The organism is Microbispora sp. H10836 (genome assembly GCF_012999525.1).
Classification (GTDB): Bacteria; Actinomycetota; Actinomycetes; order Streptosporangiales; family Streptosporangiaceae; genus Microbispora.
The window spans coordinates 230,687-320,920 of the sequence record NZ_JABBWU010000008.1 but is presented as its reverse complement, the minus strand read 5'-3'; the positions used below and the strand labels follow the sequence as shown (position 1 = coordinate 320,920).

The window sequence follows — 90,234 nt, the reverse complement described above, 5'->3', positions numbered from 1 at the left end:
GCCGGCTCCTTGCCCTGATACCCGTGCAGCAACTGGATGACCTGCTGACGCACCCGGTTCAGATCGGCGCCCAGCTTCACCAGCACCTGCGCCGCGACACCCTCACCCTCCCGGATCAACCCCAGAAGAATGTGCTCGGTGCCGATGTAGTTGTGCCCGAGCTGCAACGCCTCGCGCAGCGACAGCTCAAGAACCTTCTTGGCCCGCGGCGTGAAGGGGATGTGTCCCGACGGCGCCGACTGCCCCTGGCCGATGATCTCCTCGACCTGCTGGCGCACCCCCTCGAGACTGATCCCAAGACTCTCCAGAGCCTTGGCCGCCACACCCTCACCCTCATGGATCAGACCAAGAAGAATGTGCTCAGTACCGATGTAGTTGTGGTTGAGCATCCTGGCCTCTTCCTGAGCCAGGACGACAACCCGCCGCGCACGGTCGGTGAACCTCTCGAACATCTGCACTCCTCGCTGCGGCGTGACCTACAATCGGAGTCTCCACTTCGGTTATAGGCTATGAAGCGGCGAATCCGGATGTCAATCGAGGCGTGGGAGAGCCGAGGGATGCCGAACGACCAGCGCGTTCCCGAGCCGGACGCCTCCGCCGGGCCGGTGAGAGCGCTGCGCGCCGACGCCCAACGTAACCGGACGCGCATCCTGGAGGCGGCCGAGGCCGTCTTCGCGGCCAAGGGCCCCTCCGCCTCCACCGAGGAGATCGCCCAGAAGGCCGGGGTCGGGATCGGGACCGTCTTCCGGCACTTCCCCACCAAGGAGTCCCTACTGAAGGCGATCATGCACGCGATCGCCGTCAGGCTGACCGAGGAGACCCGCGCGCTCGCGGCGGAGGGCGACCCCGCCACCGCGTTCTTCACCTTCTTCACCCGCACGGTCGAGCAGGCCGCGGAGCAGAAGACCGTCGTCGACCTGCTCGCGCAGGCGGGCATCCCGGTGACCGTCGCCAAGCCGGTCCTCGCCCTGCGTGAGGCCGTCGAGGTGCTCGTCGGCAGGGCCCAGCAGGCCGGGGCCGTACGTCCCGACGTCCGGGCGCCGGAGGTCATGGCCCTGCTGATAGGCCTGTGCCAGGCGTCCCTGCACACCCGGTGGGAGCCGGATCTGCGGGCCCGTACGCTCGCGATCGTCTTCGCGGGACTGCGCCCCGCCACCGCGACCGGCTGACCCTCGCCTTTCCGCTCTCAACGAGAAAGCGCAGCTCATCGGCGTGGCGGGCACGCCGTGTGATCTCGCGGGCCGTACAGCCGGAATGATTGGCTTCGCACGGCGCCGATGACCTCGCGGTGATGGAGGCGCCGGCACCGGTCACCGTTGTCAGAGAGGAGACGACGTGCGGCGCCAGGACGAGGCCGAAGATCTGGTCCAGCTGCTCACGCCCGAAGGCGAGCGTGTCGCGCACCCCGAGTACGACCTGGATCTGTCCAAGAGCCAGTATCGGGGGCTGTATCGCGACATGGCGCTGGTCCGCCGGATCGACCGGGAGGCCTTCGCCCTCCAGCGTCTCGGCGAACTGGGGATGTGGATCCCTTGTCTGGGGCAGGAGGCGGCCCAGATCGGTTCGGGCCGGGCGCTCGCGCCGGACGACCACGTCTTCCCCTCCTACCGGGAGCACGGCGTCGCCTGGTGCCGGGGCATCGCTCCCCTCACGCTCATGGGCATGCTGCGCGGCACGACGAACGGCGGCTGGGACCCCCGGGAGACGCGCTTCCACCTCTACACGATCGTCCTCGGCGCGCAGACGCTGCACGCCGTGGGGTACGCCATGGGGGTCCGCAGGGACGGCGACGACTCGGCCGTCGTGGCCTACTTCGGCGACGGCGCGGCGAGCGAGGGGGACGTCAGCGAGGCGTTCAACTTCGCCGCCGTGTTCGACGCGCCGGTGGTGTTCTTCTGCCAGAACAACCAGTGGGCCATCTCCCACCCCGCCGGGCGGCAGAGCCGGGCGCCGATCTACGAGCGGGCACGGGGCTTCGGCTTCCCCGGCGTACGGGTGGACGGCAACGACGTGCTGGCCTGCCTCGCCGTGACGAGGGCCGCGCTGCGGCACGTGCGCTCCGGGGGCGGGCCGTTCCTCATCGAGGCGCACACCTACCGGATGGGCCCGCACACCACCTCCGACGATCCGGGGCGCTACCGGCCCGCCGAAGAGGTGGACGCGTGGCGGAAGAAGGACCCGATCGCGCGCCTGCGGGCGTACCTGCTGCGGGAGGGCATGGCCGACGACGCGTTCTTCACCGAGGTCGAGGAGGAGGGCGACCGCATCGCCCTCGAACTGCGCGACGGGGTCATCGCCATGCCCGACCCGCCGGTGGACCTCATGTTCGACCACGTCTACGCCGACAGGCACGCGCTGGTGGAGGAGGAGCGGGCCTGGTACGCCGCCTACCTCGACCGCTTCGAGGAGCCCGGCGCCTGACCCCGCGCCCTGCGGAGGGACCTCAGCCGGCGCGGCGGGCGGCCGGGCGCCACATGCCGACCCCTACGGGCACGCCGGGAGACGCGTGCACGAGCGGATCGTGATCGGGCGCGGGCAGGCCGGCCGCCTCGAGCAGCCCCTGCTCCAGTCCGGACACATGGGCACGGTGCAGAGGCCAGCGCGGGTGTTCCACCTCCGCCGTCACCAGACGGCCCGCGACGACCGTGAAGAGCCGGTAGCGCTCCACGAGGAAGTCCGCGAGCCCGTCCCGCTCGGCCTCGCCCAGCGCGGCCCCGAGGTCGACGTCGACGTCGCACCGCGCCCCGGAGGGGCCCGGCCACCGGCGCCCGCAGCGGTAGCGGCGCCGCTCCCCCGCGCCGGTCACGGACATGTCCGACCAGTAGTACGGCAGCCCGTACGCGGCCCGGGCGCCCAGCACGGCGGGCAGGTTCCCGGCGTCCAGCGACAGGAACCACAGGCCGCCCCGCCCCCGGGCGTCCCGCGCGTAGGTGCGCACGTTGGTCTCGGGAAAGCGCGACAGCCCTAGCAGCGGCGGCAGCCCGGGCGCCCGCACGCCGCGCATCAGGAACGGCGTGAGCCCGACGTACGCGGCCCCCTCGTAGGTGTCGACGGTGAGCCCGTCCGGCAGGAACGCCTGCACGATGCCGGGCGGATATCTCCAGTGGATGAAGGTGATGTCGGACCAGTGGTGGTACATCACCGGACGCTCGACCCGTCCTGCCGTTGGGGAGACCATGCCCGGGTTGCTACCCAGGAGACCCATCACGGCACACGGTCTGCGCCAGGCGTCGGCCGGCACAGGAACTTTCGCTTTGCCCGGCGAAAGTTATCCAGTTTTGACCGAACTATCTTCACAAGTCGACAAAAGGAGCTTACGTTCGGTGCGATCACCGCTTCCGAGGTGGATCTGTGAAGCGAGGTCGCGCGCCCGGGATCGTGCCGGGCGTACCGCACCGACGAAGGGAACCTCCGCCCATGCCCCCCAGGCGGCCGACCGATCGCGTAAGAAGACGGATCGCGCAGACCTGCGCCTTACTCCTGGCCTTCCCGGGCCTGACCGTGCTCACCCCGGCCGCGCCGGCCCAGGCACACGCGGCGCCCGTCGACGCCGCCGACTACCAGCGCGTGGAGATGGCCAAGGGCGTCGCCGAGATGGGCGAGCCGATGACGATGAGCGTGCTGCCCGACCTGTCGGTGCTGCACACCGCGCGTGACGGGGTCCTGCGGCGCACCGACGCCCGCGGCGACACCACCGTGGTCGGCACGCTGAACGTTTACACCCACGACGAGGAGGGCCTCCAGGGGATCGCGGCCGACCCGGGCTTCGCGACCAACCGGTTCGTCTACCTCTACTACGCCCCCCGCCTCGACACGCCCGACGGCGACGCCCCGGCCACCGCGTCCGACTTCTCGGCCTGGAAGGGCGTGAACCGGCTGTCCAGGTTCACGATCAAGCCCGACTGGACGCTGGACAAGTCCAGCGAGGTCAAGATCCTCGACGTGCCGGCCGACCGCGGCATCTGCTGCCACGTGGGCGGCGACATGGACTTCGACGCCGACGGCAACCTCTACCTGTCGACCGGCGACGACAGCAACCCCTTCGACTCGTCGGGCTACTCCCCCATCGACGAGCGGCCCGACCGCAACCCGGCGTACGACGCCCAGCGCAGCTCCGGCAACACCAACGACCTGCGCGGCAAGATCCTGCGCATCAAGGTCAAGCCGGACGGCACCTACGACATCCCCGAGGGCAACCTGTTCCCGCCGGGCACCCCGGACACGCGGCCCGAGATCTACGCCATGGGCTTCCGCAACCCGTTCCGGCTGAGCGTCGACAAGGCCACCGGCGTGGTCTACGTGGGCGACTACGGTCCCGACGCGGGCACCACGGACGCCAACCGCGGGCCGAGCGGCCAGGTCGAGTTCAACCGCGTCACCCGCCCCGGCAACTACGGCTGGCCGTACTGCACGGGCACCAACACCTCGGTCGAGACCTACAACAAGTTCACCTTCCCCTCCGGTCCCTCCGGAGCGAAGTACGACTGCGCCGGCGGGCCGGTCAACGCCTCCCCGCGCAACACCGGGCAGCGCACGCTGCCGCCCGCGCAGCCCGCGTGGATCAGGTACGGCGGCGACGCCGGCTCTCCGCCCGAGTTCGGCGGCGGCTCCGAGTCGCCGATGGGCGGGCCGGTCTACCGCTACGACGCCGACCTGAAGTCCGCGGTCAAGTTCCCGCAGGACCTGGACGGCCACTTCTTCGCCGGTGAGCTCGGCCGCAGGTGGATCAAGGCGATCGACGTGAAGGCCGACGGCACACGCGGCGACATCGCGGACTTCCCCTGGACCGGCACCCAGGTGATGGACCTGGCGTTCGGCCCGGACGGCGCGTTGTACGTGCTCGACTACGGCACCGGCTACTTCAACGGCGACGCCAACTCGGCGCTGTACCGCTTCGAGTACGTCAAGGGCCGCGACCGTTCCCCGATCGCCGTGGCCAAGGCCGACAAGACGTCGGGCAAGACGCCTCTCACGGTCACGTTCTCCTCGGCCGGCTCCGCCGACCCCGAGGGCGCCACGCTCACCTACGCCTGGGACTTCGGCGACGGCACCACCTCCACCGAGGCGAACCCGGTCAAGACGTACGACAAGGACGGCACGTACACCGCGACGCTCACCGTGCGCGACCCCGCGGGCAACAGTGGCAGCGCGAGCGTGGTCGTCACGGCGGGCAACACCGCGCCGACCGTGACCATCGAGACGCCCGTGGCAGGCAGCCTGTTCCAGTGGGGCGATCCGGTCCCCTTCTCGATCAAGGTCACCGACCCGGAGGACGGCGAGATCGACTGCGCGAAGGTCAAGATGACCTACGTGCTCGGCCACGACAGCCACGGCCACCAGATCTCCTCGAAGACCGGCTGCTCGGGCGAGCTGACCATCCCGGTCGACGGCGAGCACGACGACGCGGCGAACATCTTCGCGGTGTTCGACGCCGAATACACCGACAAGGGCGGGCTGACCACCCACACCCAGCACATCCTGCAGCCGCGGCACCGCCAGGCCGAGCACTACACCGCCTCCCAGGGCGTCAACCCGATCGGCAAGAGCAATGCGCACGGCGGCAAGACCGTGGGTGACATCAACGCGGGCGACTGGATCTCCTTCAAGCCCTACGAACTGAGCAAGGCCAAGGGGATCACCGCCCGTGTCTCCTCCGGCGGGAAGGGCGGCACCCTCGAGGTGCGCGCGGGGTCGCGGACCGGCACCCTGCTGGGCAAGGTGAGCGTGCCCGTCACCGGCGGCTGGGAGACGTTCACCGACGTGTCCGCGCCGCTGTCGAACGCCCCGGCCGGGACGACCGAGCTCTTCCTGGTCTTCCAGGGCCACGACGGCGCGCTGTTCGACCTGGACGACTTCACGCTGACGGCCGAGCCGCCGGCCGGCGCAAGCCCGGCACCGATCGTCGGCGCCGCCGGCCTGTGCCTCGACGTCGCGAACGCCGACCCCGCCAACGGCACCAAGGTGCAGCTCTACGAGTGCAACGGGACCGGGGCGCAGGTCTGGACCGTCAGCGGCAACACCCTCCGCTCGCTCGGCAAGTGCCTCGACGTGTCCAACGGCGGCACCGCCGACGGCACGCGGGTGCAGATCTGGGACTGCGTCTCCGGCGTCGGCGCGCAGATGTGGACCGTCGGCACGGACGGCACCATCAAGAACCCCCAGTCGGGCAAGTGCCTCGACGCGACCGACCCCGCCCAGATCGTCATCAGGACGTGTGACGGCCGCGCCGCGCAGAAGTGGACGACGGCGGCCCCGGGCGGCGCCGAGGGCGAGGTCCTGGTCTTCTCCCGTACGGCCGGCTTCCGGCACGACTCGATCCCGGCGGGCGTCCAGGCGATCAAGGACCTGGGCTTCAAGGTCACCGCGACCGAGGACCCCGCCGTCTTCACCGCTGAGAACCTGGCGAAGTACAAGGCCGTGGTGTTCCTCAGCACCACGGGCGACGTGCTGAACGACGCCCAGCAGGCGGCCTTCGAGGCGTACGTCAAGGCGGGCGGCGGCTACGCCGGCATCCACGCGGCGGCGGACACCGAGTATGACTGGCCGTTCTACGGCGGCCTGGTCGGAGCGTGGTTCGCCTCCCACCCCGCCGTCCAGCAGGCGACCGTGAAGGTGGAGGACCGGGCGCACCCGGCGACCGCCCACCTCGGGCCGACGTGGACGCGCACCGACGAGTGGTACGACTACCGGACCAACGCCCGCAGCACCGCGCACGTGCTGGCCACGCTCGACGAGAAGTCGTACTCGGGCGGGAAGATGGGCGACGACCACCCGATCGCCTGGTGCAAGGAGTATCAGGGCGGCCGGTCGTTCTACACGGGCGGCGGGCACACGGCGTCCTCGTTCTCCGAGCCGGAGTTCCGGCAGCACCTGCTCGGCGGCATCAGGTACGCCATGGGCGACCTCAAGGCCGACTGCCGTCCCGAGACCGGCTACACGACGCTCTACAACGGCAGCACCACCGGCTGGGAGCAGGCCGGGCCCGGCGGATTCACCAACGCCGACGGCACCCTGACCTCCCACGGCGGCCTGGGGCTGTTCTGGTACAAGGCGAAGGAGTTCCACTCCTACTCGCTCAAGCTCGACTGGAAGATGCGCGGCGACGACAACGCGGGCGTCTTCGTCGGCTTCCCCGCCTCGGACGACCCGTGGTCGGCGGTCGACAACGGCTACGAGATCCAGATCGACGCCACCGACGCCCCGGAGAAGACGACCGGGTCGGTCTACGGCTTCCAGTCGGCGGACCTCAAGGCCCGGGACGCCGCGCTCAACGCACCGGGGCAGTGGAACACCTACGAGATCCGCGTGGAGGGCGAGCGCCTGCAGATCTTCCTGAACGGCGTGAAGATCAACGACTTCCTCAACACCGACCCGAAGCGGTCCCTCCAGCAGGGCTACGTGGGCATCCAGAACCACGGCGACGGCGACGAGGTGGCGTTCCGGAACATCCGTATCAAGGAGCTCGGCCCGGCGGAGGGCGACGTCACCGTCCAGGCCGAGAGCTGGACCGAGGCGAACGGCGTCGACACCTACCCCCACGCCCCCGCGCACGGCGGCACCGTGCTCGGCTACGTCAACCCCGGCGACTGGGCGGCGTACGACGGCGTGGACCTCACCGGCGTCACCCGGTTCACGGCCCGGGTGGCCTCCCCCGACCCCAGCGGCGGCTTCGAGATCAGGACCGGTTCACCGACCGGCCCCGTGCTCGGCAGCGTCACCGTGCCGAACACCGGCGGGTGGGAGTCGTACGCGGACGTCTCGACGCCGCTCACGAACGTCCCCTCGGGGAGCGTGAAGCTCTACCTGGTGTTCACCGGGGCGAACTTCGACGTGGACGACTTCACGCTCATCCGCGGCCCGAAGGACTCGCCGGAGGTCAAGCTGACCGTCACCGCCACGTCCCGCTGCATCGGCACCTCGGCGTACCTGGCGGTCACGGCCGTCAACAACGCTGACGCGCCGGCCACGATCGAGCTGAACACCCCGTTCGGCAAGAAGACCGTGGCCGACGTGGCCCCGGGCAAGCAGGCCTACCAGTCCTTCAACACCCGGACCGCCCAGATCGACGCGGGCACGGTGACCGTGAAGGGGACCGCGACGATCGGCGGCAAGCAGGTCACCTCGACCTACGACGCGGCCTACTCCGCGGCCGGCTGCCGCTGAGCCGCTCACCCCGCGGCCGGCTGCCGCCGGCCGCACCGGCGGTGACCACGGTCCCCACGACGAGGACACCGCCGTAGCTCAACCGGGGCCGGCCGGCCGAACAGCCGGCCGGCCCCGCCCCTCATAGATGGAGCGAATGACCACATGACAATCAACAGGACCACGCAGGTGCTCGCCGCGTCGGTGCTCGGCCTCACCCTCGCCGGCGTGGCCACTCCCGCGCTGGCCGACGACCCCGGCAGCGGCATCGACGTGTCGGTGAACATCGAGCCCACGACCACCCCCGGCCAGCTGTCGATGACCGTGGCCGACAACAACGGGGTGTCCCTGCAGGAGAACGGCTCCGACGCCGCCGCCCGCCAGTTCACCGGCACTCTGCCGACGGTCACGGTGACCGACACCCGCACCCCCGAGGAGATCCCCGCCGGCGAGTACTGGGCGGTCGTGGGCCAGGCGAGCCAGTTCGTCGCCTCCGACGACCCGGCCAAGACCATCGGCCCCGAATACCTGGGCTGGAAGCCGCGTCTGCTGAGCGACTCCTCCACCGGCGCGGTCTCAGCCGGTGAGCCGGTCTCCAGTGTCGTCTCCGACGGCACCGGAGCCCCCGCCGTGGGTCTGGAGGGCCAGGAGCTGCTGGTCTCGACCGCCAACTCCGCCGACGAGATCGGCACCTCGCAGGTCAACGCCGACCTCGCCCTGCGCACCTCCGTCGACGTCGCCGCCGGCGAATACCACTCCACCCTGACCCTTTCGCTGTTCAACCAGTCCTGAACCGGCGGCAGGAACCGATCTGATTCACCCGGGGTGCCCCGTGACGCGAGTCGCGGGGCACCCGCTTCCGTTTACAGGCTCGCCCGCGTCAGGTCTCCGCGAAGCCGGAATACTCCCGGCGGAGTAGCCGTACCCCGGACGGAGAAGGCCCGAGGTGCCTGTGGCCGGACGACGCGGCGCGGACGCGGCCCGGCCTAGCGTTACGGCGTCACCAGTCCCCTCGGGAAAGGCCTCGCAAGGCCGCATCGCACACAGTGCCCGCCTCCGCCCACCCGGCCGCCCCGGTTCGCCAGACCGGCTGGATCGCCGACGTCGCGCTCGCCGCTCTCACCGTGGTCCTCTTCGTGGCCGTCGCCCTCGCCACCGGGGTGCGACCGCCGTGGGACGGCGTCATCCCTGTCGCGCTGTTCCTCGGCGCGCTCCTGCTCGTCCGGCGCCGGTGGCCGATGCCCGTGCTGCTGCTGTCGGTCGCCGCCGTCTTCGCCTACCACCTGGGGCATCCCTCGCCCGCCGGGTGGATCTGGCCGGTGGCGGCCGCGTACTTCACCGCGGCCACCGCCTCCCGCCCGCGCTGGGTGGTCGCCGTCGGCGTCGCCCAGCTCGTCTACTCCGCCGTCGACGCCCGGTTGATCATCGACAGAAACCTCGTCCGGTATCTCATGCACACCCTCGGCGAGGGGCTGCTGCTCGCGGCCCTCGTCGCCGCGGGGCTCGCCTACGCCACGTCGCTGCGCCGGCGCGACCTGCTGCGCGAGGCCGAATACCGCGACCTGCGGGAGGGCCCCGCCGGCACCGAGCCCCCGAGGCCCTTGCCAACACGCTCAGGCATTCGGGGGCGACCATGGCCGAGGTGACGGTCGGCCGCCACCCGCGATCGATCACGGTCGAGATCGCCGACAACGGCAAGGGCGACCCCTCCGGCGGCGGCGTCACCGAGGGGAACGGCCTCACCGGCATGCGCGAGCGGGTGCGCGCCCTCGGCGGCACGCTCACCGCCGGTCCGGCGCCCCGGGGCTTCGCCGTGAGGGCCGAGATCCCTGTGGCAGGCTCGGCGGAGTGACGATCAAAGTGCTCCTCGCCGACGACCAGGCGCTCGTACGGGCCGGCTTCCGCAGCCTGCCGGCCCGCTCGCGGGACGTGGCCGTCGTCGGGGAGGCCGCCAATGGCGCCGAGGCCGTACGGCTGGCCGCGAGCATCCGCCCGGACCTCGTCCTCATGGACATCCGCATGCCGGGGACGGACGGCATCACGGCCACCCGGAGCATCGTCACGGGCCAGGACTGCCGGGTCGTCATCCTCACCACCTTCGACACCGACGAGCACGTGTTCGCCGCGCTGCGCGCCGGAGCCAGCGGTTTCCTGACCAAGGACGTCGAACCGGCCGAGCTGCGCCGCGCGGTGACCGCCGTGGCCGCCGGAGACGCGCTCCTGTCCCCCGGGGTCACCCGCCGCGTCATCGAACGGTTCGCCCGGCGGCTGAGGTTTCGCCGTCAGTCCGTCGTGATGGCGGATTCGATGCCGCGGTGCCGGGCGGCGCCGTGCGCGAAATCAGGCACGCCCGGCGTGCCGCCCTCCCGCAGGTCGTCCAGGAACCGCTGGTAGGCGTGCGCGACCGCGTACGCCGGCGCGTCGGCGTGGGGGTCCAGCCGCGGGACGCGAACGTATGAGTCCGGCACCGTCAGGGGAGCGAGTCCCGCTGTCCCGCGGCCGCCTTCGAGGGTGATCGGGCTGAGCTGGAGATGGCCGATCGGAGCGGTGATGACGAGGTCGCCCTCGGTGCCGTTGATCTCCCAGCGGAAGTTGACGCCCCGGGACATGCCGCCGCGGTAGTGGAAGGTGGCCACCACGCCGCCCGGCAGCCGTCCCCAGGCCACCACCTGGTCGGCGGCGGTCATGGGCACGGGCCGCCCGCTCCCGGTGTCCACGGCCGACGTACGCCGCGACGCAAGGTGGATCCGCAGGTCCTCGGGCTCGCCCAGGACGGACGCGAGTCCGTCGAGGGTGTGGGCGAAGGAAACGGTCAGCAGTGTCGTGCCGTTGGCGGCGTCGAGCACGTGGTGATCGCCGGGGCCGACGATGGCGCCCCAGGCGCCGCCGGAGCCGACGACCGTCGTGGACAGCACCTCCCCCACGTAGCCGTCGGCCACGAGATCCCGCACGTAGGCGAGGGCCGGGTGCGACCGCGCCTGGAGTCCGACGACGGTCGGCACCACGCGGCCGCGCGCCTGCCGCGCCATGTCCTCGGCCTCCGCGAGCCCGTTGCCGAGCGGCCACTCGCACAGCACGCTCTTGCCGGCGCTCAGCGCCGTCCGCACCAGTTCCCGGTGGTGCGGCACCTTCACCGCCACGACCACGAGGTCCACCTCGTCGCAGGCGGCCAGTTCGGCCGCCGTCCCGAAGGTGCGCGACACTCCGTGCTTGTGTCCGGAGCGCTCCGCCGACTGTTTCGAACTCGTGCTCAGGGCCCTCAGCTCGTAACCCGGGACGGCGCGCAGGGCCGGCAGGTGAGAGCGCTCGGCCCAGCTTCCGTCCGCCCCGAGCCCGATGATCCCTACTCCGATCGGCTTCCCGGACCGGGCCGGCTCGGCGAGCGGTGACATGGCTGTGTTCATGATTCGCGGCCTGTTCTCTCGGTGAATGGCGACTCGCTGTCCAGCAGGGCCATGAGGGGTGCGGCGTATCGGGTGCCGGCCACCGCGCCGGCCGGGACGGCCTCGTCGATCGCGCGCAGGTCCGTGTCGGTCAGGGCGACGCCGGCCGCGGCCAGGGCCTCCTCGACGCGGTGCGGCCGGCGGGTGCCGAGGACGGCCACGATGGTGCCGCGCTCGCGGCTCCGCGCGACGACCCAGGCGGTGGCGAGTTGCGCGACGCTGATGCCGTGCGCGTCGGCGAGCGGCCGCAGCCGCTCGACGAGGGCGAGGTTCGTGGCGAGATTGCCGGGGTGGAAGCGCGGCAGCCAGCCGGCGCGCGGGTCGCCGCCGGCGGGTTGCCGGTAGGCGCCGGTGAGCAGGCCGTGCGCGAGGACCCCGTAGGCGGTGACGCCGATCCCCAGCTCGCCGCAGGTGTCCAGGATGCCGTTGGTCTCGGGGCCACGGCTGAACAGGGAGTATTCGATCTGCACATCGCAGATCGGGTGCACGGCGTGGGCACGGCGGATGGTCTGCGGCCCCACCTCGGAGAGCCCGATGTGGCGCACGTACCCGGCCTGGACCAGCTCGGAGATCGCGCCGATCGTGTCCTCGATCGGAGTGGCGGCGTCGAGGCGCGCTGGGCGGTAGATGTCGACGTGGTCGCCGCCGAGGCGGCGCAGGGAGTAGGCGAGCGCGTTCCTGACGTGGGCGGGCCGGCCCTCGATGCCGACGAAGGCTCCGTCGGGGCCGCGCAGACCGCCGAACTTGACGCTGAGGAGCACCTTGTCGCGATCGCCGGCGCGGAGGGCGCGGCGGATGAGGTCCTCGTTGTGGCCCATGCCGTAGAAGTCGGCGGTGTCGAGGAGGGTGACTCCGGCGTCGAGGGCGGTGCGGATCGTGGCGATGGCGTCGGCCTCGTCGGCGGGGGCCGTGTGGTCGGACATGCCGGCGCAGCCCAGGGCGAGAGGGGCGACCCGAGGACCGCCGGTTCCAAGAGGTCGGGTGTGCATGGCGCCTCCTGCGGGGTGGGAAAGCATGGACGCCGCCGACAGGGCTGCCGCGAGCACAGCCGTCTGTTAGCGTTGATATTTCAACACTAGGAAGAGGCATGTTGATATGTCAACACGCAACGGAGAGACCGCCGCGCCGGACGAGGCCGCGACCGGGGCCACGCCGGAGCCCGTCGACTTCTGGGTCGCCTTCAAGCGCGCCCACGAGGTCCTCCGGGCCCGCGTGATCGCGGACACCGCCGAGGCGGCGGGCCTGTCCGAGCCGGACCTGTCGATCCTCGTCAGCCTCGAGAAGGCGGGCGGCGCCCTGCGCCAGAGCGAGCTCGCCGCGTCACTCGGCTGGGATCGCACTCGCCTCTCCCACCAGCTCACCCGCATGAGCACCCGCGGACTCCTCACCCGCGAGCGCACCGGCGGCGTCATCGTCACCCTCACCGACACCGGCCGCGCCGCCATCGCCGCCGCGCACCCCGGCCTGGACGCCGCGGTGCGCCGCCACTTCATCGACAAGCTCTCCGCACAGGAGATCGAAACGCTGGCCTCCGTGTTCAGCCGGCTGTAGGACCGGCACGCGAAGCCGTCGACGCCGCAGGAAAGCAGGCGAACGCCGACTCCCGGCCGGCGACCTTGCGGACGACACCAGTCAAGATCAATTCATTGCGTACTAAATTCAAGTATTGACCTAAGTATCGAAGGCGATCATTGTCTGGGTCAGGGCTCGCCCTGTTCACCCCCCGAAGAGGAATCGCCACCATGAGAAGACGCCCAACGTTCCATTCCGCCCGCCGTGCTCTGACAGCCGTGCTCAGCGGGCTGACCCTGGTCGCGGCCTGCGTCGTGGCCGGCGCCGCCGTGTCCGGGCCGGCGCACGCAGCGCCGGTCCTGCTGTCGCAGGGCAGGACCGCGACGGCCTCGTCCGCCGAGAACGCGTCCACCCCCGCATCGGCCGCCGTCGACGGGAACACCGGCACCCGCTGGTCCAGCGCGTTCGGCGACCCGCAGTGGCTCCAGGTCGACCTCGGGTCCGCCGCGACGCTGAGCCAGGTCACCCTGAACTGGGAGGCCGCCTACGCCACCGCATTCAAGATCCAGGTGTCGGCCGACGGTTCGGCCTGGACCGACGTCTACTCCACCACGAGCGGAACGGGCGGCACGCAGACCCTCACCGTGACCGGCTCGGGCCGCTACGTCCGCCTGTACGGCACCGCCCGCGCCACCGTGTACGGCTACTCCCTATGGGAGTTCCAGGTCTACGGCACCACGTCGAGCGGCACGTGCGGCACGGCCGACGCCGCCCAGGGCAGGCCCGCGACCGCCTCGTCCACCGAGAACGCCGGCACACCGGCGTCGGCCGCCGTCGACGGGAACACCGGCACCCGCTGGTCCAGCGCGTTCGGCGACCCGCAGTGGCTCCAGGTCGACCTCGGCTCGGCCAGAACGATCTGCAAGGTCGTCCTGACCTGGGAGGCGGCCTACGCCACCGCATTCAAGATCCAGGTCTCCGACAACGCCTCCACCTGGACCGACCTCTACTCCACCACCACCGGCACCGGCGGTACGCAGACCCTCGACGTCACCGGCTCGGGCCGCTACGTCCGCCTGTACGGCACCGCCCGCGCCACCGCGTACGGCTACTCGCTGTGGAGCTTCACCGTGAACACCACGGGCGGCTCGACGGACCCGACGACTCCGCCGCCCGACGCCTTCTGGGGCGACACCTCGAACATCCCGGCGGCCAGGAACGTCGTCATGGTGAAGATCCTCAACCGGACCAACGGCCAGTATCCCGACTCGCAGGTCTACTGGAGCTACAACGGCCAGGTCCACTCGATCGCCGAGCAGCCCTACTTCGACATGCCGGCCAACACGGCGGGCCGGATGTACTTCTCCCTCGGCTCCCCCAACAGCCAGTACTACGACTTCATCGAGTTCACCGTCGGGCCTTCGGTGTTCAACGGCAACACGACCCGGGTGGACGCGTTCGGCCTGAAGCTCGCGATGCGCCTGCACGCCCGCGACGGCTACGACGTGGCCGTCGGCGAGGACTACGCCACCTTCGCCGAGTCCCGCGCGGCGACGTTCCAGCGGTTCGTCGACGAGGTGCCCGCCGAGTTCAAGCCGCTGGCCCAGGTGCAGGCGCCGTACCGCATTCCGGCGCCGGGCAGCGCCTCGATCTTCCAGCCCGGCGGGGCGTACGCGAACTACTTCACCGGCTACGCCGCCCAGCAGGGCGTCACGGCGACGACCTCGCAGGTCACCGGGTGCGCCGGGCCGCTCGCCGAGGCGCCGAAGATGTGCGCGGCGCTGAACCGGCACGTCGCCGGGCTGTCCGACGCCCAGCAGTCGGACCCGTCCGGCTATTACAAGGCCGCCCCGGCGAACTACTACGCGAAGTTCTGGCACGACCACGCCATCGGCAAGCTCGCCTACGGCTTCCCCTACGACGACTATGCCGGTCACTCGTCGTTCATCTCGCACGGCGACCCGCAGTGGCTGCTGGTCGCGGTCGGCTGGTAGCGCGGACAGGAGACGCCATGAAGCACACCCTTCCGTTCCCGCGCGGGCTCGCTCTCGTCCTGGCTGTGGCGCTGGCGCTGCTCGCGAGCATCGTCGCCGGGCCCGCGCACGCCGCACCCGTCCTGCTGTCGCAGGGCAGGACCGCGACGGCCTCGTCCACCGAGAACGCCGGCACACCGGCGTCGGCCGCCGTCGACGGGAACACCGGCACCCGCTGGTCCAGCGCGTTCGGCGACCCGCAGTGGCTCCAGGTGGACCTCGGGTCCACCGCGACGCTGAGCCAGGTCGCCCTCAACTGGGAGGCCGCCTACGCCACCGCATTCAAGATCCAGGTCTCCGACAACGCCTCCACCTGGACCGACGTCTACTCCACCACCACCGGCACCGGCGGCACGCAGACCCTCGACGTCACCGGCTCGGGCCGCTACGTCCGCCTGTACGGCACCGCCCGCGCCACCGGCTACGGCTACTCCCTATGGGAGTTCCAGGTCTACGGCACCACGTCGAGCGGCACCTGCGGCGGCGCCGACGCGGCGCTGAACCGGCCCGCCACGGCCTCGTCCACCGAGAACGCCGGCACCCCCGCATCGGCCGCCGTGGACGGCGACCCCGGCACCCGCTGGTCCAGCGCCGCCGCCGACCCGCAGTGGCTCCAGGTCGACCTCGGCTCGGCCAGAACGATCTGCAAGGTCGTCCTGACCTGGGAGGCGGCCTACGCCACCGCATTCAAAATCCAGGTCTCCGACAACGCCTCCACCTGGACCGACGTCTACTCCACCACCACCGGCACCGGCGGCACGCAGACCCTCGACGTCACCGGCTCGGGCCGCTACGTCCGCGTGTACGGCACCGCCCGCGCCACCGACTGGGGTTACTCGCTGTGGGAGTTCGCCGTCCACACGAGTGGCGGCGGCACCACCGACCCGCCGCCGAGCGGCACGCCGATCTCGGCGTACAAGCAGGTGACGGCCTCGTCCTGGGAGGGCGGCAACGCTCCGGCGGCGGCGCTCGACGGGCGCACGACGACCCGCTGGTCGAGCCAGTACTCCGACGACCAGTGGCTGCGGGTGGACCTCGGCGGGGCCGGGCACATCACCGGCGTCACGCTCAACTGGGAGTCGGCGTACGCCACCGGCTACCGGATCGAGGTGTCCGCCAACGGCACGTCATGGACGCCGATCCACACCACGACCAGCGGCAAGGGCGGGGTCGAGAACCTGAACGTCACCGGCGACGGCCGCTATGTCCGCTTCGTCGGCACGGCCAGGGCCACCGGCTACGGCTACTCGCTGTGGGAGTTCCAGGTCTTCGGCACGGTGGATACGGCGGCCACGACCGCGCCCCTGCTGTCCCCGCCGACCAGGGCCCCGGCGACCACCGGTCAGTTCGCACTGTCCGCCCCCGCCGACAAGGCCATGATCACCGACACCCGGCGGCCCGCGTTCTCCTGGGCGGCCGTCTCCGGCGCGGTGCGCTACGAGGTCTGGCTGAACGTCAGCCGCACCGACTACGACTTCACCGCCTCCGGCAACCTGATCGACCTCTACACCAAGGTCGCCGAGCCGACCGGCACGAGCTACACGCCTTCCTGGGACATCCCCGACCGGTGGACGTACAAGTGGTTCATCGTCGCGGTGAGCGGGTCGGGCGCCAGGACGACGTCGAACATCCGCACCTTCAGCCTCTATCTACCCGACGTCGAGCAGGTCACTGACGGCGTGGCGGTCGTCAACGGCGCCCGCGACCTCAACAAGAACGGGACGATCGAGCCGTACGAGAACTGGCGGCTGCCCGTCGAGACCCGGGTCAACGATCTGCTCGGCAGGATGACGCCGGAAGAGAAGGCGTACCAGATGTTCTACAACGCCCAGAGCTACCCGCTCTCGGGCTGGCACTTCGGCCCCGCGTTGCCGAACGACCTGCACGCCGTGCTGCTGAACGCGTCCGGGACCCGGCTCGGCATCCCGCCGGTCTCGGCGGGCGACACCATCGCCGGATACCAGACCACCTATCCGCTGCAGAGCGCGCTCGCGGCGGGCAAGGACTACGCGCTCGACTACAGGCTCGGCGACATGCAGCGCCGCGAGGAGCTGGAGGTCGGGGCGCGCGGCGTGCTCGGCCCGCTCGCCGAGGTCGGCACCAAGGTCCTCTATCCCCGCATCCAGGAGGGCAACGGCGAGAACGCCGACGTCGCCGCCGCCCAGGTCCGCGCGCTGGTGGCCGGGCTGCAGGGCGGCCCCGAGCTCAACCCCGCCTCGGTGCTGGCGACCGTCAAGCACTGGCCGGGCGAGGGCGCGGGCGGCGAGGCGGGGATCACCTACGACGCGGTGACGATCAAGTACCATATGATCCCGTTCAGGGCCGCGATGGAGGCCGGCGCCGTCAACATCATGCCGGGCTACGCCGGGAGCTCCTACCTCGACCCGGGCGGGTCGGGCGCGGGCGACAGCAAGCCGATCCTCGACTACCTGCGGAACAACCTCGGCTACACCGGTCTCATCACCACCGACTGGCTGCCGTCCTCGGTCTGGGTCAAGGCCGCGAACGCCGGCTCGGACGTGATGGGCGGGGCCGACCCCGGAGCCACCGGGTTCACGATGGCGACGTTCCTCGCCAATGTGCCGATGGCGCGGATCAACGACGCCGTGACCCGGATCTTGCGTCTGAAGTTCACGCTCGGCGTGTTCGAGCGCCCGTACGGCGACCCGGTGAACGGGCCCTACCGGTTCCACCAGCCGTCGTACGTCGCGCTCGCCAACCAGGCCGCCCGGCAGTCCGTCACGCTGCTCAAGAACAACGGCGTGCTCCCGCTGAAGCTCAAGGCGGGCGACAACGTCGTGGTCGCCGGTCCACGGGCCACCGACGGATCGGCCTGCTGCATCTGGACGAGCTTCTTCCACCAGGAGTACGGCTCGCAGACCCTGCTGGACGCGGTGAAGGCGCGGGCGGCCACGGCGGGCGTCAACGTCCACCAGGACACCGGTCCCTCACCCAAGCTCGCGATCGTGGCCGTCGGCGAGCCGACCTACACCCACGCCACCGCCTGGGTGAAGGAGCAACCGCAGCTGCCCGCCGACCAGCTGGCCGTCATCCAGGACTTCAAGAACCAGGGCGTTCCGGTGGTCGTCGTGCTCACCCTCCCCCGGCCCATCGTGATCAGCGAGTGGAACGGCCTGGCCGACGCCATCGTGGTGACGTACCGGGGCGGCGAGGAGGTCGGCCCGGCCACGGCGAGCCTCCTGTTCGGCGACTACACGCCGCGCGGGCGCCTGCCGTGGCAGTTGCCGCGCAGCCTCGACCAGATCCTCAAACCGGGCGGCGGCGACGTGCTCGCCGACGCCGTCGAGGACTGGAACCTCCCCTACGACCTGGGTGCCACCGCCGCCCAGCGGTCGGAGATCCGGGCCCGCATCGACGCGGGCCAGACCGTCCCCACCACCTACGGCAACCCCCTCTATCCGTACGGAGCCGGTTTGCAGGGCTGGTCGTGACGCCGGCCTCACACTGAGGTCGGCAGCGGCCCACCGTGCCAGGCCATCGCGTCGCCGAAGGCGGCGAGGAGATCCACCTCGCCGCCTTCCGCCTCGGCGTAGGCGCGGTGCAGGTTGAGCACCAGGCGCTCGGCGTCCGCCCATCCGGCGAACTCGCCCAGGTCGGCCGCCCGCGCGGCGGCCAGCGGGGTGAGCCCGTTCTCCCGTCCCGTCCGGGCGACGCCGAGGACGAAGCGGTAGTACCGCTCGTGCGCCGCCAGCACCTCCGGCAACTCCGAGGCGGTGGCGAGCGGCCCGTGTCCCGGCACGACGTGTGCGGGTTCGAAGGCGGCCAGCCAGTCCAGCGACCGCAACGCCCCCTCGACCGACCCCATCAGCACCAGCGGGGTGAGCCCGTTGAACAGCAGGTCCCCCGCGAACAGCACCCGTTCGCCGGGAAGCCACGCCACCACGTCCCCGGGGGTGTGGGCGGTGTGGCCGGGATGCCGCAACTCGACGCGGCGCGTCCCCAGATGGACGGTCAGCCCGGACGTGAACACCACCGACGGCGGGCGGCGCGTCACGTGTCCCCAGTCGGGCACCGGCGTCCAGATCGGCGGACATCCGTCGATGAGCGGATCGGCCAGCAACGCCTCTCTCATCGCCGTGTGCCCGAAGACGACCGTGTCATCCGGAAGCAGACTGTTTCCGTAGCAGTGGTCCCCGTGCTGGTGGGTGTTCACCGCCATCCGGACCGGGGCGTCGCCGGTCGCCGCGGCGACCGCGCCGAGGAACCGCCGGGTGCGTGCCTCGGTAGCACAGGTGTCGACGATCAGGACGCCGCCGTCGTCTGCCACGGCTCCGGCGTTGTTCAGCCACCAGGTGCCGTCCGGCTGCACCCACGCGAAGATCCCCCGCTCCACCTCGTGCAACCTCGCTTCGCCGGTCCGCTCCACCACGCTCACGCATTCCCCTCGTCGGATCCCGTCCAGGGGACCCTACCGACGGCCTCCCTGCCACCGTGAGCCGGCCGCGTCAGGCCCTGCCGTACAACGCCGGGAGGTCGATCAGATGCACATCGGATGAGGCGGTCAGTGCTTTTCCGTTGAATCCGGTCCCGCTGAAGCAGACGAGACGCGTGCGGGTGGTGTCGTAACGGCCGGACGCTGCGATCACGTCGCGGATGTGCCGGAGACGTTCGATATGGGCGATCCCCATCGTGTCATTCCATTTGGCTTCGCCGATGGCCAGTAGCGGCGGTTTGCCGCCGTCAGCGACGCCGATGACGGCCACGTCCACCTCGTGCCCGATTCTCGCCTTGGGGTCGTGGACGACACCGTGACCCACGCATGGCAGCTCGCCCACGTGTGCACGGTTGTGCCACGGAATCAGGGCTCAGTGGTCCACGGTGAGGACGATCTTGCCGATCTGGGTGCCGGACTCCATGTGGCGGTGAGCCCGTACGACCTCCTCCAGCGAGAACAGGCGATCCACCACCGGGCGGAAGGCACCCGTACGCAGGCCCGAGGCCACGAAGGCGACGGCGCGGCGCAGTCGCTCGGGGTCCTTGGTGATCTCCAGGATCGTGTACGTGCGCATGTTCAGCGCGGGCATGCCCAGGTCGAATCCCGGGTAGGGCGTCGGCTGCCCGCTCTGCGCACCCCACAGGAGCAACGTCCCGCCGGGGGCGACGGCCCGGGCGAGCTCCGTCACTCCAGGTCCGGCGACGGCGTCGAAGACGTGGCCGGCGCCCCTGCCCCCGGTCAGCTCCAGCACGCGTCCCGCGACGTCCTCCTCGTCGGAGACGACGACCTCGGCGGCGCCCTCTTCGATCAGCCGACGTCTCTTGGCGCGGGTGCGGGTGACGGCGATCGGCGTGGCGCCGACGCGGACGGCCGTGTGGATCGCGGCCAGGCCGACGCTGCTGGACGCCGCGGTGATCACCACCACGTCGCCCGCTCGAATCCCGGCCACCTCCACCATCGCGCCGTAAGCCGTGAGGTAGGGCATCCACACCGCCGCGCCGGACACCGCGTCCACCCCGTCGGGGCGCGGCAGCAGCGCGGACGCCGGCACGATCGCCCGCTCGGCGTACACGCCGTAGTCGTTCTGCGAGAAGAAGCCCGGCAGGACGCTGACCGTCCGGCCCTCCGCGAACCCGGCCACATCCGGGCCGGCCGCCTCCACGACACCGGCGGCCTCGGTGCCGAGCCTCGCGGGCAGATGCGTGACCGGCTCGATGTACCGGTCGCGCCGGAACAGGATCTCGGCCCTGTTGACGCCGATCGCGTCGACCCGGATCCGCACCTCGCCCGGTCCAGGCTCGCCCGGCTCCAGGTCGTCCAGCCGCAGCACCTCGGGCCCGCCGATCTCGTGGAACCGCACAGTCCTCGCCATGTCGCCCTCCGCTCGTGGTGGTCGCGGTTCACTGTGCGGCAAAGGTACGATCACTGTCAAACTTCGACAGGTGTCGTACTATGGGCGCCATGGCACGTACGCCCCCACACCCAGAGGTGTCGGAGTTCGGCCTCCAGCAGGTGCTGGAGGCCCTCGTCGACCCGGTACGCCGGAGCATCGTCGCGCAGCTCGACGCCTCCGGCACGGACATCCCCTGCGGGGGATTCGACATCCCGGTCAGCAAGTCCACCGCCACGCACCACTTCACCGTGCTGCGCGAGGCCGGCCTGATCCGGCAGTACTACGTGGGAACCTCACGGATGAACTCGCTGCGCCGCGCCGACATGGACGAGGCGTTCCCCGGTCTGCTCGACGCGATCAACGGTCAGCCGGTGAGGAAGACCTGACGCTCCGCGGCCCTGTCGTCGAACGCCTCCAGCCGGGTCTGCCCCTCGGCGGCGAGGACGTCCAGCATGCAGTGCAGCAGCGCGGTGCACAGGACCGTCGGGCCGGCGTGGGAGTCGAACGCGAATTCCGAGCTCACCGGGGCCGGCAGGACCTCGTCCGCGAGTTCGGCGAGGCGACCCACCGGCTGATCGGTGACGAGGGCGACCTTCAGCCCGGCGCGCCGCGCCCAGACGAGCCCCTGCGCCAGCTCACGCGGATAGCGCGGCAGCCCGATGGCGAGCACCCACTCGGCACCCGATTCGGCCGCCCTGCTCAGCCGGTCCTCCAGGACCGAGCCCGGCACGTCCAGCACGCGTACGTCCGGGAGCACCTTCTCGGCGAGGTAGCCGAACAGATGCGCCAGCGGCGCGGAGATCCGCATGCCCATGACCAGGAGGGGGCTCGACCTGGCCAGCCGTCCGGCCACCCGCCGGAGCTGGCCGGCATCGGCCAGGCCGTCACGCAGCCGCTCCAGGTCGCGGATCTCGGAGTCGACCAGCTCCTGGATCTCGTTGAAGCGGTCGCCCGTCGTGTCCGGCGGCCGATCGCCGAACACGGACAGGCGCAGCGCCTCCCGGAACTCGGGGAACCCGCGGAATCCGAGCGCGGCGGCGAAGCGGGTGACCGACGGCTGGCTGACCCCGGCGCGCTCGGCGAGGTCCGCGCTGGTGAAGAAGACGGCCTCCTGCGCGTTGTCCAGTAGATAGCGCGCGATCCGGCGCTGCGACGGCGAGAGCCGGTGGCCGTCGAAGAGCGCCCGCAGGTTCGCGGCGATCCGGGTGGCGTCCAGCACGGCGAGGGACCGGCCGGTCTCCGGGACGTGCCTCATCGTGGAACACTTCCCTTCCTCGTGGGGTGACGGCCCGCCCCCCGGCCGGCCGCCTACTCATGAATCGCGAAGCGCCCGCCGGGTGCAACACCACCGGGCGGCCCCCGTGGGGACCGCCCGGCTTCGCTGCTGCTGTGTGGTGTCGGTCAGCTCTTCGGGCCGTTGCCGTTGAACCGCGTCTTGCACTCCTGCAGCCGCACGTCGACCTGCTCGCCCCGGTCGACGGTCACGTGCACCGTCTCGAGAACCTCACCCGTCGGACGGGCGCAGGTCAGCGTCCAGCTCTCCTTGATGAAGTTGCCCGGCCCGGTGGCGACGACGCCGGTCTCGGTGTAGGCCGGGGCCGGCCGTACGGACGGGTTGACGTGCCAGGCGAACTTGCCGTTGGTGGGGGCGACCAGCGTCGACTCCAGGTGGGTGGGGACCCTCTGGGGCGGGTCGACGACGTTGTTCGCCTGCCTGATCGGCGCGGTCCACAGGTCGAAGTCCTTGGAGACCTTCAGGACCGCGCCCTTCGGCGCCTTGCCGGTGATGACGGAGTGCCCGGCCGGATCGGCCGCGTACTCCAGGGCCACCATGAACGCCTCGCGGTTCGACTTGCCCTCGTAGCGGCCGGTGCCCGTGTAGTCCTCGACCACCTCGGGATAGGTGTTGTTGGTCGACTGGGTCTTCATGATCTCGTAGGTGAACCCGAGGCCGCGGGTCGCGTAGTACGACCAGTCCGGGGTCTCGCCGGTCGTCTCGTAGTCGAAGCCCGACTTCATGCCGGTGTAGCCGTTCTCGGCCGTGATCGCGTCGGTGAGGGCGGCGTAGACGGCCTCGTCCGGGGTGTCGCCCGCGCGCTTCTCCAGCGGCGGGCGAAGGACCGTGTGGCCGGAGGTGTGGTTCGTGATCAGGACCGTGACCTGGTTGTTCTTGGTCAGGTCCATGACGTTCTGCACTTCGGGCTCGGAGCCGGGCCCCGGGCCACGGGTCGTGGCGTTGGAACCGGCGTTGCTGCCCCAGCCGAAGGGGTAGTTGCGGTTGATGTCGACGCCGGCGCTGCTCGCGCACGTCGGGGACACGCCGCAGCTCGTACGCCGGTTGATGACGAACCCGTCGACGTTGACGACCGGGACGAAGATGACCCGCGCCTTGTCGAGCAGATTGGTGACCCGGGGGTCCTCGCCGTCGTTGCCGATCAGGTCGTAGGCGAACTCCAGCGTGTGCTCCCCGGAGGGCCACTCGTTGCCGTGGTGGACGCCCATCATGAACAGGACCGGCTTGCCGTCGGCGGCGTCGACGTCATGGCTGACCTCGATGCCGTACACCTCCCGGCCCTGCCGGGTCTTGTGCGGCAGCGTGATGTGCTTGACGAGGCCGGGGTGCCGGGCGCTGAGCGCGAGCATCTCGTCGTTGTAGTCGGTGATGGTCCGGTAGGTGGTCCGCCCGCTGGGCAGGCTCGGCGCCTGCTGCTGGACGACCGCCTGGGAGTCCGCCGTGGTGGCGGCACTGGCGCCGGCGGCCGGACCGGCGAGACCTGCCAGAAAACCGACGCCCAACGCCAGCGCGAGAACGCGTTTCCCGGCGGCAGAGGCAGTGGAGGGGAACGTGCCTCCTGAAGACATGCTGAAACCTTTCTCAGCCGCGGAAGAGCGGGAAACGCGAAAGCGTCCTTTTCTCCGAGCCGTCTTTCGGCAGTACGCGACACCCCCCGAACAGCCGCTGACTGCAAATTTTCAGTAAGTCTGCGGCTTGAATGTTCACCTGTCAACCACTGATCGGCGGCCTTCTCCGCACACAACCGAAAAAGCGCGAGTGATTTCTCGCACATGGACGAAAGCCGGAGGTGCGGGAAGAGCACGCCGATGCCCCCGCCTCTCCGCACCCACCCCTGCTTGCGATTCGGGCACGCCGTCGTCCGCGGCTCGGGCCGGCGCGCGGGGGCCGGCCGTCGCCACACGATTCGCCATGCGGACCGGCCCGGGCGTAGTGAAAGTTTCACCCGGATACGCCCCGATCCGGATCACCCTTCACTCCGGGTGAACAACGGCGTACATGCCTATTGTCAAGGGTGACCAGGCAGGTTGTTCCGTTTTTGGCAGGACGGCGTACCAGACGTTCATTGACGCGACACTCGTGATTCACCTATCGTTCCGCACGGGTTCCCGAAAGTTTCTTTCTTTTTACGAAACTTTCGCGAAACTCTTCCGCGGACCCCTGCGAGGAAGCGGGTGGTGCCCTGCCCGTCCCGGCGGCGAATCAGGAGGAACGACCGTGCTGTCCCAGCTCGTTCTGTTCGCGATCGACATCTGCGCAGTGGTGTTGCTCGTATTCGGGCTCTATTTCCCCCGGCACCGCCGACGCGACCTGGTCGTGTCCTTCCTCGGGGTCAACATCGGCGTCCTCGCTGTGGCGAGCGCACTGAACGCCACCGACACGGGTGCCGGGCTCGGGCTGGGGATGGCGTTGTTCGGCGTGCTGTCCATCATCCGCCTGCGCTCGACCGAGCTCGACCAGCACGAGGTCGCGTACTACTTCTCCGCCCTCGCCCTGGGGATCCTCGGCGCCCTGAGCACCACCTCGGTGTGGCTCAGCGGCGGCCTGATGGCGCTCATCCTCGTGGTGATGTTCCTCGGCGACCACCGGCGGCTGTTCCGGCACTACCGGCACCAGATCCTGGTACTCGATTCGGCCTTCACCGACCACGTCGCGCTCGTCGCGCACCTGGAACAACTGCTCGACGCCCGGGTGCACGCCGTCACCGTCCAGCGGCTCGACCTGGTCAACGAGACCACCGTGGTCGACGTCCGCTACGCACGGACCGACCGCGCGCTGATCACCGAATCCGGCGCACCCGCACACGCCGGAGCACGTCGATGACCCCGACGCCCGTCGGGCCGGCCCTGGCACGGCTGGCCCCGGTCGGGCTCGCCGAGCTCGTCGACCGGGCCGCGCTGCAGACCCGGGTGGACCGCAAGTATCTGGTTCCGGCGGAGTCCCTGCCCCTTCTGCTGGAACGGCTCATGCCGTACGCCCAGGTGCTGGACATCGACGGCGAACGCAGCTTCCGCTACCGGTCGGTGTATTTCGACACCCCGCAGCTGGTCAGCTACCACCGCGCGGCCCGGCGCAGGCGGCGGCGTTTCAAGGTGCGCACCCGCACCTATCTCGACTCCGCCCAGTGCTGGCTGGAGGTCAAGATCAACGGCGCGCGGGGAAGCATCACCAAGCACCGGCTGCCCTATCACCCCGGTGACTGCGGCACCGTGGACCCGGGGCGCGACTTCGTCGACGAGGCGCTCGCCCGCGAGTCGATCGGTCCCGCCGCCGGAAGCCGCCTCGACCCGATCCTGGTGACCGAGTACCGGCGCGCCACCCTGCTGCTGCCGGACACCGCGAGCCGGGTCACCGTCGACACCGCACTGGCCTGGCGGCACGGCGACGCCACGCTGTTGCTGCCCGGCATGGCCGTGGTCGAGACCAAGACCGCCTCGGCCGCCACGCTGGTCGACCGCATGCTGTGGCGTGCGGGCATGCGGCCCGCCCGCATCTCCAAGTACGCCACCGGCCTGGCCGCTCTCCGCCCCGACCTGCCCGACGGGCCGTGGCGGCGGACGCTGCGCCGCCATTTCCACGGCGCGGCGTCGCCGGCCGGCCCCACACTCTCCCCCCTCCCCGAACAGGAGGCATCGTGCGTCTGACCCTCCGCAGCACCGGCGCGGCCGCCGCCCGCCGCGTCACGAGGGCCGCGGTCGCCGCCGTGGTCCTCGCGGGACTGCTCAACGCGTACTCGGCGCCGGCCGGCGCCGAAACGGCGTCCGGTGCCCGGCCGGCCGGACGCGTCGCGAGCGTCGCCGCCATGTCCACCGCCGCGTCCACCACCGTGTCCACCACCGTGTCCACCGCGGCGGACGACCTGACCGGCGACATCGTCTTCTCCGTGCCGAGCGGCACCTTCCAGAGCCAGGTGTCGGTGTCGCTGAGCACCGCGGACAGCGGCGCGCAGATCCGCTACACCACAGACGGAACGCCGCCCACCGCGCAGTCGGCGCTCTATCAGGGCGCACCGCTGCAGTTCACCCGCACCACGCAATTGCGGGCACAGGCCTTCGCCGGCGGCACGGCGTCCGGGAAACCCGGCACGGCCATGTACGTCGCCCACAACACCACCACGGCCCACGACCTGCCGGTGGTCCTGATCGACTCGTACGGCAAGGGCAAGCCCGGCCGGGAGTACCTCGACGCCACCACCATGATCTTCGAGCCGGGCGGCGGAGCGACGACGTCGCTGGCCGCGGCTCCGGCGGTCGCCACCCGCGCCGGCTTCCACCTGCGGGGACAGTCGTCGGCCAGCTTCGAGAAGGCGCCGTACCGCCTCGAGTTCTGGGACAACGACAACGACGACGCCGACTACCCGGTGCTGGGGATGCCCGCCGACTCCGACTGGGTGCTGCGCGGGCCGTTCCCCGACAAGTCGCTGATCCGTGAAGCCCTGGTCTACGACCTCGGCAAGGAGATGGGGCTGAAGGTTCCCCGGTATCGGTTCGTGGAGCTCTACGTGAACGGCGACTCCGGTCCGGTGGGCGCCGACGACTACATGGGCGTCTACCTGCTCACCGAGACGATCAAGAACAGCAAGAACCGTCTCGACCTGAAGAAGCTGGACGAGGACGACACGAGCCTGCCGAAGATCACGGGCGGGTACATCTGGAAGTTCGAATGGATGGCCGCGGAGGAGCCGACGCTGCCGTGCACCGGGACGGCGGCCACCTGCTGGACCTACCTCGAGGTGGCCGACCCCTCGCCGCTGCAGCCGCAGCAGAAGGAATGGCTGCGGGGCCACATCCAGGAATTCCACAACGTGCTGCACTCGCAGAACTTCACCGACCCGAACACCGGCTACCGGGCGTACATCGACGTGAACTCCTTCGTCGACCAGCTCATCGTCTACGAGCTGAGCCGGAACATGGACGCCAACTATCGCAGCGCGTACTTCTACAAGGACCGGGACACCAAGATCTTCGCGGGCCCGCTGTGGGACTACGACCTCACCTTCGGCGTGGGCGGGTTCTTCCAGAACGACCAGGCCGCGGGCTGGCAGTATCAGCAGACCCGGCAGCCGGTCGCCAACGACTGGTTCAGCCAGCTCATGCGGGATCCCGCCTTCGTCGACCAGGTCAAGTCGCGCTGGCAGACGCTGCGCCGCGGCCTGCTGTCCGACTCGGCTCTGCAGAGCAGGATCGATGCCCTCTCCGGGCCGCTGGCGAACGCCGCGCAGCGCAACTTCCAGCGCTGGCCGAACCTCACGACGCGGACCATCGGCTTCTTCAACACGCCGACCGCGTCCACCTGGCAGGGGCAGGTGCAGTACCTGCGCGACTGGACGCTGCGCCGCGCGGCGTGGCTGGACTCGACGGCCGGATGGGGCGGCCCGGTCACCTCGCCCAGCCCGAGTCCCTCACCGAGCCCCTCCCCCAGCGTGTCGCCGAGCCCCTCGCCGAGCCCGTCGCCCAGCGTGTCGCCGAGCCCGTCGCCCAGCCCGTCGCCGTCCGGTGGGACGACCGGCGCGTGCTCGGCGACGATGCGGGTGGTGAACTCCTGGGCCGGCGGGTTCCAGGGTGAGGTCACGGTGCGCGCGGGCAACGCGGCGATCAACGGCTGGACCGTGAAGTGGACCTGGCCCGGTGGGCAGACCATCACCCAGCTTTGGGGAGGCCTGAACTCCGGCTCCGGCTCGGCCGTGACGGTGCGCAACGAGACGTGGAACGGCTCGGTCGCGGCCAACGGGAGCACGACCTTCGGCTTCATCGGCAACGGTTCGTCGGCCACCCCGGCGGCCACCTGCACCAGCCCCTGACGGGAGGACTCCGAGGTCCCGTCCGGCCATCGGCCCGGACGGGACCTCGGCACACCCGTGGGACACGTCAGCCGCTTCGGACGTCGCGCGTTCAGCTCTCCCCGGTGCCGACGTAGATCACGGCGTGCTTCACGGCGACGGGGGTCCACGGCACGATGACGACGGCGCCGTTCCGTTCGAAGACCCGTGCGTCCTCCCCGTCGGTGCCGTACTTCTGCGGCAACTCCGCCACCTCCGCCGCCTTGCCGGTGGCCGCGTCCAGGCGCACGAGCCGGGGAGGCAGATCGCGCCGGTCCCCGACTTCCAGGGCGAGCAGGCCGTGCTCGTCGGCGCGGACGAGAGTCAGCATCGTGGGCTTGGTGCCGGACGACTGCCACACCTGCCTGCCGGTCTTGAGGTCGAAGGCGAGCGCCTTGTCGCTCGATCGCGCCGCGCCCTTCACGTTCTGCGGGAAGGTCATGAGGTAGAGACGGTCGCCGTGCACGGCATAGCGGCGCTGCTCGAACATCCCGTTCACGAACGCCACCGTGTTCATCGCGAGCATGTCCACCTTGCCGGTCGTGAACTCGCTCGCCTTGCCGCCCCGGCCGTCGAGGACGGTGAAGGTGTTCTTGTCACCGTCCTCCTGACTGACGATCGGCGGATCGGCCGACAGCATCGTGCTCATCAGGCGCAGCTCGCCCATCTTGTACTGCCACCCGGCCTTGCCGGTCTTCGGGTCGAGCGCCTGCACGACGCCGCCCGAGCCCTGGAAGGCGCAGTCGAGGAGCAGGGCCACCCGGGTCGCCGCCGCGTTCACGTCCTTGATGTGGCAGCCGTCGGGCAACTGGTAGGTCCACTGCTTGCCGCCGTCCGACAGTCGGTAGCCGGACAGGACGCGGTTGGCGTACACCACGGCGACGTCGCCCGCACTCATGATCTGAGGCACGACGAGCAGATTGGCCAGCCGGGACTTCTCCGCCGGGATCTTGACCTTCCAGATGATCTTCCCTGTCGTGGTGTCTATCCCGGCCAGGTGGTCGCACAGCTGGTCGCTTCCGTACGCCACCGCGCCCTTGCCGTTGGTCGGGTCGGGAGTGGCGCCGCAGAGCTGGTCACCGGGCGAGGGCGTGCCCCAGGCGCGCTTGCCCGAGGCCAGCTCGTAGGCGAGCACCCCGTCCCGCTGCACCCTCATCACCGTCGTGTCGCTGAGCCAGCTCGCGAACGCGAGCCCCTGGGAGAAGTCCATGCTGTCGGCGTTCGCGAGGGGGACGGACCACTCCTTCCCACCGCCGCCGGATCCGATGCCGGAACCTCCGCCCGCGACGAACCAGGCGGTTCCCGCGCCCACCGCGAGCAGCACCACCAGCCCGAGCGCGACGAACAGCAGCGTTCTGCCCCTGCCTCCGGGCGCCTGCGGCCGCTGCTGTGGCGGGAGCCCCTGGGCGGGATGTCCCGGAGCGGCGTAGCCCTGCTGGCCAGGGTAGCCCTGGCCTGGGTAGCCCCCCTGCTGACCGGCGTAACCCTGCTGATCCGGGTACCAGGGCGCCTGCCCCTGCCCGGGCGGAGCGGGGGCCGGAGCGGCCTGACCCGGCTGCTGCTGTTCCCAGGGCTGCGGGTACGGCGAGCCGGGATACCCCTGGCCCGGCCGGCCTTGAACTGACTGGCCCGGCCCCGGATATCCCGGCCCCGGATATGCCTGGCCCGGCTGGCCCTGACCCGGTTGCCCGTAGGGTGCCGAGGCGCCGGGGGTGCCCGGGCCCCAGGTCGTGGCCTGGCCGGGCGGGCCATACGCAGGAGGGGTCTGCGGGCCCGGCCCTGCCTGCCCCGGTGACGCGGGCGCTCCCCACTGCCCCTGACCCGGCTGGCCCTGACCCGGCTGCCCGTACGCCTGCTGCCCATACCCTGCTTGGCCTGGCGCAGGCTGCCCATACTCGGGCTGCCCGTACGCCTGCTGGCCGTAGGCCGACTGGCCGGGCGCGGGCTGACCGTATGCCTGCTGGCCCCATCCCCCTGCGTCACCCGGCTGTCCCTGGCCCGGGTGCGGCTGCTCCTGTCCGTTGGGGTACGGCGAGGGCGCGTTGGAACCGATGTGCGGGTCCCCGGTGTGCCGATCCGTCATGCCTCTCCCCCGATCACGCGAGCTGGGCGCGGACGTAGCCCGCCCACTGCCGCTCGAAGCCCGTCTTCGCCACCCCGAGCGCCTGGAACATGGCGGCCTCGCTGTCATCGCCCGGCGCCCGGTAGGCCGCGACCACGCCCTCGACCAGCTTCCGCTCGCCGTACTTCTCGGCGATGAACCGCATGGCCAGATGCCCCATGAAGTAGTTGGTGTTCGTCATCCCCTTGAAGTCCCAGACAGCGTTGGTCGGCAGCGTGCCCTCGAAGGGCATGGCGAGCCGTCCCTCCAGGTACGCGCGGCCCTCCGGGAATCGCCGGTTCTCCGTGATCGGCCGGCCGCGGCCGGCCACGTACTCGGCGAAGCCCTCGACGATCCACTTCGACCTGCCGAGGAAGCTGAACTCCGCACTGTCGAGTCCGGCGATCAGCGAGTGCGCCAGCTCGTGCTCGGAGATCTCCCTGATTCCCTGTTCGTCCTTGAAGAACGCGGTGGTCGTGTCCATCACGACGCGGGTGCCGCCGACCCTCACCGTGTCGTCTCCGACCCCCCAGCTCGGCATCCCGATCGAGATGCCCGCCTCCTCCGCCTTGGCCGTACGGAACAGCCTGCCGAGCTGGGCCTGTCCCTCGACCAGCGCCACCACGAATCCGGTCGGCACGGCGGCGTTCGGATCGCCGTTCTTCCGCCAGAAGGCGAGGTCGCCCGCCGCGGCGGCGGAGACCGCCGGCGCGACGCGCCGGGCGAGGGCGGCGTCCTCCGGCCTGGCGAGGACCAGGTTGCTCCCCGCCTTGACCACCGCGATGTCCGGCCAGATGTCCCACGGCCCGGGGTAGTACATCGTCTTCGACGCCTCGCCGCTGATCGTCGGCGGCGCGCCTGTCACCTTCGTCACGACGAGAGGCGCGTCCGGCGACGCCTTCTCGATGGTCCAGCGGTACCACTCGGCGACCGGACGCAGGTCGATGCCGGTGAATCGGTGGACGAACGCGACGTCCTGCGTGAACTTCACGCCCCGCCCGAAACTGTCCTCAGCCCGGCCCTGGCGGCGCAACACCTGGTAGGACTTCTCCGCCAACGGCATCTTGCGCAGGTTGGCGAAGACCCTCGCCTGACCGCGGACCAGAGCGGCGTTCTCCTGGTCGAAGATCGAAGTGAAGGCCTTCGCGTCACCCGAGGCCAGCGCCCTGCTGTGCCCCTCGACCAGCTTGGTGATCTCCTCGTCCTTCACGACGACCGTGTTCGGGTCGGTGACGCCGTCACCCGTGGCGTCGCCACCGGAGCGTCCGCCCCTCAGGACCAGGCCCACCCCCGCACCCACCGCGACGACGAGAACGAGAGACACGACGCCGAGCGTCAGCCACAGCCCGGTCTTACGGCCAGGGGGAGGGGGTGGAGGAGGTGAGTGCCACTGCTGCGGCGGAGGACCGTACCCCCATTGCGGCTGAGGGGAATGTGGAGACTGCCACTGCGGCGGCTGATGCGGATACTGCTGCTGATAACCGGGCCCCGTCGTCACTTCTGCCCCGTAATGATCAGAGTTACCGAAAGGCGTAAATCGTATCAGCGGTCAAGAAGCGCTCACGGGCGCTTCCCCAACGCGCCACGTATGCTTTCGACATGGCGTCTGACCAGGGGATTTCTAACCCATCAGCCGAACATGCCGTGCCCTCGCAGACGATCCGCAGGAGCCCACTGCCATTCGCGCCAATCGGCGCGTCCGCATCTGGCGATATATGGAACGATCCATTTACCGGTCATCCCTGGGCACCTCAACGACGGAATGAAGCGACGCGGCGCATCACCCGGCAGCGACCAGGTGAGCGCGGCGAGGAGGGCGAGCGCGCCGGAGCCTGGAAGGTGTGCGCCGGGCACCTCATGCGGTAGAAGTCCGACCTGCGCGGAGTAGGGACCATCCCAGGCGCACCGTTCGGGTCGTAACACTCACGCGCACCGCACACCAGTCATACGTACACGGCATCCCGCTCGCCACACCCGGTGAACCTTTTAATCTATGAGCATGTTCACTCGACCGTACAGCCCCGAGAACTATCCGGATCACGTCGCCGCATTCGAGGAGTTCGTTGCCTCTCCCGAGGGTCGACGGTTAGTGGAAGAGCATCTGCAACGGCAGTTCGACGAGGGCGAACTACTACCCGTCCCGCCGCTTCGCGAGCCCGACTACCGAAAAGCGCTCGGACAGGCCTTGCAGGACGAATCGTTCGCGCAGCTCGTGCGGAAAAACTGGTCCAAAGTCGACCCGGCGACAGCCACCGCATTGATCGACTTGAACCGGCGGATCCTGGCTTCCTACGAACCTGTCATGTACAGCCCGTTCGAGGTGGACGGATGGGCCGAACTCGACGAGCTCGTGACAGCGCGCTTCAGAAAATCAGCAGCGGACTCCGCCCTCGTCAGCATCCTGTTCACACAGCCCAGATCCATCGTCTACAAAGACCTCCGACGCAACCACGCATATATCGACATCCGTTCCGGATTGCGCTGGGATCTGTACATCGCAGGATACGAAGCAGTGCCGATCCTGAACAGGTGGAGGTTCGACGCCCGGGGCTTCAATGAACTACGCGAGCATGTGGAAAGCGAGCACAAGGCGGCTCTGATATCGCCGCACGCACCCGTGAAGCGACCACCCTGGCATTTCTCGGGCACCGCCGACCTGGTAAGCGTGATGGCGTATTCCGGCGGCACCAGGACTAAGTACGACTGGCTCTCCCTCAAGGGCGTTCGACTGCTGGATTCCAACAGCCGGTATATCAGTCACAGCCTGGGCGAAGTAGTCGAGACGCTGAGCGATTGGCGGGACGATACGGACCCGGCCGCATTACGCGCCCTGGCCCCGGGAGAGGTGTATGCCTCCGCCGAGCCGACGCTGTCTCTGACACCGTATCTGCTCGCAGCCGGATCGAAACTCCTGGAGGGAGTGGCAGTCAATACAGCCTACGACCTGCTGAAGAAGCTCATTGCGGGCTGAGACCGCGTCCCTCACCCCCATCAGGCGGATCCCGTCGGCGATGCGCTGAGTGCGGGGGCTCCTGACTCGCGGCAAGAACCCCGATGACGGCCGGGTCGTCGATGTGTGCATAACCCCGGCCGGGCTCGAACTGGCCAAGCGGGTGGAGGACGACATCCGGCGCGCCCTGGCACCCATGACCGGCCGTCTCGACCCGGAACAGCTCGATCAGCTCGTCAGGCTGCTCAACCTCGTCTCGACCCGCTCATAGCGAACATCCCGCGGAGACCTGTTCCAGCGAGTGCTTCGGCAGACGGCGCGTGTCCCCCGTACGAGCTACCGGCGAATGTCCACTCTGCGGTGACGATCCCGGACCGTCCGATCCGTAGCGTTACGACGCGGCCACGGCGCTCCGTCGCTTTCCCACTGCACCGCCGTGCGCATCACTTCGTCGTCGACTCCCTCACTGGAGGACCTCATGCTCCGCAGAATCAGGACATCCGTTGTGGCGGCGCTGTGCTGCACCGTGCTCGGTGTAGGGGTCGCCGGCTGCGACGGCGACGCGTTGGAGAACTGGGACCCCCTCGCCTCGGCCACGCGGACACCCGATGCCACCCCGATCTCCGGGACCGAGAAGATCGATGTCGCGGGCCGGTCGGTGAACGTGTCCTGTTCCGGCGACCCGGAGAAGGGCAGGCCGGTCATCATCCTGATGCACGGGGCAGGCGATGGGCTGGACAAACTGGCTGACATCCAGAAGACGCTGAGCAAACAGAACCGGGTCTGTTCCTACGACCGGCTCGGCGCGGGCGCGAGCGACCAGCCGGACGGCACTCAGAGCTTCTCCAGCACGGGCAAGATCCTGACCGGGGTGCTCGACCGCGTCGCCGGTGACGGCCCGGTCGTCCTGGCCGGACACTCGCTGGGCGGGCTGATCGCCGCCAGGTACGCCCCCGACCACCAGGACAGGGTCAAGGGGCTGGTCCTGATGGACGCCACCCCACCCACCATGGCGAACGACATCGCGAAGGCGATCCCCGAGTCCGCCACGGGCCCGGCGGCCGAGTTGCGCGCACAGAACCTCGCGGTATTCCAGGGCGAGAACCCGGAGAAGCTCGTCGTCCCCGACGGCAAGGTCCGTTCCGCCGGGAGCATCCCGGTCGAGGTGATCCAGCACGGGACACGGTACCTCGCGGCCGTCCCCAAGTACGGGCCGCGTCTGGAGCAGGCGTGGGCCGCGGGCCAGCGCAAGTGGCTCGCGTTGTCCAGCGGCGGCGAACTGACCACGGCCACGAACAGCGGCCACTACATCTACCTCGACCAGCCCGATGTCGCCGTCAAGGCCATCGAACGCGTCACCGCGCAGGCCGCGCGTCAAGCGCATGGTGAGTGACCGGCCCGGTCGGGTCCGGGATCAGCGGCCGGTTCGTGCCCGTCACGCCCTCGCCGCGTCGAACAGGAGCTGGCGCAGCCAGGCGATGAAGTAGTGGTCGCTCAGATGCGGGTTCCAGACCATGTCGATGCCCAGCCCGGGGAGGGGGAAGGGGAACTCCTCGATCCGCAGCTCGACGAGCGTCCGCATCTCGGAGGCGACCCGGTAGCGCAGGAGGGCAACCCCGCCGGCGCGTCCGACCAGGTACGGGACGAGCAGGAAGTCGGAGATCAACTGGCCGACGCGGTAGGTGACGCCCTTCTCATGGAGCACCGGATACGGGAAGACCCTCCGCTCGGTGTCCACGACGATGTGCGGCTGCGTGGTCAGCAGGTCGAGCGCGCTCGCCTCCGGTGGCGTGTCCGGCGAGGCCACCACCACGCAGCGGTCGTCGTACAGGCGCTCGCGCGGGTACGGCGCCGCGATCGCCTCGGAGATCAGGACGACGTCGACACCCCGCTCCGTGAAGGTGGACTCGGTCGGCACGGTGAACGTGCGCAGGCGGAGCGTCGCGTTCGGCGCCCGCTCGGCCACGAGCCGCCCCAGCCGCGCCCCGAGGACGAAGGCCGTGCTGGTCGTCATCGCGACGGTGATGACACGGCGATCCGTCGCCGGATCGAAGCCGGGGAAGTTGACCACATCCGCGGCCTGTTGGAGCGTCGCCCGCAACGGCGCGATCAGCTCCATCGCACGCGGGGTCAGCGCGACGTTGTTCCCCTGCCGGACGAGGAGGTCGTCGCCGAAGAGGCGTCGCATGCGCGCCAGGGCGTGGCTCATCGCCGACTGGGAGATACCGACGCGCTCGGCGGCCCTGGTGACCGAGCGCTCCTCCAGCATCGCGAGGAGGGGCACCAGCAGGTTGAGGTTGACCGTCGTCAGCCGATCCAACCCGGATCCTGTGGTGCCCGCACCCTCGCCGTTCATCGCGAGGAACTCTACGCGCCGGCCCTGCTCAGGCGGCGCAGCCGGGGTATCGGGATCCGATAGTCCAGTGCCACGGCCACGCCGGAGCCGTCGGCGTGCGACCAGCGCATCAGGGCCGGTCCGCCGGGCCCTCCCTCGACGTACGCCGGCGCTCCGTGGACCGGAAGATCGCCCACGGCCTTGAGGTTGAGCCCGAACTGCTCGGTCCAGAAGTACGGCTGGAACCGGAGCGGCGGTGTCTCGTCCCCTCGTACGAGGGCGGCCGCGGCCACCTTCGCCTGCTCGATCGCACTGCTCCAGAGCGGCACGCGTCGCGCGCCGCCAGGCGAGGGGAACGCCGCCACATCGCCGGCCGCCGCGATTTCGGGACGCACGAGTCCGCGCGCGTCGACCCGCAGGCCGCCCTCCGTCGCCAGGCCCGTGTCCGCGAGCCACTCCGTGTTGGGCACGTCGCCGGCCGCGGACACCAGGAGATCGGCCTCGACAACGGCGCCGTCGTTCAGGACGACCCGGGCGCCTCCCCCGTGCCGCTCGAGTCGTGCGGCGCCGGACTCGGCGATGGTGAGTCCCCGGTCCAGCGCGGCCCTGACGAAGACGCCGGCCAGATAGGCCCCCAGCCGCGCGATCATCGGGAGTCCCTCGGAGACGAGCGTGACCTCGCAGCCCGCCGCCAGGCATCCCGAGGCGATCTCCATGCCGAGCGGTCCACCGCCGACCACGACGACCGACGGACGCGCGGCGAGCCGGCCACGCAAGGACATGGCGTCGTCGAGTCCCCGCAAGGTGAGCTCTTCGGGCAGGTCGGACAGCCGCCGTGCGCGGGAGCCGGAGGCGATCACGAGCCGGTCGTACGGCAGCGCGGCGCCGTCGTCGAGCGTGACGAGCCGGCGCTCCACGTCGAGTCCGGAAACCCGGACGCCGAGGATCTCGTCCGCCCCGTGCGTGGCCGGCGGCAGCTCGTGGGACGACACGTCGTCGCCGTCGAGCAGGAGCGCCTTCGACAGTGCCGGACGGCTGTACGCCGCGTGCGGCTCGTCGCCGACGATGGTCAGCTCACCGTCGAACCCGCTTTCCCGCAGCGAGTCCGCCGCGGTGAGGCCGGCGATGCCGTTGCCGACGACGACGACCCGCTTGATCGGCGTACTCATTCGACGCGCAGCGCCGCGACCGGGCAGACCCGGACGGCGGCGTTGGCCAGTGGGACATCGGCCTCGCCGATCTCCTCGCGGTCGAGGACGAGCTCGCCGTCGTCGTCCAGGTGCATCAGCTGCGGCGCGGCCTCCTCACACAGGCCGTGCCCTTCACAGCGGGGACGGTTGACGACGATCTTCATGCGGGGACCACCTCCAGGACGGGGAGCTCTTCGATGCTCCGGGTGATGTTGCTCGGCACCCGCACCTCGGTGCCGACGACGAGCCGCGCGACGCGGCGCGACAAGGCTTCGACGACCGCGTGCGCCTCCAGGCGGGCCAGGCCCTGACCGGCGCAGCCGTGCGGGCCGTAACCGAACGACAGGTGGTCGATCGGGTTGCGCTCGACCAGGAACTCGTCGGGGTTCTCGTAGTGGCGCGGGTCCCGGTTGCCGGCGCCGAAGAGGATCGCGACCTTCGCCCCCTCCGGGACCAGGACACCGTCGATCTCCACATTCCGGGTCGTACGACGCCCCCAGGCATGGACCGGGGCCCAGTAGCGGAGCACCTCATTGAACGCGGCCGGCACCAGCGACGGGTTCTCCCGCACCAGCGCGAGCTGATCGGGGTGCGCCGCGAAAAGGGCGACGATGTTCCCGATGGAGGCGATCGTGGTGTCGACACCGGCGCCGAGGTACTGGTGGATGATGTGGCCGGCCGTGCCGGGCGGGATGTCGCCGCGCGCCTCGGCCTCGAAGATGCCGCGTCCGACCGAGCCGGGCGCCAGGTCGTCGGCGGTGACGTTGGAGCACCAGTCGTACAGCTCGCCCGCGATCGGGAAGCACTCCGCCGTGCGCTGGTTCATCGGGCCGATGACCTGCATCGCCGCCTGGCCCCAGCGCAGCATGTTGGCGCGGACGTGGCCGGTGAACCCGATGAGATCCGCGACGACCTCGAGCGGGAAGGCGCGGGCCAGCGCGTCGATGGCATCGAAGGAACCCTTGGCGACCAGTTCCCCGACGAGCGCGTCGGCCTTGGCGTCGATGCTCTTCTTGAGTCCGCGGAGCGCCCGCGGCGACAGGTTCGCGGTCAGGGTCGCCCGCAGCCGGGTGTGCACCGGCGGGTCCGAGGCGAGGGACGTGCCGCTCAGCGCCTCGTTGACCGCCGGGTTGAAGCCGATGGCCCCGGCCGAGGAGAAGGTCTCCCAGTCCCCCAGGGCGTCGCGGATCACGTCGTACCTCGTGAGCGCGTAGACGTCGTTCGCCGGCAGACGGACGACACTTCCGAGAGCGCGCAGCGCCGCGTAGGACGGATAGGGATCGACGAGCACCTCGTCGTCGAACAGGTCGAGCTCGGAGACGGGAGGGGCTGAGTCGGTCATCGGGTTCACACCTCGGGTCGGTAATCGGTGAACCCAGTGAAATGACCGCACACCACATCACGCAAACACATGTTCTACATGAGCTGCCATGAATCACATGCATGACCCGAGCGTGTCCGCGCACCTCCGGCTCGACTGGTGGTGACGGGCAGGAAGGTCCGGCCGGCACCGCGGGTCCTTGACCCCGAGGTCTCCGTGCGGACTGGTCAGTCCCTGACCAGGAGGCCCTGGAAGGTGACGTCGCCTTCGTCGCCGTTCCATCGGTAGGCGAGCCCTTCGCTGGTCTGGATCAGGGTGACCCTGCCCACGGCGCACGTGCCCAGCCGGAAGACGAGTGCCGTGCCGGAGCTGCGCGTCAGCGTCAGACTTCCCCGGCATGAGCTGTTGGTGTCCTTCCAGCTTCCGGTGCGCCTGCCCGGCTCCAGCACGATCTGGACGTCGGTCTCGCTGGTTCCCACGAGTTGGTCGGGCTCGAGATGACCTCCCCAGGTGCCGGCGAACGCGGCCGGAACGGTCCCGCCCGGCGTGGTCGACGGCACGGGAGCGGTCTTCGGAGTCGCTGTGGCGTCTCCCGCGGTGTCGTCCGTCGTCGCGGTCTCGTCCGTCGTCGCGGTCTCGTCCGTCGTCGCGGTGTCGTCCTGCCCCGCGCCGACGTCGTCCTGGGGTGCGCCGTCGTAGTCTGTGACGGTTTCCCCCGGCGTGGCGTCGGCGGGCGGTGCCGGTGATCCGGCGGTGTGCGAGACGGTCGTCGTGGCGGTGTGCGACGAGGTGGCGGCCGTGCCGCTGGACAGCAGGCGCGGCCCCAGCAGAGCGGCGGTGACCGACACCGCGGCCACGGCGGCCACCGCCCCGGCGACGATCCCGGCACGGGAAGCCTGCCGGCGGCCGCCCGCCCCGGTGGTCTCCGAACCCGACGGAGATGTCCCGGCCGGGCCGGCGCCCGGGAAGGCCGGGAGGATCGCGGTCGTCCCGCCCTGCCGTACGTCTTCCGGCCTGGTGGTCGCCGCGGCCGCGCCCGCCCGAAGCGGGTCGGGGGCGGACCCGACGAGTTCCAGCAGCAGGTCACGGGAGGCCGGCCGGCGCGCGGGATCCTTGGCGAGGCATCGTTCGACCACCCCGCGCAGCGACCCGGGCAGTGCCGAGGCGTCGGGCTCGGCGGTCAGGATCCGGTGCATGACGGCCGGGACGCTGGCGGCGCCGAAGGCCGCTCGGCCCGTGGCGGCGAAGACGATCGTGGCTCCCCAGGCGAACACGTCGCAGGCGGGCGTGGCCGGGTCTCCGGCGATCTGCTCGGGAGCCAGGTAGGCCGGGGTGCCGACCGGGCCCGCCGTGATCGTGTCACTCGCGCCCTGCCGGGCGATGCCGAAGTCCACCACCCGGGGGCCGTCCGGCCCCAGCAGCACGTTGGCGGGCTTGAAGTCCCGGTGCACGATCCCGGCCGCGTGAATGGCCGCCAGCGCCGTGGCCGTACCGACCGCGAGGCGCTCCAATTCGCCGCCCCCCAGCGGCCCGCCGGAATCGACCCGCTGTTGCAGAGACGGCCCGTCGATGAACTCGCTCACCACGTACGGCATCCGTCCGTCGACCACCGCGGTCAGCACCCGGGCGGTGCAGAAGGGCGCGACTCCCCGCATCGCGTCGAGCTCGCGGACCAGCCGCTCCTTCACCGACGAGTCGAGCCCCGACTTGAGCACCTTCACCGCGACCGGTTCCCCGCGGGGCGACCGGCCGAGGAACACCACCCCCTGCCCGCCCTCGCCGAGCCGTCCCATCAGCGTGAACTCACCCAGGACGCGCGGGTCGTCGGGCTCCAGAGGAGTGACCATGGCACCGAACCCTAGCGACGCGGGGCCGCGGTGCGGTATGCCTCACAACAGCCGGACACCGACGACGGAGGCGAGCCCACGCCGCTCCATGTCGCTCGGACAGGCCCTCATCGAGTCGCTTCATCGACGCCTGCGACCACCACCGCGCGGCACCTCGCGACGTCGTCGAGCCCTGACGGGGAGGTCACGCGTCGTCCGGCAGCGGTTCGCCGGTCTCCAGCAGCGACTTCAGGCTCGCCACCACGTTCGGCCAGCCGTGGCTGACCATCTCGGCCATGCTCGATCCGGGCTCGAAGCCGTCGTGCACGACGGTGAGCTTCACGACCTGCCCGGTCTCCTCAAGCGTGAAGGTGACCTTCGAGCGGGCCTCGCCGGACAGCCGGGCGAGCAACTCCTCGTCCCAGTCGAAGCGCTTGGCGAGCTCCGGGGTGATGGCATGCCAGGTGTAGGAGAGCCGACTGTAGGGTTCGGCCTCCAGCACGACCTGCTCCGGGTCACTGATCAGCACGCCGTGGTTGTCCCAGGTCATCGGTGAGCCGACGGACCAGTCCGTGGTGAACTCCGTGGCCCAGTAGCGGCGGGTGAAGGCGGGCTCGGTCAGCGCCTGCCAGAGCTTCTGCGGAGTGGTGCGGATGTAGGTGGTGTAGACGAAGGTCGGCGCGTCCATCGGGTTCTCCTCCAGGGCGAGTTTCAGGTCCGCCAGGGCTTGGACCCTGGCCCGGTCGTAGCGGCTGATCCACCGATGGGCGATCTCGTGCACGGGCGCGGCGTTGAGATAGTGCAGCTTCTCCCGGCCCCGCCGTACGGTGGCGACGAGCCCGGCCTCCTCCAGCACCGCGAGGTGCTTGCTGACGGACTGCCTGGTCATGTCGAGGCCGGCGCACAGCTCGCGCAGCGTCTGCCCGTTGCGGGCGTTGAGCGAGTCGAGCAGCGCGCGCCGGCTCGGATCGGCCAGCGCCTTGAACACCTCGTCCATGCCCGCCCTCGTATCCGGGTTGCCACTTGCGATATGCAGCCATTCGGTTGCCTTTAACTTAGGCAGCCAAATGGTTGCCTGTCAAGGCACGCGGTTACGCCGGGGCGCCTGCGGAATCCTGATCATGCTGGGCACGGGCGCACGCGCAGGGACGGCGACAGGGTCAGCGCGCCACGCGGTAGCGGAGGTAGACGACTCTCGAGCTGAAGGTGCGGGCCTCGACGAGTTCGAGATCCACCTGGCGCTCGCGCTGGGGGAAGAACGGGATGCCGCCGCCGACCAGCACCGGGTAGACCCGGGCCCGGTACTCGTCGATCAGACCCAACGCGGCCGCCTCTGCGGCGAGAGTCGCGCCGCCGATCGCGATCTCACCCTCCCCCGGCTCGGCTCGCAGCCGCTCGATCTCCTCCGCCGGCCCGCCGGAGGCCAGTCGGGCATTGCCCTGCACCTCCGCCAGCGTGGTGGAGAACACCACCTTTGGCAGCGGCTTCCAGAGCGCGGTCCACTCGAGCATCGAGTCGTCGAGCGATGGATCCTGGTCGGCGGTCTCCCAGTACAGCATCGTCTCGTACAGCCGCCGCCCCATCAGATGGACGCCGACCTTCCGTATCTCGTCCGTGACGAATCGGAAGACCTCCGCGTCGGGCGCCGACCAGTCGAAGTCGCCGTCCGGCCCGACGATGTAGCCGTCAAGTGAGACGCCCATCGAATAGGTCACGCTGCGCATCGCAAGCCCTCCTCGTCAACGGGTCCAACAGTACGACCGCGGGTCCGGCCGGCGCCTCCTGACGGTCACCCACGAGCATCAGACGGCTCTGATCGAAGCCGCCGAGCAGATCCATGCGTGCCGACCGTGACACTTGGCCGCGGGCCTTGCCGGGGGTAGCGTCAACCGCGGTCGCATGCCACGGGGAACTGCGCCGACGGCTGTCCGGAGTGGAAGGCTCGGATGCGATGAAGGTCGACTTGTTCCCCACCCTCGACGACGAGGGGGCCGCCATGGCCGAGCTGATCCGGCAGAGCCTTCAGTCGCTTCCGTTCGACCTCACGGTGCGGGTCGTCCCGAGTACGCAACCGTTCGCGCTGGCCAAGTCTGTGCTCACGGCAGATGCCGTGGTGCTTGACCTCACTCCACATTCGCCGGCGCATCGGTACACCGCGATGGCGTATCCGTGGCGGCATGACCGTGTCCTTGCCGTGTCCCGGTCGTACTTTCCGCTCAATGTCTCGCCGGCACGCACCGGCGGTGGCGCGCTGTACCCGGACCGCCTCGGCGCCGACGACATCGCCGCCTGGGTGGCGACCCAGGTGCGAGAGTTGGCCGCACAGGGGAAGCCCTCGCTCCTCCAGCGGGCCCGGGGTGCCGTCGGCATGCCGAAGGGCGGGAGTTCGCAACGGCCGGACATCTTCATCAGCTACCGCGGCACGGATGTCCGCGCCGCGCAGGCGCTACGAACCGCGCTGGAGAACGGCGAGCACCACGACGGCCGCCGCCAGGTCGTGCGGATGTTCGATGCCGGGCAGTTGGCGCATCCGGACGCGGTGCTGCCCGCGCTGATCCGGTGGAACGTCCTCGCGATCATCAGCGATGTGGTCGCCGCCGCACGCGAGACGTGGATCGTCGACACTCCGCGGTACCTCGGATCGTGGTTCACCCAGGGGGAACTGATCTGCTTACCCTACTTCGGCAAGTCGGACAGGCTGGTGGCGTTCGATCCGTCTACCGGGCGCGTCACACCCGGGCCCGAGAAGTACGTGGCCGAACTCGACGATGCCGCGGAACGGCGCCTGGCCAGATACTTCACCAACAGTCACCCCAACCTCATGGCACCGGAGAGCACGACGGTCCTGCGCGCATTGCGCCCGACCCGGCTGGCCCTGGCGCGTGACGAAGTGTTCGCGGACGAATTCTGGACCGTACCGCTGCTGCAGTGCCCGCACTGCAGCACACCGCAGCCACGCCCGGCGGCCATCGACGTGTCCGGTTTCCTGACGAACGCGAATCCACGCCTGTACCCGGTCGATCCCGACGTGCTCGCCACCTGCGCGTCGGGCCGAACCATGTTGCGGTGCACCAACCCCGACGGCTGCCCACAGCGATTCACGGTGCGCGAGTTGCCGCCGTACTACCTCTGGTATGGCCTACCGGTCGCCGACGGATCCTTCCTCGGCACGATTCCGGCCTACGCCGCCGTACCCGCGACCTGACCTCCAGCGAGCCGACCAGCTCGGTTCCTGGCGCTCCTCAGGCCGGGTGGAGGCGGTCGGATGAAAGTTTCACCAGCAAATGGATTCACCCCTGCTGAGTTGAAGCGGTTTTCCTCCCTGAACCTGCCCGGAATACAACTGATCCAGCAGGGATCCGGTGCGCCGCGGGCACCGCACGAAGGATTGCGCCGGGCCGCCGGCAACCGGCGCGGAGACGGCGACACCGGCTCCTGACCTGGCAGATCGGACGCATGACCGGCGGCGTCCCACCGCGGCCCGCGGGAGGTCCACCATGTCGCGGAAGATCACCCGGCGTCGCGGCGCTTGGGGGTGGACGAAGGCGCGCCTTCCCGCGCTCCGTCGACTGTCGCGAGGCACCCCTGTCGATGCGACCTTACCGCTAGACATCAGTCGGCATACGTCATACGTTTCCCCTCGAAATGGTAGCGCCACCTCTGCCACACATTCTTAGGGCGTGATATGAGGCGACCTCGCGCCCCGGCGGCGTGACCCTCGTCAGCGCGGGGCCGGGGTGGACGGCCAGGACTCCTACAGCACCGGCAGGCTCGTCCTTCGCGTACTGGAGGGCCCGTGAGCCGCTTATGACGGATGCTCGGTCCGCGAAAAATCGGGCCGGCACCGCTCCTCCCGCGATAAGGACATTCGGCCTTCCCGACGACGAGCCTGCCGAGGCCCACGCTCTACGGCGATTGCCGTACATGGCGTGAGGGCGGCCGACCCCCCGGCCCGCAAAGGTGCACGACCCTCCGATCGATGTCGGCAAATGCAAGACAAGGCGCCACGCCCGCGCAATGGCACACCCCGATGAGTTCTGCTGAGGCGGGGTGATTTCGCGGCGAGAATCTGCTCGGAACCAGCGAAAGGAACAGAGCGTGAAGTCAGCCCTGTCCACCACTGGAAAGGCGTTAGCAGCGCTTGCGGTGTTCGTTGCCGCTGTGTTGCTGCCGACCTTCACAGGTAGTACCCCGGCCTCTGCGGCGACCCAGGCAACCTACTACGTCGCCCCCGACGGCAACGACGCCAACCCTGGAACGATCACGTCACCGTTCAGAACCCTGCAGCGCGCGAGGGACGTCGTTCGCACGGTGAACGCCGCCATGACAGGCGACATCTACGTGTACCTCCGCGGGGGCAACTATCCGGTCGGCAGCACGATCGACTTCACGCCGGCCGACTCCGGCACGAATGGATTCCGGGTCATATACGCGGCGTACCAGAACGAGACGCCGGTCCTCACTGGAGGCGTCCAGGTGACCGGATGGACGCAGCACAGCGGTAACATCTGGAAAGCCCCGCTGAATCGCGGCAACAAGCTCCGTGCGCTCTATGTCAACGACAAGCGAGCGTACATGGCTTCGAAAACAATAGGCTCGCAGGGGTGCTACGGCACCTACACCATCACGGCAGGACAGGCGTCCTGGGCGTGGGAATCGGGTTCTCAGTGCGCGGGCGCGAAGTACGGCCTGAGCGATTTTCCCGCCATCGCCGCCAATCAGGACGACATCGAAATAGAGACGTCGACGACCTGGACCACGGCCATCGTGGGAGTCCGGCAGGTCACCACTGAGGGCTCGAACCGCATAGCTCTGTTCCAGCAGCCGGGAGCCGCCATCGCCCAAGGCGCCTTCAACGGGAACGCCCAGATCGGCGGCACCCACAAGGTCATGAACGCCTACGAGTTCCTGGACACGCCGGGCGAGTTCTTCTTCGACAAGACGAGCCGGACGTTGTACTACTACAAGGCGAACTCGGAAGACATGACGACCGCGGCGGTCTGGGCACCGAACAATGTGTCCAGCCTTATCAGGGTCGCCGGCACCTCCACGAGCAGCCGCGCCCGGAACATCACGTTCTCCGGCCTCACGGTCCAGCACTCCGACTGGAACCTGTTCAACGTGGCGGGCTCGGTGCTCAAGCAGGCCCAGCAGGGCAATCTCGGCGCGCTCGCCTACGCCAAGCAGAACTTCCACGCCTACTACTACCGCAATGTCGACCTGGCACCCGGCATGATCCAGATCGAGAACGCCGACGGGCTCGTCCTGCAGAACAACCGGATACAGCACACCGGCGTCGACGGAATCACCATGGCCAACGACGTGGTGAACACGCAGTTGATCGGGAACTACACCAACGACATCGCCGGATCCGCCATCTCCGTGGGTCATCCCCAGCATGTCTACATCGGGGACTACACCTCGTCGAATCGCGAGAAGTATCCCGCTCAGGTCGAAGGCGCGCCCAAGAACATCGAGATAAAGAACAACTACATCTACGACAGTGCCGTGTTGTTCAACGGGCACAGCCCCATCTCGGCGTACTTCGCCGACGGCCTGTCCATCCAGCACAATCGCATCGAGAAGACCCCGTGGTCCGGTATAACGCTCGGCTGGGGGTGGTGGAACTTCGACGGATCGTCAGGCTCGATCGCGCCCAACCGGCCGACCACCACGGCGAAGAACAACACCATCAGCTACAACCACATCATCGACACGGTGCAGCGGCTGAGCGACACGGCTCCCATCTACACGCTGGGCAACCAGCCGGGAACCACGATCACCAACAACTATCTGCAGGGCGTCCCGTCCGGTCACAAGTACGGACTCCACCCGGACGAGGGCTCGGGGAACATGACTTTCCGCGACAACGTCCTGAGCGTGGACAAGAACGTCACGTGGCTCATCAACTCCGACGACTTCGGGCGTAAGCACGACCTGAGCATCACGCAGACATACGGCCCCATCAACAAGGTCTCCAACAAGAACCTGCCGAACAGCACGATCCAAGACATCCTCGTGTATTCCGACTATGTCTGGCCGTCACAGGCCTACGGCATCGCCGTGAACTCCGGACTCGAGGACGCGTACAGGAACATCGTCCCGCAGAGCAATCTTTCTCTGCCGGACTACGTCCTGCCCGCCAGCACGTTCGTCGCCGCCGGGGTGACATCGATTCCCATCCGGAGCGCCGGCGATTCGAGCAAGACCGTCTGGCTGGCTCCCTCGGGTACGACCTCCTTCGCCGCCGGCAACACGATGACTCGGGCAAGCGGAACCGCGACCTCCATCGCCGTTCCGACGTCGAACGGTGACTATCGGCTCTACGTCGTGGACGCCCAGGGGAATCGATCGGCTGAGTCGAAATCGCTCGTCAGGCAAGGAAACGGCGGCGGAAACGGCCAGCAGAGCGGCACGATCGTGGGCGCCCAGTCGGGCCGGTGTGTGGACGTCAGCGGCGGCACGGCGACCAACGGCGCTCAGGCGCAGCTGTGGGACTGCAACGGACAGACCAACCAGCGGTGGACGTACACGTCGGGCAAGCAGCTGCAGGTGTTCGGCAACAAGTGCCTGGACGCCTACGGCCAGGGCACCTCGAACGGCACCCAGGTGATCATCTGGGACTGCAACGGACAGAACAACCAGCAATGGAACCTGAACTCCAACGGCACCATCACCGGTGTGCAGTCCGGGTTGTGCCTGGACGCCAACGCGGCCGGCACCGCCAACGGTACGAAGCTCATTCTGTGGTCGTGCAACGGCGGCGCGAACCAGCAGTGGAGCCTGCGCAGCTGATGTGAGGGTCTTACCGGGCCGCGGACGGTCATACGCGCACCGCCCGCGGCCCACCCCACCTGTTTCCTCAACGCGGGCCTTGCGCTCTCTATGGCGCGATCTCTGCCCCGCGTGCTGCCCGCAGCCCTCGTCGCCGCACGTCGAACACCGTCGCAAAACGGCAAGATCACGACACTCGTACGACATGAAAAAGACCAGCTCACACGACGTATGAGCTGGTCTTGATCTGGTGCCCCCGATATCTGTCGTGCTGACAGCCGACCGGCGTGGCTGTAGCTAGAGGATCATGTACTTCGACAGCCGTACCTGGTGCATGCCTTATCCCTTGCGCCCGCGGTCTCCTTATCGTCCGGGTGTCAGGCCGCCCACGGCGGAAACCCCGGGCCTGGTCGCGCCGGTCCGGGCCCAAGATTCCTTACGGCATCACCCGACCCGGGTGGAGTCCATGGTCCAGTTGGTCTCCCAGGTCTGACCGCCGTCGTAGGAGAATGCCTGCTCCCAGTGGCACGAGTCGGGCGTGATCCCCGACCAGATGAACCGGACGCGAATCGGGCGGCCGTCGTCGGTGTCGTCGGCATAGAAGGTGCCGACCCCGTCGACGAAGCGGCCGACGACCGGGACCGGATCCAGGCCGCGCCTGCTGTTGACCCAGTAGATGGACCACTCGTCCCGCTCGGCGTCGTACGTCCGGACCGTCGCGCCGTCGAAGTCCTTCGTGGGCAGCGTGAGCGTGTCGAAGCTGCCCGCGCCGTCGAAGAAGCCGTACGCGACGCAGCGGCCGGGGAACTCCTCCCACTCGTCGCTGCCGGCGCCCCGCTTCAACAGCCTCCGGTTGGCCACGTCCCACCTGCCGACGAGGAAGTCGAAGTCGTTCACAGACCCGCCCCTTCCGACCGGATGCCGGCCAGGTGGTCGCCGCGGTCCGGGGATTCGCCCCTCGGCTCGACTACCCGCCCGGGCGGGTCGTCGTGATACCAGTCGTCGACCGCGATCGGGGCGAACGGCTGCGTGATCTTCTGGATGAACGCCATGCCCGGGACAGTACGGCCCATCCACTGACACCTATCGTCAGTGGAGTGCGCGCGTCCCGGCTGCTGTCCATCCTTCTGCTGTTCCAGTCGCAGGGGCGCCTGACGGCCCGCCGGCTCGCCGAAGAGCTGGAGGTGAGTGTCTGTTCCAGCAGACGATGAAGAAATGGCCCAACCGACCGGCAACCGCGACGGCGACACCCACACGCTGCGGTGAACGCTGTGCAGACCGCCCGGCCGGAGGGGACGGCCACCACAGCGGCGATCACCACGAACCGGGAGTGGTCGTCGATGCCGGTGAGATCTCAGCTGGCAGGCGGGTCGGGCTGGTACAGGGCCGCCGCGACCGATCGGCCAGCCCCGGCATGCCTTCTTGCTGGGCACCTCGCACCTCGGTCGATCCAGATCAGACGGAGGCGCGGGGCGCCGTCCACCGCCTGTGTCGGCGGTGAAGTTGTCGCCGATCACGCAAGAATCCCGCATCCGGTTCAATGCGGCATGCCGATTCACTCCGGGCGTGCCCGGCGGTCCCGCCCCTCCACCGCCGCCCGCCCGAGCAGCTTGTCGATGCTGCGGCGCTCGCGTTTGGTGGGACGTCCCGCGCCACGAGCCCGAACGGCCACCGTCACGGCTTCCTCGCGCGGAGGAGGGGGAGGGCTCTTGTCGACGTAGCACTCGGCGGCCACGGGGGCACCGACCCGCTTGGTGATGACGCGGGAGACGACCACAATGCGTTCGCGCCCCTCGTGCCGCAGACGGACCTCGTCACCGACCCGGACGACGTGCGCGGGCTTGACCCGCACCCCGTTGACCCGGACGTGACCGCCCCGGCAGGCGTCGGACGCGATCGAACGAGTCCTGGTCAGCCGTACTGACCAGATCCAGACGTCCACCCGTGCACTCACCTGCTCACCCGACCCTCCGACACTGTGCTGAGAGCGGCGCGCTGCCGGAATGCAAGCCCGCCTGGCCAAGGGCGAGCGGCGTGCCGACGGGAGTTTCCCCCGATGTGCCGACACCGGCTGTTATGCGGCGATAAGCACCTTATCGGGCTGCTGCCCGTAGTCGATGAGGCTGGGGTAGCCCGGACTCGAGTGCCTCCTTCGGGTGTTGTAGCGGGAGATCCAGGCGAAGACGGCCAGCCGGGCCGCGCGGGCGAAGGGCCGCCTGGCACCTGCCTTATGTGGTGTGCTTATGCGGTGTGCGTCTGTTGACCGAGTGCCGGCGGGTGCTCGGCTGGACGGCGTCCCCAGGCCGAGATCAGCGGCGCGAGTGTCAGGTCGAGTTCGCCCGCGTGGATGGCGGCCAAGTGCGCGTCGACCTCGGCGTCGTCGGCCAGGCCGGCCGCGAGCAGCTCGCCGCGCACGTGCCGGATGGTCGCCGCCTCCAGCCGGTCGCAGGCCGGCCCGCCGACCGGGAAAGAGCCCGCCGCGGCGACATCTACCAAGCCGGCCCCACGCAATGCCCGCGGCAGTGTCCGGCCGTAGCGCAGGTCCGCGCCACGGCGCGTCAGCAGCTCCCGGACCGCGTCGCGCAGCCGGTTGGCCCGCCGCTGCGCCGGGCCGCTGTCGTCCAGGCATGCCAGTGGCTGCAGAGCGGTATCGGCGTCCTCGACCAGCAGCCAGCCGCCGGGCCGCAGCGCCGCCGCCATCGTGGCCAACGCCCGAGCCCGGTCGGGTACATGGACCAGCACGAGCCGGGCGTGCACCAGATCGAACGTCCCCGGCTCCGGGGGCGGATCAGCGGCGACGTCGTGCCGGCGCACCTCGTACCCGCCGCCTGCCTCCAGCCACGACGGGTCGATGTCCGTGGCCAGCACATACCCGGTCGGACCGACGGCCGCCGCGAGCGCCTCCGGGATACTGCGGCCACCGGCCCCCACCTCCCAGCAGCGCGAGCCGGCCCTGACCCCCAGCCGATCGAAGTGCCCCCGCGTCACACCGTCGAACAGCTCGGCCAGCCACACGAATCGCTCGCCCGCCTCGGCGCGCGCGTTGTCCAGCAGGTACCCACGGGCGGGCTCTCCGCCGAGCGGGGTAGTCCCGCCTATCCGATCCGGTCGGCCACCGACGTGCGGCGGGCGGGGCGAGGAGGTCATCACTACATGGTCACCTTCCCGGACCACCAGCGCCACGACGACGGGGAGAGGGATATCTCACACAGCCGGCGAACCCCGCACGTCCTACGGCACGGTTCTGCACCGCGACGCGCCGGAAGGGTACATATATTCGGCCCCGCAGCCAGCGCAGCAGGCGCGAAACCGCGCTGACCGGACTGACCCTCACATCCGCGATCAGAGTCCGAGCGGAGGATAGTCCCGCACGGCTCGACCTTCGTCCTGTCCCTCTGTGTGGCCGGGGCCAGCGGTCCCTGATGACCTCGATGAGCTTCAGGGGCCTGTCCACGGTGTGATCGTCTTGCCCCACGAGCTGGCGTGGAGCGGTCGCCGGAAGTTCGACCTCGATGACGCCTACGACCGCACCGCCCTTTACAAAATTGCTCTTGAGGAGGGCAGGCGGCAGGATCTCCGTCGCTTCCTCAACAAAGAGCTGCTACGGCGGCACTGGCCCGACCTCCGCCGGCTGGCCCGCGTCGGACTCAAGATCGCCTCCGTCTACGGCTTCGTCCTGGGCGGCGGACATGCCGTGCAGCTCCACGGGATGGGGCCCGTCCCTCGGAGGACATCGATCTGTTCAGCTCCCGTCGAGGCGCGAAAGCGCTGCACCCGGCGGTGTCGGCTGCCGCGCTCCAGCACGCCGGCTTCCTCGCCGGCATCGCCGACGGCACGACCTGCTGCGCCGCCGGGTGCTCCTGATCGTACGAGAGCCCGCGGCAGGCAAGGCGAAGCCAGAAGAGCTGAACGCCCTGGCCGACAAGCCACAGCCCACGGAAGGTCTCGGCCTCCTCGATGAACTCCCACGGTCGGCCACCAGCCCGGCCATGGTGGCCGAAGATCTGCAACGCCAGCTCTTCGACGCATTCCACGTGGAGCTTCGCTATCGATACGACGCCCACGAGGTCCTGGTCAGGATGTGCGCGGATGACCACGGCGACGGACACTGGGCGCTGACCTGCCGCTGGGAGATCCACCCCGACGGGCATCCTGAGGTGGCCGGGCTGATCGCCTGGTTGGCCGCCCGGCGCCACAAGAACGGCCCCTTCTTCGGTTACCAGCGCTGGTATGAGGCTGATGAGCCGGAGCTGCTCAGTCCACGACGGGAAAGTTGTGTGGCATGTCGCGACGGCGCAACCGCCGTTCTGGGATGAACCTGAGGCGGACTGAGCGACCAATCGCCGTGTTGAGGTCAGCGGGAACGGCCGCGCTGGATGGGGTCGGATTCGGCGGTGATGCGGGCGGAGGGCTCTTCGCCGAGGCGGGCATAGGCCGCCGCACGGCGCAGCATTGTCACGCCCACAGCAAGCAACCACAGCTGCACGATCATGGAGCCGAGGACGCCGTACAACAACGCGCCGGGGAACAGGGGAGGCGACAGGAACAGGCCCGTCGCGGCGAGCAGTGTCACGGTGCCGACGACTGTCCCGGCCCAGCCGAGCCAGGAAGGGTAGTTGTCCAGAGTCATCGCGACTCCGAACAGCATCAGTGGCACGCCGTACAGTAGCGCCATCGCGACCAGGGAGGGACCGTGGGTCGTCATCGCCACCGCGTGCGCGGCACGCACCAGTTCGGCCCGCCCGCCGGGAGTGGCCTTCGCGGCCGCCTCGGCCAGCTCGGGTAGGGCCAGGCCCTCGCTGGTGCTTTCGACGCTGAACACCGCGAGTCCGACGGCGGAACTCGCCAGCCCCACTCGGCCCAGCATCCGGGCCGTAGGGTGGGTGAGCGACTTGATCAGCGAGATCAGTCCCGCCATCGCGATCATCGAGGCGAAGACGGCGACCAGGTGCACTGCGGCGTAGGTCGGTCGTGACGCGACGAAATCCAGTGCGGCTTCGGCGTCGGCCGCGGGAGTGTCGCCGTGCAAGAGGCGGGCCGTGGCGAAGACGACGGCGCCGAGGACGGTGCATAGACCGCCGATCTTCAGGTTATGGGCGGTAGCCCGCTGACCGGCTGCGAAGCCGGTCACGTTGGGCAGCGTCATGATAGGTCTCCCGTGTGAATGTGCGTGGTCGATGTAGGTGAAATCGGGCCGCTCAGCCCAGGGTGTTGACCAAGAAGGCGGTCACCGTGTCGGTGAGTTGCTGAGGGGACGGTCGTTGGCCGGGGGTGTCCAGGGTGTGCCCGGTGCCGTGGACCTCGATCAGGGTGGTGGGCACGCCGGCGGCGCGCAGGCGCTTGGCGAAGCCGAAGGAGTGGCGGGGAAAGACGTCCTCGTCGCGGTCGCCGTGGAGCACAAGGAACGGCGGGGCGTTGGCGGTGACGTAGGTGTTGGGGCTCATGGCGCGGCGGGTCTCGGCAGAGTCCCCGACGCCGATCGCCAGGCACAAGCGGATGAACGGCGGGGCGTCGTCGAAGTCGTTGAGGTCGGCGGGGCCGAACATGTCCACCACGGCCTGGACGGTGCTGGACTGGTCGAGGTACTGACCGTCGTCGAATCCTGCTCCCGGCCCCGCGAGGCCGAGCAGCGACGCGAGTTGTCCTCCCCCGCTACCGCCCCAGGCTCCGATCCGGTCGGCGTCGATGCCCAGGGCGGCGGTATGGGCGCGCAGGAAACGCACGGCACATTTGGCGTCCTGAATCGACGCCGGCCAGGGCGCGCCCGGGGGCATTCGATAGTCGATCGAGGCCACCACGAATCCGCGGGCGTTCAGTTGGCGTCGCAACGGGGTGAACAAAGCGCCCTCATGGTTGGCCAGTGTCGCGCCGAGGCCGGTCGTCTTGCGGTCACCGAGGATGGTGCCGCCGCCGTGGATGTACACCGCCACAGGCATCGGCCCACCGGTCCGCGCGGCGGTGGAGGGCATGTAGAGATCCATGGCCAGGGGCATGCCGTCAGGGCGGCAGTACTCCACTGTGCTGCGCTGTCCGGCGGGCAGGTTCGATGGCTCCACCGCGTCGGCGGGAAACCCGGCGCCGGCCAGTCCGTCGCTGGCCGCGGCGACTCCCACGAAGCTGCCCAGCAGCACGACCAGCGTCAGTGGCGCGACCGCCGCCGTGGCCGTCGCCCTCCGCAGACGCCGCTGCGGGCGCAGCCCGAGCACCACCGCCCCGGCCAGACCGGCCACCGCGATGCCCTCCAGCGCGGCGCAGACGTAGTCGGTGAACCCGATCACGGAGTTCCCCGGCATCCACGGATCCGGTCCGGGAAGGATCCCGGCAAGCCGGGTCAGCGCCCACAAGGTGACCACGACCAGCGCGGCCGTAGCGGCGAACAGCAACCGCCGCGGCACCGGCCGCGCCAGCACACCGGCACCGGTGCCCAGTTGCGCCGCTCCGAGGGCGAGGAACAGCAGCCCGTACGGCCAGGACATACGCCACACCGCGGCGAGCGGAGCCAGATAGATCGCGGTGCCACCCGACGCCGCCAACAAGGCGGTGATCAGCAGCGGCCCTCTCTTCGCCGTGGCGGGTTCCGCGTTCCCTATCGGGCCGGAGAACGCCCCGGTGCCCAGTGCGGCATCAGACATGCCCGCAATGATCGCCACCGCGAGGGGGTGGCGCGTCCGCCGTAGGCAGACACCTTCCAGCCCCGGGTACTGCGTCGGCGTACTCCAGCGGGAGTATCAACCGGGCGTGACCAGCCCCGTCTGGTAAGCGAACACCACGAGCTGGGCCCGGTCCCTCGCGCCCACCTTGATCATGGCTCGTGACACATGCGTCTTCGCGGTCAACGGGCTGACCACCAACTGCGCCGCAATCTCATCGTTGGACAGCCCGGCCGCCACCAGCCTTACCACCTCGCGCTCCCGGCCGGTCAGCAGGACCAGTTCCGGTGGCTCCAGCCGTGGCCTGGCCTCCGGGGCGACGCCGAGGGACCGGGCGATCACCGTCCGCGTGACACTGGGCGACAACAGCGCGTCGCCGCGCGCCACGATCCGCACCGCATGCAGCAGTTCATCAGGCTCGATGTCCTTCACCAGGAATCCGCTCGCGCCGGAACGTAGCGCGGCGAAGACATTCGCCTCCTCCGCGAACGTAGTGAGCACGACCACGCGTACCCCACAGAGCCCGGGGTCATCGGTGATCCTCCGGGTCGCCGTCACCCCGTCCACTTCCGGCATCTGGATGTCCATCAGCACGACGTCAGGCCGCAGTTCGCGTACCAAGGCGATCGCCTGCCCACCGTTGGCGGCCTCGCCCACCACCTCGATATCGGCCGCACTGTCGAGCAACGATCGAAAGCCGGCCCGTACCAGGGCCTGGTCGTCGGCCAGCAGCACCCGGATCACGCCGCCTCCAGCGGTAGCCGTACCCGCACCCGGAAACCGCGCCCGCGCAGCGGCCCCGCCTCGAACCACCCGCCCAGCCCTTCAGCTCGCTCTCGCATCCCCGCCAGACCATGCCCGCCCCCCGACGCTTCCGCTTCGGCGCTCACACCGTCGTCGGTCACCTCGATCGCGATCCACTCCGGCTCCCAAGCCAGACGGACCTGCGCACGCGCCGCTGACCCGGCGTGGCGCAGCACGTTGGTCAGCGACTCCTGCAAGATCCGGTACGCCGCGCGATCGACCGGTTCGGGCAACCGCCGGCTGGACATGTCGCCGTCGAACCCCACTTCCAGACCCGCCGCCCGCACTGCGGCCAGAAGATCCGGCAACCGGTCGAGGCCGATGTCGCGATCGGTCACCAGGACGGACTCGCCGTCGGCCCGCAACACGCCCAGCGTCGTGCGCATCTCGCCCAGCGCCGCCTTGCCGGTCTGCCGGATGGCCTTGAGCGCATCCCGCGCCCGCGCCGGATCCTGGTCGATCAGGTGCAGCGCGGCGCCGGACTGCACTGTGATGGTGGCTATCGCATGCGCCACCGTGTCGTGCAACTCCCTGGCGATGCGCAGCCGCTCCTCTGCCACCTGGCGCTCGGCCTCGCGCCGGCGCTGCTCCTCGGCCAGACGAAGCCGTTGGCGCACCTCCCCGGCGTACGCACGCCGGCTGCGCACGAGCGCGCCCAGCAGCATCGCGACCACGACCAAGGCCATCGATGGCAGGAACACCGCGACCGCGTCGAGCGGCGGCATGCCGTCCCGCATCGCCACAACGTAGCCCATGGACAGAAACACGACCGGCACCGGCAGCGCCCGCCACAGGTAACCCGCCAGCACCGCGTCGTACAGCGGCACAGCCAGCACCACTGATGGTGGGAAGCCCGGATAACCCAGCGCGTAGAACAGCAACAGCACCGCCGAGACGATGTACAGCGCGGCCGCGGGACTCCGCCGCCGCAGCAGCAACGGCGCGGCCATCACGACCCCGAGCACGTACGCCAACCAGTCACGGGAAACGGAGTGCGCCTCTCTACCGGTAGCGATGGCGATCTCCGCCGCTGCCAGCACCACGACCGCCACGGCAGCGTCGGCCATCCAGCGCCGTACAGCCGGCCGTAGCTCAAACATGCGCCAACCGTACGCACAGGACACCGTAGCTCTCTACCTCCCGGACAACGTCTCGCCGAGCTGCGCCCCTGCCGAATCACAGGCCAACGATGAGGCGCCGGCTGCGGAAGCCTTGCTCCCCGTCCGTGCGGGTAGTCATGCGCGGACGAAGCCGAGATCGAGAACGGCTGTCGCATGCTCCTGAAGCGCTACGCCAAGTGCCTCGACGGCCGCCAGGAGCAGAACAACCTCCGCATCGAGGCCGCGTTGACCCCGTGAGGGCCGGTCCACGACTGGTCCACAACCAGCGAGCGCCAACGAGAACGGGCGGGACTCCGTGAAACTGGAGACCCGCCCGCTTCTGTGCTGTTCGCCCTGGTCAGCGGCTTGATCCGCTGGTCAAGGTCTGGTGCCCCCTGCGTGGCACCAGCCAGATCTGCGCTAGCTCCACCAGCCGTTGTATCCGGACGAAGGCTGACCGTCGAAGCCCGCGTCAGTTTCCGAGGCTGACCGCATCCATCACCCGCCGTGTGCGACACGCGGCGACGACCGCGGTCCCCCAGGCGTTCCCGCTCCGGCCGCGGCCTGGTCTCACAGCGCGAAGGCGCGGTAAGGAGGCGACCCTAGACTCCGCGTCAAGCTGGAGCGAGTACGCAGAACTCGTTGCCCTCCGGGTCGGCGAGGACGATCCACGACGCATCGCCCTGGCCGACGTCGGCGAGCGTCGCGCCGAGGGCCTGCAGCCGGGCCACCTCCGCCGCTTGATCGTCACCGCGGTACGGCAGCACGTCGAGATGGACGCGGTTCCACACGGTCTTCACGCCGGGCGTTGTGCGGAGGAACTCGAGATAGGGCCCGGCTCCCTTGACGGAGCGCAGCCGCGCATGGTCGTCGGTCACCTCGTGCACGGTCCAGTCCATCGCCTCGCCCCAGAACCGGGCCATGGCCCGCGGGTCCGCGCAGTCGATCACCACCGCGGCGATCGGCCCGGTGTCCCGGTAGATCTCCCGAGGCTCCAGCACGCAGAACACGTTGCCCTCCGGGTCGGCCAGAACCGTCCACGGGACGTCGCCCTGGCCCACATCGGCCGGCGTCGCACCGAGCTCCTTCAGACGCGCGACCAACTCCGCCTGATGGGCCACAGAGGTGGTGGCGAGATCGAGGTGCACGCGATACCTCACCGTTTCGGGGTCCGGAACGGTGACCAGACAGACGCAGACGGCGACGGGGTCGGGCCAGACGAACCCCACGGGCCCAACGCCTGTCACATCGGGTCCCTCGCTGAAAACACCCCAACCGAGCGCCTCCGCCCAGAACCGGCCGAGCGCTGAGCTATCCCGCCCCTTGATATTCAGCAGACCAAGTCGCAGCGCCATGCCGTCCACCCTATGTTCAGCAGATCAACCGGAGGGTCAGCCCTTGATCAGGAGGCCCTGGAAGGTGACGTCGCACTCGTCGCCGTCCGAGCTGCTGCGGGAGCGGGACGTAGAAGGTGTGTGAACATCGGCCTCATCGACGCGATCGTCCGGTACTCCCTCGACCACGGGTATCACGTCCTGCTCGAAGGCATCCTCACCGCCGGCCGATACGGGACGATGCTGCAGTCAAGTCCCTGCAGCCCTTGGCCAGGCGGGCTTGCCTGCTGGCAGGGCGCCGCTCTCAGCACAGTGGCGGAGGGTCGGGTGAGCAGGTGAGTGCGCGGGTGGACGTCTGGATCTGGTCAGTACGGCTGACCAGGACTCGTTCGATCGCGTCCGACGCCTGCCGGGGCGGTCATGTCCGGGTCAACGGGGTGCGGGTCAAGCCCGCGCACGTCGTCCGGGTCGGTGACGAGGTCCGTCTGCGGCACGAGGGGCGCGAACGCATTGTTGTCGTCTCCCGCGTCATCACCAAGCGGGTCGGCGCCACCGTGGCCGCCGAGTGCTACGTCGACAAGAGCCCTCCCCCTCCTCCGCGCGAGGAAGCCGTGACGGTGGCCGTTCGGGCTCGTGGCGCGGGACGTCCCACCAAACGCGAGCGCCGCAGCATCGACAAGCTGCTCGGGCGGGCGGTGGTGGAGGGGCGGGACCGCCGGGCACGCCCGGAGTGAACGGGGCATGCCGCATCGGACTGTGCGGAGTGCGCGGCGATGCTGCGGAGATGTTGCCGCGCGGGGACGGTCGAGCCCGATGCCGATCCCGCCATCGAAGCCGGCGGGATTCCGCTGGCGGTGGCATGGCTCGGGCGCACCTCCGCCGACGATCAGCAAGATTCCAACAATCGTGCATGAATTCTTCGCCGCACGTCTACCAAAGGTGGGATGACTCTCTGCGGGCACGTCGCGCCCACGGATGAATGAAGGAAGTAACCGACGGTAGGCGCACACCTCGCGGTCGCCGTTCTGGCGCCCAACCTTCCCGTCGATGAAAGTTTCACCAAGCTCCCGAAAGAGTCGTCGGCCGTCCTGGAAACCGGGACCAGGTTACGCGGCGCTCGAGATTGTTCTTGACCCAATACATCAGACGTCATACGTTGCGCGAAAGCGCGCCTATTCATGGGATGTCCTCCCGACAAACTTAGTTGTGTTCTTGCCCTCGGAGGCACCCCTTTGACCGCATGCGCTGCACCAGGGTGTCCCGTCGAATAGCGGCCGTACCGCGGAGGTGGACCAGTCGTGGCGGCACAGCCGGCACTCGGCCGCAGGCACCACGCCCAACTCGCCACCAGGAGCTTCAATGAACATGCCGCTGAACCGTCGACGCTTCATCGCCACCACGGCGGCGACCGTCGGCGCTGCCGCGCTTCCTTCGGCGATCTTCGCTGACCGAGCGGCTGCCGCCGTGCCGCCGCAACTGCCGCAACGCGGCATCTACGACACGGCCTCCGCAGTGAGTTGGACCGATGCCTTCCTGACCGGCAACGGCGAGTACGGGGCCATGCTCTACGGCGCGCCCACCCTGGAGAAGGTTGTCTTCACGCATCATCGCTTCGTGATGCCCAACGGCACCCGTAACCTGACTCCGCCGGTGCTATCTGGCCGGTTGCCGGGCGTCAGGGACAAGGCGCTTGCCGGTGACTTCAACGGTGCCACCGGCGACTTCACCTCCGGCTGGTCCCTGCGCTGGACCCAGACCTTCCATCCGGGCTATGAGCTGCGGATCAGCACCCCGGGAATGACGACCGTCAACAACTACGCCCGGATCACCGATTTCAGGACCGGGGAGGTCACCTCAACGTGGACCGACAGTTATGGTACGTGGACGCGCAGGGCTTTCGCCTCCCGAGCCGACCGGGTCATCGTCCACGAGCTCACTCCCGCGCCGGGGCGGACGATCGACACCACGCTGAGCGTTACGACGGCCCTGAGCGGCGTGCCGGGCTCCGTCGGCTTCGCCACCCTGGCCACGGTCGGCAATGGTGACGGCTACCTGAACCTGCGGGGCACATACCCCGCCGGGCAGGGGGCGTTCGGCTATGAGGGCGTCACCCGGGTGGTCGCGACCGGCGGTTCAGTACGGGTGAGCGGGTCGGCCATCGTCGTGGCCGCGGCGACCAAACTCGTGCTGCTGACCAAACTCGACCGCTACGAGTCGTCCACCGCGTGGGACGCGAAACCGCTGCACATGGCGCTGGCCGCGCTGAGCGCCGACTACGCGACGCTGCTCACGCGGCACACCGCCCTGCACACCCCGCTGTACGACCGGTCACGCCTCGACCTGAACGTCAGCGCCGCCGATCGGCAACTGTCGACCAGTGAGCTGATCGCGCGGCAGAATTCCAACCGCAATGTCATCGACCTCGCGTTGCTGGAGCGGATGTACGACTCCGGCCGTTACCTATTCCTCAGTTCCAGCGGCGTCCTGCCACCGCGGCTGACCGGCCTGTGGACGGGCGCCTGGGACGCGGCGTGGGCCGGCGACTTCACCACCGACGCCAACGTCAACTTCCAGGTCGCCGGCGGCAACATCCTGTCTCTCACCGAAGCCATGGACGGCTACTTCAACCTGATCCTCGGCCAGATCAACGATTGGCGCACCAACGCCAGAAATCTTTACGGCACTCGCGGACTGCTCGCCCCCTCCCGCACCGACGGCGAGTACGGCAAGATGCTGCACTTCGACAGCGGGTTCCCCGGCCACACCTGGATCGGCGGCGCCGACTGGCTGCTCTATCCGCTGCTCGAGTACTACCAGGTCACCGGTGACGCCACCTTCTACCGCACCAAGCTCGCTCCGGTCCTGATCGAGCTCGCGTTGTTCTACGAGGACTTCCTCACTCGCACCGACGCCAACGGCAAGGTCATCTTCGTGCCGTGCTTCTCCATGGAGAACAGCCCCGGCAACACGGGCAGGCAACTGTCGATCAATGCGACCGGCGAGATCGCCGCGGGCAAGCACGCGCTGCAGGCCGCCATCGACGCCGCCGACTTCCTCGGCACCGAGCAGGGCCCAGGCCAAGGCGTGCAACGCTGGACCGCCTTGCTGGCCAAGATGCCCGATTATCGGATCAACGGCGACGGGGCGCTCGCGGAATGGTCGTGGCCCAGCCTGACCGACCGGTACAACCACCGTCACGTACAGCACATGTACCCGGTCTGGCCGCTGCACGAGATCAACCCTGAGGACAAGCCCGACCTGATTCGCTACGCGAGCCGCGCCCTGGATCTGCGAGGGGACGAGGGAGGGGAGGCCCACGGCGCCATCCACCGCAGCCTCGCCCGAGCCCGGCTCAAGGACGGCGCGGGCGTGTACGGCAACCTGCGGAAGATCCTGGGCAACAACATGATCTTCCGATCGATGATGACCTCGCACAACCCGAACCTGTCGATCTACAACGCCGACGCCGCCAACTCGCTGCCCGCGATTGTCGCCGAGGCATTGATCTACACCAGGCCCGGCATCCTGGAGTTGCTGCCCGCGCTGCCCGATCAGTTCGCCAAGGGCACGATCACCGGCGTGCGCGGCCGCAACCGCATCCGGATCGAATCGCTCACCTGGGACATCAGCGCCCGGACCGTCACCGCCACCGTCATCTCCGAAGTAACTCAAACCGTGACGCTCATCAGCCGGCGCGGGATCGCCTCCGTTACCACCAGCGCAGGCGTCGCCGCCTCTCCGTTGGGCAGCCATGCCCGGCAGGTGTCACTGACCGCAGGTACGACGACCCAGATCACCGTCGAGCTGGGCACCGGCGGCCTGTCCACCGGCGTCGTCCGCCTGGTCAACCGCAACAGCGGCAAGGTGCTGGACGTCTACGGAGGCTCCACCGCCGACGGTGCCGCTGTCGTCCAGTGGCCCTGGAACGGCGGGACCAACCAGCAGTGGCGGATGTCGCAGAACTCCGACGGCTCGTTCCGGCTGACCAGTGTCGGCAGCGGCAAGGTCCTCAGCAGCCCGAACGCCAATCAGGGCACCGCCCTCGTCCAGATGACCGACGCCAACGGCACGAACCAGCGGTGGAAACTCGTCCCCGCTGCCACGAGCGGCTACTACCGGCTCGTCAACGTGGGCGATGGATTATGTGCGGACGTCGAAGCCGGCTCCACGGCCGACGGCGCCCGAGTCATCCAATGGGCCGGCAACAGCGGTGCCAACCAGGAATGGCAGATCACCGCCATGTGACACCGGGACCCGGCCGCGTTCCGTCGCACTACCCGGCTAGCTTCCCGTCAGCTGTGGGACTGCAACGGACAAACCAACCAGCAGTGGAACCTCAACTCCAACGGCACCATCACCGGCGTGCAGTCCGGGTTGTGCCTGGACGCCAACGGCGCCGGCACCACCAACGGCACGAAGCTCATTCTGTGGTCGTGCAACGGCGGCACGAACCAGCAGTGGAGCCTGTGCAGCTGATGTGAGCTCCTACCGGGCCGCGGACGGTCATACGCACCGCCCGCGGCCCACCCTGCCGCCGTTTCCTGTGCCAGGTCGAGCGCGGCGGTGGCCGCGCCGGCATCCCGGCGCGGCCACGAGGGGCCACGAGCGGCCGCGCCGGGACGCCGGCCGCTCGTGGCGATCGGCGTCCGTGAACGCGAGGCGGCGCCGCCTGCCCCGGCTCTGGATCAGCGTGCGCCGGTCCCCTGCAGGATGCGGTCGACCACGTCGGCGGCCGAGTAGTCGTCCGGCAGAGCGCTGAGGAAGCCGGTGTCCTGGCCGAGAGTGAGCAGCGGGGGCTCGAGATAACCGTCCGGACGGCGCTGTCCGAGACCGATCGCGGCGAGCAGCCCGTTGCACAGGCACCGGCGCCCGGCGGTCTCCTCCACGCGACCGCCCTTGCGGACGTAGGTCTCAACTGGTTCCGCCGGGCAGCGGTAGCCGACTCCGCCGTCCGGCTTCTGATAGGGCGTGCGCAGGTGGCCCAGGTCACACAGCCGGGGCCGCTCCGCGTAGACGCCGGCATCGGACAGCGTGCCGGGCACCTGGGCGACCTTGAAGGGAAAACCGGCAGGGGATGCCTGCGGGTCGTTGCGGACCTCCAGGGCGCCGTCGGCGGCGTCGCGCAGCAGTCGCCGCCTCAGCTCGTCGTCCAGGCCCGACTCCCGGCACAGCGCGAACGCCGACCCCACCTGGATCCCGGCGGCTCCCGTCTCCAGCGCTCTGACGAGCCCGTCGGGCGTGCCGTACCCACCGGCGAGCCAGAACGGCAGGCCGAGCGCCGCGACCTTGCCGAGGTCCACCTCGTCACGCGGGCCGTACACGGGTTCGCCCGCCTCGTCCAGCCGCACCCGGCCGCGCGGCGGCGCGCTGTGACCACCCGCCGCCGGAGACTCGATCACGAACCCGTACGGCCTGGTCACGGCCGAGCGCGCGAGGTAGGCGGCCAGGACGTGCGAGGAGACGATCGCCAGCAGCCGGGGCCGTGCCAGAGGCGCGAACGACCGGCCGAGCAGTGCCATCGGGTCGAGGCCGACCGTGTGCGGCGTCTCGCCCCCCGCCACGGTCACCGAGATCTCCGCATCCCGTTGCGCCGCGAGATCGTCGAGCAGCCGCGGGATCTCCGCCGGGATGCCGGCGCCCATCAGCACGTAGTCGACTCCGGCGAGCATGGCCCCATAGACCGCGGCCGGCGTGGCCATCTGAATCTTCTCCAGATAGTTGACCCCGATCAGACCGTCGTGCCCCTCCTTGGCGAGCAGGACCTCGGCGAAGTTGGCGACCACGGCCAGCTCGTCCGCGGCCTGGCCGCGCCGCAGCCCCAGACGCGGCACCGGCCGGTACGGCCTGTCGTCGACGGCCCCGCCGGCGACGAAGTAGCGGGCCAGGACCCGCTCGGCGATCTCGGGGACCGGAAAACGGGCCAGCGCACGGCGCAGATGCCCTCCGGGATCCCCCTGCTGCAGCCGGCGGGCCAGCGTGACGTCGAGCGCCGTGCCCGACACCACGCCGAGCTGACCGGTGCCCGCCACCGCACGGGCCAGCCTCCACCCGGACACCCCCACGCCCATCCCGCCCTGTATCAACACGGGTGGCGCCGCGCCCGCGGGCCCGGTCCGCGCTGTCGGGAATCCTTTCGTACCACCATCGGCGTCGGACAACCCGCATCCCCCCAAAGTCCCAGGTTCTCGCCTATGGCCCGCCGGCGGCGGGGCCGATCAGGAGTCCACCACGGCCCGAGAGGGAGGCTGTAGTGACGAAGGTCCCACGGCAGGCGGGCCGCCGGTCCCCTCCTGCCCCGCCGCGTGGGGGCGTCAGCGGCCGAGGCGTGCGGTCGCCTCGCGCACGGCGACCGGCGTGGGCGGAACCGCCGGGAGCGGCCCTCGGCGCGCACGGTAGACGACGTACGGGCGCCACAGATAGGCCAGCGGCGCCGACCAGACGTGCACGAGCCGCGTAAAGGGCCACAACGCCAGGAACAGGAAGCCGCCGATGGCGTGCACCTGGTAGACCAACGGCGCGCCGATCATCAGGTCGCTGCGCGGGGAGAACCAGAACACACTACGGAACCAGACCGCGATCGTCTCCCGGTAGTCGTACCCGTCACCGAGCAGGTTGACGGCGACCGTGGCGGTCATCCCGAACGCGATCATGGCCGTCAGCGCGAGGTAGAGCACCCTGTCCATCGGGGTGGTCCTGCGCCGCACCCGCCCGTCGATGAAGCGGCGGGCGATGAGCAGCACCAGCCCCGCGACGAGCATGGCCCCGGTCAGCGTGCCGCCCCAGACCGCGGTCAGGTGGTAGAGGTGCTCGGGGATCCCCAGCGCCGCGGTCACCGAGGCCGGCACCAGCAGCCCCATGGCGTGCCCGCCGACGACCCCGAACGCGCCGAGGTGGAACAGCGGCGACCCGAGGCGGAGGATCCGGCTCTCCAGCAGCTGGCTGGTGTGCGTGGTCCAGCCGAACTGGTCGTGGCGCCACCGCCAGACGTGGCCGCCGACGAACACCGCCAGGCACAGATACGGCAGGACGATCCAGACGACGGTTTTCATCGGGCCTCCGACGAGGAGCAGGTGGGGTAGGGAGCGAGACCGACGCCACCCGGAAAGTCCAGGCCGACGGACTCGACGGGCGGGCCGTCGAGGGCCAGTTCCGCGACGGCCTTCCGGTCGGCGTCGGTCAGCTCGGGCAGGACCGCGGTGACGGCGTCGAGGAGCAGGCGGTACGGCGTGCCGAGGTCGGCAAGAGCGGCGCGCAGCAGTTCGATGCCCCGCCGGTGCTGGCGCAGCGGCGCCTCCCCCTCGCCGGGGCCGACCGTGGCGGCGAACTCGAGCACGACCGGCAGCAGGTCGGGCAGTTCACCGGCGGCCAGCCGCAGGCCGTGGGCGCGGTAGCGCCGCTTGAGGATGAGCAGCGCCATCCCCCGCTTGCGGGTGTCGCCGTGCAGGTAGTACGTCAGGTACAGGCCGGATCGGCGGCGCAGGTCGAAGGTCTGCACGTAGTGCCGCTGCACGTGGATGGGCGCGGTGCCGGTCAGCCAGGCGAGGAACTCCTCGACCTGCCCGCGCAGCCACGGGTGCTCGATCAGGGCGGCGGCGCCGCGCAGCTCGTCGTGGGCGCCTAGCAGGTCGGCGTCCGGGTAGGTGAGCAGCACCGACGCGAGCCGGAACAGCCGGGTCCGGTCGGCCGCCGTCACCGGGGCGGCGTCGGTCGGCGGCACGATAACAGTCGCGGTAACAGGAGCGGTCATGGGCGTGCTCATCGACGTGGTCGTCGGCATGGTCATGACCGCCCCCGCCGCACCGGGTCGACGGACAGGCCCGTCCGCCCGTCGGGCCGCCGCGACGTGAGCCCCCGCCGGCCGGCGTGCACGTCGTCGCCGCCGCTGACGAGGTGGAAGCGCTCCACGGCGGCCGGCTCGGACCCGCCCATGCCCGGGCCGCCCTCGCAGTCGAGCGAGCAGCCGCCCGCAGAGGCCGCCTGCGCCTCGAGGGCGGCGGCGTCCTTGCCGTACGCGGCCGGGATGACATACCGCTCGTCGTACTTGGCGATCGCGAGCAACCGGTACATCGACTCGACCTGCTCGGCGGTCATCCCCATGCCGTCCAGCAGGCCCTGGGCGACCGTGCCGTCCAGGGTGCGGGCCCGCATGTACGACCGCATCGCGGCCAGTTTCATCAGGACCCCGGCGGCGGCGTCGGCGTCACCGGCGGTGAACAGTTCTGCGAGGTACTCCACCGGGATGCGCAGGTCGCGGATGGTGTGGAAGACGTCGTCGGCGTCGGTGTCGTCGCGGCCCGCGGCGCCGGCCGCGTCGAGCACCGGCGACAGCGGCGGGACGTACCAGACCATCGGCAGCGTCCGATACTCCGGGTGCAGCGGCAGCGCGATCCGATACTCGCCGATCAGCCGCCACACCGGGGACAGCCGCGCGGCCTCGACCCACTCCTCCGGCATGCCGGCGTCGCGGGCGGCCTGTTGCACGGCAGGGTCGTGCGGGTCGAGGAAGACGTCACGCTGGGCGTCGAGCAGGTCGCGCTCCTCCTTCACCGACGCGGCGGCGAGGACGGCGTCCTCGTCGTAGAAGACGATGCCGAGGTAGCGCAACCGCCCCACGCACGTCTCGGAGCAGATGGTGGGCTGGCCGGCCTCGATACGCGGGAAGCACAGGGTGCATTTCTCGGCCTTGCCGGTGGCGTGGTTGACGTACACCTTCTTGTACGGGCACGCCGACACGCACATCCGCCAGCCCCGGCATTTGTTCTGGTCGACCAGGACGATGCCGTCCTCCTCCCGCTTGTACATGGCGCCGGAGGGGCACGCCGACACACAGGCCGGGTTGAGGCAGTGCTCGCAGATGCGCGGAAGGTGGAACATGAAGGTCTTCTCGAACTCGAACCTGACCTTCGCCGCGGCCTCGGCGGGCATCCGGGCGATGTTGGGGTCGCGGCCGGCCCGCTCGTGCGCGCCGCCGAGGCCGTCCTCCCAGTTCGCTCCCCACTCCACGGCGGCCGGCTCGCCGGTCAGCGCGGAGTACGGCCGCTTGACCGGCGTGTCGGTGAGGCCGCCGGGCGCGCTCACCAGGATGTCCTTGTCGAACGTGACCGGCTCGTAGTAGTCGTCGATCGACGGCAGGTCCGGGTTGGCGAAGATGCGCGCCAGCCGCTTCACCCGGCCTCCGGAGCGGAGGGTCAGCCGGCCCTTGCCGTCGAGCTGCCACCCGCCGTGCCAGCGATCCTGGTCCTCGTAGTGCTTGGGGTAGCCGATGCCGGGTTTGGTCTCGACGTTGTTGAACCACACGTACTCGGTGCCCTCACGGTTGGTCCAGGTCTGCTTGCAGGTAACGGAGCAGGTGTGACAACCGATGCACTTGTCGAGGTTCATCACCATCGCGACCTGCGCTCGGATCCTCATCAGTACTCCACTTCCTGGGAACGGCGGCGGATCACCGTGATCTCGTCGCGCTGGCTGCCGATCGGGCCGTAGTAGTTGAAGGCGTAGGTGAGCTGCGCGTGCCCGCCCGCGAGGTGGGTGGGCTTGACCAGCAGCCGGGTCATCGAGTTGTGGTAACCGCCGCGGCGGCCGTTCTTCTCGGCCTTGGGCACGTTCACCGTCCGCTCCGGCGAGTGGTACTGGAACACCGTGCCCTCGGGCATCCGGTGGCTGACGACGGCACGGGCGACGACGACGCCGTTGCGGTTGTGCGCCTCGATCCACTCGTTGTCCCTGACACCGATCTTCGCGGCGTCCTCCACGCTCATCCAGATCACCGGCCCGCCCCGGGACAGCGCGAGCATCAGTTCGTTGTCGTGGTACATCGAGTGGATGGACCACTTGGCGTGCGGGGTCAGGAACCGAACCGTCACGCCGCCGTCGACGAGCTCGCCGGGCTTGCCGAAGTGGCGCGCCATATTCAGCGGCGGGCGGAAGGCGGGAAGTTGCTCGCCGAGCTCGGCGACCCAGTCGTGCTCGACGAAGAAGTGCTGCCGCCCGGTGAGGGTGTGCCAGGGCTTCGACCGTTCGACGTTGAGGGTGAACGGCGAGTAGCGGCGGCCGCCCTTCTCCGATCCGGACCACTCGGGGCTGGTGAACACCGGCTGCGGTGCGGCCTGGGTGTCCGGGTAGGAGATGTGGTCGGTCTCGTGGCCCTCGATCAGGTCGGCGAACCGCTGACCGGTGCGCGCTTCCAGGGCGGCGAAGCCGGCGGCGGCCACCCGCCCGTTGGTGGTGCCGGACAGCGCCAGGATCGCCTCGCACATCCGGTCCGCGGTCGCGAGCGAGGGACGTCCAGCGAACGGGCCGCCGGCGACGACGCCGTTCTGGTGGGCGAGGTACTCGATCTCCGGGGCGACGTCGACGGTGATCGCCTTGGTGGTGGTGCCGAGGGTGTCGAGCAGCGGGCCGACCGCGCGCATCTTGGCGCCGATCAGCGTGTAGTCGCGTTCGATCTCGACGAGCTTCGGCATCGTCACGCCGGGCACGGGCGGGCACTCCCCCGCTTTCCAGTCCCGCACCCGGCCGCCGGGCGTCGCGAGCTCGTCGGGCGTGTCGTGCTGCAGCGGAACCGCGAGGACGTCGCGGCGTACGCCGAGGTGGGTGGCCGCGAGCTCGCTGAACCGGTCGGCGAGGGCGAGGAAGGTGTCGTAGTCGGTGTGCGCGTCCGCCGGCGGCTCGACGGCCGGGCTGAACGCGTGCACGAACGGGTGCATGTCCGTGGTCGAGATGTCGTGCTTCTCATACCAGGTGGCGGCCGGCAGGACCACGTCCGCGTGCAGCCCGGTGTTGGTCATCCGGAAATCGATCGCGGTGAGCAGGTCCAGCTTCCCGGTCGGCGCCTCGTCGCGCCAGACCACGTCGCGGGGCCGCCGGCCGGGGTCGCACTCCTGCGCGGCGGCGAGGGAGTCCACACCGAGCAGGTGCCGCATGAAGTACTCGTTGCCCTTGCCGGAGGAGCCCAGCAGGTTGGCCCGCCACAGCGTGAGGCAGCGGGGGAAGTTCGCGGGGTCATCGGGGTCATCGGCCACCGCCTTGAGCCGTCCGGCTGTCAGTTCGTCCACGATGTGCTGCTGGACGCTGTGGCCCTTCTCGGCCGCCTCGTCGGTGAGGTCGAGGGGGTTGCGGTTGAACGCCGGGTGGCCGGGGCTCCAGCCCATCCGCTGGGCGGCGGCGATCGTGTCCGCGAACGTCATGCCGCTGAACCGGCCGGTGCCCAGCGGCGAGGACAGCTCGTCGGCGGGCACTCGCTCGTAGCGCCACTGGTCCGTGTGCAGGTACCAGTACGGCGTGGCGGCCTGGTGGCGCATCGGGCGCTGCCAGTCGAAGGCGAACGACATGTGCTGCTGGCCGGTCAGCGGTCTGGCCTTCTCCTGACCGACGTAGTGGGCCCAGCCGCCGCCGTTGACGCCCTGGCAGCCGGTCAGGGTGACGAGCGAGATGAAGGCCCGGTACGTCATGTCGGAGTGGAACCACTGGTTGGCCCCGGCGCCGAGGACGATCAGGGAGCGGCCCCGGCTGCGTTCGGCGTTACGCGCGAACTCGCGGGCGATCCGGGCGGCGAGCGCGGCGGGAACCCCGGTGATGTTCTCCTGCCAGGCGGGGGTGTTGGGCTCGCCGGCGTCGTCGTACCCGGCCGGCCAGCTGCCCGGCAGGTCGCCGCGGCGCACGCCGTACTGCGCCATCAGCAGGTCGAACACGGTCGTGACGAGGTGCCCGCCCATCCGCGTGACCGGTACACCCCGGCGCATCGTGGCGCCGCCTTCGGTGTCCCCGACGTCGAACCGGGCCAGCTCGACCTCGACGGCGTCGCCGGTGAGTCCGAGCAGGCCGAGCGCAGGCACCACCTCGCCGAGGTCGAGGTTCCACCGGCCGGCGTCCCGCTCGCCGTAGCGGAACCCGAGCGAGCCGTTCGGCACGACCGGCTCGCCCGTACGCTCGTCGACGAGCACCGTCTTGTGCGCCGCGGTCCGGTCCGGGTCGTCGTTCCGGTCGCCGGGCTCGCCGAGGTCCTGCGCGGTGAGGAAGCGGTCGGGGGTCCAGATGCCGTTGTCACGCCGCCGCAGCGTGACGAGGAACGGCAGGTCGGTATAACGGCGGACATAGTCGGCGAAGTAGGGCACCTCGCGGTCGCGGAAGAACTCGGTGAGGATCACGTGGCCCATGGCCATCGCCAGGGCACCGTCGGTGCCGGGGTGCGGCGCGAGCCAGTCGTCGGCGAACTTGACGTTGTCGGCGTAGTCGGGGCTCACCGCGACGACCTTGGTGCCCCGGTAACGGGCCTCCGCGAGGAAGTGCGCGTCCGGCGTCCGGGTCACCGGAATGTTGGAGCCCCACATCATCAGGTAGGTGGAGTTCCACCAGTCGCCCGCCTCGGGCACGTCTGTCTGGTCGCCCCAGATCTGCGGGGACGCCACCGGCAGGTCCGCGTACCAGTCGTAGAAGCTCAGCAGGGTGCCGCCCAGCAGCGCGTGGTAGCGGGTACCGGCGGCGAACGACGCCATCGACATCGCCGGGATCGGCGAGAACCCCACGACGCGGTCCGGGCCGTACGTCTTCGTCGTGTAGACGTGGGCGGCGGCCATCATCGTGATCGCCTCGTCCCACGAGGCTCGCACGAAGCCGCCGCGGCCCCGCCGGGTCTTGTACACGCGTGCCTTCGTCGGGTTCTCGACGATGTCGGCCCAGGCGAGCACCGGGTCACCGAGGCGCCTCAGCGACTCCCGGAACATCTCGGCCAGTTCCCCGCGCACGTACGGGTGCCGCACCCGCGACGGCGAGTACTCGTACCAGGAGAACGACGCCCCGCGCGGACAGCCGCGCGGCTCGTAGTCCGGCGCGTCCGCGCCCGTCGTCGGATAGTCCGTGGCCTGGTGCTCCCAGGTGATGAGGTCGTCCTTGACGAACACGTTCCACGAGCACGAGCCGGTGCAGTTCACGCCGTGCGTCGACCGGACCACCCGGTCGTAGCGCCATCGGTCCCGGTAGAACGTCTCCCAGGCGCTCCGGTCGATCTGGTGCAGGGTCCGCCCGCCGTCGCCGACCGTCTCCTTCGTCAGGAAACGACGTGCAGCCAGCAGCGGAGCAGCACCGGGCACCGAGTCCGTAGCGGGAGTACCGGTGGCGTCCTGGGGCGGGCGTGATGACACGGCGGTGCACTCCTTCGACGGGAACACGGGGATGCGGCGCACAGCGCGTCGCACATCCCAGGCTCCTCCGACGCCGGGTCACCCGGCAGGTGCCGGCCGTCCCTGCCGGCCGGGACCTTGGTCCTGTGATGATCGAACACCCCGCGATGATCGGCAGGGCTCGGCTGCCGGTTCAGTCGCCCAAAGGCGGCAACAGGGTGCCGACCCGGGCCCGGACCTTCTCGACGGCCTCCCACTCATCCGTGCTCAGGCCGGCCAGCGCCGCCGGGAACACCCCGTCCTGCTCCTTGAGGATGTGGGTGCGCAGGAGGTTCAGTATGTCCAGGAGCCTGAGGGGCCAGCCGGGGTCGGCGGGCGTGCCGTCGGCTGCCTCGCGCAGGACCGCCTCGATGCGCCGGTGCTCGGCTTCCAGCCCGGCGACCTGATCGGGGAAGTCCCCGGCCAGTGCGGGGAACAGGCCGTACTCCTCGACCTCAGTGTGCGGGCCGAGCACCGCGGCGATCCGTCCGGCGACCGCGACCATCGTGTCCACGTCGCCCGCGGTGTGCGCCGTGCGCGCGTCCCCGATCAGGTCGACCACCAGGTCGTGCTCACGGGTCAGTTCACCGATCGTGGTCACGGCCTGGCAGCCGCAGTACTCACACATGTGCCTTCGATCCTTCGGCCAGACCCGGTCCGAGCGCGCGGCGAGCCGTCCGGATGACGGCGGTGGTGTCCAGCAGCAGGGCGGCCAGCGCGACCAGGGCCAGCAGCGCCAGCCCCAGGGCGTAGGTGCCGTACCGGCCGTAGACGAAGCCCATGAGCAGTGGCGGTACGAAGCCGCCCAGGCCGCCCGCGGCGCCCACGATCCCGGTGACCGAGCCGACCTTGTTCGCCGGGGCGAGCAGCGCCACCAGGGCGAACGTCGCGCCGCTGCCGGCGCCGAGCGCGGCGGCCATGGACAGGAACGCGACCGTACCGACAGGTGCCAGCGCGGGCGTGAACGCCTGGACGGCGGCGCCGGCCACGACGACGAGCAGCGTCCCGGCGAGCACCCCGGTCGGCGGGAACCGGTCGGACAGCCACCCGCCCACCGGGCGCATCAGCACCGCCAGCAGCACGAATCCGGCCATCCGGTTGGCGGCATCGGCCTGCGCCAGTCCGTACGCGGTCTTGAGGTAGGCGGGCAGGTAGACCGAGAACGCCACATATCCGCCGAACGCCACCGCGTACAGCGCCGAGGCCTGCCACGTCATCCGCAGCCGCAGCGTGGCCGCCAGCCGATGGGCCAGCGACTCGGCCGGCACCGTCCGGCCAGGCGCGTCCCGCAGCAGCAGGGCCGCCACCACCGCGTACGCGGCGAGCACGGCCGCGGTGACCGCGAACGGGGTCGCGGTGCCGCCCGCGTCGGTCAGCCTGACCGTTGTCAACGCGCTGATGGCGGTGCCGCCCATGCCCGCACCGAACAAGCCGACGGCGAGGCCGCGCCGCGTGGGCGGGAACCAGGCGTTGACGAACGGCACGCCGATCGCGAAGGCCGTGCCGCCTACGCCGAGGAAGAAGCCGCCGGCCAGCAGCCCGGCCAGCGATGTCTGCCCGGCCAGCCCCAGATAGAGCACCGGCACGACGGTGGCCAGCGACACCAGCGGGAACATAACCCGGCCGCCGTACCGGTCCGTCAGCGCACCGACCGGGATGCGGCCCAGCGACCCGACCACCACCGGCACCGCCACCACCAGCGCCTGCTGGAAGGGGCTCAGGTGCAGGGCCTCCTTGAACTTCGGCGCCAGCGGGCTGAGCAGCGCCCAGGCCCAGAAGTTGATCGCGAAACCGACGGTGGCCAGGATCAACATCAACGCCGGACGGCCGGCGGCCGGTCGGGCGTCCGGATGCCGGGCAGGCGCGTCCCCCGCATTCATGGTTGCCTCCACTGTGTGTCGCGCCAGGCGCGGTGACCGGAGATGTCACCTCCGCGCTCACACAGCGTCCCCGGCTGCTTGATCAACCGGACAGGGACCTTGGACCTCTCCGTACGGGCCCCGTGTCACCCCTCAACGCCGCCGGGGCCGGCCACGAGGACCGGGCCGCGTCCGCCGACCCGGCTTCCCCGCGCTCACCGATCAAGGCCGTCACGCCGCTCGCGGATCTCGCGCAGACCTGGGTCAGGACGAGCAAGGCCGTCACCGCCGCTGCGTCAAGAGCGACCAGTGGACGGAATTCCGCGACCGAACATTCGTTCAAAGGCGATGCGGGTGAACCAGCCAAGGCCGGTGGTGAACAGCGGCGGCCACACGATCGGCCCGAAAGTGCAGGCGACCAGCACCACGAGCGGGATTCACACGCGATGCACAGCTTGGTAAAGCGTGCCAGGCGGACGAACCCCCGCGAGCCGCGCCAGGTCGGACAGGGCGAAGAACATCAGCGCGGCGGCGGTGGCAGGCAGGCCATACGGCGCCAACTCCTCCAGTGTCTCCGCGATGCGTGAACGTTTCGCCGACTGGGAGCGGGAACTGCTCTCCGGCTCCGATACGGGCTGAACCCCTCAGGACCCGACCCGGTCGACGAGCCCCGCTCGATCGAGATGCTCCATAAGCCTGGGCTTACGCGAGTGTTCCCGGCGCAGCGACATGAGCCGCCGCGTGAACTCCTCCAGGCGAGCGACACGCTTGGCCACAGTCCGCAGATCCACCAGAAGCTCGACGGCCGCGTCGTATTCGCCCGGCTTCCGGGTGCCGATCATCACGTCGACGCGTTCCCAGGCCGCGTCCTCGCCACGGGCCAACGCCGCCAGCCGCCTCCTCGCGGGCCGCGGCCCGCTCCCGCTCCCGGCGGGCCTCCTCCTCGACCCGCGAGGCCGCGGCCCGCCGCCCACGCTCCGCGCGCCGTTCTGGCCAGCGCCCGCTGCGGCGCGCTCAGTGTCGCCAGCCCGGCCGGCACCGGCGGTTCCGGCTCGTCCTCGACGTCGTAGTCGAAGGCGTCCACGGTGGCCTGCTCGACCAGCGCGTCCAACTGCGCCGCACTCAACTCCGGCACAGCGCCAAGCGAACCTCCGGCGGCAGCATGGTGATCACGTGCACGCACCTTCAGGCCGCACAACCCGATCGAGGCCAAAACAGTTAAAGCGGGACAAGCATGGCTTGTCCCGCTTTAAGACACTATATGTGCCCCCTGCAGGATTCGAACCTGCGCACCCGGCTCCGGAGGCCGGTGCTCTATCCCCTGAGCTAAGGGGGCTCAACCGCTGATAAGGCTACCAGCACTTGAAGGCCGTTCGTCACATCAATACGGCCGCCCGGGAGTGTGCGCCCGTAGATCAGCGAAAACCGCGCGCCCACCCCGTCTCATTGCTAGCTTTGCCGCCGTGAGCGAGCTTCTGGGACGCGTGCTGGTCGTGGATGACGACGAGGTCATCCGGCAGCTCATAGCGGTCAACCTGACCCTGGAGGGGTTCGAGGTCGAGACCGCCTACGACGGTCAGGACTGCTTGGACCGCGTCCACGACGTGGATCCCGATGTGATCACGCTCGACGTGATGATGCCGCGTCTGGACGGCTGGGAGACGGCCAGGCGGTTGCGGGAGGACCCGAGCACCCGGCACATCAAGGTCATGCTCATCACGGCCCGGGCCCAGGAGGACGACCGCAGGCGGGGATACGACATCGGTGTCGACGCCTACCTCACCAAGCCGTTCGACCCGGCCGAGCTGATCCAGATCGTACGGGACCTCGCCAAGGGACCCGGCTCGCTCTGAGCGGATTGGTCCACGCACACGGCAGCCGATTGGCCCGGGAACGCGGGACGGAACGCTTCTAGCCTCGGCAAGCGTGATCGATACCTCGACGTTCCTGGTTTTCGCGGCGACCTCGGCGGCTCTGGTGGCCGTGCCGGGGCCCAACCATCTCTACATCGCCGCCCGGGGTGTCACCCAGGGCCGCCGCGCCGGGGTCGCCTCGGCCCTGGGTGTGGAGACGGGCACGCTGGTCCACATCGCCGCCGCGGCGGCCGGGCTGTCCTATCTGCTCGCGCGCTCCGCGGCGCTGTTCACCGCGGTGAAGTGGGCCGGCGTCGCCTATCTGGTCTATCTCGGCGTCCGCGCCCTGACCCGCCGGGGCTCGGACGGCGACGAGCCGAGCCCGCAGCCGCTGCGCCGGGTCTTCCTCGAAGGCGTCATGGTCAACGTGCTGAATCCCAAGACCGTGCTGTTCTTCCTGGCGTTCCTGCCCCAGTTCGTGGATCCCTCGGGCGACGTGCCGGGGCAGGTCCTCCTCCTCGGACTGGTGATCGCCGTCATCGGGCTGGCCTCCGACCTCGCGTACGCGCTCACCGCCGGGTCACTCGGCAGGCGGCTGCGCGCGAGCACGCTCAGGTACGCCTCGGGGCTGGTCTACCTGGCGCTCGCCCTCGTCGCCGCACTCGGCGGAGCCGGGCGTACGGCGCGGGGGTGATCAGGCCGGGCGGCCGGAGACCGCCTCGGCGGCGGCGTCGACGAAGCGGGCGAGCCAGGCGGGATCGGCGAGCACGGTCAGATGACCCCGGCCCGGCACGTGCGTGAGACTGCCGTGGGCGCAGGCCCGCAGGAACGCCTGCTCGTCGGCCCGGAACGGGTCGCGGGCGCCGTTCACCAGCCAGACCCGCCCCGTGTAGGCCGCCAGGGAGGCGAGGGGGTCCCCCGCCGTGACCGCCGCGAGGACGGGCGCCACGACCTCACTGCTCAGTCCGCCCTCGATCATGGCCTCGCCGACGGCGCCCGGCAACATCCGGCGCAGCGCGACCCGGCTCACCCGGTCGGCCCGCTCCGGGTTGCGGGAGGCCAGGCGCCCCACGAACCGGTAAGCGCGTGCGATGGGCCGGTCAGGACGCACCGTGCACCCCATCGCCACCAGGCCCGCGACGAGGCCGGGATGCCGTGCGGCGGCGGCGATGCCCACGTAGCCGCCGAGGGACAGCCCCACGACGAGCGCCCGGCCGCCCAGGTCGGCGATCGCCTCCGCCACGACGTCGCAGGCCGCCTCCGTGTCGTACGGCCGGCCGCGCCGGCGGCCGTGGCCGGGCAGGTCGGGCGCCGCGGACGGGGCCCGCAGCAGCGCCCGGACCGGGGTCCACATCGTGCCGCTCAAGCGGGTGCCGTGGACGAAGACCACCGGCAGGCTCATGACACACACCTCCCTAAAACAACGCACCGTTGCGTTGCACTTGGCCATTAAAACACAACGGCCCGTTGCAGTAGGCTCCCGGCATGGCCCCGCGCAAGAAGGACGACATCCTGAACGCCACGCTGCTGCTGCTGGCGGAGAAGGGGTACGAAGGGCTGACCATCGAGGGCGTGGCCGAACGGTCGGGGGTCAACAAGACGACGATCTACCGGTGGTGGCCGTCCAAGGCCGCCCTGCTCGGCACGGCGCTGGTGGAGGCGCGGGCGCTCGACTTCCACGTGCCCGACACCGGCAGCCTCCGTGGCGACCTCCACGCGCTACTGGACGACCTTGCGCGGATGGTCACCACTCCCCCCGCGGCGGACGTCGCCGTCGCGGCGCTCGGGGCCGCCGCCAACAACCCCGAACTGGCTGCGGCGGCCAAGGGCTTCTTCGCCGACCGATTCGCCCGGGAGCGCCCGATCTTCGAACGGGCCCGGGAACGCGGCGAGATCGACGACGACGCCGACCCGATGACGATCATGGATTTGCTCGCCGGCGCGGTCTGGCTGCGGGTGGTATTCCGGCAACTGCCTCTGGACGATGGCTTTACCGCGCGGGCGGTGAGCGCCGTACTCGATGGGGTAGGGCGGCCAGGGGATCCGAAGGCAGGCCGACCGGCGCGGACCGGCGGCTGACCGGCGGATCGGGCGAATCGATCGGGCGGCCCGGGCGGGAGCGCCCGTGACGGCCCACGACGGGTTCGCCGGCGCCGCGCGCTCCACGCGCGGCCGCGTACGCCCGGCCCATCCTTTGCCGCGGACGTTCCATGACCCGCCGCGGTCACGTCCGCTCACGTCGTTCGCGCACATCCCAGCCGCGCCGGCCACGTCAGGCCGCACCGCGTCATGCCGTGCCCCAGCGCGGGAGTGGAGGGAGCACACCGATGACCACTTCCAGCAAGCCGCCGAAACCTCACGGCAAGCGGCCCCGGCTCCTCCTCGGAGTCGCCGCGGCGCTCACCCTCGCCACCGGCGCCGGCCTCGCCGCGGCCGGCGCTCCCGGTCAGGACCAGCCGCGGTACGCCCAGGCGGGCCAGATGCGGCCGGGTCCGGAGCAGTTCGGCATGACCGAGCTCGCCCTGCTCCAGCTCGGACCGGCCGGGGCCCAGGCGCAGCCCAGCCCGTCCGGCGAATACCAGACCTTCACGAGCCAGACGGGCGCGGTGGACTCGCTGCAGGGCAGCAGCCTCACGGTGAACGGCCGCACCTACACGGTCGACGAGTCGACCAGGATCGTCGCCGACTACAAGGGCCTGCAGGGGATCCGGCAGGGCGACCAGGTCTGGGTCGTGGGCACGACGGGGAACAACCCGAGGGCGATCATCGTCGCGGACGCGAGCCGGCCGGCGCTGCCGGGTCACGGCGGAGGCGGGGCATCCCCGTCAGGGGCCCCGCAGACCCCGACCGCGCCCGCGACACCCAGCGAGACGGCGTCACCGGAGACCGTTACGCCCACCGAATGACGTCGCTCGTGGCCCACGGGCGGGGACCACCGCGGCCCCCGCCCGCGTGGTCTCACGATGTGGCGAAGGTGAACCAGTTGAGGTTGACGAAGTCGGCCGGCTGGCCGCTGCTGAAGGTGAGGTAGACGGTGTGGGTGCCGGTGGTCGGCGCGATGTTGGCCGGGATGGTCGTCCAGGTCTGCCAGCCACCGGTGTTGCCGACGGCGAAGTCGCCGATGGGAGTGGCCGTCGGGCTGTCGAGCCGCACCTGTACGAGGCCGCTCACGCCGGCCGCCGCGCCGGAGGCGACCCTGGCCTTGAACTGCCGCGCCGCCGTCGAGCCGAAGTTGACGCCGTCATAGCGCAGCCAGTCGCCGTTGGAGATGTAGCCGACGTTCTGGCCGCCGCCGGCGTCCTGGGTCGTCTCCGTCTGCGTGCCGCTCTGCGCCTGGTACGCCTCCGCCTGGATGGTCGAGCGGGCGTCCACGCCACCCGGCGGGGGCGAGCTCGGCGAGGGGCTGCTGGTGGCGCCGCTCTGCCACACGGCCACGTAGTCGACCACCATCGGCCGGCCGGACACGGTGGCGGAGGTCGGCGTGGAGAATCCGGCGACGCCGTTGGGGAAGCCGCCGCCCATGGCGACGTTGAGCAGGATGAAGTATCCGGCGTGGGAGGTCATGTTCGACCAGGTCGTGGCGTCGAGCTGGCTCTGGCTGATGCTGTGGAACTGCTGACCGTCCACGTACCAGCGGAGCTGGTTGGGGGTGACGCTGCGGTCCCACTCGAACCGGTAGGTGTGGAAGGCCGACTGGCAGGTCGAGCCCGGGCAGGCCCGGCTGGCGCCGATGCCGTTGGTCTCGCCGCACGCCCCGCCGGGGTTCACGCCGCAGTGCAGCACGCCCCAGACCGAGTTGATGCCGTTGACGTTCTCCATGATGTCGAACTCGCCGATGGCGGGCCAGTTCTGGTAGTTGCCGCGGTACGGCGAGCCCAGCGCCCAGAAGGCAGGCCAGTAGCCGAGGGCGGCGTCGCCGGTGACGTTCGGCATCTGGATGCGCCCCTCGATGCGCAGGATCCGCCCGGCCTCGGGCTTGAAGTCCGTACGACGGGTCTCGATGCGGGCCGATGTCCAGTTCTGACCGCTGCCGATCGGGGTGATGCGCAGGTTGCCGGAGCCGTCCAGGCTGACGTTGGCCGGGTTGGCCGTGTAGTTCTGGATCTCGCCGGTGCCCCAGTTCGAGGGACCTCCGGGGTACGAGTGGCCGGTGTCGATGATCCAGTTGGTGGACGACGGGAGCGATCCGGCCGCGCCGGTGAAGTCGTCCGACCAGACGAGCGACCAGCCGGACGGCGTCCCCGGGACGGACGCGTCGGCGGGCCGTACGGCGAGGGCCATGACCGCGGCGGCCGCGGCGAGCAACGCCAGCATCGAGCGCCGCCATGGGGAGTGGAGCACACGCATGAGTACCTCTCTCCTCGGTCCGGTCGTCGCGGCGGGGGATGGGGGGTGCGGGCGGCCTCACGGAGCGGAGACGGCAGAGGTCTGCCGGAAGGCCGGACGGCGGCGTCCGGAGAGGGTCGTGAGAGCCCGCGCACCGCGACCGCGGACCACTTGAGCGCCACTGTCCCCTCTGAATCTCACTGACGTCAAGAGGGTCTGTGAAATTCAAGAGAGCGTTCTCTCGACCAAATCACTTGTGAGCCACTTCAAGCGAGAGCGCTCTCCCCTACGGAGACCGATCACCGTTTCCCGTCGCGGACAGCGGACATGCCGGTGCCCACCCCCAGGGGGCTGGGGGTGGGCGCCGGAGCTTGTCGGGGGTTACTTGAGGATCGGGAGGCGGCGGACCAGCGGGGTGGCGGCCCAGACCCTGCCGAGCCCGAGGGTGGTGCCGGCGCCGGCCAGGGTCAGGCCGATCAGGACGATGGCGTAGACGATGTGCTCGTCCATGAAGGGGTTGGTGGTCAGGGGGAGTTCGGCGGCCCACATCAGGAGCAGGAGCAGGGTGCCGGTGGTGGCGGCGATGCGCATTCCGATGCCGAGGATGAGGGCGGTGCCGATGCCGGCCAGGCCGGTCATGAACAGCCAGTCGACCCAGGGCTGTCCGGCGAGGGTGTTGAACAGGCCGCCGAAGGTGTTGTCGGCGGTGCCCTTGAGGAAGCCGGTGGTGGGGCTGCCACCGTTGATCCAGGCCTTGGCGGCGGGAGTGGCGAAGCCGAAGCCGAACATCTTGTCCAGGAAGGCCCACAGGAACACCCAGCCGATGGCGACGCGGGCGGCGGCCCAGGCGTACCGGGCGGGGCCGGCGGTCGTCCGGGGCGCAGTGGCGGGGGTCGTCTGGGGCGCGGTGGTGGCGGCGTCGAGGTGAGTCCTCTGGTTACGCCTCTCGATGGTGGCCATGACCGGCCCCTTTCAACGTTTCGCGTCTTTGCTCTCTCTTTGACATCTCAAGCAAACCGCGATCACCGGCCCTGCCGCAGGAGCCGTACGGCACGCCACGGTCATCCCGAAGTCCCGTGATCGTGGGACTTTCGGTCCAGGTGCGTGCAAACCGCGGGCATCGCGCCCACAGCGGCGGCCAGGTCAGGAGCCCCGGCCCCAGAGGTAGGCGCCGTAACCCATCAGCAGCAGGCTCACCCCGCCGGCCATGGCCCGCCAGGTGTTCCACGTGGTCCACCGGGACGAGTAGTCCGACCAGAGCCGGGCGGCGGTCTCGGTCAGGTCGCCGTGGGCAGCCGCGGCGGCCAGGGCGTCGTTCATCGGCACGTTCACCGCGGCCGTCGTCAGGACCACGCCGACGGCGTAGACCGCGGCCGCGGCGAAGAACGGCCAGGCCGCGCCGGAGTGCGGGGTGGCCAGCAGGAAGGCGCCCGCCCCGGCGGCGGCGACCGGGGCGAGGACGAACGCCGCCAGGAACACCGGGTTCTGGATCTTGACGTTGATCGCGTTCATCGCGTCGATCGCCGAGGAGGCCGGCACCGCGTTCAGTCCCGGCATGACGCCCACCGAGAACCCGAAGAACGTGCCCGCCATCCCGGCGGTCATGAGCAGGGACAGGGCGGCGGAGGCGGCGGCGAGGAGGTACATCATGGTGATCAGCCAACCGGCGTACCGCTACGGGCGACATCGTCGAGGATCTCGGCCGCATATCCGGGCGTCTACGATTCCCGGCATGGACGCGCTGGCCGATCTCCTGGACGGGCCCCGGGCGCGCGGGGCGTTCCTGCTGCGGGCGACGCTGAGCCCGCCCTGGTCGGTGCGCATCCAGGACGAGGCGCCGCTGTGCCTGGTCGCGATGGTGCGCGACCAGGCGTGGATCACCCCGGACGGGGAGCGGGCCGTACGGGTGGGGCCCGGCGACGTGGCCGTCGTGCGCGGGCCCGGCCACTACACGGTCGCCGACGATCCCGCGACCGCGCCGCAGGTCGTGATCCACCCCGGGCAGGTCTGCACCACGCCGGACGGCCACGGCATGTCGGCGGAGATGGACCTCGGCACGCGCAACTGGGGCAACGACCCCGACGGCTCCGCCGTGATGCTCATCGGCACCTACCAGATGCGCGGCGCGGTCACCCATCGGCTGCTGGCGGCGCTGCCGACGCTGCTGGTGCTGAGCGGTGACTCCTGGGACGGCTCCCTGGTCACGCTGCTCGGCCGCGAGATCGTCAAGGACGAGCCGGGTCAGGAGGTGGTGCTCGACCGCCTGCTCGACCTGCTGCTGATCGCCGTGCTTCGGACCTGGTTCTCCCGCCCCGGCGCGCGGGCCCCGGGCTGGTACCGGGCGCACGGCGACCCGGTGGTGGGGCCGGCGCTGCGGATGTTGCACGCCGACCCGGCGCACCCCTGGACGGTCGCCGATCTGGCCGGCCGGGCAGGGGTCTCCCGCGCCGCGCTGGCGCAGCGGTTCGGGCGGCTCGTCGGCGAGCCGCCGATGGCCTACCTGACCGGGCTGCGGCTGGCGCAGGCGGCCGACCTGCTGCGTGAGACGGACGCGACGCTGGAGGCGGTGGCCCGCCGGGTGGGGTACGGCACCGCCTTCGCACTGAGCTCGGCCTTCAAGCGGGAACACGGCGTGAGCCCTCAGCGGTACCGCGAGAGCCTGAGACGCGCGACCGGCTGAAAACCGCCGCTGAGGCGGCACGCCGTTCCCGGCGTGCCGCCCACCGCGGGCCGTTCGTCAGGGCCGTTCGTCAGGCCCGTTCATCAGGATGTGGCGAACGTGAACCAGTTGAGGTTGACGAAGTCGGCCGGCTGGCCGCTGCTGAAGGTGATGTAGACGGTGTGCCTGCCGGTGACGCCCGTGATGTTCGCGGGGATCGTCGTCCAGCTCTGCCAGCCGCCGGTGTTGCCGAGGGCGAAGTCGCCGATCGGGGCCGCCGTCGGGCTGTCGAGCCGCACCTGTACGAGGCCGCTCACGCCGCCCGCCGCGCCGGAGGCGACCCTGGCCTTGAACTGCCGTGCCGCGGTCGACCCGAAGTCGACGTTGTCGTAGCGCAGCCAGTCGCCGTTGCCGATGTAGGCGACGTTCTGGCCGCCGCCGGCGTCCTGGGTCGTCTCCGTCTGCGTGCCGCTCTGCGCCTGGTACGCCTCGGCCTGGATGGTCGAGCGGGCGTCCACCCCGCCCGGAGCGGGCGACGGGGATCCCGAAGGGGAAGGAGACGGGGACGGCGAGGGTGACGGGGAGGGTGACGGAGACGGCGAGGGCGACGGGGACGGCGAGGTGGACCCGCCCGCGCTGGTCGCGGTGGACCGGGCCGGCACGGTCAGGGTCCTGCCGTCCGAGAACCTCACCACCCTGGCCGACGTGCCGAAGTTGTGCGCGACGTACGTCCGGGTGGAGCCGCCCGCGAAGACGGCGGCGGTGGTGCTGTCGGCGGTCACGCCGGGGTCGACCGTGCCCATCCTGGCCAGGTTGTAGATCCAGTGGTAGGTGTGCGCGAGCGACTCGCCCGACTCGGGCGCCAGCGTCGTGTATCCGGCGTCCCACGCGCTCTTGGCCGCGGCCGGGTCGGCGAGCGCCCGGAACTGCCAGACGACGTCCTTCCACTCGACGGCCGGGCCGCCGTTGTTCGCCTCCATCTCGGACAGGTTCTGCTTCACGTCGGCCTGGTAGAGCCCGTGGTAAAGCGACCCGCCGGTGACCGGCAGCATGTTGATCCCGTGGATCTCCTCGGGGTTGGCCGTCCACCAGGTCGAGTACGCCGCGCCGGAGCCCCAGATCATGCCGGCCGTGTCGTGCCCGAACCCGGCGGGGAAGACCGCGTCGTCCTTGTCGAACCAGTACTGCGCGATGGCCGACGACTGGGTCGTGTAGAGGTAGACGCCGAGGTCACGCAGGGCGGTGTCACCCGTCGCCGCGCCGAGGAGTATCGCCCCGGTCGCGAAGTTCATCGCCTCCGACGACGACTCCTCGTTGTTGCCCGCCGCGAACCCCTGGTGCCCCGACGCCCAGCCGTTGCCGGCGTACGGGTCGAAGTTGCGCAGGAACGGGAACCGGGTCTCCGACCTGTCCCCGTTGTTGGCGTCGGCGGCCAGGAGCTTGGCCATCGGCGCCCAGCTCGCCGCCCAGGACGAGTCGTACCTCGCCACGGTCGCGGCGGCCATCAGGTAGTAGCCGTAGTGGAAGTGGTGGTCGTTGACCTCGGTGTCGCTGCCGTACGAGGCCGGGTAGCCGGTGAGCACGCCCCACGTGGCGTCGTAGCGGAACTGCTCGGCTCCCCCGGTCGTGAACCAGCTCTCCAGCTCGCCCTTCAGCAGGCCGAGCAGCTTGTCACGTGAGGCGGTGTCGCCGAGCTGGTCGGCGATCGGCACGAGCTGCGCCAGCCGGCCGAGGGCCTTGCCGGTCCAGTAGGTGTCGGTCGCGCCCTTCCACGGGTCGGTCGCGTTCGCCTCCTGCCTGACGTAGCCCCCGAGCCTGGTCCTGTCGTACGCGCCGAGGTCGGGCAGCGACGGCAGCACGCCGTGGAACGTCTGGACGGTGCTGAACGACGTGCCCTCGCGCAGCTTCATCGTGCCGCGTGGCGAGACGTAGGCGTACGACGTCAGCGGGCTGCTCGTGGCCAGCCACTGGTGGCGGTAGAGCGCCAGCAGCGTGCCGGTCTGCGTGCCCTCCTTGGCCGAGGTGGTCGCCGTGTAGGTTGTGGTGAGCCGCGCCGACGTCTCGTCGTACGACCAGGTCACCCTCGTGCCGGTGACGAAGCTGAAGGCGTACTTCGCGAACAGGTCGAGCGTCGAGGCGGACGCGTCGGGCAGCACGGCGACCGAGAAGTAGTTCTTCCCGCCGAGCGCGTCGGTCGCCACGGTGCCGCTGAGGCTCCAGTCGGTGCCGGACGGCCCGAAGATCCCGTAGTGGTGGCCGTTGACGGTGACGCCGAGGACGTTGCCCCGATCGGCCCAGACCGTGGGCGTGGCCACGAACGCGACCCGGGCGTCGCCGCCGCTCGGCGTCGCGTAGACGTACGGCAGGCCGTGGCCGATCGTCGCCTTCAGCGAGCGCGCGCCGTCCGACCAGTACGGCGTGACGGTCCAGTCGGACCAGTCGTCCACCTTGGTGTCGGGCGAGTTCAGGCCGGTCACGCCCAGCGTGAGGTCGCGGGCGTGCGGGAACTCGTACTGCCGGCCGTCGGAGCTGATCAACGGCGTGGTGGGGTAGCTGACCTCGAGCCCGCCGGCCACCGCACGGAAGGTCAGCGGGTGGCCGTAAATGTTCTCCGAGTACGGGTTCGCGGCGTACCGCTGGAAGGCGAGCGACGACCACCAGTCGTTGGTGGGCACCTTGCGGGTGACGCTCGATGTGACCTTGGGCGTGACCGGAGCGCCGGCGGAGTTGGCGGGACCGCTTGCTCCGGCGGGCAGGTCGGTGGTGTAGCCGCCCGCGCCGACCGGGACCGTGGCGGCGCCGGCGGGCAGGGCGGGCAGGGACAGGGTGAGGGCGGTCAGGACGGCGAGGCCGAGGGTCCTGACAGGACGGAGTGGCATGTGCGACCTCCGCTGGGGGGTTAACGACTGCGGGAGGCGGAACTCCTGCCGGCCCGTAATCCGGCAGCAACGCTGGAAGCGCTCTCAGCGCCGCTGACGTTAAGCGGGATGCAACCCCTTGTCAACGGGGAGAGAAAGTTTCATGAAGATCGAGAAAACGCTCTCTCTTCGGGTTCGGCCCGCGGCCCGGCGACCGATCCACACTCCGGCGACCCCTCCCGCCGGGCCGTGACGGGACCCCCGCACGCTGCGCCGATAGCCGTGGGAGCGCTCTCACCAGCGGTTTCACCGTCTGGAGATAACGGCAATCGTTACTGATCCAGCCCTTGACGACCTCACGGCCGACTCCCACTCTTGTGCGAGAGCGCTCTCTTCAAGATCGATTACATATGCGGAACCCAAGGAGGGTTCATGGGCACTCCCCACCCGGGCCGCCGGGCCGTCCGGTTCGTCGCCCCCATGCTCGCCGCCTCCCTGCTCACGCTCACGGCGTGCGGCGGAGGCGGATCCGACACCGGGGCCGGCGGCGGCCAATCCACCGAGAAGGTCAAACTCAGCGTCGGCCTCTTCGGCGACTTCGGCTTCAAGCCGCTGTACGAGGAGTTCAAGAAGACGCACCCGAACGTCGAGATCGAGGAGCGCCAGGCGGCGTTCGCCGACCACCACACGAACCTCGCCGCGCACCTGGCCACCGGGGCGGGCGCCGCGGACGTCGAGGCGATCGAGGTGGGCTACATCAGCCAGTTCACCTCGCAGCCCGACAAGTTCACCGACCTCAAGCAGTACGGCCTCGACAAGCGCCAGGGCGAGTACCTCGACTGGAAGTGGCAGCAGGGCCTGGCCCCCAGTGGCGCTCTCCTCGGCCTCGGCACCGACGTCGGCGGCCTGGCCATGTGCTACCGGACCGACCTGTTCGAGCAGGCCGGCCTGCCGAGCAAGCGCGACGAGGTGTCGGCCCTGTGGCCCACCTGGGAGCAGTACATCGAGACCGGCAGGAAGTTCGCCGCCAAGGCGCCCAAGGACGCCAAGTTCTTCGACAGCCCCGGCGAGATCTTCCGCGCCATCATCGCCCAGGCCCCGGTCGGCGTGTACGACGCGCAGGACAACATCGTCGTCGCCACCAACCCCGACGTGAAGAAGGCATGGGACCTGTCGATCCAGATGATCGACGCCGACCTGTCCGCCAAGATCGGGGCCTTCACGCCCGAGTGGAACACCGGCTTCGCCAAGGGCTCGTTCGCGACCGTGATCTGCCCCGCGTGGATGACCGCCTACATCCAGGACCAGGCCAAGGACTCGGCAGGCAAGTGGGACATCGCCACCGTCCCCGGCGGCGCGGGCAACTCCGGCGGCTCCCACCTCACGGTGCCCAAGCAGAGCAAGCACCCCAAGGAGGCCGCCGAGCTGATCGAGTTCCTGACCTCGGCGCAGAACCAGGCCGCGGTGTTCAAGGCGATCGGCAACTTCCCGTCGATCCCCTCGCTGTACGACCAGCCCGACATCCAGAACTTCACGAAGGACTTCTTCAACGACGCCCCCGTCGGCAAGATCTACTCCGACGCCGCGAAGAACCTCAAGCCGCAGCACCTCGGCCCCCGCGAGGGCGACGTGCGTACGGCCATCGGCAACGGCATCGGCCGGGTCGAGCAGGGCAAGCAGTCGCCCGACGAGGCGTGGGCCCAGGTCCTCAAGGACCTGGAAGCGATCAAGTAGCCCGTCGCCGGCAGGGCCCCCGGGCGACCACGCTCGGGGGCTCTCCCGAAGGAGGATCTCCCATGGCAACACCCCCGGGCGGGTCCGTGCGGACCGTGGCGCCCTCCCCCGGCGGCCCTCCGGCCGCACAATCGTCCCCCAGCGGCCCTTCGGGCACGGGTGGTCCCGCCCCGGCGACGACGGCGTCGGGCTGGCGCTCCCGCCTGCACCGGCTGGACCGGCAGGCCTCGCCGTACGCGTACGTCGCGCCGTTCTTCCTGCTCTTCGCGGCCTTCGGCATCTTCCCGCTCATCTACACGGCCTGGGTGTCGCTGCACGACTGGAACCTGCTGAGCAGCGACAACCCGTTCATCGGCCTGGACAACTACACCGCGCTGTTCGCCGACGGCTACTTCTGGAACGCGGCGTTCAACACGCTGTCGATCGGCGTCCTGTCGGCGGTGCCGCAGCTGCTGCTCGCGCTCGTGCTCGCGCACCTGCTGAACCGGCCGCTGCGGGCGCAGACGCTGTTCCGCATCACGCTCCTGCTGCCCAACGTGACCAGCGTGGTGGCCGTGGTGGTCATCTTCAGCCAGCTCTTCGGGCGCGATTTCGGCCTGATCAACATGGTGCTCGACTGGCTCGGGTTCGGCCGGATCAACTGGCAGGCGGGCGTGGCCAGCTCGCACGTCGCCATCGCGGTCATGATCATGTGGCGGTGGGCCGGCTACAACGCGCTCATCTACCTCGCCGCCATGCAGGCCGTGCCCAAGGAGATCTACGAGGCGGCGACCCTCGACGGCGCGTCCAGCCTCAGGCAGCTGTGGGGCATCACGCTCCCGATGATCCGGCCGACCGTCATCTTCACGGTCATCGTCACCACGATCGGGTCGATGCAGATCATCGCCGAGCCGCTGCTGTTCGGCGCGCAGGTCAGCAACGGCGCGGCGGCCACCGGCGGCACCGACCGCCAGTTCCAGACCCTCGCCCTCTACCTGTACGAGAAGGGTTTCCGCAGCTTCGAGTTCGGCTACGCCTCGGCGGCGGCGTGGATGATGTTCCTCCTCGTGGTGGTGGTCGTGGGCTTCAACTACCTCGTCGTCCGGCGCATGCGTGGAGGTCTGGATGTTTAAGGCGCTACGCGGGCATCCGCTCACCTATCTCACCCTCGTGGCGGTGGCGTTCTTCTCGGCGTTCCCGGTCTACTGGAGTGTGATCGTCGCCTCGCACGACAACGCGGCGCTGGCCGAGGTGCCGCCGCCACTGCTGCCCGGCGGCAACTTCTTCGCCAACGTGCAGCGGGTCTTCGACACCGCGCCGTTCGCGCTGGCGCTGCTCAACTCGTTCGTGGTCGCGGGGACGATCACCGTGTCGGTGATGTTCTTCTCCACGCTGGCCGGCTTCGCGTTCGCCAAGCTGCGTTTCCGCGGGCGCAACGCGCTCCTGCTGATGACCGTCGTGACGATGATGGTCCCCACGCAGCTCGGCATCATCCCGCTCTACATGCTGATGATCAAGCTGGAGTGGACCGGCACGATGTACGCCGTGATCGTCCCGGCGCTGGTCAACGCGTTCGGCGTGTTCTTCATGACGCAGTACCTGAGCCGCGCGCTGCCCACCGAGCTGCTGGAGGCCGGCCGGATCGACGGGTGCAGCACGGCCCGGCTGTTCTGGCACGTCGTGCTCCCGGCCGCCCGGCCGGCGGCGGCGGTGCTCGGAATGCTCACGTTCATGACGGCTTGGAATGATTACTTCTGGCCATTGGTCGTCCTCACCCCCGACAATCCAACCGTGCAGGTCGCGCTGTCGCAGCTCGCCAGCGGCTACGTGCGGGACTTCACGCTCGGCCTCACGGGCACGGCGGTGGCGACCCTGCCGCTGGTGCTCATCTTCGTCCTGCTCGGCAAACAGATCATCGGAGGAATCATGCAGGGAGCTGTGAAGGGTTGACATCCTCCCGGCCCTGCAGGGCCCGGATTCCAACCGTTGCCGGTCAGACTTCCTGCTTCGCTGCCGGTTGCCCCGTCCGAGAGGGCTCTCGTTGAGGTCTTACACCAGCTCCACAGGCGTTTTACCTCTCCGCCAGCCCGGCGGCGAGGATGTTCGTGGCGGCGTTGACGTCCCGGTCATGGGTTGCGCCGCAGGCGCATTGCCAGGTCCGGACGTGCAGCGGCATCGACCCGGCCAGCACCCCGCAGGCGGAACACAGCTTGGAGGAGGGGAACCACCGGTCCACGACCAGCAACTCCCGCCCATACCACTCGGCTTTGTACGCCAGCATCGACCGCAGTTCCCGCCAGGACGCGTCGGAGATGGCGCGGGCGAGGCAGTGGTTGCGGACCATGGTGCGGACGGTCAGGTCCTCGATCACGACCGCTTGGTTCTCGCGGACGAGTCGAGTCGAAAGCTTGTGCAGGAAATCCCGGCGGCGGGCACTGATCCGCGCGTACACGCGGGCGACCCTGAGCCGGGCCTTGGCCCGGTTCGCGCTGCCCTTGGCTTTGCGGGCCAGCGACCGCTGCGCCTTGGCCAGGCGCTTGCGGTCGGCCCACTCATGCCGAGGGTTGGCGACCTTGCCGTCCTCGTCGGTCAGGCCGTCGATCGGCCGGGACAGGGTGACCAGCGCGCTGATCCCCGCGTCCACCCCGACCACGTGCTCGGTGGTGGCCAGAGGCGGGATCTTCTCCTCCACAAGGATGGACACGAACCACCGCCCGGCCGCATCCCGGGAGACGGTCACCGTGGACGGGTCCGCGCCTTCCGGCAGCGGACGCGACCACACGATGTCCAGCGGGTCGTCCATCTTCGCCAGCCACAGCCGGCCGTTCCGCCAGCGGAACGCGCTGCGGGTGTACTCCGCCGAGGCCCGCGACTTCTTGCGCGACTTGAACGTGGGGTACCTGGCCCGGCGCGCGAAGAAGTTCGCGGACCCCGCGTGCAGGTGCCGCAGGGCTTGCTGCAACGGCACGCAGGACACCTCGCCCAGGAACGCCAACTCGGGTGTCTTCTTCCACAGGGTGAGCGCGGCCGAGGACTCCGCGTAGGACACGCGGCGGCCCTGCAGCGTGTAGGCGCGGGTCCGTTCCTCCAGGGCCTTGTTGTACACCAGGCGCACACACCCGAAGGTCCGGGCAAGCTCGCCGGCCTGCTCCGGGGTCGGGTAGAAGCGGTACTTGTAGGCCCGCTTCACGATCCGCGCCATGCCGCACATCATGCCACTCGACCAGGTTGCGGATCGCATGTTTGTTCGTATGGCGATTCGCCTGGCGGCGAAACGCCTACCCCTGCCCTGCTCCGCAGGGCTCCGATTCCTCCCCCGCCTGAAGGCGGGGTTTCCTCGGAGGTTAGTGATGACCGCGACGACCATGGCTGCTCGGGGGACCGGATCGTCCAAGTTGGTTTTCCCTGACGGCTTCGTCTGGGGCGCCGCCACGGCGGCCTACCAGATCGAGGGCGCCGCCGCCGAGGACGGCAGGGGCCCCTCGATCTGGGACACGTTCTCGAAGGTCCCGGGCAACGTGGCCGACGGCCACACCGGCGATGTCGCCTGCGACCACTACCACCGGTACGCCGACGACGTCCGGCTCATGGCCGGTCTGGGCCTGGCGGCGTACCGGTTCTCGGTGGCCTGGCCGCGGATCCTGCCCACCGGGGCGGGGCGGGTCAACGCCGCCGGCCTCGGCTTCTACGACCGCCTGGTGGACGAGCTGCTCGCCCACGGCATCACGCCCTACCCGACGCTGTACCACTGGGACCTGCCGCAGGCGCTGGAGGACGCCGGCGGCTGGGCCGTACGGGACACGGCTCAGCGCTTCGCCGACTACGCCGCCGTCGTGCACGAGCGGCTCGGCGACCGCGTCCGCACGTGGACCACGCTGAACGAGCCGTGGGTGGCCGCCTTCCTCGGCTACTGCTCCGGCGTCCACGCCCCGGGCAGGCGCGACCCGGCGGCCGCGTTCCGCGCGGCCCACCACCTGCTGCTCGGCCACGGGCTGGCGGCGCAGTCCCTGCGCGCGGCCGGGGCCGCCGAGATCGCGCTCACCCTCAACCTCGCGCCGATCATCCAGACGGACGACGGCCAGGAGGAGGCCGCCCGGGTGGACGCGCTGATGAACCGGCAGTTCCTCGACCCGGCGCTGCGGGGCCGCTACCCGGAGGAGGTGCTGGAGATCGCCGCGCGCCACGGCGGCCTCGACCACATCGGCGACGGCGACCTGGCCGTCATCCACCAGCCGATCGACCTGCTCGGCATCAACTACTACAACCCGTCCTTCGTGTCGGCCCGGCCGGGCGAGCCGGCCAACCCCGCCTTCCCCGGCACCGAGGGCGTCCGGTTCGAGCCGCCGACCGGCCCGACGACCGCGATGGACTGGCCCATCGAGCCGTCCGGCCTGGAGACCCTGCTCGTACGGCTGTCGCGCGACTACCCCGAGGTCGGGCTGCTCGTCACGGAGAACGGCGCGGCCTTCGACGACCGGCCCGACGGCGATCGGGTGCACGACGACGACCGGATCGGCTACCTCGACGGACACCTGCGGGCGGCGCACGCCGCGATCGCCGCGGGAGCGGACCTGAGGGGTTATCTCGTATGGTCTCTCCTGGACAACTTCGAGTGGGCCTACGGCTACCACAAGAGGTTCGGCATCGTGTACATCGACTTCGAGACCCAGCGACGCGTTCCCAAGGACAGCGCGCTGTGGTATCGAGACGTCATCGCACGCAATGGGCTGGGGAGTGCCTGACGACGCTTGATTTGTCAGGCACCGCAAAGGGGGAATGAATGAAACGACCCACTCTGGAGGCGGTGGCGGCGCGGGCAGGGGTTTCCCGCGCCACCGTCTCCCGGGTCGTCAACGGGCAGATGACGGTGACGCCGCAGATCAGGGATGCCGTGATGCGCGCCGTGGACGAGCTGGGATACGTGCCCAACTCGGCGGCGCGCAGCCTCGTCACCCAGCGGACCGACTCGATCGCGCTGGTCGTGTCGGAGCCGCCGACCAGGGTCTTCTCCGAGGACCCGATGTTCTCCACCGTCATCCGCTCGGCCAGTCTGGAACTCGAGGCCGCCGACCGGCAGGTCGTGCTCATGCTCGGCGGCTCGGCCCAGAGTCACGCGAGGATCGAGCGCTACATCGCCAGCGGCCACGTCGACGGGGTCATGCTGATCTCGATGCACGGCGCCGACCCGCTGCCCGCCGCCATCGCGCGGATGGGCGTCCCCGCCGTCTCGTACGGCAGGCCGGCGGTGCCGGTGCCCCTGCCGTACGTGGACAACGACAACGTGGGCGGCGCGGTGAAGGCGGTGCGCCACCTGCTGGACAGCGGACGGCGGC

At 70.0% G+C, this 90,234-nt stretch carries 75 protein-coding genes, 1 tRNA gene and 3 pseudogenes (1 of these 79 running past the window's edge); 35 read left to right on the top strand and 44 right to left on the bottom strand.

The genetic code is table 11. The annotated features are described in order from the left end of the window. Window positions 1–452: Clp protease N-terminal domain-containing protein (locus HHX30_RS17740; RefSeq protein ID WP_280175326.1), on the bottom strand; the 452-nt coding region annotated here is incomplete at its 3' end. 105 nt (window positions 453–557) lie between these two features. Here HHX30_RS17740 and HHX30_RS17735 point away from each other — a divergent pair. Both HHX30_RS17735 and pdhA read left to right on the top strand, forming a co-directional pair. Next, window positions 558–1,169, top strand: a complete 612-nt coding sequence (locus HHX30_RS17735; protein ID WP_169983050.1) for a TetR/AcrR family transcriptional regulator — start codon at window positions 558–560, stop codon at window positions 1,167–1,169. A gap of 166 nt (window positions 1,170–1,335) precedes the next feature. Beyond that, window positions 1,336–2,421, top strand: a complete 1,086-nt coding sequence (pdhA, locus tag HHX30_RS17730) for a pyruvate dehydrogenase (acetyl-transferring) E1 component subunit alpha (protein WP_169983049.1) — start codon at window positions 1,336–1,338, stop codon at window positions 2,419–2,421. A 22-nt stretch (window positions 2,422–2,443) separates the two neighbouring features. On the opposite strand, the gene HHX30_RS17725 is transcribed toward pdhA, so the two are convergent. After that, window positions 2,444–3,205, bottom strand: a complete 762-nt coding sequence (locus HHX30_RS17725; RefSeq protein ID WP_169983048.1) for a YqjF family protein — start codon at window positions 3,203–3,205, stop codon at window positions 2,444–2,446. 212 nt (window positions 3,206–3,417) lie between these two features. Here HHX30_RS17725 and HHX30_RS17720 point away from each other — a divergent pair, with 212 nt between their 5' ends. The 5 genes from HHX30_RS17720 (at window position 3,418) to HHX30_RS17700 (ending at window position 10,536) form a co-directional block, all read left to right on the top strand. Further along, window positions 3,418–8,163 (top strand): ThuA domain-containing protein, encoded by a 4,746-nt coding sequence (locus tag HHX30_RS17720; RefSeq protein WP_169983047.1) that lies wholly within the window; start codon window positions 3,418–3,420, stop codon window positions 8,161–8,163. 144 nt (window positions 8,164–8,307) lie between these two features. Continuing rightward, on the top strand, window positions 8,308–8,934 hold the full coding sequence (locus HHX30_RS17715) for a hypothetical protein (protein ID WP_169983046.1): 627 nt from the start codon (window positions 8,308–8,310) through the stop codon (window positions 8,932–8,934). A gap of 254 nt (window positions 8,935–9,188) precedes the next feature. Then, window positions 9,189–9,788: a hypothetical protein gene (locus HHX30_RS17710; RefSeq protein WP_169983045.1), complete on the top strand. Its 600-nt coding sequence runs from the start codon at window positions 9,189–9,191 to the stop codon at window positions 9,786–9,788. Further along, window positions 9,776–9,994, top strand: a complete 219-nt coding sequence (locus HHX30_RS40695) for a sensor histidine kinase (protein ID WP_211592138.1) — start codon at window positions 9,776–9,778, stop codon at window positions 9,992–9,994. Before HHX30_RS17710 ends, HHX30_RS40695 begins: the two co-directional genes overlap by 13 nt. Continuing rightward, entirely contained in the window at window positions 9,991–10,536 is a 546-nt protein-coding gene (locus tag HHX30_RS17700; RefSeq protein WP_169983044.1) for a response regulator transcription factor, read from the top strand. Before HHX30_RS40695 ends, HHX30_RS17700 begins: the two co-directional genes overlap by 4 nt. Here the strand turns inward: HHX30_RS17700 and HHX30_RS17695 are convergent. Continuing rightward, window positions 10,425–11,546 (bottom strand): Gfo/Idh/MocA family protein, encoded by a 1,122-nt coding sequence (locus HHX30_RS17695; protein ID WP_169983043.1) that lies wholly within the window; start codon window positions 11,544–11,546, stop codon window positions 10,425–10,427. The genes HHX30_RS17700 and HHX30_RS17695 overlap by 112 nt on opposite strands. After that, window positions 11,543–12,574: an aldo/keto reductase gene (locus HHX30_RS17690; protein WP_169983042.1), complete on the bottom strand. Its 1,032-nt coding sequence runs from the start codon at window positions 12,572–12,574 to the stop codon at window positions 11,543–11,545. The genes HHX30_RS17695 and HHX30_RS17690 overlap by 4 nt, the downstream gene beginning before the upstream one ends. A gap of 106 nt (window positions 12,575–12,680) precedes the next feature. Between HHX30_RS17690 and HHX30_RS17685 the strand changes: the two genes are divergently transcribed. The 3 genes from HHX30_RS17685 (at window position 12,681) to HHX30_RS17675 (ending at window position 18,582) form a co-directional block, all read left to right on the top strand. Then, on the top strand, window positions 12,681–13,136 hold the full coding sequence (locus HHX30_RS17685) for a MarR family winged helix-turn-helix transcriptional regulator (RefSeq protein ID WP_169983041.1): 456 nt from the start codon (window positions 12,681–12,683) through the stop codon (window positions 13,134–13,136). A gap of 191 nt (window positions 13,137–13,327) precedes the next feature. Further along, window positions 13,328–15,091 (top strand): discoidin domain-containing protein, encoded by a 1,764-nt coding sequence (locus HHX30_RS17680; protein ID WP_169983040.1) that lies wholly within the window; start codon window positions 13,328–13,330, stop codon window positions 15,089–15,091. A gap of 17 nt (window positions 15,092–15,108) precedes the next feature. Further along, window positions 15,109–18,582 (top strand): discoidin domain-containing protein, encoded by a 3,474-nt coding sequence (locus HHX30_RS17675; protein WP_169983039.1) that lies wholly within the window; start codon window positions 15,109–15,111, stop codon window positions 18,580–18,582. Window positions 18,583–18,590: 8 nt separating this feature from the next. On the opposite strand, the gene HHX30_RS17670 is transcribed toward HHX30_RS17675, so the two are convergent. The 3 genes from HHX30_RS17670 to HHX30_RS17660 form a co-directional block, all read right to left on the bottom strand. Beyond that, window positions 18,591–19,526, bottom strand: coding sequence for an MBL fold metallo-hydrolase (locus HHX30_RS17670; protein ID WP_311922526.1), 936 nt, complete (start codon window positions 19,524–19,526; stop codon window positions 18,591–18,593). 70 nt (window positions 19,527–19,596) lie between these two features. Beyond that, a complete protein-coding gene (locus HHX30_RS17665; protein ID WP_249350143.1) occupies window positions 19,597–19,926 on the bottom strand; it encodes a hypothetical protein in 330 nt (109 codons plus the stop codon). A gap of 30 nt (window positions 19,927–19,956) precedes the next feature. Further along, window positions 19,957–20,958: a zinc-dependent alcohol dehydrogenase family protein gene (locus HHX30_RS17660; protein ID WP_169983038.1), complete on the bottom strand. Its 1,002-nt coding sequence runs from the start codon at window positions 20,956–20,958 to the stop codon at window positions 19,957–19,959. Between the two features lie 89 nt (window positions 20,959–21,047). Between HHX30_RS17660 and HHX30_RS17655 the strand changes: the two genes are divergently transcribed. Next, entirely contained in the window at window positions 21,048–21,365 is a 318-nt protein-coding gene (locus HHX30_RS17655; protein WP_169983037.1) for a helix-turn-helix transcriptional regulator, read from the top strand. Here HHX30_RS17655 and HHX30_RS17650 read toward each other — a convergent pair. After that, window positions 21,344–22,234, bottom strand: coding sequence for a MurR/RpiR family transcriptional regulator (locus HHX30_RS17650; protein ID WP_169983036.1), 891 nt, complete (start codon window positions 22,232–22,234; stop codon window positions 21,344–21,346). The two genes, HHX30_RS17655 and HHX30_RS17650, sit on opposite strands and share 22 nt — an antisense overlap. 146 nt (window positions 22,235–22,380) lie before the next feature. Continuing rightward, window positions 22,381–23,841 (bottom strand): M14 family zinc carboxypeptidase, encoded by a 1,461-nt coding sequence (locus HHX30_RS17645; RefSeq protein ID WP_169983035.1) that lies wholly within the window; start codon window positions 23,839–23,841, stop codon window positions 22,381–22,383. A gap of 649 nt (window positions 23,842–24,490) precedes the next feature. Between HHX30_RS17645 and HHX30_RS17640 the strand changes: the two genes are divergently transcribed. The 3 genes from HHX30_RS17640 to HHX30_RS17630 are packed head-to-tail and all read left to right on the top strand — an operon-like array spanning window position 24,491 to window position 28,073. Beyond that, a complete protein-coding gene (locus HHX30_RS17640; protein ID WP_311922525.1) occupies window positions 24,491–25,096 on the top strand; it encodes a DUF4956 domain-containing protein in 606 nt (201 codons plus the stop codon). Beyond that, window positions 25,093–25,917 carry a polyphosphate polymerase domain-containing protein gene (locus HHX30_RS17635; protein WP_169983034.1) on the top strand — a complete coding sequence of 275 codons (825 nt, stop codon included), beginning with the start codon at window positions 25,093–25,095 and terminating at the stop codon, window positions 25,915–25,917. The genes HHX30_RS17640 and HHX30_RS17635 overlap by 4 nt, the downstream gene beginning before the upstream one ends. Beyond that, the gene (locus HHX30_RS17630) at window positions 25,908–28,073 is read left to right on the top strand and encodes a CotH kinase family protein (RefSeq protein WP_211592137.1); all 2,166 of its coding nucleotides are present in this window, start codon (window positions 25,908–25,910) and stop codon (window positions 28,071–28,073) included. Before HHX30_RS17635 ends, HHX30_RS17630 begins: the two co-directional genes overlap by 10 nt. A gap of 91 nt (window positions 28,074–28,164) precedes the next feature. Here the strand turns inward: HHX30_RS17630 and HHX30_RS17625 are convergent, their stop codons facing one another. Continuing rightward, window positions 28,165–30,174 (bottom strand): PQQ-binding-like beta-propeller repeat protein, encoded by a 2,010-nt coding sequence (locus tag HHX30_RS17625; protein WP_169983033.1) that lies wholly within the window; start codon window positions 30,172–30,174, stop codon window positions 28,165–28,167. Window positions 30,175–30,187: 13 nt separating this feature from the next. Continuing rightward, the gene (locus tag HHX30_RS17620; RefSeq protein ID WP_169983032.1) at window positions 30,188–31,516 is read right to left on the bottom strand and encodes a hypothetical protein; all 1,329 of its coding nucleotides are present in this window, start codon (window positions 31,514–31,516) and stop codon (window positions 30,188–30,190) included. A 675-nt stretch (window positions 31,517–32,191) separates the two neighbouring features. Here HHX30_RS17620 and HHX30_RS17615 point away from each other — a divergent pair. The 3 genes from HHX30_RS17615 to HHX30_RS17605 all read left to right on the top strand — a co-directional run bounded on the left by HHX30_RS17615 (window position 32,192) and on the right by HHX30_RS17605 (window position 34,535). Continuing rightward, the gene (locus HHX30_RS17615) at window positions 32,192–33,163 is read left to right on the top strand and encodes a hypothetical protein (RefSeq protein WP_169983031.1); all 972 of its coding nucleotides are present in this window, start codon (window positions 32,192–32,194) and stop codon (window positions 33,161–33,163) included. A gap of 49 nt (window positions 33,164–33,212) precedes the next feature. After that, window positions 33,213–33,413: a MarR family winged helix-turn-helix transcriptional regulator gene (locus tag HHX30_RS17610; protein WP_169983030.1), complete on the top strand. Its 201-nt coding sequence runs from the start codon at window positions 33,213–33,215 to the stop codon at window positions 33,411–33,413. Window positions 33,414–33,620: 207 nt separating this feature from the next. After that, entirely contained in the window at window positions 33,621–34,535 is a 915-nt protein-coding gene (locus HHX30_RS17605) for an alpha/beta fold hydrolase (RefSeq protein ID WP_169983029.1), read from the top strand. A 42-nt stretch (window positions 34,536–34,577) separates the two neighbouring features. Here the strand turns inward: HHX30_RS17605 and HHX30_RS17600 are convergent, their stop codons facing one another. The 7 genes from HHX30_RS17600 to HHX30_RS17570 form a co-directional block, all read right to left on the bottom strand. Then, window positions 34,578–35,498, bottom strand: a complete 921-nt coding sequence (locus HHX30_RS17600) for a LysR family transcriptional regulator (protein WP_169983028.1) — start codon at window positions 35,496–35,498, stop codon at window positions 34,578–34,580. A gap of 11 nt (window positions 35,499–35,509) precedes the next feature. Next, on the bottom strand, window positions 35,510–36,646 hold the full coding sequence (locus HHX30_RS17595; RefSeq protein ID WP_169983027.1) for an NAD(P)/FAD-dependent oxidoreductase: 1,137 nt from the start codon (window positions 36,644–36,646) through the stop codon (window positions 35,510–35,512). Continuing rightward, complete coding sequence (locus HHX30_RS17590; protein WP_169983026.1) at window positions 36,643–36,831, bottom strand: ferredoxin; 189 nt, start codon at window positions 36,829–36,831, stop codon at window positions 36,643–36,645. Before HHX30_RS17590 ends, HHX30_RS17595 begins: the two co-directional genes overlap by 4 nt. Then, window positions 36,828–38,009, bottom strand: a complete 1,182-nt coding sequence (locus tag HHX30_RS17585) for a cytochrome P450 (protein WP_169983025.1) — start codon at window positions 38,007–38,009, stop codon at window positions 36,828–36,830. The genes HHX30_RS17590 and HHX30_RS17585 overlap by 4 nt, the downstream gene beginning before the upstream one ends. Before the next feature lie 206 nt (window positions 38,010–38,215). Beyond that, the gene (locus HHX30_RS40690) at window positions 38,216–39,835 is read right to left on the bottom strand and encodes a serine/threonine-protein kinase (RefSeq protein WP_211592136.1); all 1,620 of its coding nucleotides are present in this window, start codon (window positions 39,833–39,835) and stop codon (window positions 38,216–38,218) included. Between the two features lie 184 nt (window positions 39,836–40,019). Beyond that, on the bottom strand, window positions 40,020–40,811 hold the full coding sequence (locus HHX30_RS17575; protein WP_169983024.1) for a metalloregulator ArsR/SmtB family transcription factor: 792 nt from the start codon (window positions 40,809–40,811) through the stop codon (window positions 40,020–40,022). 163 nt (window positions 40,812–40,974) lie between these two features. Next, on the bottom strand, window positions 40,975–41,538 hold the full coding sequence (locus tag HHX30_RS17570) for a dihydrofolate reductase family protein (RefSeq protein ID WP_169983023.1): 564 nt from the start codon (window positions 41,536–41,538) through the stop codon (window positions 40,975–40,977). A gap of 227 nt (window positions 41,539–41,765) precedes the next feature. Here HHX30_RS17570 and HHX30_RS17565 point away from each other — a divergent pair, with 227 nt between their 5' ends. Together HHX30_RS17565 and HHX30_RS43280 are read left to right on the top strand one after the other, a co-directional pair. Next, on the top strand, window positions 41,766–43,019 hold the full coding sequence (locus tag HHX30_RS17565; protein ID WP_169983022.1) for a hypothetical protein: 1,254 nt from the start codon (window positions 41,766–41,768) through the stop codon (window positions 43,017–43,019). Between the two features lie 893 nt (window positions 43,020–43,912). Further along, window positions 43,913–46,609, top strand: a complete 2,697-nt coding sequence (locus HHX30_RS43280; RefSeq protein ID WP_169983021.1) for a ricin-type beta-trefoil lectin domain protein — start codon at window positions 43,913–43,915, stop codon at window positions 46,607–46,609. Window positions 46,610–47,032: 423 nt separating this feature from the next. Here HHX30_RS43280 and HHX30_RS17555 read toward each other — a convergent pair whose 3' ends face one another. From HHX30_RS17555 to HHX30_RS17540, 4 genes are all read right to left on the bottom strand, one after another. Then, a complete protein-coding gene (locus HHX30_RS17555) occupies window positions 47,033–47,485 on the bottom strand; it encodes a hypothetical protein (RefSeq protein WP_169983020.1) in 453 nt (150 codons plus the stop codon). After that, window positions 47,482–47,640 carry a hypothetical protein gene (locus tag HHX30_RS17550; RefSeq protein ID WP_169983019.1) on the bottom strand — a complete coding sequence of 53 codons (159 nt, stop codon included), beginning with the start codon at window positions 47,638–47,640 and terminating at the stop codon, window positions 47,482–47,484. Before HHX30_RS17550 ends, HHX30_RS17555 begins: the two co-directional genes overlap by 4 nt. A gap of 503 nt (window positions 47,641–48,143) precedes the next feature. Continuing rightward, window positions 48,144–48,542 carry an RNA-binding S4 domain-containing protein gene (locus HHX30_RS17545; RefSeq protein ID WP_311922523.1) on the bottom strand — a complete coding sequence of 133 codons (399 nt, stop codon included), beginning with the start codon at window positions 48,540–48,542 and terminating at the stop codon, window positions 48,144–48,146. A gap of 287 nt (window positions 48,543–48,829) precedes the next feature. Beyond that, window positions 48,830–49,735, bottom strand: a complete 906-nt coding sequence (locus HHX30_RS17540) for a methyltransferase domain-containing protein (protein WP_169983018.1) — start codon at window positions 49,733–49,735, stop codon at window positions 48,830–48,832. Between the two features lie 707 nt (window positions 49,736–50,442). Here HHX30_RS17540 and HHX30_RS17535 point away from each other — a divergent pair. Further along, on the top strand, window positions 50,443–50,904 hold the full coding sequence (locus HHX30_RS17535; protein ID WP_169983017.1) for a hypothetical protein: 462 nt from the start codon (window positions 50,443–50,445) through the stop codon (window positions 50,902–50,904). 38 nt (window positions 50,905–50,942) lie between these two features. Here the strand turns inward: HHX30_RS17535 and HHX30_RS17530 are convergent, their stop codons facing one another. The 5 genes from HHX30_RS17530 to HHX30_RS17510 all read right to left on the bottom strand — a co-directional run bounded on the left by HHX30_RS17530 (window position 50,943) and on the right by HHX30_RS17510 (window position 56,497). Continuing rightward, entirely contained in the window at window positions 50,943–51,734 is a 792-nt protein-coding gene (locus tag HHX30_RS17530) for a DUF4386 family protein (RefSeq protein ID WP_169983016.1), read from the bottom strand. 52 nt (window positions 51,735–51,786) lie between these two features. Further along, entirely contained in the window at window positions 51,787–53,220 is a 1,434-nt protein-coding gene (locus HHX30_RS17525) for an alpha/beta hydrolase (protein ID WP_169983015.1), read from the bottom strand. A gap of 96 nt (window positions 53,221–53,316) precedes the next feature. After that, window positions 53,317–53,982, bottom strand: coding sequence for a response regulator transcription factor (locus HHX30_RS17520; RefSeq protein WP_169983014.1), 666 nt, complete (start codon window positions 53,980–53,982; stop codon window positions 53,317–53,319). Beyond that, window positions 53,979–55,142, bottom strand: a complete 1,164-nt coding sequence (locus tag HHX30_RS17515) for a sensor histidine kinase (protein WP_169983013.1) — start codon at window positions 55,140–55,142, stop codon at window positions 53,979–53,981. The genes HHX30_RS17520 and HHX30_RS17515 overlap by 4 nt, the downstream gene beginning before the upstream one ends. Before the next feature lie 614 nt (window positions 55,143–55,756). Further along, window positions 55,757–56,497 (bottom strand): VOC family protein, encoded by a 741-nt coding sequence (locus HHX30_RS17510; protein ID WP_169983081.1) that lies wholly within the window; start codon window positions 56,495–56,497, stop codon window positions 55,757–55,759. A gap of 314 nt (window positions 56,498–56,811) precedes the next feature. Here HHX30_RS17510 and HHX30_RS17505 point away from each other — a divergent pair, with 314 nt between their 5' ends. From HHX30_RS17505 to HHX30_RS17495, 3 genes and pseudogenes are all read left to right on the top strand, one after another. Continuing rightward, window positions 56,812–57,210 carry an RNA-binding S4 domain-containing protein gene (locus HHX30_RS17505; protein ID WP_311922521.1) on the top strand — a complete coding sequence of 133 codons (399 nt, stop codon included), beginning with the start codon at window positions 56,812–56,814 and terminating at the stop codon, window positions 57,208–57,210. Between the two features lie 553 nt (window positions 57,211–57,763). Beyond that, the gene (locus HHX30_RS17500; RefSeq protein ID WP_211592134.1) at window positions 57,764–60,721 is read left to right on the top strand and encodes a glycosyl hydrolase family 95 catalytic domain-containing protein; all 2,958 of its coding nucleotides are present in this window, start codon (window positions 57,764–57,766) and stop codon (window positions 60,719–60,721) included. A 45-nt stretch (window positions 60,722–60,766) separates the two neighbouring features. After that, window positions 60,767–60,952 (top strand): annotated as a pseudogene (locus HHX30_RS17495) (ricin-type beta-trefoil lectin domain protein); the annotation flags it as partial. A gap of 209 nt (window positions 60,953–61,161) precedes the next feature. On the opposite strand, the gene HHX30_RS17490 reads toward HHX30_RS17495, so the two are convergent. From HHX30_RS17490 to HHX30_RS17460, 7 genes are all read right to left on the bottom strand, one after another. Continuing rightward, window positions 61,162–62,544, bottom strand: coding sequence for a nitronate monooxygenase (locus HHX30_RS17490; protein WP_169983011.1), 1,383 nt, complete (start codon window positions 62,542–62,544; stop codon window positions 61,162–61,164). Between the two features lie 243 nt (window positions 62,545–62,787). Further along, a complete protein-coding gene (gene narI, locus HHX30_RS17485) occupies window positions 62,788–63,525 on the bottom strand; it encodes a respiratory nitrate reductase subunit gamma (RefSeq protein ID WP_169983010.1) in 738 nt (245 codons plus the stop codon). Continuing rightward, window positions 63,522–64,223, bottom strand: a complete 702-nt coding sequence (gene narJ / locus HHX30_RS17480; protein WP_249350142.1) for a nitrate reductase molybdenum cofactor assembly chaperone — start codon at window positions 64,221–64,223, stop codon at window positions 63,522–63,524. The genes narI and narJ overlap by 4 nt, the downstream gene beginning before the upstream one ends. Before the next feature lie 32 nt (window positions 64,224–64,255). Continuing rightward, window positions 64,256–65,887: a nitrate reductase subunit beta gene (narH, locus tag HHX30_RS17475; RefSeq protein WP_169983009.1), complete on the bottom strand. Its 1,632-nt coding sequence runs from the start codon at window positions 65,885–65,887 to the stop codon at window positions 64,256–64,258. Next, window positions 65,887–69,615, bottom strand: a complete 3,729-nt coding sequence (locus tag HHX30_RS17470) for a nitrate reductase subunit alpha (RefSeq protein ID WP_311922518.1) — start codon at window positions 69,613–69,615, stop codon at window positions 65,887–65,889. The genes narH and HHX30_RS17470 overlap by 1 nt, the downstream gene beginning before the upstream one ends. 172 nt (window positions 69,616–69,787) lie before the next feature. Then, the gene (locus HHX30_RS17465) at window positions 69,788–70,261 is read right to left on the bottom strand and encodes a hemerythrin domain-containing protein (RefSeq protein ID WP_169983008.1); all 474 of its coding nucleotides are present in this window, start codon (window positions 70,259–70,261) and stop codon (window positions 69,788–69,790) included. Next, window positions 70,254–71,513, bottom strand: coding sequence for an MFS transporter (locus HHX30_RS17460; RefSeq protein WP_211592133.1), 1,260 nt, complete (start codon window positions 71,511–71,513; stop codon window positions 70,254–70,256). Before HHX30_RS17460 ends, HHX30_RS17465 begins: the two co-directional genes overlap by 8 nt. 444 nt (window positions 71,514–71,957) lie before the next feature. Between HHX30_RS17460 and HHX30_RS17455 the strand changes: the two genes are divergently transcribed. Then, window positions 71,958–72,131 (top strand): hypothetical protein, encoded by a 174-nt coding sequence (locus HHX30_RS17455; RefSeq protein ID WP_169983007.1) that lies wholly within the window; start codon window positions 71,958–71,960, stop codon window positions 72,129–72,131. Between the two features lie 5 nt (window positions 72,132–72,136). On the opposite strand, the gene HHX30_RS17450 is transcribed toward HHX30_RS17455, so the two are convergent. The 3 genes from HHX30_RS17450 to HHX30_RS17440 form a co-directional block, all read right to left on the bottom strand. Then, a complete protein-coding gene (locus HHX30_RS17450) occupies window positions 72,137–72,337 on the bottom strand; it encodes a hypothetical protein (protein WP_169983006.1) in 201 nt (66 codons plus the stop codon). Continuing rightward, a complete protein-coding gene (locus HHX30_RS17445; protein ID WP_169982821.1) occupies window positions 72,334–72,627 on the bottom strand; it encodes a hypothetical protein in 294 nt (97 codons plus the stop codon). Before HHX30_RS17445 ends, HHX30_RS17450 begins: the two co-directional genes overlap by 4 nt. 129 nt (window positions 72,628–72,756) lie before the next feature. Continuing rightward, window positions 72,757–72,828: transfer RNA gene (locus HHX30_RS17440), tRNA-Arg, on the bottom strand. Between the two features lie 148 nt (window positions 72,829–72,976). On the opposite strand from HHX30_RS17440, the gene HHX30_RS17435 reads away from it, so the two are divergent. Together HHX30_RS17435 and HHX30_RS17430 are read left to right on the top strand one after the other, a co-directional pair. Then, on the top strand, window positions 72,977–73,345 hold the full coding sequence (locus tag HHX30_RS17435; RefSeq protein ID WP_169983076.1) for a response regulator transcription factor: 369 nt from the start codon (window positions 72,977–72,979) through the stop codon (window positions 73,343–73,345). 73 nt (window positions 73,346–73,418) lie between these two features. Then, on the top strand, window positions 73,419–74,039 hold the full coding sequence (locus tag HHX30_RS17430; protein ID WP_169983005.1) for a LysE family translocator: 621 nt from the start codon (window positions 73,419–73,421) through the stop codon (window positions 74,037–74,039). Here the strand turns inward: HHX30_RS17430 and HHX30_RS17425 are convergent, their stop codons facing one another. Next, window positions 74,040–74,747: an alpha/beta fold hydrolase gene (locus tag HHX30_RS17425; RefSeq protein ID WP_169983004.1), complete on the bottom strand. Its 708-nt coding sequence runs from the start codon at window positions 74,745–74,747 to the stop codon at window positions 74,040–74,042. Window positions 74,748–74,830: 83 nt separating this feature from the next. Here HHX30_RS17425 and HHX30_RS17420 point away from each other — a divergent pair, with 83 nt between their 5' ends. Then, a complete protein-coding gene (locus tag HHX30_RS17420) occupies window positions 74,831–75,424 on the top strand; it encodes a TetR/AcrR family transcriptional regulator (protein ID WP_169983003.1) in 594 nt (197 codons plus the stop codon). Between the two features lie 248 nt (window positions 75,425–75,672). Then, window positions 75,673–76,251, top strand: a complete 579-nt coding sequence (locus tag HHX30_RS17415) for a DUF5666 domain-containing protein (RefSeq protein WP_169983002.1) — start codon at window positions 75,673–75,675, stop codon at window positions 76,249–76,251. 52 nt (window positions 76,252–76,303) lie between these two features. On the opposite strand, the gene HHX30_RS17410 is transcribed toward HHX30_RS17415, so the two are convergent. The 3 genes from HHX30_RS17410 to HHX30_RS17400 all read right to left on the bottom strand — a co-directional run bounded on the left by HHX30_RS17410 (window position 76,304) and on the right by HHX30_RS17400 (window position 79,321). Beyond that, the gene (locus tag HHX30_RS17410) at window positions 76,304–77,692 is read right to left on the bottom strand and encodes a glycoside hydrolase family 16 protein (protein ID WP_169983001.1); all 1,389 of its coding nucleotides are present in this window, start codon (window positions 77,690–77,692) and stop codon (window positions 76,304–76,306) included. A gap of 360 nt (window positions 77,693–78,052) precedes the next feature. After that, window positions 78,053–78,631, bottom strand: a complete 579-nt coding sequence (locus tag HHX30_RS17405) for a hypothetical protein (RefSeq protein ID WP_249350141.1) — start codon at window positions 78,629–78,631, stop codon at window positions 78,053–78,055. A gap of 183 nt (window positions 78,632–78,814) precedes the next feature. Next, window positions 78,815–79,321, bottom strand: coding sequence for an anthrone oxygenase family protein (locus HHX30_RS17400; RefSeq protein ID WP_169983000.1), 507 nt, complete (start codon window positions 79,319–79,321; stop codon window positions 78,815–78,817). Between the two features lie 82 nt (window positions 79,322–79,403). Between HHX30_RS17400 and HHX30_RS17395 the strand changes: the two genes are divergently transcribed. Beyond that, window positions 79,404–80,351 carry an AraC family transcriptional regulator gene (locus tag HHX30_RS17395; RefSeq protein WP_169982999.1) on the top strand — a complete coding sequence of 316 codons (948 nt, stop codon included), beginning with the start codon at window positions 79,404–79,406 and terminating at the stop codon, window positions 80,349–80,351. 83 nt (window positions 80,352–80,434) lie between these two features. On the opposite strand, the gene HHX30_RS43740 is transcribed toward HHX30_RS17395, so the two are convergent. Next, window positions 80,435–80,848, bottom strand: a complete 414-nt coding sequence (locus HHX30_RS43740; protein WP_396704264.1) for a carbohydrate-binding protein — start codon at window positions 80,846–80,848, stop codon at window positions 80,435–80,437. On the opposite strand from HHX30_RS43740, the gene HHX30_RS43735 reads away from it, so the two are divergent. Then, on the top strand, window positions 80,829–81,149 hold the full coding sequence (locus HHX30_RS43735; RefSeq protein WP_396704261.1) for a hypothetical protein: 321 nt from the start codon (window positions 80,829–80,831) through the stop codon (window positions 81,147–81,149). The two genes, HHX30_RS43740 and HHX30_RS43735, sit on opposite strands and share 20 nt — an antisense overlap. A gap of 38 nt (window positions 81,150–81,187) precedes the next feature. On the opposite strand, the pseudogene HHX30_RS43730 reads toward HHX30_RS43735, so the two are convergent. Continuing rightward, window positions 81,188–82,240, bottom strand: a pseudogene (locus HHX30_RS43730) (glycosyl hydrolase); the annotation flags it as partial. Between the two features lie 1,380 nt (window positions 82,241–83,620). Between HHX30_RS43730 and HHX30_RS17385 the strand changes: the two are divergent. The 3 genes from HHX30_RS17385 (at window position 83,621) to HHX30_RS17375 (ending at window position 86,851) form a co-directional block, all read left to right on the top strand. Continuing rightward, the gene (locus HHX30_RS17385; protein ID WP_169982997.1) at window positions 83,621–84,922 is read left to right on the top strand and encodes an ABC transporter substrate-binding protein; all 1,302 of its coding nucleotides are present in this window, start codon (window positions 83,621–83,623) and stop codon (window positions 84,920–84,922) included. A 62-nt stretch (window positions 84,923–84,984) separates the two neighbouring features. Continuing rightward, the gene (locus HHX30_RS17380) at window positions 84,985–86,034 is read left to right on the top strand and encodes a carbohydrate ABC transporter permease (RefSeq protein ID WP_169982996.1); all 1,050 of its coding nucleotides are present in this window, start codon (window positions 84,985–84,987) and stop codon (window positions 86,032–86,034) included. Next, window positions 86,027–86,851, top strand: a complete 825-nt coding sequence (locus HHX30_RS17375; protein ID WP_169982995.1) for a carbohydrate ABC transporter permease — start codon at window positions 86,027–86,029, stop codon at window positions 86,849–86,851. Before HHX30_RS17380 ends, HHX30_RS17375 begins: the two co-directional genes overlap by 8 nt. 43 nt (window positions 86,852–86,894) lie before the next feature. Here HHX30_RS17375 and HHX30_RS17370 read toward each other — a convergent pair. Continuing rightward, a pseudogene (locus tag HHX30_RS17370) lies at window positions 86,895–88,103 on the bottom strand (RNA-guided endonuclease InsQ/TnpB family protein). Window positions 88,104–88,251: 148 nt separating this feature from the next. Between HHX30_RS17370 and HHX30_RS17365 the strand changes: the two are divergent. Both HHX30_RS17365 and HHX30_RS17360 read left to right on the top strand, forming a co-directional pair. After that, window positions 88,252–89,643 carry a GH1 family beta-glucosidase gene (locus HHX30_RS17365; protein ID WP_169982993.1) on the top strand — a complete coding sequence of 464 codons (1,392 nt, stop codon included), beginning with the start codon at window positions 88,252–88,254 and terminating at the stop codon, window positions 89,641–89,643. Window positions 89,644–89,681: 38 nt separating this feature from the next. Next, a protein-coding gene (locus HHX30_RS17360; RefSeq protein ID WP_169982992.1) for a LacI family DNA-binding transcriptional regulator crosses the window boundary here: on the top strand, window positions 89,682–90,234 show its 5' portion. The gene runs 443 nt beyond the window's last position; the window shows 553 of its 996 coding nt (coding positions 1–553); the start codon lies at window positions 89,682–89,684; its stop codon lies off the right edge, out of view.

Bases quoted from the DNA above. Each gene is read 5' to 3' on its own strand.
- HHX30_RS17735 (WP_169983050.1), top strand. From the start codon at position 558: ATGCCGAACGACCAGCGCGTTCCCGAGCCGGACGCCTCCGCCGGGCCG.
- HHX30_RS17725 (WP_169983048.1), bottom strand. From the start codon at position 3,205: ATGGGTCTCCTGGGTAGCAACCCGGGCATGGTCTCCCCAACGGCAGGA.
- HHX30_RS17720 (WP_169983047.1), top strand. From the start codon at position 3,418: ATGCCCCCCAGGCGGCCGACCGATCGCGTAAGAAGACGGATCGCGCAG.
- HHX30_RS17715 (WP_169983046.1), top strand. From the start codon at position 8,308: ATGACAATCAACAGGACCACGCAGGTGCTCGCCGCGTCGGTGCTCGGC.
- HHX30_RS40695 (WP_211592138.1), top strand. From the start codon at position 9,776: ATGGCCGAGGTGACGGTCGGCCGCCACCCGCGATCGATCACGGTCGAG.
- HHX30_RS17695 (WP_169983043.1), bottom strand. From the start codon at position 11,546: ATGAACACAGCCATGTCACCGCTCGCCGAGCCGGCCCGGTCCGGGAAG.
- HHX30_RS17690 (WP_169983042.1), bottom strand. From the start codon at position 12,574: ATGCACACCCGACCTCTTGGAACCGGCGGTCCTCGGGTCGCCCCTCTC.
- HHX30_RS17685 (WP_169983041.1), top strand. From the start codon at position 12,681: ATGTCAACACGCAACGGAGAGACCGCCGCGCCGGACGAGGCCGCGACC.
- HHX30_RS17680 (WP_169983040.1), top strand. From the start codon at position 13,328: ATGAGAAGACGCCCAACGTTCCATTCCGCCCGCCGTGCTCTGACAGCC.
- HHX30_RS17675 (WP_169983039.1), top strand. From the start codon at position 15,109: ATGAAGCACACCCTTCCGTTCCCGCGCGGGCTCGCTCTCGTCCTGGCT.
- HHX30_RS17660 (WP_169983038.1), bottom strand. From the start codon at position 20,958: ATGGCGAGGACTGTGCGGTTCCACGAGATCGGCGGGCCCGAGGTGCTG.
- HHX30_RS17655 (WP_169983037.1), top strand. From the start codon at position 21,048: ATGGCACGTACGCCCCCACACCCAGAGGTGTCGGAGTTCGGCCTCCAG.
- HHX30_RS17650 (WP_169983036.1), bottom strand. From the start codon at position 22,234: ATGAGGCACGTCCCGGAGACCGGCCGGTCCCTCGCCGTGCTGGACGCC.
- HHX30_RS17645 (WP_169983035.1), bottom strand. From the start codon at position 23,841: ATGTCTTCAGGAGGCACGTTCCCCTCCACTGCCTCTGCCGCCGGGAAA.
- HHX30_RS17635 (WP_169983034.1), top strand. From the start codon at position 25,093: ATGACCCCGACGCCCGTCGGGCCGGCCCTGGCACGGCTGGCCCCGGTC.
- HHX30_RS17625 (WP_169983033.1), bottom strand. From the start codon at position 30,174: ATGACGGATCGGCACACCGGGGACCCGCACATCGGTTCCAACGCGCCC.
- HHX30_RS17615 (WP_169983031.1), top strand. From the start codon at position 32,192: ATGTTCACTCGACCGTACAGCCCCGAGAACTATCCGGATCACGTCGCC.
- HHX30_RS17605 (WP_169983029.1), top strand. From the start codon at position 33,621: ATGCTCCGCAGAATCAGGACATCCGTTGTGGCGGCGCTGTGCTGCACC.
- HHX30_RS17600 (WP_169983028.1), bottom strand. From the start codon at position 35,498: ATGAACGGCGAGGGTGCGGGCACCACAGGATCCGGGTTGGATCGGCTG.
- HHX30_RS17595 (WP_169983027.1), bottom strand. From the start codon at position 36,646: ATGAGTACGCCGATCAAGCGGGTCGTCGTCGTCGGCAACGGCATCGCC.
- HHX30_RS17590 (WP_169983026.1), bottom strand. From the start codon at position 36,831: ATGAAGATCGTCGTCAACCGTCCCCGCTGTGAAGGGCACGGCCTGTGT.
- HHX30_RS17585 (WP_169983025.1), bottom strand. From the start codon at position 38,009: ATGACCGACTCAGCCCCTCCCGTCTCCGAGCTCGACCTGTTCGACGAC.
- HHX30_RS40690 (WP_211592136.1), bottom strand. From the start codon at position 39,835: ATGGTCACTCCTCTGGAGCCCGACGACCCGCGCGTCCTGGGTGAGTTC.
- HHX30_RS17575 (WP_169983024.1), bottom strand. From the start codon at position 40,811: ATGGACGAGGTGTTCAAGGCGCTGGCCGATCCGAGCCGGCGCGCGCTG.
- HHX30_RS17570 (WP_169983023.1), bottom strand. From the start codon at position 41,538: ATGCGCAGCGTGACCTATTCGATGGGCGTCTCACTTGACGGCTACATC.
- HHX30_RS17565 (WP_169983022.1), top strand. From the start codon at position 41,766: ATGAAGGTCGACTTGTTCCCCACCCTCGACGACGAGGGGGCCGCCATG.
- HHX30_RS17550 (WP_169983019.1), bottom strand. From the start codon at position 47,640: ATGGCGTTCATCCAGAAGATCACGCAGCCGTTCGCCCCGATCGCGGTC.
- HHX30_RS17540 (WP_169983018.1), bottom strand. From the start codon at position 49,735: ATGACCTCCTCGCCCCGCCCGCCGCACGTCGGTGGCCGACCGGATCGG.
- HHX30_RS17530 (WP_169983016.1), bottom strand. From the start codon at position 51,734: ATGACGCTGCCCAACGTGACCGGCTTCGCAGCCGGTCAGCGGGCTACC.
- HHX30_RS17525 (WP_169983015.1), bottom strand. From the start codon at position 53,220: ATGTCTGATGCCGCACTGGGCACCGGGGCGTTCTCCGGCCCGATAGGG.
- HHX30_RS17515 (WP_169983013.1), bottom strand. From the start codon at position 55,142: ATGTTTGAGCTACGGCCGGCTGTACGGCGCTGGATGGCCGACGCTGCC.
- HHX30_RS17510 (WP_169983081.1), bottom strand. From the start codon at position 56,497: ATGGCGCTGCGACTTGGTCTGCTGAATATCAAGGGGCGGGATAGCTCA.
- HHX30_RS17490 (WP_169983011.1), bottom strand. From the start codon at position 62,544: ATGGGCGTGGGGGTGTCCGGGTGGAGGCTGGCCCGTGCGGTGGCGGGC.
- narI (WP_169983010.1), bottom strand. From the start codon at position 63,525: ATGAAAACCGTCGTCTGGATCGTCCTGCCGTATCTGTGCCTGGCGGTG.
- narJ (WP_249350142.1), bottom strand. From the start codon at position 64,223: ATGACCGCTCCTGTTACCGCGACTGTTATCGTGCCGCCGACCGACGCC.
- narH (WP_169983009.1), bottom strand. From the start codon at position 65,887: ATGAGGATCCGAGCGCAGGTCGCGATGGTGATGAACCTCGACAAGTGC.
- HHX30_RS17465 (WP_169983008.1), bottom strand. From the start codon at position 70,261: ATGTGTGAGTACTGCGGCTGCCAGGCCGTGACCACGATCGGTGAACTG.
- HHX30_RS17460 (WP_211592133.1), bottom strand. From the start codon at position 71,513: ATGAATGCGGGGGACGCGCCTGCCCGGCATCCGGACGCCCGACCGGCC.
- HHX30_RS17425 (WP_169983004.1), bottom strand. From the start codon at position 74,747: ATGAGCCTGCCGGTGGTCTTCGTCCACGGCACCCGCTTGAGCGGCACG.
- HHX30_RS17420 (WP_169983003.1), top strand. From the start codon at position 74,831: ATGGCCCCGCGCAAGAAGGACGACATCCTGAACGCCACGCTGCTGCTG.
- HHX30_RS17415 (WP_169983002.1), top strand. From the start codon at position 75,673: ATGACCACTTCCAGCAAGCCGCCGAAACCTCACGGCAAGCGGCCCCGG.
- HHX30_RS17410 (WP_169983001.1), bottom strand. From the start codon at position 77,692: ATGCGTGTGCTCCACTCCCCATGGCGGCGCTCGATGCTGGCGTTGCTC.
- HHX30_RS17405 (WP_249350141.1), bottom strand. From the start codon at position 78,631: ATGGCCACCATCGAGAGGCGTAACCAGAGGACTCACCTCGACGCCGCC.
- HHX30_RS17400 (WP_169983000.1), bottom strand. From the start codon at position 79,321: ATGATGTACCTCCTCGCCGCCGCCTCCGCCGCCCTGTCCCTGCTCATG.
- HHX30_RS17395 (WP_169982999.1), top strand. From the start codon at position 79,404: ATGGACGCGCTGGCCGATCTCCTGGACGGGCCCCGGGCGCGCGGGGCG.
- HHX30_RS43735 (WP_396704261.1), top strand. From the start codon at position 80,829: ATGGTCGAGCGGGCGTCCACCCCGCCCGGAGCGGGCGACGGGGATCCC.
- HHX30_RS17385 (WP_169982997.1), top strand. From the start codon at position 83,621: ATGGGCACTCCCCACCCGGGCCGCCGGGCCGTCCGGTTCGTCGCCCCC.
- HHX30_RS17380 (WP_169982996.1), top strand. From the start codon at position 84,985: ATGGCAACACCCCCGGGCGGGTCCGTGCGGACCGTGGCGCCCTCCCCC.
- HHX30_RS17375 (WP_169982995.1), top strand. From the start codon at position 86,027: ATGTTTAAGGCGCTACGCGGGCATCCGCTCACCTATCTCACCCTCGTG.
- HHX30_RS17365 (WP_169982993.1), top strand. From the start codon at position 88,252: ATGACCGCGACGACCATGGCTGCTCGGGGGACCGGATCGTCCAAGTTG.